Origin of the sequence: Rhodococcus sp. Leaf278 (genome assembly GCF_001426085.1) — a bacterium.
Taxonomy (GTDB): Bacteria; Actinomycetota; Actinomycetes; order Mycobacteriales; family Mycobacteriaceae; genus Rhodococcoides.
This window is the reverse complement of record NZ_LMRR01000023.1, coordinates 226,584-310,066: the sequence shown is the minus strand read 5'-3', so window position 1 is coordinate 310,066 and position 83,483 is coordinate 226,584. Positions and strand designations below refer to the sequence as shown.

Genomic DNA, 83,483 nt, shown 5'->3' with positions numbered 1-83,483 from the left:
TGCCCGGTCGATGTTGCCGTGAGTGCGGGTGTGACGCCGAAGCTCGTGATACTGAGCGACGCGCCGAAGTCCGGAGACGACGGATTCTGGTAGCAGATCGACGCGGTAGCGGCGACGTCCGTGGAGGGCTCGGTCGACGCAGCACCGGTGGCCGGATCGACCGAGACGGAGTGGATCTCCGTAGTGCGCACTCCACCCGGGCACGCAGGGGTAGAACCGGTCGAGACCGAGTTCACCTCGCGGCCGACGCTGTACTTCACCGAACCCGTCGGCTGCGGAATACCTGGCACGGGCTCTGCCATTGGGGCCGTACCCTCGCCSAGKGTGTACAGAGTCCACAGCGACCCGGTTCGACCGTCCGGCAGGCGAAGCGGATTGGCGACCGAGTTGCTGGTCGCGACCCCGTCGGTGACCCCTGAATCGTTGGGCTGCACAATCTGCCCAGGCCCGGAGCGGTCAGCACCCCCCACTGGTCCAGAAACGCCTGGCCGTCAACGGTCGGGCCGTCGCACACGTAGATCGGTCCGACGTTCTGGGCGGTGGGATCGAGCAGGAAACCCGTCGAYGGATCGTTGGTRAAGGTGTACATCCGCGCGTCGAGCCGCTCGACCACGGTCAGCGAGCGCGGGGATCCGAAGTAGTCGTTGCACGCGGCATTGTCTGCTTCGGCAGGGCGCTGCCCACTGTCGACAGTGCGATAGACACTGAAGCTGCCGGGTCCGTTCTCGATCGAGCCGAGGATCGTGGCGGGGGCCGGAGCCGGGCCGCCAACCTGGTTCCCCTGGACGCCAACGGAATCGCGTACTCCCGCTCACCGGGCCATTGTCTGCTTCGGCAGGGCGCTGCCCACTGTCGACAGTGCGATAGACACTGAAGCTGCCGGGTCCGTTCTCGATCGAGCCGAGGATCGTGGCGGGGGCTGGAGCCGGGCCGGGCGCAGCGTTCGCCGAGATCGTCGGACACAGGGCCACGATTGCCGCCGCCACTACAGCGACCTGTACTCCACGACTCTTCACGTCATATCCCCCGGACAAATTCGGACCGGGCTTTGTGCCCGGTCTACGTCGACCCCAGCGGAGACGGTAGCGCAACAGACGTTGAGAAACCAGCCCCGTGATGCCCAACCGACATGATCGCGGGGCACTGCCCCAGAACTGCCGAACCGACCGACCAGATGCTGGTAATCGAAACTTTGACGACCCTGGGAAAAGAATGTTCAGCAGCTATCGTTCGTGCCTGTAGGCCTCCCTCGACCCCAGAAGGGCACGACATGAAGAGACGTTGGCTCGCGTATTCCACTGCAGCACTGGCGATGTCCGCATCAGTAGCAATACTTCCGGCGGGCGTGGCCTCCGCTGCACCATGTTCGGACGTCGATGTCTCCTTCGCCCGCGGAACCGGCGAGCTCCCTGGACTCGGCATCACCGGCACACCATTCGTCAACAGCCTGAAATCTCAGCTGTCGGATCGCTCGGTGAGCACCTACGCCGTCGACTACGCCGCGGACTTCACCCAGGCGAGCGCGGGCCCCGGATCCCGTGACCTGGTCGCGCACCTGAATTCCGTTGCTGCATCGTGCCCTTCGACGCAGTTCGTGATCGGTGGATACTCGCAGGGAGCCACAGTCGTGACCAATGCTCTCGGCCTGCGCACACCCAGCAGTTTCACCGGTGCCGTCATTCCCGCCGCCATAGCGTCCCGCGTCGAGGCAGTCGTGGTGTTCGGCAACCCGTTCGGCCTCTTCGGACAGAAGATCGAAACATCCAGCAGCACATATGGATCACGTGCGACGAGCTTCTGCAATTTCGGCGATCCGGTATGTCAGATCGGCGGGTTCAACGCCTTCGCGCACCTTCAGTACGGTNAGCAGCACATATGGATCACGTGCGACGAGCTTCTGCAATTTCGGCGATCCGGTATGTCAGATCGGCGGGTTCAACGCCTTCGCGCACCTTCAGTACGGTACGAACGGGTCCACCACGCGAGGCGCACAGTTCGCCGCCACTCTGGTTCGTTCCTGATCTCTGCTCAGGGGCGCAGATTCAATCCCGTCTTCGTCGAGAAGTAGTGCACCGTCTCGGCGCGCGGGGCGATACGAATGACATCGCCCTGCGACGGGGTCGCGATATCGGGGATNAGATTCAATCCCGTCTTCGTCGAGAAGTAGTGCACCGTCTCGGCGCGCGGGGCGATACGAATGACATCGCCCTGCGACGGGGTCGCGATATCGGGGATACGCGCGATGATCTGCGCCCCGACAGTGCCGAGATTCGACGCATCCTCGACGGTGCGGCCGTAAATGTAGGCATCTGCACCGAGCTCCTCGACGACGTCGACAACGATGTCGGTACCGGAATCGGACAACGTCCACGCTTCGGGGCGCACGCCCATCGTCACGCGGCTGCCGTCGATGCGGTCGGCAATCGCGCGCTCGATCGGCACCTCAAGGGATCCTAGTTTCGCCGCGCCGGCGACTACGTCCACCTCGAACAGGTTCATTGCCGGCGAGCCGATGAAGCCTGCAACGAAGGCATTGACCGGTCGCTCGTACAGCTCCTTGGGGCTGGCACACTGTTGCAGCACACCGGCTTTCATGATTGCCACCCGATCGCCCATGGTCATCGCCTCGACCTGATCGTGGGTGACGTACACCGTGGTGGTGCCGAGCCTGCGCTGCAGCAAGGAGATCTGCGTGCGGGTCTGGACACGAAGCTTGGCGTCGAGGTTGGACAGCGGCTCGTCCATGAGGAACACCTGCGGATTCCGCACGATCGCACGGCCCATCGCAACGCGCTGCCGCTGACCACCGGAGAGCGCCTTGGGTTTACGGTTGAGGTAATCGGTCAGGTCCAGAATCTTCGCCGCCTCCTCGACGCGTCGGCCCACCTCTGCCTTGTCCATACCGGCGATCTGCAACGCGAAGCCCATGTTCTTCGCGACGGTCATGTGCGGGTACAGCGCATAGTTCTGGAACACCATGGCGATGTCGCGTTCCTTGGGCGCCAGGGAGGTGACGTCGCGGTCGCCGATCTTGATGGCGCCGTAGTCGACGTCCTCGAGACCGGCGAGCATCCGCAGCGAGGTGGACTTTCCGCAGCCGGAAGGCCCGACGAGAACCAGGAATTCGCCGTCCTCGATGGCGAGGTCCAGCGATTCGACCGCTGCGACGTCCGATCCCGGGTAGAGCTTGGTGGCTCCTTCGTACGTGACCTGTGCCATGGGAGTGCTCCTTTGTAGAGGTTAGAAGAATCGGTGCGCGGAGCCGGCGGGCTCGGCGTGGAGAAATGTGGGGTGTGGCAATCCGGCTCGTGCTGCGCTGGAGTCGATCTCGACCACGACCGCCTGAACCATGTCCGACGGCACCAGAGCAATGGCCGATCCGCCGAAGCCTCCGCCGGTCATGCGAGCCCCGTACGCACCTGCGCGCAGCGCTGCGTCCACCACACTGTCGAGCTCTGGAGAGCTGACCGCGTAGTCGTCGCGCAGAGACACGTGCGAGGCCGTCATCAACTCACCGAGTTCGGGGCCTGCTGCACCGCGGTCGAGTAACTCGGCCGCCTGCTCCACCCGCCCGATCTCACTGATGACGTGGCGAACTCGGGAGACAAGAGTGTCGTCGGCGAGGCGCGAGACGGTCTGTTCGAGATCGAGGCCGCGCAGCGTTGTGACCCCCAATTCGGCGTACGCGGTGTCGAGCGACGTCCGACGCGCTCCGTACTGACCGTCGACCAGTCGATGCGGGGCATTGGTGTCGATCACCAGCAGCCTGGTTCCCGACGCATCGAGATCGAGGGGGATCTGACGCGTCGACCCGTCGAGACAATCGAGCAACAGCGCATGTCCAGGCTGGGCCGACATCGCGATGTTCTGATCCATGCCGCCCGTCGACGCACCGGCGATCTCGTTCTCGGCTCGAATGCTGGCCTCGGTCAGTACGTTTCGATCGACCTGCAGATCGAACAGCTCGCTGAGTGCCAGGGCGAACGAGCACTCGAGGGCTGCCGAACTCGACAGGCCCGAACCCACCGGCACCGAGGAGTGCACCGCAACATCGACTCCGCCGACTCCGTGCTCCTGCAGCGCCCAGGACACCCCGGCCACGTACGCCGACCAGCCTGCGGGTGCACCAGGGCCGATCTCCGCGAGCTCACCCGTCCACGACTCGTCGGTGTGTGTCGATACGGCGCGCATCACCGTGTCCTCGCGGCGACGTACCGCGACCGCCGTGGCGTACGGCAACGCGAACGGCAACACCAGCCCGCCTGCGTAATCGATGTGCTCCCCGATCAGGTTGACGCGGCCCGGTGCGATCCAGACGCCCTCGGGTTCACCGCCGAACGCGCTGCGAAACAGCGCTGCGGCGCCGTCGGCGAGGTCTTCCTCGGCGACGACATCGAGCCACTTCATTCGAGTACCTCGCGAAGTCGATCGGCGATCCGTTCCGGCGTGGTGTCGTTGACCCACGCACCCATCGCCGATTCGGATCCGGCCAAGAACTTCATCCGCCCCGGTGAGCGCATCATCGAAAACAGTTGCAGGTGAAGCCGACCCAGTTCGCGGTCGGCTCCCACGGGTGCCTGGTGCCACGCCGAGATGTACGGCACCTCGTCGACGCCCTCGAAGAACGCATCGACTCCGCGCAGCAGATCTCGGTAGACCCCGGCAAGTTCGTCCCGCTCGGCGTCGTTCAACTCGGCGAGGTCCGCCACATCCCGGCGAGGGGCCAGATGGACCTCGACCGGCCACCGCGACGCCGCCGGGACGTAGGCAACCCAGTGTTCGGCGTCGACGACGATGCGACGACCCGAACGCAGCTCGGCCGCGAGGACATCGGCCAGCAGTACTCGTCCGGTGCTCTCGAAGTGTGTGCGAGACTGCCGCATCAGTGCGTCGGTCCGGGGCGGGAGGTAGGGGTAGGCGTAGATCTGACCGTGCGGATGCGTCAGCGTGACGCCGATTTCCTTGCCGCGGTTCTCGAAGCAGAAGACCTGCTGCACTCCAGGTATCGCCGAGAGCGCGGCGGTGCGATCGGCCCAGACGTCGATGATGGTGCGGACCCGAGAGAGCTCCAAAGACACGAAAGAAGCGTCGGGATCACTCGCGAAGCAGATCACCTCGCAGCGGCCCGTCCCGGGCGCGAGTTGCCACAGCGCCTCACCGTCCACCTCGGTCGGAAGTGTTTGTTGTGCAGCAGTTTCGGACAGTGACGGGAACCGGTTCTCGAACACCACCACGTCGTAATCCGCCGCCGGAATCTCCGTCGCCGGCCGGTCCGGTCGGCTCGGTGCCAGCGGCGACGCGTCGGCCGGCGGCAAGAACGTCCGGTCCATCCGTTGGGCGGCGATGACGATCCATTCGCCGGTGAGAACGTCGAATCGCATCTGCGACTGCGACATCGCCGGCGAGAGAGCACGTGTATCGACCAGGTCGCGGGTGGCACCACCGGAGACGTACGGCTCGGTGTCGTCGTAGTAGATCAGTTCTCGGCCGTCGGCCAGAGTCGTCGACGTCTTGCGCAATGCGTGCGTCGTGGCGTCATGCGCGGTCATCGAGTACTCGTTCCTCGTTCGTGTCGACAGGTTCTCCGGCGATCACCACGTCGTCGACCACCTCGGCCAACGCGTCCTGGACACCGGGATCGAGTCCGGCATCGGTGACGAACACGTCGACCCGAGAGAGCGGGATGGTGTTGGCAAGCGCACGCACACCCCACTTGGTGTGGTCGGCCAGCACGATGACGCGTCGGGACGACGCCACCAGTGCCTGATTGGTCTGCGCCTCCATGAGATTGGGGCAGGTGAGCCCCGATTCGATATCCACCCCATGCGTTCCGAGGAACAGCATGTCCAGGTGGATGCTCTGCAATGCGCTGACCGTGAGCGGCCCGACCAGCGCATAGGACGGTGTGCGTTGCCCACCGGTGAGCAATACGGTCTGATCCGTCCGACCACCGGTGTGGAAGACCTCGGCAACAGGAAGAGAATTGGTCACGACGGTGATGTCCGGGACGTCGAGCAGTTCCTCGGCCAGCGCGTGCGTCGTAGTGCCGCCTGAGATTCCGATGGATGTCCCCGGCCGCACGAAACGGGCAGCTGCTTTCGCAATAGCGGCCTTGGCGTCACGATCGAGTTCGGACTTGGCGGAGAACCCCGGCTCGAACACACTCGCCGATCGCGGCAGCGTGACGCCGCCGTGCACTCGCTCGACCAGACCGCGGGCGACGAGTTCGTTGATGTCGCGTCGAATGGTCATGTCCGACACCGACAGCGCAGCACCCAGATCGGCGACCTTGACTGCGCCCGAGGCCGTCACCTGGTCGAGGATCTTCTGCTGACGCTGATGGGCGAGCATCAGCGGGTCTCGGCGATCACTGCACTACCGCCTGCAGCCACGATCAGCTCACCGTCGACGTGCGCTCCGCTGACCAGGTCCATACCTGTGGCCGGCACGCTGACCTTGTCGGTTCCGTGGTTGAGTACGAAGAGCCAGGACTGCTCCCCTGACGATCGTCGTACGATCTCCACATCGGATCCGAGGTCGCGCCGGAGGTCGATACCTGCTGCAGCGCAGAGCTTGTCGGCCAGCGCGTCCCAGCCCGCCGCATCGGGAACGGTGGCCGCGTACCAGGCGGCACCGTGGCCGACGGTGCGCCTGGTCAGCGCCGGAACTCCACGCAGATGACCCTGGGTGTGCCGTGCCAGTACATCGACGTCCTCGGACGCGGTGAGGTATTCGCTCCAGATCTCGCCGAGGGTTTCGTCGTCGAGAGTCAGGGTCTCGCCGTCCGCGAGCGGGAAGAACTCCTGGACCCGGACTCCGAGCAACTCACGAAAAGCACCCGGGTAGCCGCCGAGTCGTACGTGATCGTCCTCGTCGGCGATTCCCGAGAACGCAGTGACGAGCACCTGCGCACCTGCTTCTGCGGCGTCGGCTATCCGCGCGGCAGTCTCGTCGCTACACAGGTAGAGAGCGGGGACGACGATCACGTCGTAACCGTTCAGGTCCGTCGACGACGGGACGACGTCGCAGGTCACGCCTGCTGAGGTGAATCCACGATGTGCGCGTCGAGCAATCTCCATGGGCTGCATCGCCATCGACGGATGGCCCTCCTGCTCGCAGGCCCACTGGGAGGCCCAGTCGAAGAGCACGGCAACCCGAGCATCGACGGTGCTGCCTGCCACCGCGGCCATGCGACGCAGAGCCGCGCCGAGCTCGACGACCTCGCGCCAGCGGGCGGAGTCCTCACCTGCGTGCGGAACCAGAGCCGAATGGAACTTCTCTGCACCTGCTTTGGAGGCGCGGAACTGGAAGTAGGCGATGCCGTCTGCGCCGCGAGCCATGTGCGCCAGCGAGTTACGCATCATCTCGCCGGGAACCTTGGCGCGGTTGATGTGCTGCCAGTTGACGGCACTGGTGGAGTGCTCCATCAACAACCAGGGCCGACGGCCGGCCACGCCGCGGGTGAGATCGGCCGAGAACGACAGCTTGTGATGTGCTGCACCGTCACCTGTTTCGGGTCCGACGAGGTAATGGTCGGTGGAGACGATGTCCTGCTCGGGGGCCCACGACGCGTAGTCCATGTTGCCGGCAAGCGCGGGGCCCTGGCCCATACCCACCATGAAGTTCGTGGTGACCGGCACGTCCGGTGTGATCCGGTTCAGCACGGCCTTCTCGGCGCGGTACTGCTCGAGCAGTGCGTCGGAACAAAAGCGTCGCCAGTCGAGCTGGTGGGTGGGGTTGCCGAACGTGGTGCTCACCGAGGGAGGAACGATCTCGTCCCAGTCGCTGTACCGCTGGCTCCAGAAGTCGGTGCCCCAGGCGGTGTTGAGCGTCTCGAGGTCGATGTACCTGGCGCTGAGCCATTCCCGGAACGCGTGGGCACTGTCGTCGGAGTAGCAGAGAGCGTTGTGGCAGCCGAGTTCGTTGGAGACGTGCCACATCGCCAGTGCGGGATGCTCACCGTAGCGGTGCGCCATCTTCTCGACCAGCGCGAGTGAATGTTCGCGGTACACAGCGGAACTGGGGCTCCACGTCTGACGACTTCCGATGGCGTACCGGTAACCGCGCTCGTCGACCGGACGCATCTGCGGGTAGGCCGTGGCCAACCAGGGCGGGGGCGACGCGGTGGCCGTGGCCAGGTCGACTCGAATCTCGCCCTTGTACATCAGGTCCATGACTCGATCGAGCCATTCGAAGTCCCACGTCGTCGCGGTCGGCTGGAGTCGGGCCCAGGAGAAGACTCCGACGGTGACGAAGTCGACGCCGGCCTCGTGCATCAGCTCGACGTCGCGACGCCACACATCCTCGGGCCACTGCTCGGGGTTGTAATCGCCCCCGAAAGAAATTCCCTGGGTCGGCCAGGTGCTGCGTCGCGCTGTGTCCATGCTCACAATATGAACCAGCAGCTTTCAGATGTCAACATGAATGAACATTTTCATACTTACCCAGGTAAACGAGCTATACAGAGCTTGACAGACGCCATCTTGCCGTGCTTCTGTAACCTGCATCACCCCGAACGGTCAGCTGCCGCACCCAGATGCGCAGATCAAATGTTCATTTCTGATCGTTATCGATATTTCCCGGCGAAGGACTCTCATGAACCCACACGAGTGGCCGCGTACATGGCAGCCGTCTCGGCGCGACTTCCTCAGGTCAGCGCTCGTTGCCGCGGGCGCTGTGACCGCCGGTGGCGTGCTGTCGTCGTGCTCGAGCAGTCTCGATCCCAACACGGTCACGCTCGGCTCACGGCTGTCGGACAAGAACTCCAAGGTCGGAGTCGAGGACTTCGTTGCCATGTATCGGCAGCAGACCGGTGGCGACATCCGCGTCAACACCGTCGATTCGACGTCGTTCCAGGAGAATGTCAACAACTATCTCCAGGGCACGCCCGACGACGTGTTCACCTGGATGGGCGGCTACCGCATGAAGTACTTCGCAGACAAGGGTCTGGTGGAGGACATCTCGAATGTGTGGGCGACCAACGGCGGCGGATACAGCGACAGCTTCAAGGAGAACTCGACCGGATCCGACGGCAACCAATATCTGATTCCGTTCTTCTACTACCCGTGGGCAGTGTTCTACCGGCCGAGCCTGTGGGCCGAGCGCGGCTACGAACCGCCCAAGACCTACGACCAGTGGGTCGCGCTGAACAAGCAGATGCAAGCCGACAACATCACCCCGATCGGCTTCGGTGCCCGCGACGGCTGGCCACCGATGGGGACGTTCGACTACCTGAACCTGCGCCTCAACGGCGTCGACTTCCACCGCACCCTGTTGGCCGGTGAGGTCAGCTGGACCGACAATCGCGTCCGCACGGTGTTCGACACCTGGCGCGAGATCCTGCCGTTCCACCAGCCGCAGCCGTTGGGCCGAAAAATTGCCGATGCGCAGACGGCGTTGCTGAACAAGAGCGTCGGGTCGCTGGTCGCCGGCATGTTCGTCGCACAGAGCTTCCCCGCCGGGGCCGAACGCGACGACCTCGACTTCTTCCCTTTCCCCGAACTCGACTCCGCCATCGGCAGTTCCGCGGTCGAGGCACCGATGGACGGTTTCATGATGCGCGCCGATCCGCGCAACCGTCCCGCTGCCGAGAAGCTGCTGACCTTCCTCACCGGGCCCGAGCCTGCCGTCGCCTATGCGAAGCAGGATCCGCAGGCCATCCCCGCACACCGCGACGCCGACCTGTCGGAATTCCCTGCACTGGTGCGTAAATCGGCGGACCTCGTGCAGAACGCCGGCGACATCACGCAGTTCTTCGACCGCGACACGCGACCCGACTTCGCGTCCATCGTCATGATCCCGGCTCTGCAGCAGTTCATCGGCAACCCGAACGACGTCGACGGATTGGTCCGCAGCATCGAGCGCCAGAAGTCGGCGGTGTTCGGAACATGATCGTGCGCAGTGTGATTCGACCCCCATCATTCACTCGACTTCGAGATCAGGTAATGCCATGACCGCACCCGAACGGGTCAAGTCGCCGAAGATACGGCGCAGTGTTCGCGAGAAGTGGACCATCGCACTGATGCTCGGCGTGCCCGCGATGATCGTCATCGGCCTCGTCTGGATTCCCACCGTGTTCACGGTGATCCTCTCGTTCGCACGATGGGACGGAATCGGCGGCACGTCGAGTATCGAGTGGATCGGTCCTCAGAACTACGTCGACGCGGTGCAGGCGTACCCGCCGTTCCAGCAAGCACTGCAGAACAACGTGCTGTGGCTCGTCTTCCTGTTCCTCGTCCCCACCGTCATCGGCATCCTGCTCGCGATTCTGCTGGACAAGAACCTCAAGGGATCTCGGCTCTACCAGAGCATCTTCTACATCCCCGTAGTGCTGTCGATGGCCCTCATCGGCTTCATCTGGCAGCTCATCTACTCCACCGAGGGCGGCGTCCTCAACAGCCTGCTGGGCACGGACGTCGACTGGCTCGGCGATCCCGACATCAACATCTGGGCCGTCATGGTCGCGGCAGGTTGGCGTCACACCGGCTACATCATGCTGTTGTACTTGGCCGGTCTCAAGGCCATCGACCCGTCCGTCCGCGAGGCCGCGGTGATGGACGGTGCCGGACCGATTCGCACGTTCTTCAGCGTCATCTTCCCGCTGATGAAGAACACCAATCTGCTGATCATCGTCATCACCGTCATCGAGGCGCTGCGCGCCTTCGACCTGGTATGGGTGATCAACAAGGGCCGCAACGGACTCGAGCTGATCTCGGCTCTCGTGACGGCCAACGTCGTCGGTGAGGCGAGTCGGATCGGATTCGGTTCGGCACTGGCCACCATCATGCTCGGCATCTCGCTCGTCTTCATCGCCCTGTACCTCGCCATCGTTCTTCGGAGCAAAGACTGATGACCACTTCACTCACGCGCACAGCACCTCCCGAGCGCGATCCGCTGACCCGCAACCGCGCGGCCGTCGCCAATCGTCGACGCGCAGGCACCGCACAGATAGCGATCTACGTGCTGCTGACGGTCATGGCGCTGGCCTGGCTGTTCCCTCTGGTGTGGGCGGTGTACAACTCGTTCCGCGACTACGACTACGTGTTGCTCAACGGGTACCTGTCGGTGGGCGGCTTCACGTTCGACAACTACATCGACTCGTGGCAGATCGGCGGCATTCCGCACTACTTCCTCAACTCGATGATCATCACCGTTCCGTCGGTGCTGCTCATCCTGTTCTTCGGCTCGATGGCGGCGTTCATCCTGGCGCGGTTCAGCTGGAAGTTCAACATCTTCATGCTGGCCGTGTTCATCGCAGGCAACCTGCTGCCGCAGCAGACTCTGCTGACACCGTTGTTCCGGCTGTACAACGCAATTCCGGTTCCGTACTGGTTGAGTTCCTCGGGCTCGCTGTACGACAGCTACTGGGGACTGATCATCGTGCACGTCGCATTCCAGACGGGCTTCTGCGTCTTCGTGCTCAGCAACTACATGAAAACCGTGCCGTACGAACTGCTCGAGGCCGCGACCGTCGACGGAGCCGGATTGTTCCGTCAGTACTGGCAGGTCGTCATGCCGCTGTGCCGGCCCGCGCTGGCCGCACTCGCAACACTCATGGTGACGTGGATCTACAACGACTTCTTCTGGGCCCTGGCCCTGATGGTCAGCGGTGACAAGCTTCCGGTGACGACAGCGCTGCAGAATCTGCAGGGCAGCTTCTTCACCGACACCAACCTGCTCGCCGCGGGCTCGGTACTGGTCGCCCTACCGACGGTCTTGGTATTCATTGCGCTGCAACGCCATTTCGTGTCCGGACTGACGATGGGTGCCAACAAGTGAGTTTTACCGTCCTGCGCCGTGCCGGTGTCATGGTGATCCTCGGACCTTCGTCCACCGCCGTTCCGGCCGTGCTGCACTGGGGAACCGATCTCGGTGAGCTCACCGAACACGACCTTGCCGAACTGCGCAGGGCCGCAATACCCGCGGTTCCGCACTCCAGTGTGGACGTGCCGCGGTGGCTCACCCTCGCCCCCGGTGGCGACGACGCCTGGCAGGGCACCCCGGCTCTGGCGTTGCATCGTGACGGTACGGTGCAGTACCCGCGGTGGGCGGACGTGGAGATCTCCGCCACCGAATTCGGTTGCACTGTGGACGCTTCCGATAGCGAGCTGGCCATCTCATGGTCGATCGAGTTGTCCCTGGAGGTCGGCGGATCACTGCGAGTTCGGCAGGTTGTTCGGAACGTGAACGGCGGACCCCTGACCGTCGACGGCGTCGTGACCCTGATGCCGTTGCCGGACACCGCAACCGAACTTCTCGATTTGACGGGCCGCCATTGCCGCGAGCGCACCCCGCAGCGTCGACGGTTCGACCATGGCTCGTCCGTGCGCGCGTCACGCCGCGGACGAACGGGGCACGACGCCACCCTGGTTCTCACCGCAGGCAGCGAGGGCTTCGGCTTCCGTAGCGGCGAGGTGTGGGGTGCCCACGTCGCGTGGAGCGGCGATCATCTGCACCTGGCCGAGCGGCTGCCCGAACGCGCCGGTCAGGCCTCTGGTGTTCTGGGCGGTGGTGAACTGCTCGCTCCCGGTGAGGTGGTGTTGCAGAACGGCGCGACCTACTCGACGCCGTGGGTGCATTTCGTGTACTCCCAAGCCGGACTGGATGGTTCGGCGCAGTCGTTGCACCGCTGGATGCGTTCGCGTCCAGCACATCCCACGTCGCCGCGTCCGGTGGTACTCAACGTGTGGGAGGGCGTCTACTTCGACCACGATCTCACCCGACTGCGCGGCATCGCGGATGTCGCAGCGCGCGTGGGCGTCGAGAGATTCGTTCTCGACGACGGTTGGTTCCGCCACCGACGTGACGACCGCGCAGGGCTCGGCGACTGGCAGGTGGACGAGGGAGTCTGGCCCGACGGCCTGGCCCCACTGTTCGATCACGTCCGAGCGCTCGGCATGAGCCCCGGCCTGTGGTTCGAGCCCGAGATGGTGAACCTGAACTCCGATATTGCTCGCGCACATCCCGATTGGCTGCTCGCCGCTCCTGGCCGCATCCCACTGGAGTGGCGTCATCAGCACGTACTGGATCTGACCCGCGACGACGTATTCGATTATCTCCTCTCGGCCATCGATGCGGTGTTGACCAACGAGCGGCCGGACTACGTGAAGTGGGATCACAACCGTGACCTGATGTTGGCCGTCGATTCGGACGCACGCGCTGCGGTGCACGCACAGACCTCGGCGTACTACCGATTGCTCGACGCCTTGCGGTCCCGGCATCCGCAGGTCGAGTTCGAATCCTGTGCATCGGGCGGTGCCCGCATCGATCTGGAGGTGCTCGAACACACCGACCGCGTCTGGGCGTCGGACACCAACGATCCGCTCGAACGTCAACGCCTGCAGCGTTGGACCACCCAGCTGCTGCCGCCGGAGCTGATCGGCTCGCACGTCGGTCCGCAGATCGCGCATACGTCCGGCCGTTGGTCGACTCTCCAGTTCCGTTGCTTGACATCACTGTTCGGCCACGCAGGGTTGGAGATGGACGTCACCGAGCTCTCGTCGCAGGACCACGAGTACCTGACGTCGTGGACCGGGCTGTACAAGGACCTGCGCGGACTGTTGCACACCGGCGATGTGGTGCGTGCCGACCATCCAGACCCGAGCGTCTGGGTACACGGAGTCGTGGCAGCGGATCTGTCGGAGGCCGCGTATTCGATAGTGCGGATGGATACCTCGCCCGAGGATCGAACCGATCGGGTCCGGCTTCCGGGTCTCGATCCGGCCGTGCGGTATCGCGTCGAGTTCGTGCGTGAGCTCAGCGACCTGGGCAACGGCATCGAGCTACCACCATGGATCGCCGACGGCGGGGTGGTCGAACTGTCGGGTTCGATGTTGGCGCAGGCAGGCGTGGCTCTTCCGGTGCTGTTCCCGCAGACCGGAGTGTTGCTCCGGGTGCGAGCTCTCTGAGGCGTATCGGGCCTGCGGTCAGTAATCCTCGTCGCTGTCCGAGGCCGACTGGCCGCGCCCGATCCTGGTGAGATGCACGCGCCGGGCGAGGCGGATCATCGGCCGGATGAGCAGTTCGATACTTCCGAGGAGGAACAACCACGTGCCGGCCACGGTGGTGCTCTCGTGGAAGAACAGGATGCTGCCGATGATGAACCAGACCGCAACGAGGATGTCGTTGATGATGCTGACGACTTCCCATCGCTGCCGGATCACCAGTTCCTCGTGGCCGATGGTGAAGGTCAGGTCGTTCATGGCGGCTCCTCGGCGGAATGAGTGGTTCGGGTTTGCCTACCCCATTCGAGCTACTCGAACCACTGGACCCGAGACGCCATGGACCGTAATTTTGCGCGACGCGTCTCGTTCGTCTCGCCGATCCGGGCAATGCGCCTATAGATGTGGGCACGAAAGTCGTTGTGGTCGTGCAGGTTCTGCTCAGCTGGACCGGTGCTGAGACAGTTGTGCAGCAGTGCCCTGAGATTGTCGTACTCTTCTCGGGGCGCTGCCGGCCACGAGTTGACGACGAGCCCGGTCAGCTGTTGTCGCTGATGAGCGCGTCGAACCCTGGTCTTGTCCGGATGAATCGTGAAGCCTTCGTCGTGGGCGATCTGGGAAATCAGCCACAGCAGTCTGTCCACGTCGATGTCTGCGCCACCGGAGAACGCCAGATCGTCGGCGTATCGGCTGTAGCGGGCACCGATGGACCGGGCCAGGCCGGCGGCCCGGATATCGAGTTGTCGCGCAGCGAGATTCGCCAAGGCCGGTGAGGTGGGCGCACCCTGCGGCAAGTGGGTGGCACGAAGCCGCGCCGCGGTGGGTTGGTCCACGCCGACCAATTCCCTTGCCGGGGTGACCGTCGTGCACAGCGCGGCGAGATTCGCCGCGACCTTCCTGGGATAACCGACCGCCTCGAAGATGGCGACCACTCGATCGAACCCGATGGACGGAAAGAAGCGTCGAAGATCCACGGAGATCACCACGTCGCGTTCGGAATGCGGTATCGCGAAGGTACGCGGACTGCGGGCCTTCCTGAACCCGTGCGCAGCCGGGTGAGCTGGAATTCGATCGAGTATGCGGCGCAGTATCTTTCGTTGAATCTCACGCAAGCGTGGTTTCGGGACCTCCAGCAGTCGGATGCCCTGACGTTTGTCGAGTCGTGCAGATCGGTAGTGCTGCAACGGGAACGGCGCGGCACGCAGCCTGCCCTGCAGGTCGGCGAACCATTCGATTTCGGAGATCGTCAGGTCGAGAGATCGAGCCAGCTGACCGGTCGTTTCGTACCGTGGTACGTCGAATCGCCATGGCTTGACGCCGGGCCTCGACTCGGGCCGCTGCGAGGACACGGAGGGCTCCGAGATGAACGGAAGGTCGCGTAGCAGAACAAAAATCGATGCCTCGTCGAATGGCGGATCGGGATACAGATTGATGATTCGATCCGCGAGCCACGACGCCCTCTCGGGCATCAGACGTGCGAACGCAACCTCGAGCCCCGACCGCGTCCATTCGGCATCGGCGGCCAACCGCGCCAAAGTCGCGGCGGCCTGTGGGGTCAATTCGCGTTCGGTCACAGGCGGCTCTCGATCGGGTGCAGCGCTGTGACATGTAACGCTGTGACATGCAACGGCACGGGGCGACCGAAATCCTTCGTCCTCGGAGCAGTCAAGCACGCGGAGCGTGCCGAGCTGCTTCGGACGCAGTGCTCGATTCTCGTGATGTACCCAGGGGTTACCCCTGAGACCGGTCCCGCGGACCAACTCTCGCCCACGCGCCGCTGCATCCCTCCACCATGCCAAATCGACGCCGATCTGTCAGCGCGTTGCCCACGGGACCGTCACGGAAGGATCGAGTCGAGTGCGCCCAAGACGATGGTCGTCAACGACAGCCCGCCGGTTCCGAACGCCGCGGCCACGACGATGCCGACGAGGGCATCCTCGCGGGACGGCGTCGGTGGTTCGATCGTCTTGTTCACCATTCTGAACGGCAGCGACCACAACACATCGACACCTCCGCCGAAAACGCGAGTCAACACCCCGAATTCGTTGTGGCCCCGATCCGACGAACCATCGAGCAGCACACTGTCTTCCAAATTCTTCGCACGCAGCGACAGAGTGCGTTCCCCGTACTGAATGCCGACGCGGTAGGACCGTTTGACGAGCCTCGCGCGGCCGGGATCGAGAAGTATTTCGCAACCGTCGATGCTCGCTTTCAGCTGTGCGGCCCTGCGCGTGCCGATCGGGACTGTTGCCGATGTGCGAGCGCCTATGCGAGCGATCGTGGCGGTCATCGGTGGGCCCTCGCGATACGAGCCGCATATTTCGTCGTCGCGGTAGATCAGATCCAGTTCGCCGTGGATACCGGTCTCGACCACCACAGTCGTGGAATCTCCGACACTGTCCCGGTCGACCTCCACGCCCGTCACCCTGTCATAGGTCTGCGGCTTCCGAATCGAGGACCGTCGGGAACCGACGCGGGCTGTGCTGCGTCCAAGAACGTAGGTGTTCTCGAGGAACGGATAAGACCAATGCGCAGGGCACGTCGATGGATCCCCGTTGTATCTGCTTTTGCGCTGCTCGCTGGCTGCTCGAGCGGGACTGAAGGGGAAGCGACGCCGCGGGTGGAAACCAGCACCACCGTCGCGGCACCGCCTACGCCATGGGACCCCTGCACCATCCCCGACGAGGCCATCGCGCGTGCGGGATTGAACGTGGACACCAAGGAGTCGGGAATCTTCGGGCGGGATCAATACGGATTCAAGATCTGCGGTTGGGAGGATCGACCGCCAAACAATAAGTACTTCTTTTCGATATTCGCCGGGCTCGAAGGCATCGACTACATCGACGACCCCGCGACCTTCGATCGGCTCCAGCCCGTTCGAGTGGGCACTCGTGACGCGACCCAGTACCAGCAGGTCGGTGCTGACGCATCTCTGAACTGCGGCGTTGCCTTCACAGAGGGCATCCAACTGATCAGGGCAACGATCATCACTGATGCCACGGTCCGCAATCCTCCTTACGATCCATGTACCGAGCTGAATTCCCTGGTCGCAAAGCTCGACTCAGAACTCCCCAGCTAACTCCACCGACTGAAAGACGCGAACCCGTGACCGAAGCCAGGCCGGACCTCATCGCACATTGGCAAGAGCTCAACGCCCAAGCCGACGCTGGCACTATCACCATTCCGGCCGAAGTCGCTGCCAAGTGTGATGCAGCCTGTGTCGCGTACATCGCGCACCTCAACGACATGAAACGTAAGGCCATTCGCCTGGGCGAGTTTCAAGAGTGGGGCGACTTGAAGTCTGCGCAAGATCTGCAAGCCCGGTTCGGTCGTCTCGCCACTGGCACCGACCGGTCTCTCGACATCATTCTGCAGCAACACATCGACATCATCGAGTCGATGCGCTTGCTCTTCCGGCGCTACTTCGACGAGACGGCCGACACCGATGCCCAGACGTCGTCGAATATCACGGCGCTCACCCCGGAAAATTGATAGACGCCAACGCTTTTCGATGAACCTCGACTTCGCGTTTGTCGTTGTCCAGACGCCGTTCCATAGGCTCGTAACCGCGGGAACGCCACCATCCGATGCTCTCGACCATGCTCACCATCGGACCCACGAACACATGGGTCCACCCCTGTGCCTCGAGAATGCGCTCGAGCTCCGCCAGAACCGGATTCGCCACCCGGTTATGCTCGAGTTCCCCGTCGACGATCAGACTCCCCACCCACGGTTGACCTTCGCGGGGATGCGGAACCAGCAGCGTCATCGCCCCCACGATTCGTTCTGCCGCACGAATCACCAGACAGTGGGAGTTCTCCATGACGGTGTTATGCCAGAGGAACTTCTCGACATCCTCGACGGTGAAGGCGATGACTCCGGTATTTAACGTACTCGCGTCGAGGAACTCAGGATTGCTGTTGAACACGGCTAGGAAGTCCTCGGGACTATCACTGCCGTCGACCTCACGCACCGCATACGCCCCCGCGTCAAATCCGAATTCCATCCCGCCACGATAGGTCCCCCGCTCAATCCACGCCCCTGATCGTCAGGCACACCGCTCCGCTGCGGTGTGGTTGTCCACGAGGGTCGTGAACCCCACGCGCTGGCGTTACGACCGGGCCCGTAGCTGCACTCGATCGTTTCGCTGGACCGGCAGGATGCGGGAACGACGCAGTTTGGGCACCGACTCCCGCTTCGTCGCAATCGAGAGTCTGACTTCTCGCCGAATTGTCTGTGCACGAACCAGGTCGGTGACGGGCCGTACTCGAGAAGCATTGCGGCCCGTGGTCATCTCCAGGCGACTATCACGCAAGTCGGACCGAGCCGCCCGCGAAGACAGTTAGCTGAGCACGCACCTGGCGGTTCACGACCGTCGCTCGTGCGCAGGAAGCCGCCGATCGGATGCGATCGTGAACCATCAGGTCCGCTGAGTAATCAGCCTCCGTGCGCCTCGACGGCCACGGGCTGCCATTCGCGCCAATTGGCCAGTCGCGACTCGTAGTCCTTCGTCGCGATCTCCAGCGGAGCATCGCCGAAAAATACTCGCAGCGGGGGCTTTTCGGCATCGATCACCTTCAGCAATGCCGAGCGTGTTGCGCTCGGATCACCGGGAGTTGCCTGCCGGGCACTGCGCAGCTTTGCAGCCTTGTCTCGAATCGGGTCGTACGCGGCGATGTCGGTGGACTTCTTGGCAGACGGGCCGGACCAGTCGGTGGAGAACCCACCCGGCTCGATCAGCGTCACGTGGATGCCGAAGTCCTCGACCTCCTGGGCCAAGGCCTGACTGAATCCTTCGAGGGCCCACTTGGAGGCGTGGTACGCACCGACGTTGGGGAATGCGGAGATTCCGCCGATGGACGACACCTGCAAGATGTGGCCACTCCCCTGCTCACGCATGAACGGCAGCGCCGCCTGCGTAACCCAGAGCGCTCCGAAGACGTTGGTCTCGATCTGCGCGCGAGCGTCCTCCTCGGAGATCTCCTCGATCATGCCGAACTGGCCGTAGCCGGCGTTGTTGATGACGATGTCGAGTGAGCCGAAGGTCTTGTGTGCCAAGGCGACTGCTGCGAAGTCAGCCGCGCGGTCGTTCACGTCCAGCTCGATCGGCAGAATCGCGTCGCCGTATATCTCCACTAGATCATGCAATGTCGCAGTGTTGCGAGCAGTGGCAGCGACTCGATCGCCGCGTTCGAGGGCTGCGATCGCCCACTCGCGTCCGAATCCCTTGGAGGTGCCGGTGATGAACCACGTCTTGGCTGTCATGAATCTCGTCCCTTCGCTACACGGACAAAAGTAGGGACGACGTCCGCTGCAAACGCCTCTCGGCGAGTGGTCGCTCGTAGCGACAAATGGGGTGAGGCCCGGGGCTTGCCAAGCGAACGCCGTCGAAACAGTCCAACGAGGTGCCGTCGCCGACTATTCCCCGCACGTCAGCTGTGTTCGGTGATCATCACTGCCATGGTGTTCGGCTCCAACGCCTCGAAGATGTGCGGCACGTCGCCCGGATAGGCGACATAGTCGCCCGGCACCAGCTCGACCGCCTCGCCCGTCGGCCCCACCAGGGCTCGCCCTGTACTGAGCACCACATGCTCGACGACATTCGGCGAGTGCGGATCCGACCGCCTCGGCTCGCCGACGTCGGCGCTGATCAGATAGATGTCTCGGCGAGCGTTCGGCGGTGACGACGCCAGCAGCGTTGCCGTGTAGTCCGCCCTGTCCGACGCGAATCGCGGCCCCTCGCCCGCCCGGATCAGGCGGACCGACTGCTTCGCCGGCTCGACCAATCTGGAGAACGGCACGCCCAGCGTGACGCTGAGCGCCCAGAGCGTTTCGAGACTCGGATTGCCGGTTCCCGATTCCAGTTGCGACAGAGTCGATTTCGCAATCCCTGCCCGGCGGGCCACCTCGGCCAGAGAGAGGCCGACGCGTCGTCGTTCCTGTTGGAGGGCTGCGGCGATAGCTGCTATCGGTGGACCGGCATCCGCCATTCGTTCACTCCATCGGTACGTGCGTTTGATTTGACGAACAGCTTAACATCGTCCACTATAACGATCATGCGTTCGACATGGCGAACCCCTCGGGGGGTCAACATCCGCGACATCGCGTTGGTCTGTTTGGCCGACGCCCTCGTCGGAGCCTCGTTCGGTGCGATCTCCGTGGCCGCCGACCTGCCGCTGTGGCTACCGGTGGTGATGTCGCTGGTGGTGTTCGCGGGGTCCTCACAATTCATCTTCGTCGGCATACTGGCCGTCGGCGGCAACCCCGTCGCCGCAGTCGCGAGCGCGTTGCTCGCCAACGTCCGTCTGGTTCCGCTCGGCTTCTCCATCGGAGCTGTGTTCGAGAACGCGTCACCGCTGAGGAGACTGCTCGGCACCCACCTCATCACCGACGAAGCTGTCGCGTTCACCGTCGCAGAAAAGGACGAAGCGAGCCGTCGAACAGCGTTCTGGTTGTGCGGAATCGGACTGTTCGTGACGTGGAACATCGGCGTTGCGATCGGCACGCTTGCCGGCGGCGCGATCACCGATACGGCGGCACTCGGACTCGATGCCGCGTTCCCGGCAATTCTGCTGGGACTGATCATGCCCGCGCTACGGGACCGAGCTACCCGCAATGCCGCCCTCGCCGGCGCGGGGATCGCCCTCATCGCCTCGATGTTCCTGCCGAGCGGGCTCCCGGTGCTGCTCGCGTTGATCGCCGTCGTTCCGGCCATGCTCTCCGCTGCTCCCGGTACAGAGAAGGAACCCGCATGAACCTCACGATCCCGCTGATTGCACTGGTCGTCGGCACCTATGCGCTGCGTATCGCTGGTCCGGCACTGCGGACGCGCATCACCATCTCGCCGCGCATCGACAGGGTCATGAACACATCCGTTGCTGTTGTATTCGTCGCGTTGGTCGCCACCTCCACCCTGCTCGTGGGCAAGGACTTCGCGGGCTTCGCTGCCCCGATCGGAGTCACCGTCGCAGGCATACTCGCCTGGCGAAAAGCACCATTCGTGGTCATCGTTATCGCTGCGGCAGCAACCACTGCAGGGTTGCGCTGGATCGGCATCCCCTGACCCCGCGCCGGTATGTAAGTCCACTAGATGTGACATTGACCCACAAAAGGGCCACCAGATGTGACATCGAGTGCCGAGGAAGGGGAACATCGGTGACAGTCATCGACCCCTCGCGGACTACCGACGCGCAATCAGCCGATTGCGCCCTAGGCGACCGCGCTCACTGATCTGAATGCCCACTATTTTCCTGCAGCCACGGGATTCCGCCTTTCGAGCCGAATTGCAGGCGCTGACATCAGTTGACTGACACAGCTCGGGACCGCCGACCCCTACCGGACCCACCTGTCCTCGCGCACCGTCCTCCTCCCCGTTCACCGACGTCCTAAGTCCACTCGATGTGACATTGACCCCCGAAAAGGCCACCAGATGTCACATTGAGTACCGAGGAACGGGAACAATGGAAGAGGAACACGACTGTCGACTTTGGGAGCAGCAATGACCGCGCTGGATGCAGTACGACGACGGTGGCCGAAGACGATGCCTCTGCAGCCGTTGCCGTCGGAGTCGTGGGCCAAGCAGGAACCCACCTGGAAGGGTGCGAATCCCCAGGTCATCGAGTCTGCTCTCAAACGTGCGAAGACGCGGACCTCGGGCAACTGGTTCGTCTTCGCCGCCAGTCGCGACATCAAAGCCGACAAGCCGTTCGGACGCTACGTCGGCACCACCGAACTCGTTGCCTGGCGCGACTCGGCAGGCAAAGTGCATATCGGCCCCGGCGCGTGTCCGCATCTCGGCGCTGCACTGGACACCGCAAAGATCGAGTGCGACACGTTGGTCTGTCGCTGGCACGGTCTGGCACTCGGCCCCAAGGGGAAGGCGGGTTGGCGTCCTGTTCCCGCCTTCGACGACGGAGTTCTGGTGTGGGTGCGACTCGATGAGCTCGGCGGCGAGGAGCCGACGCCCGTCCCCGTGGTCCCGATCCGCCCGCCCGCGTCGACCGCCATTGCCGGCGTGGTCACTCTCGTCGGCAAGTGCGAGCCCGACGACATCATCGCCAATCGCCTCGACCCTTGGCACGGCGCGTGGTTCCACCCGTACTCGTTTGCACGCCTGAAAGTGGTCAGCGCGCCCACAGAGATCGACGTGCCCGACGAGGACGATCGATTCCTCGTCGACGTGACCTTCAGGGTCAGTCGCGGCGTCGGAGTTCCGGTACGGGCCGAGTTCGTCTGCCCCGGTCCGCGCACCATCGTCATGCGCATCCTCGACGGCGAAGGTGCAGGCAGCGTCGTCGAAACGCATGCGACGCCACTGGCCCCGGCAGCCGACGGCACACCCCGTACCGCCGTCATCGAGGCTACGATCGCGAGCTCGGATCGCCCGGGATTCCAGATGGCACGCAAGATGTCCGGGCTGCTGCGCCCAGCAATGAACTTCACCGCCGCCCGCTTGTGGAAGGACGATCTCGACTACGCCGAACGTCGCTACGAACTGCGCTCGACGGGCCGGGCCTGACCCTCGACGAAATCGGCGAGTTGCCCGATGACGGTTCCCCAACCGTCATAGAAGCCGTAATCCTCGTGCATCTTTCGGTCCTCTTCGTTGCGGTGCATCACGTGGGCGCGGTAGTCCGTTCCGTCGGGATGATCGGCGAGCGTGATCACCGCGGTCATGAACAACTGCGGTGCGGGCCGCCATCCCTCGACGAGTGAGTTCGTGAAGACGATGCGCTCACCATCGTCGACGGCGAGGAAGCAACCGTCGATATGAGGCTCGTACGGACCGCCGGTCTCACTGATCAAGGTGCGGAATGCACCACCGGGCTTCGGATCCCAGGCGGCGACTCGACACAGCGCGGGAGCGGGAATCCACCACTTCTCGAATTTGGACGAGTCCGTCCAGGCGCTCCAGACTGCTGCGCGTGGCGCTCTGATGACGCGGGAGATGGTCAGGTCCAGAGCAGGATCGATCGATGTCATTGCGCTTCACTTCCTTTCGAGGTTACGAACTTTTCGAGGCGATCGGTACGCGATTCCCAGACGGCCCGCTGTTCCTGCAGCCAGCGGCCGGCCACCTCCAGGTTGGATCGTTCGATCGTGCAGGCGCGCACTCGGCCGACCTTGCGCGTGCTGATCCAGCCACTGCGTTCGAGGAGGCGAATGTGCTTCATGAACGACGGCAGCGTCATGTCGAACGGTTCGGCGAGTTCCCCTACCGTGGCCGGCCCGGACCCCAGCCGGCTCAGCACTGCCCGCCGCGTCGGGTCGGCCAACGCGTGGAACACGTCGTCGAGAACCATCGGATACTGAGCCATAAGGCACACTATCCAGAACTAGACACTATGCGCAAGGGCTAAGTTTCGAGACTCCGGACGAAACCCCGACCCCCACTGCGCCGCAGCACTATTGGTGCTGAAAATTTTCTGAGAAAGTACGAAAACACTCTTGGCACTCACCACATGAGAGTGCTAATTTCTGTTCTGCACAGTTCAGGAGCGACTCACCACAGGGGTGAGCGCATCTGCGTACAGGAGGTGGTTGCTGTGCTTCGATTCGATCCGTTCCGTGACGTCGATTCACTGGCCTCGGCAATGCTGGGTGTCTCTTCCGGTTCGGACCGCGCCCCACGGTTCATGCCGATGGATCTGTACAAGGTCGATGATCACTACGTACTCAGTGCCGACCTGCCCGGCATCGACCCGGGATCCATCGACGTCGATGTCGATCGCGGCACCCTGACGCTCACCGCTCATCGTTCGGCACCGGAAAGCTCAGGTGTGCAGTGGATTTCGTCGGAACGCTTCGCCGGAACCTATCGTCGCCAGGTCTCCCTCGGCGACGGCGTCGACACCGAGCGCATCGCTGCGTCCTACGACAACGGAGTTCTGTCGGTGACGATTCCACTCGCAGAGCGTGCAAAACCTCGGAAGATCGACATCGCTCGCACCGAATCGACCAACGAGCAGAAGTCCATCGAACACGAGCCGGCCTGAACCGACCACGACACGGCAGTGGGGTTGATGCGCAATGGAATCCGATGCAGTGGTGTGGAGAGAATCGACCGACCGTGAACACTGGTGGCGCACGGTGGTAGGTGCCGAGACGAGCATGAGGGAGTGCTCGACGGCGGATGTGCTCGATCAGTGTCGAGCCGAGCCTCTCGACGACGATCTCTATCCGCACATCCAGCACGCAGCATGACGAGAGGGCCGGCCCCGAACACCCGGGGCCGGCCCTCTGTGCTGGGACCTCTACAGGGACAACGTGTAGAACGTGCTCGACGGATCCAGCACGTAGTCGCCGAAGGGCGGGCACTCGACGAATCCGTGGCGTACATACAACCTACGGGCGGCGGCGAAGTAGTCCTGAGTTCCCGTTTCCAGGCTCACCCTCCCGTACCCGCGTCGACGCGCATCGTCGAGCACGTGAACGAGCAGATTCGACGCCACTCCGCGACCTCGCGCCGCCGCCGAGGTGCGCATCGACTTCAACTCGCCGTGCTCAGGGCTGAGTTCTTTCAGCGCTGCAATACCCCACAGCGAGTTCGCATCCCATGCCGTCCACACGCTGACATCCGATCCGCTCAGACCGGACAGATCGAGTGCGTGCACACTCTCGGCAGGTGAGGTCGCGTGCATGTCCGCGAGATGCTCGGCGAGCAGGGCACCAATGGCGGGTCGGGTCAGATCATCGACCTCGATCCTCACCTGCTCATGAGCTTTTCGATGGCGTCGAACATCTTGAACCTTCCACTCGTGGGCACCGTTTCGATGTCGTGACCGGCGACGCCCCAGCTGGACAGCAGTGTGTTAGCAGCCTCGAGCCCGGTCGTCGCTGCGCGCTCCATCAGGGCCACCGGCAGATCGATACGGATGCCGTCGCCCGCCAGGACCAGCGCAGGTTCGGGGGTGCGGACCGTAGGCCGCTCGGCGAACGCTCCGAGACCGAACATGGGGCAGTCGTCTCGCCATTCGGACCGTTCCGCAATCACCTCTGCAGCAGCCGTTTCCGGATAGATCTCGTGCATCCGATCCATCAGCTGCTGCCGCGTGACCTCCTCGGATTCCTCGGCAGCATAGGCGTGCAGTTCGACGACGGACCCGCCAGTGCGCGCAGCCCACTCAGCCGCCTCGTCCTCGAAACGTTCGAGCACACTGATGTTGTCGATCGGTGGCATCCCGCCGGTGCCGATGAAGGCGGGGCGATCTGCGTTGACCGGCTTGCTCAGCCAGACTCGGTGCACCAGGAACGGCGGTGTGTTCTGCAGCGCGGCAATCTGTTCACGCCACACCGATGTCCCGAGTTCGGGTGATTGCGCGAGCACCTTCTGCAATCCGGCGATGTCGGTGGCGAGGACCACGGCATCGGCATCGATGGTCCCGCCTGCATCGACGCGGAACTTGCGCAGGCCGCCGCGGGTGATCTCGCCGCACGGTGTAGACGTTCTGATGTCCACACCGAGTCCGGTGAGATACTCCCCCAATGGGTTCCACAGCGCCTGTGGATACGCGTCGCGGGGGACGTCGAAGATCAGCCCCTCGGAAGAGCCCAGGAAGTAGATGTGGAACATCATCGCCAACTCGGCGGCCGACATCTTCTCGGGATCGGCGAAGAAGCTACGCGAGAACACTCCGAACGCCAGATGGCGCGCGGCCTCGGGGAAGTTGATGTTGCGCAGGAATTCTGCGGCCGGGGTGGTGTCCAGCTCGTCGAACGTCTTGGGCACGCTCACCGTCATCAACGGCAGCGCCGCGATGCCGTTGAGGTCTGTGAGATCTTTCCACCGGAACGTCGGACTGCGCTTGACGAACGCGAACGCGTTGAGCGGCGGGGTATCCGGTAGCCCCTTGAATCCGTCGATTCGGCCGTCGCCGTCGATCAGCGGGTAGTCGTCGACCGGCCGCAACCGATCCAACGCGGGGTCTGTGCGGCGCAACAGGTTTCGGAGGTTGTAGTACTGACGAAAGAAGGCATGGAATCCGCGGCTCATGGTCGCGGGCGAGCCGTCCTCGAGCGTCGTGTCCCACCCGCCGACACGGCCGCCGAGGTAGCTCTCGCGCTCGACAACGTGCACCTTGACGCCGCGCTCGGCCAGGGCAGTGGCAGCGCTCAATCCGGCGATACCGCCGCCGACCACCACCACATGCGGAACGTCGGCCAGCTGACCGGCATCGGAATAGCCCTGCGGCGCAGCGTGGGTGACTTTCTTGGAGTCGGTCAACGCTCTTCCTCCGCGGGCCGGGAGCCGAGGAACGTGTGCACCACACCGTTCTGCCATCCGGTCATCGTCTCTCGGGCGACACCGGTGTAACCCGCGCGCTGCATCCGCCGCATGAAGGCGGAGGCACCGTCGAAGGTCACGACGCTGCGCCACAGGTGCCGGTACAGAGTGGCATCGCGCGTCGCCAGCCAACCCAGCGGAATGATGATGCCCCAACTCACCACGTTCCAGGAGATCCTGGCCCTGAGCGAATCGTGAACGGAGTACTCGTGGAACGCGATCGTCGAGCCCGGACGAAGCAGCGACAGAAGCGATTTGAGCTCGGTGTCGGGTTCGTCGACATTCCTGATGAGATACGCGGCCAGGATCGCGTCGAACGGGCCGTCGACCCCGTTGACCGCCAGGTCCTCGACACGCGAGTGCACGAACGTCACGTTCGACGGCCAGTCCTTGCTCCGGGCCACCTCGAGCATTTCGGCAGACGCGTCGGCCGCGACGATCTCGGCGTGCGGAGCGGCTTCGAGCAGCGCGGCAGTGGATGCACCTGTGCCGCAACCGATGTCCAGCAGACGGAGGCCCGTTCCCAGATCGGGGATTCTCAGGCGCTGAGCCGACTTGACCAGATGTTCGTGATAGCCGGGGTTCGCTCCGACGAGACGGTCGTACGCCTTCGCGCCGACGTCGAATGCTCCGGGAACTTCGTTACGCGGCAGTCCGCTCTTTCCGACCTTCACAGTGCCTCTTCCTTGCTCACGCGGGCAGAGGGCCCACCCTGGACCGTTACGACATCACCATGCTGCAACTGCCGTCCGCGCCGCACATCGACGTCCCCGTTGACGCTCACCAGACCGTCGGCGATGACGCCCTTCGCCTCGGCACCGGATTCGATGAGGTTGGCGAGCTTGAGGAACTGACCCAATCTGATGGATTCGTCGCGAATGGGGACATCGTGTGCGTCGGACATGGCTCCATCCTGTACTAGCGCGCCGTTCGCTGCTACCAACGAGTCACATCGACGAGCGGAACCTGCGCAATCGCAGACTGTTGCTCACCACGAACACCGAGGACAGCGCCATCGCGGCACCGGCGAGCATGGGGTTGAGCAGGCCCGCAGCGGCCAGCGGAACGGCAGCGACGTTGTAGGCGAAGGCCCAGAACAGGTTGCCCTTGATCGTGCTCAGCGTGCGCCGCGAGAGCCGGATCGCGTCGCCGACGGCTCGAAGATCTCCTCGCACCAAGGTGAGGTCGCTGGCCTCGATCGCCACATCTGTACCGGTACCCATTGCGAGCCCCAGGTCGGCCGTGGCCAGGGCGGCCGCGTCGTTGATACCGTCGCCGACCATCGCCACGACCTTGCCGGACGCCTGCAGTTCACGGACGGCATCGACTTTGCCCGACGGCAGGACACCGGCGATGACCTGATCGATTCCCACCTCGGCAGCGATGGTCCTGGCGGCGGCCTCGTTGTCGCCGGTCAGCATCACCGGTGTGAGGCCGAGAGCCCGCAGTTCCGCGACGGCTTGCTTCGAAGTCGGCTTGACCGAGTCGGAGACCACCAGCACCCCGCGCGCTGTGCCGTCCCACCCGATCGCGACGGCTGTCCGGCCCTGACGTTCGGCGGTCTCGAAGGCATCGGCCAACTCTGTCGGCAGAGGCATCGACCAGTCGGCCAGCAATGTGCGACGGCCGATGACGGCAGCGCGACCGTCGACGACGCCCTGCACCCCGAGACCCTCGAGTGCGGTGAACTCCTCGACCGTCGAGGACGGGTTCGATCCTGCGATGGCCCGTGCGATGGGATGCTCGGAGCCCGATTCCAGGGCAGCCGCGATGTCGCGCACCGTATTCTCGCTCTCACCGTCGGCGACGTGCACCGAGTGCAGCGTCATCTCGCCGGTGGTGACGGTGCCGGTCTTGTCCAGGACGACGGTATCCACGCGGCGGGTGGACTCGAGAATCTCCGGGCCCTTGATCAGAATCCCGAGTTGCGCGGCCCTGCCGGTGCCGACCATCAGCGCGGTCGGCGTGGCCAATCCGAGCGCGCAGGGGCAAGCGATGATGAGCACTGCCACCGCGGCCGTGAACGCACCTGCTGCGGAACTGCCTGCACCGAGCCAGAACCCGAGCGTGGCGACCGAGATCGCGATGACGATCGGCACGAAGATGCCGGAGATGCGATCGGCCAAGCGCTGCGCCTGCGCCTTACCCGTCTGCGCGTCCTCGACGGTCTTCGCCATCTGTGCCAGCTGGGTATCCGATCCGATTCGGCTTGCCCGCACAACGATTCGGCCACCGACGTTGACCGTCGCACCGACCACGGCGTCACCGATACCGACCTCCACGGGCACGGATTCACCCGTCAGCATCGATCGGTCGACGGCCGAGGACCCGCTCTCGACGGTGCCGTCGGTGGCGACCTTCTCACCCGGGCGCACGACGAACAGATCTCCCACGACCAATTGCTCGATGGGAATCTGTTGTTCCCGTTCATCTTTCAAGACCGAGACCGTCTTGGCACCGAGGTCCATGAGGGCGCGGAGCGCCGCCCCGGCCTGCCGCTTCGATCGGCTCTCGAACCAGCGGCCCGCCAGAATGAACGAGGTCACCCCCGCAGCGGCTTCGAGGTAGATGTTGTTCGCCCCGTCGGTTCGCGCGATCGTGAACTCGAACGGATGCGTCATACCGGGCGTGCCTGCAGTGCCGAAGAACAGTGCGTACAGCGACCACCCCAGCGCCGCGAGGGTTCCCATGCTGACGAGGGTGTCCATCGTCGAGGTGCCGTGCCGCAGGTTCGTCCACGCGGCGCGGTGGAACGGTAGAGCTCCCCACACGACGACGGGAGCGGCAAGCGTGAGCGAGAGCCACTGCCAGTTGGTGAACTGCAACGCCGGGATCATCGCCATCGCGATCACCGGAATGCTGAGCACCGCCGAGACGATCAGTCGCTGCTTCAGTGGATCGGAGGGAACGTCGTCTGCGGGTTCGTCTGCAGGCAGCGTCGCGGTGTAACCCGCGGCTTCGACAGCGGCGATCAGATCCTCGGTGGCCACGCCGTCACTGGTGACGCGCGCCTTCTCGGTGGCGTAGTTGACCGTCGCCGACACCCCGTCGAGTTTGTTGAGCTTGCGCTCGATGCGGTTGGCGCACGACGCGCAGGTCATGCCGCCGAGGATCAGTTCCGTTTCCTGGCTCATGCATGCCCCTCCTGTACCTCGATGGTGAATTCGGCTGTGTGGACGACGCCCACGTGCTGGAAGTCCAGATAGAGCGCATATGTTCCCGCCGTGGGCGCGTCGACGGTGAAGTCGACCGTCGGACCCGGTGGACCTTCTTCTGGGTGTACGTGCAGGTAGGCCAGATCGTCGGCTCGCAGTGCCACCAGATGTCCGTAGGCCCCGAGATACGGCTCGAGATCGGTGACCTCCCGACCGTCCTGCTCGATGGTCAAGGCAACCGTGGATTCCTCCCCTGCGGCCAGCGCACCGGAGAGCGTCACGTCGTAACCGTCGGGACTCGATGTCACATTCGGTGGACTCAGGGGCTGCGGCCGATAGTCGCCGGGCACGGTCAGCTCGGCTCCAAGTGTGATGTTCTCCCCACCGGCCGGGGTGAAGTCCGCGAACAGACGGTACGAACCGGGCGTCGTGAGATCGAGAGCCGTCGACCACGTCCCCGACGCGTCACGCGTCGGATGTACGTGCTGGAAGTCCGTCAGATCGCGGCGGACGACGATGAGGTGCAGTTCCTTGGTATGCATCTCGTCGAAGTCGGTCAGAGCAGCCCCGTCCGGTGCTCGGATCGTGAAAGCAACCGGAACGGCCGGGCCGGACTCGACGACGAATCCATCGAGCTCGAGGGTGTAGCCGTCCTGGGTGGCCTGCAGCCCGGCCGGAATAGAGGTGGACGCAGCCATCGCGTCGTGCGAATCGCGATCGGTGTGCGCGGCCGCTGTGGCTGCCGGGGCGTCGGGCCCGATCGTGTCTCCGACGAACAGTGCCGCGAGAAACAGAAAGGCGATTCCCACGAAGAATCCGACGAGCTTGGTGGGGGCGTCGAGTTCCTTCCGTCCTGATTGCATAGCCCTACCCTACCCCCCCAGGGTATCTGGGCGGTAGTGGCAGAACCCAACACGCCTGACACGATCCCGAGTGAATGACGTCTATGTAATTCACACGCGAATTGCAGTGCGAGCGACGGAGAATGATGCGCTTTGTAACGCGAACCACCCCGAGTACGAAATGCCGGGTAACCCACTGGCAACTGCAGTCGGGCAAATCGGTTCGGGCGTAAACGATGGGGATCGAAAACATGAATGTTGGCAAGTCGAAGCGTGCTCGCGTTGCGTTGAGCGCGTTCGCGATCGGAGCACTCGGTGCCGGGGTTGTCGTTGCAGCTCCATGGTCGACACCGGCCACCAGCACCGAAGCCTCCATCGAACTGGTGTCCACGGCAACGTGCTACGACATGGTCAGCATCGCCATCGGCGGACGCAACGACACACCACGCGACGGCGTCAAGTGGCTCACCACACCCGATGGCGAACGACTGCCTGCCGCGATGTCCGGTGACTACTCGAGCGACTGGATCGACCAGGTTGTGCGAGCTCCCAACAACGGCAACGTCGTTCCGGACTCCTACGCGGCGGTCTACGTCGAGTACCCCGCAAACATGGCGAGCTACGACAGCGCCGTGCAGACCGGTGTCACCAACTCGCAGACCATCATGAAGTCCATCACTGCCTCCTGCCCCAAGACCCGCTTCGCAATCGTCGGCTACAGCGAGGGTGCAGACGTGGCCCGCCGGACGGCTATGGAAATCGGCAACCAAACTGTCCCGGCGGACGGCAAGTACGGCATCATCGACCCCTCTCAGGTGGTCGGTGTCGTTATCCTCGCCGACGCCGGCCGCCAGGCCGGTCAGGGACCGTTCCCCGGCGCCGACAATCCGTTCGGCAATCCCGACGGCTTCGACACCAAATACCAGAATGGCAACTCGCCGATATCGGGCCAGGGTGCGTTGCCCGGAACCTCGGGCGGCTTCGGCGCACTCGACGGCCGAGTTGCATCCTTCTGCTCCGAGGGTGACCTCACCTGCGCTCTGCCGGAGAACACGTCGCTGCTTCATCTCGCTGCCAACATCGGCCGACAGGTCAATGCCGATGCATTGGAGAAAGAGCAACTGACGCCCGCCACTGGAGCCGATCTGGCTCTCGCCTTGGGCCGCATCGCAGTGAATGCCTTCAACGACATTGCTTCGCAGCCCAATTGGATGCAGAGCGACGAGACATTCCTCGACGTGCTGATCAAGGTCTCCGAACCCACGTACAAGCCCGGCACGGCAACCACACCGGTCGCTGCAAAGGTGGACGGGGAGCAGGAGCCGATCGAGACCGGTCAGATGATCGATATGGTCTACCTGCCGCAGAAGATCTTCAGAGAGATCACCGGCTTCCTTTCCTCCAACCAGAACACCATCCCGGTTGTGATGAACGACCCCTACGGACTGACCCTCGGGCCAGGCTCGGGACACCACTTCGATTACTGGCGTGATGCAGACGCGGCCAACGGTAAGCCTTTGACTTCCGCTCAGTACGCAGGAGCCTGGCTGACCGAATTGTTGGAAGAGGCCAACAGAGGTGAACCAGTGAAGAGCAAGGAGGTTCAGGAGAAGGCGGGACGCGCAGCGATCCAAACGATCGTGGCACCCGCGACCACCTCGGCAACGCCGACTCCGACGGCCACCACGACCGCACCGGTCACCTCGACGCCCGTCGTTACCACCACGGTTCCGGTTGCGCCCGCCCCCGCGGCAGTAGCACCGGCACCCGCAGTAGCACCGGCACCGGCGTCCGAGCCCGTCGCAACCCCCGAGTGCACCGTCCCCGTCGAGGGTGAGACCCCCGTCGAAGGCGCACCGCCGCTCTGTGTCACCGCGACCGAAACGGCTGCCGAGACCGCAACCGAGACTGCGGTTCCGACGACCACCGAGGTTGCACCCGCGCCGTAGTCCGACGCGTAGAGAACGCTCACGAGCCTGCCCACCTGATTCGTTCGGTGGGCGGGCTCGTGTGTTTTCGGTGGAAGAGATCTGTTCGACCGACCAGCGTGACTCAGGCCGTGCCGCGTAGCTTTCCCCGAACCACGATGCCCACGATCAGAAGTGCCAACGCCACGAACACCACCATCGACGGACCGCCGCGGTCGAGACCGGTCAGCGTCGGAAGCGGCGCGAGCAACGCCAGCCCCAGCGGCGGCAGAGTCAACGCGCCGACGCCGACGCCGTACCAAAACCCCTCGAGTCGTTCCCAGTCCGGACGACTCTGGACCCGGTCTTCCACATGCACCATGGCAATCGCCAGAGGTACTGCCACGAACAGCCACAACAGCGGGGACAGCGGCAGACCTACCCGCCCCAACAGCGCGTCGGTGATGAGCGTCGCGCCGAAATACGAGGGCAAGAACATCGCAACAGCGAGACAGAAACCCAACGTCACGTCGGAGACGTCGTCGGGCACATCTCTGTTCCGGCTGTGATCTGACATGAGATGCACGCTACGGAACATAGTGCCCACACCGGGGATCGCCGCCGGCGTCAGACGCGCGGCGGGTCAGATTTCTCGGTGGGCCTGCGCGTCAACACCCCGCAGGCGCACGTCATCACCGCGACAACCACGAGCCCGGCCGCCGAGAACACCATGGGGTCGTGTTCGGTCGTGGGAGTGAAGACCGCGCGGTCGTAGACCGAGGCGGTCTGAAAGCTCGCGGCATACGCCGTCACCGGCAGGGTCGTGGTGAACAGCGCAGGCAGCGACAGTGCCAGAGATCCCGGCGAGATCGTCAGCGCGGACACCACCACGTAGGCAGCGATCAACGGCAAGACGAACTCCGACCCCGTCTGGACGTCCGCATAGCCCTCGATCACGCCCGCAACGGCAACGACGAGAAGGCCACCCAGCCCGACGTACAGGTGGGGCCACCGGTAGCCGATCCCTGCTCCGAGGATCAACAGGCCCACCGTCAGGGCCAGCTGGGCACTGTTCCCGGCGGCCAGGCCGAACGTGCCGAACACGCCTGCCGACAGCGCACAAAGCACCAGCAGCAGGCGTCCATCGCGTCCGGGAAGTAGAAACGACGCCACCACTGCGGAGGCCGTCATACCGGCGAGGCCGACGAGCCAAACCGCGCTCCCGGCGTCGTGACTTGCGGCAATCCATCTCAGCACACCGACGGTGACGGGTAATGCGAGGCCGACGAGCAGAATTCGCCGGGTCTCGTACGGCTCCGGTTCGTCATTGCGGTGGGCCAGAAACAGAGCAGCCGCAGTGGCCGATGCGAGAATCACCATCACTATCGCCCGCTGCGGGCTCACGTCGTCCTCGGCACCGACCACGTCCCAGACGAAGACGGGACCGTCGTTGGCCTCCACGAGCGCGTCCAGCGGACCACCGAGTAGCCCGGCACCGAGTACGGCAACCGCCAACGTGGCCTGTTCACCTCGATGCCGCCCCGCCAGCACTGCAACTGCGGCGAGTACTGCACCGGTGGCCACTGCACCGGCCCAATGGCCGAGCAATCCGGTCACCATTCCGACGGTCTGGAACACGACGACGAGCGCCGATGCGATCGCCACGACGATCGAGACGCGTGCTCTCGCACGCGCCAGCGCGACCGAGGCCACGCAGGCAGAGATCGCAACGACAGTCAGTCCGTTGACAATTGACCAGAACGAACCGAACTGCGCGGTGCTGCTCAACAGCGAATCGAACGGGCCGATGTCGCTGATGGCGTAGCCGACGGTAAGACCGGCCAAAAGCATCGACAGTACTTTCATACTGCCGATCATGCCGTCAGCCGAACTTCACTCCCTGCGCCAGGGGCAGTTCGTTGGAATAGTTGACGGTGTTGGTTGCACGGCGCATGTAGGCCTTCCATGCGTCGGAACCGGATTCGCGTCCGCCGCCGGTTTCCTTCTCGCCGCCGAAGGCACCGCCGATCTCTGCGCCGGAAGGTCCGATATTGACATTCGCGATGCCGCAGTCAGAGCCGGCGGCGGACAGGAAGCGCTCCGCTTCGCGCAGGTCGGTGGTGAAGATCGACGACGAAAGACCCTGCGGCACATCGTTGTGCAGTGCGATGGCCTCGTCGAGGGTCTCGTACGTCAACACGTACATGATGGGCGCAAAGGTCTCGTGCTGGACGATGTCGGTCTGCGCGGGCATCGTCACGATCGCGGGCTGAACGTAGAACGAGTACTCGTCGACCACGTTCACCCGCTCGCCGCCGACCACGACGGTTCCGCCGTCGGATACCGCAGCCTCGAGCGCCTTCTGGTACCCCGCGAACGCACCCGCGTCGATCAGCGGACCCACCAAAGTGTCACTGGCCAAGGGAGATCCGATCGACAGCGTCTCGTACGCTGCCACCAGTTTGCCGACCAGTTCGTCCGCAACGGAGGAATGCACGATGACGCGTCGGAGCGAGGTGCAGCGCTGACCGGCAGTCCCGGCGGCCGAGAACACCAGCCCACGCGTCGTCAGGTCGAGATCGGCCGACGGCGTCACGATCGCCGCGTTGTTGCCGCCGAGCTCGAGCAACACTCGGCCGAATCGCTGCGCAACCCGAGGTGCCACCGCCCGGCCCATACTCGTCGAACCGGTTGCCGACACCAGGGCCACGCGCGAATCATCCACCAGCGCTTCACCGGACGCACGGTCGCCGATCACCAGCTGAGCGATCTTGGGGTCCACTCCCGCTGCGGCGGCAGCCCGCTCGAACAGTGCCTGCACTCCGACGGCGGTCAGCGGAGTCTTCTCCGACGGCTTCCAGATGACGGTGTCACCCGCGACGAGCGCGAGGGCAGTATTCCAACTCCACACGGCAACAGGGAAATTGAAGGCCGTGATGACACCGACGACTCCGAGCGGATGCCACTGTTCCATCATGCGATGTCCGGGCCGCTCGGTCGCAATGGTGTTGCCGTAGAGCTGACGCGAGAGTCCGACGGCGAAGTCGCAGATATCGATCATCTCCTGCACCTCACCGAGGCCCTCGGACACGATCTTTCCCGCTTCGATGGACACCAGCGCGCCCAGGTCCTCTTTGTGCACGCGCAGTAGTTCGCCCAGTTCGCGGATCACCTGGCCTCGCACGGGGGCCGGCACCTGCGACCACGATACGAAAGCGGTGCGTGCGTCGGCGATGACGCCGTCGACATCGGCTGCCGACGCAGACGCCAGCGTCGCCAGGTTTCCACCGGTGATGGGCGAGCGCGCCACGATCGCGTCGGGTCCCGCGGGGGCGTCGAGCGCGATCGTCGCACCCAGCCGGTCGAGGATGGCGCGAGTGCGCACACTCAACTCGTCGTGGGTGATGGATGCAGACATGCGCGTACACCTTCCGTGGAGAGAACCGAACCGTCGGAGATCAGCTTACCGATGAGGGTCACAACCGTATAATTTCCTGCGTATTGGGCTTGCTTACGGAATATTAACGCGTATCTTCGACGTCATGACGCAAGTATTACAGCGCACCGGAGTGACGATCGACGCCTCCAACGTCCGCGACGTGATCGGTGAACACCTTCTGGCCGACGGTTTCGAGCTTGTCCTCGACCTCGATGCCTCGAGCGGTTCCACCCTGGTCGACGCCAGGGACGGCACCCGCTACCTCGACCTGTTCACGTTCTTCGCGTCCAACGCCCTGGGTATGAACCACCCGGCGCTGATCGACGACCCGGAGTTCCGGGCGGACCTGATGCAGGCGGCGATGAACAAGCCGAGCAACTCCGACATCTACACCGTGCCCATGGCACGATTCGTCGACACGTTCGCGCGGGTCCTCGGTGACGCTCGCCTGCCGCACCTGTTCTTCGTCGAGGGCGGCGCACTGGCGGTGGAGAACGCGTTGAAGGTGGCGTTCGACTGGAAGTCACGCTGGAACGAGCGCCACGGCATAGACCCGTCGCTCGGCTCCCAGGTGATGCATTTCGAGCATGCGTTCCACGGACGCTCGGGTTACACGATGTCTTTGACCAACACCGACCCGAACAAGGTCGCCCGCTTCCCGAAGTTCGACTGGCCGCGTATCCCGTCCCCGTACATCAGATCCGACGCGAACATGGACGAACTCGAGGACGCATCGTTGGCTGCGGCCCGCCTGGCCTTCGAGGCCAATCCGCACGACATTGCCTGCGCCATCATCGAACCCATCCAGGGCGAGGGCGGAGATCACCACTTCCGGCCCCGCTTCCTGCAGAAGTTGCGCGACCTCTGCCACGAGTTCGACGCCCTGTTCGTCATGGACGAAGTTCAGACCGGTGCCGGAATGACCGGTACCGCATGGGCTTTCCAGCAGCTCGACGTCGTTCCCGATATCGTCGCTTTCGGCAAGAAAGTCCAGGTCTGCGGCGTCATGGCCGGCGGTCGCGTCGACGACATCGACGACAACGTCTTCGCCGTCAGCTCCCGCATCAATTCGACGTGGGGTGGCAACCTCACCGACATGGTGCGGTCGCGTCGAATCCTGGAAGTGGTCGAGTCCGAGAAACTCATCTCTCGTGCCGGTGAACTCGGAGCTGTATTGCTGAACCAGTTGCAGGAGTTGGCAACTCGGCACATCTCGGTCTCCGAGGTACGCGGCCGCGGTCTGATGTGCGCCTTCTCCCTGCCCGACGCCGCTACCCGCGACCGAGTGATCGAGCTGTTGCGCACCGAGGAACACGTCCTTGCCCTCGGATGCGGCGACACCGCGGTGCGATTCCGTCCTGCGCTGACCATCACCGAAGCCGAGCTGACCCAAGGCGTCCAGTCCATCGACCGGGTGCTCAGCATGCTGTAAAAGTGTCAGGTAAATCTTGACAAACCGACCTCCTGTTGTCAGGCTGTTCCTGACACAGGAGGTCGAGCATGGATCCCATCACCCTCGCCATCGAGGCGGATATCTCTGATGCAACGCGGTCGGTTGTGACAGCAGCGGCCATCGAGGCCGGACGGGTTGCCGACGAGATAATCGGCACAGGTCCCCTGCCGGGCACACCGGAATGGGAGGCCGAGCAATCGACCGACCTACCGGCGCGACGCAGCCTTGCGTGGCATCTGTTGAGTCTTCGCGTCCAGCTGGCAGCGGGGCTCGACGGCCTCGAAACCGTTGTGGTGCTGAGGGTTCAGGGTGCAACGTGGGCGACGATCGGCACCTCTGTCGGCATGTCGCGGCAGTCCGCGCACGAACGCTGGGGTGCCCGATCGGCGGCGATTCTGGACCCCGTCGGCGACGGACTGCCCGAGATCGTGCCGAACGACAACCCGGCCTGAGCTAGAGCAGCATTCGGGCTGCGCCCGCTGCCACGGCGTCCGCTGCTCGCTGGAGTGCGGGGGAAGACAGCGACCATTGTTGCCAGTACAGCAGCACGTCGTCGATTCCATTGTCATCGAAGCACTTCAGCGAGTCACGGGCCTGCAGATCGGGGATCATGCCCCAGCCGAAGCCCAAGTCGACGGCCCGCGCGTAGTCCGCGGACGCGGGCACCAGGTGCCGGGGCGGCTCGTGGGGTTCGACACCGAATCGCTGTAAGTAGTTGTCCTGCAACCGGTCGTCGGCATCGAAGACCACCACCGGTGCGGCTCGCAAGGCGTCGGCCGTCACCCCCACCGTGAACCACCGTTCGATGAATTCCGGCGTGGCCGATGGCCGGTAGCGCATCGCACCGAGGCGTCGAACGGTGCAGCCACGAACCGGCTCGGCCGCCGAAGTGATTGCGGCGGAGACGATCCCGTCGTGCAGTAGTTGAGCGGTACGGTCCTGATCTTGCCGATGCAGGTCGAACGTCGTCTGGGTCGCCAGTGGCGCGAGCACGGGCAGTACCCAGGTCGCCATCGAATCCGCATTGACGGCGAGGGAGACGGGAGCGGCGATTCCGTCGTCGTTCAGTTCGGCCCGAGTCTGGTCGGTCAAGGTATCGATCTGGCGCGCCAGACGCAGCACTGCGATACCGGACTGGGTGGCCACCACCGGTTTGCTTCGCTGGACCAACGTTCGCCCCAACGACTGCTCGAGTGTCTTGATTCGCTGGCTCACCGCCGACGGCGTCACGTGCAGCGCCCGAGCCGCGGCCTCGAATGTTCCGCCGTCGACCACTGCTCTCAGGGCTCTGAGCTGCTCGATCTCCACCGTATGAAGGTACGCTAACCGGCCGTGAAAAACATTCGCTGGACCTAATCATGCGACCCTCCTAGCGTTGCAACCATGACCTCGCTCGCCGCCGCACAATCGACCCTCACCGGATTGGGCGTCGGACTCTCGCTCATCGTCGCCATCGGCGCGCAGAACGCGTTCGTGCTGCGCAAGGGCCTGCAACGCACCCACGTACTGCCGGTAGTGGCGGTGTGCGCTGTGTCCGACGCGGTCCTGATTCTGGCCGGGGTGGCAGGCATCGGGGTACTCGTCGACCGCTTCCCCGTCGCTCTGCGCATCGTGACCGTCCTCGGTGCCGTGTTCCTCCTCGTCTACGGACTGATGGCACTCAATCGAGCGCGGACTCCTCAGACGATGACGACCGAGACGACCGGTGGCGGTTCACTGATCGCTGCCCTCGCCACCTGCCTGGCTCTGACCTGGCTGAACCCCCACGTCTATCTCGACACCGTCGTGTTCCTCGGTTCCATCGGCAACCGTCAGCCGGGAGACCTGCGGTGGTGGTTCGCCGTCGGTGCGATGCTGGGCAGCGTGCTGTGGTTCACCGCGCTCGGCTACGGCTCTCGTGTGCTCAGTCCGCTGTTCGCGCGGCCGTTGGCCTGGCGAATACTCGACCTCGGGATCGGGATCATGATGCTGACCCTGGCGGCGCTATTGGTGTTCGGCTGAGAATGGACACTCGGGTCATCACCCGATACGAAGGACCTATGGCACAGCTGACGACGTTTCCCGAACCGAGTTCCGCCCTGTCCGATCCCGCCGACCTGTTTCGCGAGTACCTACGCTTCTATCGCGGCGAGCTGGTTCGGCGCATCACTGCGCTGAGCGAGGAATCCCTGATCACCACAACCGTTCCCTCGGAGTGGACCCCGCTGCAGATGCTGACCCACCTGGTGCACATGGAGCAGCGCTGGTTCGTCTGGGGATTTCTCGGCCGAGCAGTCGATGCGCCCTTCGGTGACGAGAAGGACGGCTCCTGGCACGTGGCGACCGATGTGGGCGCCGAGCACCTACTGGCCAGGCTCGACGACGGTGCCCGGCTCACCGAAGAAGTACTGAGCTCGCATCGGATGGACGAGTTGGCAACTCTCGGTGGACGATTCACCGAGGAGCGGCCGACTCTGATCTGGATCTGCTTTCATGTACTCCAGGAATACGCCCGTCACCTCGGCCATCTCGACGTCGCTGTCGAATTGGCCGGCGGGCCGAGAGGTGAGGGACCGGCATGAGAATCAACATCACCAGCGTCTTCGTCGACGATCAGAACAAGGCGCTCACGTTCTACACCGAGGTGCTCGGCTTCGTCGTCAAGCACGATGTCGCCATGGGCGGCCCCGATCGCTGGCTCACCGTCGTCTCACCGCAGGACCCGGACGGCACCGAATTGCTGCTCGAGCCCAGCGGTCATCCCGCAACCGCGCCGTTCAAGGACGCACTCTTCGCAGACGGCATCCCGTTCACGCAGTTCGCGGTGGACAGTGTTGCAGCAGAATACGATCGGCTCATCGGCCTCGGGGTTCGGTTCACCCAGCAGCCCACCGAGATGGGCCCGGTGGTCACTGCGGTGTTCGACGACACCTGCGGCAACCTGATTCAGATCATCGCTCCCGCGACCTGATACTCGGACGTTCGCGTACACCGTCGAGCCGCGTCAGCCCCAGTTCGCGGCATGTGTCAGGCAGAAGGGATGGCCTGCCGGATCCAGCAGCACGCGCCAGGTCTCACCCGGCTGGTCGTCGGGCAGGGTCGCCCCGAGTTTCACGGCGGCCGCCGCCGCGGCGTCGAGATCCTCGACCGCAAGATCGAAGTGAAACTGCTTGCTGCCGTTCGTATTGGGCCACGGCGGTGGCTGATAGTCGTCGACGCGACCGAATCCGAGCGCGCTGCTCGGACCCTGCAGCATCGCGTACTCCTGCTCCGAATGTACGACGCTCCAGCCGAGCAACGACGACCAGAATATTGCGCTGGCCTGGGGGTCGGCGCAGTCCAAAGTGACCATCTTCAGCGTGGCCACGGGTGTCTCGGTCATGGTGTTCCTCCTCCATCTCGGGTGTCGGACCAGACTCCTACACTGACGCCCGTGCCGGATAGGAAAAATGCGACAACCACCCAGTCCGGCGTCCTTCGGCCCGACCAGCTGGCGCAGCACGTCGATCTGGCTCGGCTGCCATGTGCGGCGTCGCTGGAACCCTGGGTCGAGAACTACTGGCAGCTTCAGTGGAATCTGCCGCCCGGCATCTCCTATCGCAGCTCGACGCTCCCGCACCCGGCCTGCACGCTCAGCGTCGAACACGGCTGGACCAGAGAAGGCGTGGCCGACCCGGTGGTGGTGACGGGAGTGCTCACCCGCCGCTTCGACGTCGTGCTCGCAGAATCCGGATGGGTCTTCGGCGTCAAGTTCCGGCCGGGCGGCTACGCGGCCTTCACAGGAACTGTGGCCCGCGGCCTGCGCGATGTCCAGGTGGCTCCGCCCACTTCGTTCCGCGCCGATACCGTCGACGCACTTGCGGAGCTGGGCCCACCCCTGGACGCCGACCACTGCCGAACCGTCTTCGACGCGGTTCTCACGCCCTACGCGCCGGCGGTCGAACCGGAGTACGAGATCGTTCTCGACATCATCGGGACCATGCTGGGCGACCGGACGCTGATACGCGTCGCCCAGGTGGAAGAGCGTTGCGGCATCGGGACCCGGCGGCTGCAGCGGCTGTTCGAGCGCTATGTCGGAGCGACGCCCAAGTGGGTTCTCGGCCGGTATCGCATTCACGACGCTCTCAGTGAGCTCGACAACGGCTACTCCGGTCCCCTGGCAGACCTTGCGGCGAGGTACGGCTGGTTCGACCAGGCGCACTTCACGCGCGAGTTCACCGAACTGGTGGGAATGCCACCGAGTTCGTATCAACTGTGAGTAACGCCTTCGTCACGCATTGGGACTTTTGCCGATTCGTTTGGCACAGTATCTCGCGGTGCTCGGTTGCACCTGGCGGGGAACAGCAGCACAGAGGAAGAGTGGGCTCCAACGCATGATCAACATTCTCGTTGCCGGTGGTATCGCGTTGGCGGTCTCGATTCTGTTGACGCCGTTTCTCATCGCGCTGTTCACCCGGCAGGGCTTCGGCCAGGAGATTCGCGTCGAGGGACCCGCAAGCCATCAAGCCAAAAGAGGGACGCCGACGATGGGCGGCGTCGCGATCATCGTCGGTCTGTGGGCCGGATACCTCGGCTCCCACCTCGTGGCGATGGGCGGCGACGGCCCGTCGGCGTCTGCCCTGTTGATCCTCGGTCTCACGACTGCTCTCGGCGTCGTCGGTTTTCTCGACGACTACATCAAGGTCCGCATGAAACGAAGCCTCGGCCTCAAAGCAACCGGCAAGTACGTCGGGCAGATCAGTGCAGCGGTGATCTTCGCGGTCTTGGCGCTGCAGTTCCGCAATGGGAACGGGCTGACGCCGGGCAACGTCGAACTCTCACTGGTGCGCCAGTCGACGTTCTTCACGATGGCACCGATCGTTTTTGTGCTGTTCTGTGTTTTCCTCATCGTCGCGTGGTCCAATGCGGTCAACCTCACCGACGGGCTCGACGGTTTGGCGGCAGGGTCCATGACCCTCGTCCTCGGCGCGTACACGGTGATGACGTTCTGGCAGTACCGGCAGTCGTGCGCGACCAACCCCGTTGCCGGGTGCTACCAGGTGCGCGATCCACTCGACCTCGCCGTCGTGTGCGCCGCCGCTGCGGGTGCCTGCATCGGGTTCCTCTGGTGGAATGCCGCCCCGGCCAAGATCTTCATGGGCGACACCGGTTCGCTCGCCCTCGGTGGACTGCTCGCCGGTCTGTCGATCGTGAGCAAGACCGAGTTGATCGCCGTCGTCTTCGGAGCTCTCTTCGTTGCCGAAGCTGCGTCGGTCGTCATTCAGGTCGCCTCGTTCAAGAGCACCGGCAAGCGGCCGTTCCGAATAGCGCCGATTCACCACCACTTCGAGTTGGGCGGCTGGGCGGAGACGACGGTCATCATCCGGTTCTGGCTGTTCGCCGCGATCGCGTCGGCGTTGGGGCTCGGATTGTTCTACAGCGAATTCCTCGCCGCAGTCGGCTGACCTCTACGCTTGGCGATATGACCGACGAACTGTCTCCGGTGGCCAAGGTCGACGCTCTTGCCGCCGAACTCGCACAACTGGATGCTCGACGAGTCGCCATCGGGGTCGAACTCGTCAACCTCCAATTCGGCCTCGATGGAGATGCCAAGATCCGCGCGACCGAGGTGTTCCACAGCGACTACCTGGAGCGACTGTTCACGTTGGTCGACGAACTGCGCACCGACGAGTAGTTGTGTCCACGCCACGTCTGTCCTGTTGACCTGAAGCTTGGTTGAGGTTCTACTGTCGGTTTCATGAACGGACAAGCACGACCGATGCAACCACCCGAGCGACAGCCGATCGGATTTTGGACCGCCCGCGCCGGCGAGGCCATCCGAGCACGCACCCGCGGTGCCCTCCACGACATCGGACTCACCCAGCCCGAATGGTGGCTCCTGCATCAGATCTCGCTGCACCCCGCAGGGGCCGACCGCGAAGCGACGATCGAGAAGATCGGCCACAACGACACCCCGGAGGCAATCGTCGAGGCGATCGACTCCGCCCGTACCAAAGGTTTGATCGTCGAATCGACGTCGCGCGTGACGTTCACCCCGGAAGGTAAGGAACTGTTCCGACGAGGAGTGGACGTTCAGCAGATGTTGCAAGACGAACGTATGCAAGGAATCACGGAGGACGAGTTCGTCACCGCAATTGCGGTGTTGCAGAGAACAATCCAGAACGTCGGGGGCGACGCCTGGCATTGGTGAGCGTCATGTCGTCGAATTCAGCCAAAGCAAGAACCGATGGGCGGCAGAAACTTACTCACCGCTCAGCGCCGCGCCGGCAGCCGTTGCAAAAGCAGCCATGCTCGGGAATTTCATGTCGACACTGTACTTCTCCGTGGGCTCAGGGGTTGCGCCCCAACCGGGTCGGTCGTGCCGCCGATCGATCCACGCCGAGGCGATGCCGTGACGCGTGGCCGGTACGTGGTCGTGGAACAGACTTTGGGCGACGTGGAGCAGTCGTGATCGTGGGACACCCAGCTTCGCAAGCACGCTGTCGAGCGCGTCGAAGTGATTGTCCGTCGGCTTGTATGCGCCCACATCCTGCGCTGTGACGATGGCGTCGAACTGGACGCCGAGTCGCCGATTGCTGCCCGCGAAACCATCGCGATGGACATTGGACAGGACGACGAGCTTGTAGTTCTCGGCGAGACTCGCCAGTGCCTCGGCGGAATCCGGAAACGCAGGCCAGTCGGGAACGGACGCTCCCAGCCTGCTCGCCCAGTCCCGTGACACCGTCACTTTCAGGGTGTCGCCGGTTCGTCGGAACGCTTCGGCGAGTATCTCGGGATACAGCATTGTGGGTGAATCCTGTTGCACTCTGGCCTCGTTGACGGCATAGGCGGCGAGCAATTCGTCCCCGGACAGTCCCGCACCCACCTGCTCCGCCCATGGACCGAGAACGTCCAGTATGCCTGTCTCCCAGTCGATCAATGTCCCGTAGCAATCGAAGCTCAGGACGTCGTAGTCGGCGAGATTCATTCGGCGGGCACTCCTCACGAAATCGAAGACGGCCGACTGTCGTACCGACACCGTCATCAGCATCATACTGCGAAGTACAGTCTTGGCCGTCTCTTCACAGGCGATCACGAATGAATCGGTATGTCTCCAATTGCCCACTGATCATTGTTCTCTCGCAGCGTTCGCATCGTTCCTGACTCCGAGCTGATCGCTGGGTAGAGTCTCTCGTGGCAGCCGATCGGCCGACGATGAAGGGCGGATCCCATGGGCAGGAAGTCATCGGCACTTGTGTTCGCGCGATCGGGCACCGCGGATGCGGGCGTCGACGAGACCTGGAGGTCCACGAAGTTGTGACGGAAGTTCGGTTGCGCCCCGCTGTCAGGTCCGACGCCGAGTTTCTGTTCTCGATGGCGTCGGACATCGAGGTGGTTCGATGGGTCGGCGACGGAACGGTGTGGAGCAGAACCTATTTCGATCGGCGGTTCGCCCAGGCACTCGATGCGACGGGAAGCCCCGAGCCGGATGTGCCGAGATGGTTCATCGGCACCAGCGAGCAGTCGTTGCGCGTCGGGTTGCTCAGCATGACTCGTCGATCCGACCACCTCGAGGTCGGTTATTGGGTACATCCGCATCACTGGGGTCTCGGCTACGCGGGCAAGCTCCTCGTCCACGCCCAAGAACTCGCGGCCGGCCTGCCACTGGCAGCGCAGGTTTATCGCGCGAACGCCGCCTCTCGTCGGGTCCTCGAGCGGGCCGGGTTCGCACTCGTCGACGACGGCGATCCGCTCACCTACCGGCGTCGTCCGATCCCCTGACTCACCACGTCCTGACCGGCCGGGGACGAACAATGGTGCGGCCGGTCGTGACGACGCACCCTGGGTCTCGTGGGGAACCCGGCGTCGACAGCGGTTCATCGTCTCTCGTGCGGCGAGAATCCAATTCCGTTCTGCGCTGGACGAACTCGGGCGTCTGCGCGCCCAGCAACCGTAGCGGCACCTGCGTGCGATCTGAATCCGACTGCGCCGGGCACAGAAAGTCGGGTGTGCATTGCCGTTTCTGCTTATCGTTGCTGTCAGAACGAGGGAAGGTCTGGCGGCACATGCTCGAACGATGGAACGCAGCACTCGACTACATCGAGGACAACCTCGACCACGAAATCGACACGACCGAGCTCGCTCGCATCGCGCTGACATCTGAATACCACTTCCGGCGCGTGTTCTCGGCCCTCGCCGGGATACCGCTGTCGCTGTACATCCGGCAACGCCGAATGACCCTGGCAGCAGCGGAGATACTCGACGGACAGGCCGTTCTGGACGTTGCAACGAAATACCGCTACTCGGCAGATGCATTCACGCGAGCCTTTCGAGATCTGCACGGTGTCACACCGTCCCAGGCACGCCGACCCGGAACCATCCTCAGTTCCCGTCAAGCAGTGACATTTCACCTGACTATCGAAGGACGAAGCACCATGCGATACCGCATCACCGAACTACCGCCATTCCACATCGTCGGCAAAGCCACCCGAATCCCACTTCGGTTCAGCGGCGAGAACACCGCAATGACCGAATTCCACCGAAGCCTGGCCCCCGGAACCGGTGACCGACTGCGTGAACTCGCCGACCTGCCTGAGCTTCCAGAGATCCTGTTCGTCAGCGACGGCTTCGAACCTCGACGCGAGGACGGCAGTCTCTTCGACTACTACTTCGCCGTCGCCACCACATCACCCGCACCGTCCGAATGGAACACCCTCGCCGTCCCCGCATCGACCTGGGCGGTATTCGAGGCACGCAGCGACACTGCACTCGCCCCCGCACTCCAACAACTCTGGGCCGACGCCTTCGGCGAATGGTTCCCCTCCAACCCCTACGAAGCAATCCCCGGACCCGAGATCCTCACCGTCACCGAAAGCACCCCCGACTGGTCGTCTGGAACAGGAGAACTGTGGATCCCGATTCGACGAAGCCTGTAGCCGCTGCGTCCGTTCTTCCTCGCGCCCGCCACTTCACGACACTCAATGTGACCTTCGGTGGCCTTTTCGGCGGTCGATGTCACGTTCAGTGGACTGCGCGCGGGGGTCCGGCCTCGAGTGCTCGGTAATCTCGCGATATGGGTACGAGTCGACGGCAGTTGGTGCGTCGTCGATATTTGTCCCTGGGGTTGGGCGAGTTGGCCGCAGCCGGGGTGTTCCTGACGATCGCATTTGCCGTGGTGGTTCCAAGGCTCGACGACGGGAGCCGTCCGGCATTGTGGTTCGCGTTGGTTCCACTCCTGGCCGTGCTGGTGCAAGCGGGAATCTATTGGCTGTTTGCTCGCTCCTGGGTCGAGCGTCATCCGATGCCAACTTTTCTCCGCAGGCTCTACCGCGCCCTTCGGCAAGTAGACGTCGCGTTGCTGGTCGGCGGTTTGCTGGGAGTGTTGGTGTGGCTACCGGACAACTTCGGTACCCGTCTCGGAGTGCTGGCCATCTGGCTCTTCGGGGTCATCGAGTACGTCAACTACTTCCTTGTTCGGCTGTCCTATCCCCCTCGCCTCTGGCTGTCGACCGTCGGCCAGTTGCGCACACCTCGCTTGGTCCGGGATCTGGACACCGGCAGATGACCCACACGGAGCACGGACTTGTCGTGCACTCGATGTGACATCTGGTGGCCTTTTCGGGGGTCAATGGCACATCGAGGGGACTGCAGGTTCACGGCCGTCGAAATCAGGAAACACGGCGAGCCAGGATCCTCGTGAGGTCGGCCAGGGCCGGAGTGGCCTCAGACAGTGCTCGACGACCGTCCGGGGTCAGTTCGTCGAGCGCATCGGAGAGCACCTGAGAGCTCACCGCGTCGTACTCGGCCAATAAGCGAATTGCCTTCGGTGATGCTGTGAGGGCAGCTCCGCGCAGGTCGTCCGAGGCAGCCGATCTTTCGACGAGTTCGGCGTCGACCATTGCCTTGATCAGATTGCTCACGGTGGATCGTGCCAGGTTCAGGTGTTCGGCGAGGCTCCCCGGGCTCATATTCGGCTCAGCAACAAGGGCTCTCATGACCTCGACGTGCGAGTCGGGGATGTCTGGTAAGTGCGCGGCTTCTCTCGTCGCACGAAGCAGCGACCGTCGCAGCGGTCCCAGTTGCCGGCCGAATTCGATGGCGGTGGAGTGCATAGTTCGATGGTCTCACAATTAGTTTTGCCGCAAACATAGTTTTGTGACAAAATGGAGTCATGAGCGCAGAGACCACCGTCCAAAACCCAATACCGACTCAAGACCTCGGCGGCATCGTCGGACACCGTTTCATCTACACCTATGCCAACGGCTGGCAGTACGAGATGTACGTCAAGAACGCGACCACCATCGACTACCGCATCCACACCGGGATGGTCGGTGGACGATGGGTCAAGAATCAGGAAGTCGATCTCGTCCAACTCGACGACGATGTCTACAAGATCTCCTGGAACGAACCCACCGGAACATCCGTCGTCGTCAACGTCATACCCGGTAAGCGACGTCTGCACGGCACCATCTTCTTCCCTCAATGGATCGAGCTGGACGGTACTAAAACCGTTCTGTACCAGAATGATCATCTCGACGAGATGCGTGCCTACCGTGATGCCGGACCGACCTACCCCATTTACGTGGTCCCCGAGTTCGCCCGAATCACTCTGTTCGAGCACGTCGGCATCGACGACGAGACGATCGTCTCTGTCGGACCCACCGATCTGCCCGACGGCTTCGCCGATCGAACCAACTGACGTGAGCCCCGAGCTGATCTTCGTCGCGCATCTGTCGGTGACCGTGGGCGAACCGATCGACATGGGCAAGGTGGTCGACGGTCATCGTCGCCTTGTTCCGATACTCGGTGGGACCGTCGAGGGGCCCCTACTGCGCGGCCGAGTCCTGCCCGGCGGGGCCGATCACCAGATTCTCCGCACGGCCACACTCACCGAGTTGGACGCCAGATACGCGCTCGAGACCGACGAAGGCGAGCGAATCGCCGTACACAACATGGGCATACGAAGTGGCGCCGAAGAGGACATCGACGCACTTGTCCGTGGCGAACATGTGCCCGCCGATCGCATTTACTTCCGAAGCCAACCACGCCTGTCCTCCGCCGCAAACCGCCTCGCATGGATGAACGAGCGACTGTTTCTCGGATCGGGCCAGAGATTGCCGAACTCGGTGGAGTTGGACGTGTATCAGGTGACCTGACCGGTGCGATGACGTGCACTCGATGTCACCTGCGGTGGCCTTTTCGACGGTCGATGTCACATCTAGTGGACTCGAAGGGGCGGGTCAGGTGAGGGACTGGCCGTAGATGTGGGTCACGGCGATCGTCACCAGCACTCGTCGGTCGGCGACCATGACTGCTCGGTATTCGTTCCAGTCAGGGTGCTCACCGGCCGCGGCGCGGTAGTAGTCCACCAGAGCCTCGATTTCCGGGCTGTTCGGTGACGTACCCGGCCCGGTGAGGGTGACGGTTCCTTCCGCCGTTGCCCAGGCCGTGCCGTCGGCGTTGGTCACTTCGAGAGCGGCACGTGGATCTCGGCGCAAGTTGGCCGTTTTCGCTCGCCCTTCGGTCACCGAGATAAGGATGGTATCGGCGGCGCGATCGTAGAACGGCGTCACCGGCGACAGCTGCGGAAGTCCGCTCGACTTGATGGTGGCCAGCACGCCGATTCGGCTCTGCTCGAGAAGTTCGTGTGGATCGAATGCATTGTCGATCATGGATTTCCCTCGGGTCGTGTGGATAATTTCGGCTGCGTAGGCCCCGATTGCTCGACGATATTTCCCTGTCGCAGGGCTCGCAGCCTGAAGTGCACTCCGTAGCGCCTGCGCCGCATCCCCGATGTCCCAGAGAGTTAGCGCAACGAATGCGTCACGGGCGGGGATGTATTGGTTTGCGAACTCGAAATCTCGGAGCACACGTAGTGCATCGTGTGGTCGCCCCACATTCCGCAGCGAACTCGCCAATTGGATCCGGGCCTGATTCTCCCGATCGTCGTCGAGCCCACCCGACAAGGACGCTTCGTACAACGGGACCGCAGCAGCTTCGTCGCCCAGAAAATCTGCGAGCGATGCCCGTTCGAACAGCGCCCGTGCATCGGAATACGATGCGGCCGCGAGCATGTGTTCCATCTCGACTCGCATGCGGACGGGGTCGGTGTCATCCGCGTGGTCCCAGAACTCCGCTAGCGAATCCACCGCGTCTCCCCTGTGATCTATTCTGCTGCTACGAATTCGATTCGATTGCCCACACCGTCGCTGGTATGGAACCGTCGTCGACCCGGTATCTCCTCCGAGTCGGCCCAATGAACCTGATAGCCGGCAGACACCAACGCCGCAGCAGTAGCCTCGACATCGACGACGAAGGCGGGGTGAGCCTTCCGCGCCGGCCGGAAGTCGTCCTCGATGCCGATGTGTATCTCACCATCGGGACCGCCCACACCGGGCACCCGAAACCAACAGCCCCCGCGCACAGCCAACAACGGCGGCTTCGCGATCTCCTGCCAGCCCAGAGCACCCCCGTAGAACTCACGCTCGCGGTCCTCGCCGCCCGCCGGACATGCGACCTGCACATGGTGAATCATCGAACGAACGTACCGCCATCTCGATTGACACGTCGGTGAACGGTAGGCAAACGTATGGGCATGCAACTGAGATTTCTGGCCGGCGTCTCGACGGCCTTTGCAGTCAAGCTCCTGGTGATGCGAGCGCTGACACTCAAGCTGCAGCGAGACATCGACGCACTCAACAACGGCGACTACCGTCCCCTGCTGTCATCTTTCCATCGAGATGCCGTGCTCAAATTCGCCGACGGTGACAGCCGCTGGTCCGGCACCCACCGCGGCCGCCCGGCCATCGAAAAATTCTTCCAGGACTTCGTTGCCGCAGGCATCAAGGGTCAGGTCACCGAAATCTACAGCGGCGGCGCACCCTGGCGAATGACCCTCCTCGTCCGCTTCGACGACCAAGCCCACGCAGCCGACGGCACCGAGCTCTACAACAACCGAACCGTGCTGCTGGTCCGTACGAGCTGGGGAAGAATCGTCTCGCAGGAAGACTTCTTCGAGGACACCACACGAATCGACGCATTCGAGAAGAAGCTCCGCCAACTCTGAAATCGCCCGCCATTGCTTAGGTGGACCACTCCCGCCTGCACTCGATGTGACATTTGGTGGCCCTTTCGACGGTCAATGGCACATCGAGTGGACTTACGGGCCCCGGTGGCGAAAAGGAATCAGGGACGTCGATAGGTGACCTGTGGATAGTTGTCAGCGTTCGTGACGCTGGCGTGAACGTTGTATACCGTCCGGACCAGCTCCTCGGTGATCACATCTACGGGGGTTCCCGATGCCACGATGGTTCCGTTGTTGAGCACGACGATGCGGTCGCAGAACATCGCAGCGAGGTTGAGGTCGTGCAGCGCTATGTAGCTGCTCAGAGGTAGGCCCGCGACGAGGGTGAGGATGTCGAGCTGATGTTGAATGTCGAGGTGGTTGGTCGGCTCGTCGAGCAGTAGTTCGGTGGGCTGTTGAGCCAGAGCGCGCGCGATCTGGACACGTTGCCGTTCGCCGCCGGAGAGCGTGTGCCAGCGCCGGGTGGCTTTCGACGCCATGGCGGTGTCGTTCAGTGCCCGGGCTATCGCGATGTCGTCGTCGGCCGCGTCTCCGCCGAAAATTCCGTGGTGCGGTATTCGCCCGAGGCGCACGACATCGCGGACGCTGATGTCGACGTCGGTGTCGGAGTGTTGGTCGACCATCGCCACGCGCCGGGCGACGCGTCGCCGACGCAACGTGCGGAGGCTGTCTCCGTCGAGCAGTACGTCGCCACTGTCGGGGGCGACGATGCCCGCAAGTATTCGCAGAAGGGACGACTTGCCGGATCCGTTGGGGCCGATGAGACCGATGGTCTCCCCCGGTTCCGGCTCGAAGCTGATTCCGTCGAGAATGGGGTGGCCGCCGCGCGTCCAGCGAATGTCTCTGGCGTGCAGTGTCATCGGGATCTCCTGAGCCGGAACAGAATGAGAGCGAAGGCAGGCACTCCGATCAGTGCAGTGACCACTCCCACCGGAATTTCCTGAGGTGCGAACACCGTTCGGGCGATGGTGTCGACCCAGACCATGAAGATGGCACCGATGACGACCGTCGTCGGCAGCAGTCGGCGGTGCCGCGCCCCGACGAGAAAGCGGGCCGCATGCGGGAGGACGAGACCCACGAACCCGATTGCCCCTGCAGCGCTGACGAGGGCGGCGGTGATCAATGCGGTAATGACCAGCAGCAGGATTCGCACCCATTTCACCGGAACGCCCAGCGATGCGGCCGCGTCGTGCCCGAATGTGAAGGCGTCGAGGGCGGAGGTGTTGAACAGGCACACCGCCATTCCCAGCAGGGTGACCGCACCGCACAGTGCCACGTCCGTCCAGTCGGCACCGCTCAGGGAGCCGAGCAGCCAGAACAGCACCCCACGAGTTTGCTCGGCATCGGCTGAGGAGATGACGATGAACGACGTCAAGGCCGAGAACAGTTGCGTACCGGCCACTCCCGCCAATACGACGCGGTCGTTCCCACCGCCCGCTCCGACGGCGAGCAGCATCACCAGCACGAACGACAGCAGCGCACCCGCGAATGCCCCGGTCGACAGCGACAGTGCACCGCCGCCGACTCCGAGCACTGCGACGACCACGGCACCGGTGGACGCTCCCGACGAAATTCCCAGGACGAACGGGTCGGCCAGGGGATTGCGCAGCAGCGACTGCATGATTGCGCCACAGAGCGCCAGTCCGGCACCACAGACTGCGGCGAGCAACGTCCGGGGCAGCCGCAGCTCCCAGACGATGCCGTCCTGAATGCGACTGACCTCCGCTGTCCCGATCCCGATGTGCCCCAATATCACTCGATACACATCGGAGACGGAGACACTGGCCGGACCGACCGTCACGGCCACTCCGATCGACAGCACCAGCACCGCACAGCCACCGAGCAGAAGCGGGATCAGCAACCCGCGATCGGTTCGGGTCATCGGGTGGCCAGTCCCCAATTCTTCAGCGCAGCAGCCACTTTCTCGACTCCGTCGACGGTGCGAATCGACGGGTTGAGATCGGCGCCGTTGACGACGATGTAGCGCTTGTCCTCGACGGCCGGCAGTCGGCTCGTGACGGCATTCGATTCGAGAAACTCGATCTTGCTGTCGAGGGCATCTCCGGCGATGCTGCGCCGGCTGAGGTCCGCGAGGACGAGCGCCGTCGGATTCCGGTCCAGAACACTCTCCCAATTGACCTGGGGCCATTCGTCGGTCGTGTCGGCATAGATGTTCTCGGCACCCACGGAATCGGTGATGATGCCCGACGAACCGCAGCACCCCGCCATGTAGGGAGTATCGGTGTCGGCGAACCAGTACGCCAACGTCGTACCCGAGGCGTCGACCGCACCGGAAGCCGTCGCGAATCGGTCCTGCAGCTCGCTGACGAAACGCTCACCACGATCACGCACGTCGAAGATCGCCGCCAGATCACGTATCTCCTGATACACCGTCTCGATCTCGAGCGGCAGAGTGCGGGCACCGTCGGAATTGACGCTCTCGTCGGTCTTTCCGTTGCAGTCGGTCGGTGAGAGGTAGTTCGGTACACCGAGTTGATCGAACTGGCTTCGGTCGGCGACGCCCCCCGGGCCGAGGGTGCCACCGAACGAGGCCGACACGAAATCGGGCTCGGCATCCAGCACGACCTCGAGGGACGGCTTGTTGTCCGCGAGCCTCGGCACTGTGGCGTTCTCGGATTCCAGGTTCGAGCGAACCGGATCGGTCCAGGTGGCGGTGCCCACCATTCGGTCGGCCAACCCAAGGGAGAGCAGAATTTCCGTCGAGCTCTGATTCAGTGACACCGCGCGTTGCGGCGGTGCGTCGACGACGACCTCGCGACCGCAATTGTCGATGGTCAGCGGATAGCTGCCAATTGTGTCGGTGGACGCATCGGGCGTCGGTGCCGTCGAACAGGCAGAGACGAGGAGGATGGAGACAGCGCCGAGTACGGCGAGAGTGGTGCGCATCGAAGAGCTTCCTGCTTGGGGCTCGTGTCGCGGAGCCGCGGGTGGGGGTGAATCGCGACGTCCGAGCATTCGGACTTCGAGCTCTCACCCGTCACCGTTGCGCGCCAGCTCCGGAATTGCACCGGATTCCCTCGTTCGTCGTGTGCTGACACTATCGTGCGGGGTACCGCAACGGTCAGCGTGCCGCTGCTGTCACGGGCTCCTGCGCATAGCTTCGAGGAAACGTGTTGCGCGCCAGTACAACCACCGTCAGGGCACCAGCAACCAGAATCGTTGCAGCAGCGGTGACGGCAACGATGCCACTGACGTCGACGACGACGCCGCCCACCAGGGCTCCGGTGGCAATCGCCAGTTGGAACGCGACCACGTAGATCGCCGACGCCTTGTCCGCGTCGGCCGGTGCCGCCCGCACCACGGCAGATTGGATGCACACCGGGAGCGTGGTGAATGCCAGTCCCCACACAGCAATGGCCACGACAGCGAACACGGCGAAGCTGCCCGGAGCTCCGCTCAGCGCGCACCACAGAATTGCCACCGCGACGGCAACTGCACCGAGGGCCGCGATGGTGGAGTTACGTGGCCAACGGTCGTACGTTCTGCCGATCACCCAAATGCCGACGACTCCGAACAGGCCGTACAGCATCAACATCAGCGTCAGTGTGGTTCCTGCCGAACCGATCGCCCGATCGACGATCAGAGCGAAATATGTGTACGCGGCGAAATGACCGAGAACGGCAAGAAACGTCACGCCACACAGAATCGCCAGGGTGCCGTCGAGCACCCGCGGTGTCTTTTTGCTGTCGGAGACACCACGGCTGACGGGTAGGGACGGAAGTACGAAATACAGCGCGACCGCGATGGCAGCCGCGACGACGCCGAGAACTGTTGCAGCGGTCCGCCATCCGAGCCATTGCCCCAGTGCAGCGGTGAGTGGGTTGCCGGCAACCAATGCCAACGAGGTTCCCGCATACACCGTGGCGATGGCCTTGCCCTGCTTGCCGGGTAGCGCCAGTGACGCTGCGACGGGCGCAACGACGGCCCAGAAGATGCCGTGTGTTGCCGCACAGAGCATTCGCGAGATCACCAACATCGGATAGCCGACGGACACCGCGGACAGCAACTGTGAGAGTGCAAGTGCAGCAACGGTGATCACCACGACTCGGCGACGCGGCCAGTCGCGAACGAACCTGATCAACGGCATGGTCATCACGGCGACGCCGTACGCGTAGAAGGTCAGCAGGAGCCCGACGGCCGATTCGCTGACACCGAGGTCACCGGATATCTCCGGGAGCAAGCCGACGGGCAGCGTTTCCGCCGTCACGTAGATGAAGGCGGCCGCTGCAAGCACCAGCAGCTTCGGTACGGGGGACGACATGGTGTGTATCGTTACACATCGTTCGGTCTCGCGCTACAGTGACCCGGTGAACACTCGGGTGACCATGGCCGACGTCGCCGCGGCCGCAGGCGTCTCCACCATGAGCGTTTCCTACACCTACAACCGACCGGATCGCGTGTCGAATGCAACCAAGGACCGCGTCCACGCGGCAGCGGCGCATCTCGGCTACACCGGGCCCAACCGCGCGGCCCGCTCGCTGCGGAGCGGCAAGCACAACAGCATCGGAGTCGTACTCGGAGAAAAGCTGACCTACGCGTTCGAGGATCCGCAGGCCCGACGGTTCCTGTCGGGAATCGCCGACGCGTGCCTGGACGCGGACACCGCACTCGTGATGCTGCCGAACCTGCATCGCGACAACGACAATGCCCGAATCCGTGACGCCCAGGTAGACGGATACGTGGTGTGGACCACCGAGAACGACGATCCCCTGCTCGACGTACTCGTCGACACCGGCCGTCCCACCTGCATTCAAGGTGGGCCCGACCATCCGGGCCTGGAGTGGATTGCCATCGACGACCGTGCCGCTGCCGACGCTGTGGCCACTGTTGCGCTGAAAAACCGATCACAACCGGCAATCGTGGCCCTGCGACCTGATTCGCAACGCGCGTCGACGGTCGTGCGCGGCGCGGACCCGTCGGACGTCTCGATGCCGGTGACGCGCGCTCGATTGAACGGTTATCGCGACGCGTGCCTGCGCCTGGGCATCGACTGGTCGACGGTGCCGACCCTGTTCACGACCCACAACGCGCGCGCCGAGGGTGGTCGCGCTGCCAGAATCCTGCTGCAGGACAACGTGATCGACACCTTGCTCGTAATGAGCGACGAACTCGCCCTCGGAGTTCTCGACTCCGCGGCGGCGACCGGTGTCGAGATTCCAGCACGGCTGGCCGTCACTGGTTGGGACGATTCCACTGCTGCAGCGGCCGCGGGATTGACTACGGTGGCGCAGTCCTTGTTCGACCAGGGACGCTCGGCGGCCCGGTGGGTACTCGGGCTGAACGACTCCGTGGACGCAGCTGCGTGGAGGGTCGAAGAACGAGGGTCGACGGGACCCGAAACGGGTCACAAACCGTGTTCGACGTGATCTAATAGGTCGTAAAAAGGGGATGTCCCCGGTTTATAGCGTTAAAGCAAACTCTGGGCTAGTATCCGTTGTGGCTATCCGGCCATGAGGGGGAACAGTGAGCCGAGAGCACGACGCGCCGCCCCGTCATGTCGCCGCCACCCGACACGACGCGCTGACCGGCCTTGCCAGCCGTGACGAGATTCTGGCCCTCATCACTGCAGAATTCGACTGCCACAGCTCGGAGAGTGACTTCAGCGTCCTGCTGGTCGACATCGACGCCTTCCGCGAATTCAACGACGCGCTCGGGCCGGCCCAAGGCGACGAACTACTGTGCATGATCGCCGACCGACTCACCGCTTCTCTGCGCGCCGGCGACACCATCGGCAGACTCGCCGGCGACGAATTCGTCGTCATCGCGCGCCGGTGCCACTCCATCGCCGCCCGAGCGATGGCAGCAGGATTCGCGAGCATCTTCGAGCCCGCCTTCGAGCTCGGCAGTCGGCAACTGACTCTCACGGCCAGCGTCGGAGTCGCCTCCAGCACCGATAAAAACATCAGCGCAACGCAATTGCTTCACAACGCCACCGCAGCAATGCACGCCGCGAAAGCTGTTGGGCGAAACCAGTACCACGTATTCACCGACGAATTGCACAACACCAACCGCACCCGGCTGGAACTGATCGAACGGCTCCGCGGGGTCGCCATGGCCGAACGTGAACTCACGATGGCCTATCAGCCCATCGTCGAACTGGCGACGGGAACCGTGGTCGGCGCGGAAGCGCTCATCCGATGGAACCACCCCGAACTCGGTCTGCTGATGCCCGACACCTTCATACCCCTCGCCGAAGAGGCCGACCTCATCGTTCCACTGAGTATGTGGATCATCGCCGAGGTCGCGCGCACGATCGCCGACTGGCAGGCCCGCAACATCCACCTCCAGATCGGGGTCAACGTCAGCCCGGCGCACTTCGCCACCGGAACCCTCGCCACGGACGTCATCGACATCGTCGACACCTACCGCATCGAACCCGGACGACTTGCACTCGAACTGGCCGAATCGCAGACACTGCACGACCTCGACGCCGTGGATTATCAACTGCGTGACGTCCAACGGCACGGCGTTCTCATCGCCATCGACGACTTCGGCACTGGCTTCTCCTCCCTCGAGCGACTCGCCACCCTCCCCGTCGACATCCTCAAGATCGACAAGTCCCTCACCCAGCACCTCGACAGCAATAACCTGCACCGACGCCGCGCCATGACCACACTGTGCACAGCCCTCGTCGACGTCACTTCCACCCTCGGCAAAGACACCGTCATCGAGGGAATCGAGACGGCAGAACAACTCCAGATCTGCACCGACATGGGCGTAACCTTCGGCCAAGGACACCTACTCGGGCGCCCCATGTCCAGTGCAGCACTCGAACAATTCATCGCCCGACACAGCAGCCACAGCGAATCCGCATAACCCGAGGAACCGAACGTGAAGATCGACAACGAAGTTCAACGCTTCACCGACGCGCCCCGCGCTCAGCTCTCCACCATCAACCCCGACGGCACACCACACCTGGTACCGATCGTTTTCGCCGTCGCGGACGCCGGCGACCGCATAGTCACCGCCATCGACTGGAAGCCCAAGACAACACAAAAGCTTCAGCGACTCGACAACATCCGCGCCGACTCCGCCGTCAGCCTGATTGTCGACCACTACACCGACGACTGGTCCCAGCTCTGGTGGATCCGCGCCGACGGAAACGCCCACATCGCAGAGTCCTCCAGCCCCGACGGCACAGCGGCCATAGATGCCCTGGTTGCGAAATACAGTCAATACAAGAACAACAGACCCGAGGGTCCGGTGATCATCGTCGAAAAACTGTCGTGGCGATCCTGGTCCGCTTCCTGACACGCGATCGGCCCGTCCACTCAATGTGACATCAGGTGGCCTTTTCGACCGTCGATGGCACATCGAGTGGACATGACAGCGGGCGAACGTACTACGAAAATCGTTCGCCTAGATGCCGCACGCTCGTCAGACTGAGAACCATGACCGTCGCACCGCCCGATTGGATCCGGACCGAACACCTGGTGATTCGCCGTGAGTCGGAGCACGATGCCGTTGCCGACGCGATCGCGCGCAATCACACTCGGCTACTTCCGTGGATGGGGTGGGTGACGGATCAATCCGCCCAGGTCACCAAGCAGATAGCTCGTATCGCAGATGCACGTGAGCAATGGGACGCCGGCGAGATGTTCGACTACGGGATCTTCGACCTCGTCGACGGGTCCTTCATGGGCAAAATCGGTATGCATCGCAGAATCGGCCCGCACGGAATCGAATTGGGGTACTGGCTCGACGCCGACGCCGAAGGACGTGGAGTGATGACAGAGGCGACCGCGGCGCTCGTTCGGGAGGCACTGAAACTCGACGGCATCACACGTGTCGAAATCCACTGCGATGCAGCAAATTCGAGGAGTCAGGCCGTGCCCGAAGGACTCGGCTTCGTCCTGGACCGCATCGAGCATCGATTGATCGCGGCGGCGGCAGAAACCGGCCGACACATGGTGTGGGTGTATCAACCGGATCGTCGGTAGGTCCGGTCCGTTATAGGGCGCGCACTGACGTCGGGGCGCTCCCGTGCTTTGGCCTGTTCGTAACGCGACCGCAGGTCCGACAGCACCCGCTCGGGATCGTCGCGTATGTCGCTCGGAAGGTGCGTCACCACAATGAGACCGGCGTTCTGCGCTCGCTCGCGCCTCTCCACGGTCGCTCTGTGAGCCACCGGCGACAGGTGAAATTCGAGCGAGTCGATCTCCCAATCCATTGCAACATCGTCGAGCCAATTGTCAGTGATCAGAAGAAAATTTCCTTGTGCATCGTAGACCGCAACGTTGTGTTGCATCGCCGGAAGTCCGCTGCGCACATACAGTTTCTGGGCTTGGGCTTCGGCCACAGAATGAGCTCCCGCAGCCAATTCGCGCAACACGCGACGTGGCATCGCTGTCCCTCGCGTGCTGCCGGCGTCGAGTTCCTTCATAATTGCGTCCACCGTGGCCGCTCCACGCTGAACGACACTTGCGATCAAAGCCATGCACTGTTCGGTATTCCGCATCCGCCGTACCGCATCACACAGGCACCGAACAATCGGCGCGACGCGCAGTCCCGACTTGATCTCCGGGGCCGGCATCCGCCACGTGCGCTCCACCGCAGCGAAGCCTACGGACTTTCGATGCTGCGACTCGGGAATGAGTGCAAACGTTTCCTCGAACGACCCGGCCGACCCCAATCCATGCAACGCCAAACCTGCCCGACCGCTGATCACGGCATCGCGGCCACAGTAGATCGACACCGCAGTCGCTCGTTCCATGGCCGTCAAGGACCGGTTCTTCAAGAACACCAGGCCAGGCAGCGCTCGCGACCAGATGCCGTCAGGAAGCGTGCGTCGAACAATTGTCTTCGACGCCACCCCGAGCTCGAGCAGATGCGCCGTCCGCACCAAGCCACGATCCGACGCAGCCGCGATCACTTTCGCATCGATTTTTGCGCCGCCCCGCTTCATACCGTTGATGATGCGCTGCCCGCACGAGACGGATCGAACACAACGACGACAAACGGTCTGGGCTGTGGATAACTCACGCCCTGTGGACAGACGCTGGGCGATCCGATGCGGCACCGGTCGACGATGATCCGGCAATCGGCGCCCATTCGGGAGTCAGGGGGGCCACTCGATGTGACATTGACCGTCGAAAAGGCCACTGTCGGTCACATCGAGTGGGCGAGCGGGGTGGGAAATGGTCGCCTGACTCGAGGCCGACGGGGATACCGTCTACCTTGCATAGGTGCATTCTGACTTCGGGAGTGAGATATGACGGCGACAGCAGTTCCCTCGGAGCGGTCCGGTTCTTCTTCTCCCCGGTCGTTTTCGCCACCCGAGCGCGGACGTTTGCGCGAGGTTCCGCATATCGCGGGCCTAGTGCTCGGGGTGTTCGCAGCGGCACTGTTTCTGTGGAGTCTGTCGCCGACTCTTCGCTACTTCGTTCACGCCCCTCGCGAATACGTCGACAGGTACTACTTCGATGCGCCGGATACCAGCTTGTCGTGGGCGCTCGTTGTCGGGCTGCTGGCGGCGGCATTGGCGAGTCGCAAGCGAATTGCGTGGTGGTTGCTGACCATCTATCTGGTGTTGTTGGCGATCACCAATGTCGTCGAAGGTATCCAGGACAAGGACGTCAATTCGTGGATCGCGCTGGCGGTTCATGTTGTGGTGGCAGGGTTGCTGATCGCGGCGCGCAAGGAGTTCTACACCCGTGTTCGTCGAGGTGCGGTGTGGAAGGCGCTCGGCGTACTCGTGCTCGGGGCGGCCGTCGGGACCGTCATCGGCTGGGCGTTGGTGGCGTTGTTCCCCGGTTCGCTGCCCGAGAGTCAGACATTTCTGTGGGCGTTCAACCGCGTCACGGCGTTGGCGACCGTGGACAACGAGCAGTTCGACGGTCGGCCGAACGGCTTCGTCAACACGGCGTTGGGACTGTTCGGCGCGCTGGCGCTGTTGGGTGCGGTGGTCACGCTGTTCCGATCGCAGCGGTCCGGCAATGCGCTCACGGGTCGCGACGAATCGGCGCTGCGTGGCCTGCTCGACAAATGGGGTGCCGACGATTCCCTTGGCTACTTCGCGACGCGACGCGACAAGGGCGTCATCTTCGCCACCAGTGGCAAAGCGGCGGTGACGTATCGCGTCGAGGTGGGGGTGTGTCTGGCGAGCGGTGACCCGATCGGTAACCCGGAGGCCTGGCCGCATGCCATCTCGGAATGGCTGGACCTGGCCGAGAAGTACGGCTGGACCCCAGCTGTCATGGGGGCCAGCGAGATCGGAGCTACCGCCTACAAGCGCGCCGGGCTCAGCGTCCTCGAACTCGGCGACGAGGCAATCCTCAAAACCAAAGATTTCAACCTCAATGGACGCGAGATGCGCCCCGTGCGTCAGGCCGTCAACCGGGCTCGCAAAGCTGGTGTTGTGGTCACGGTGCGTCGTCATCGCGATATTTCGGCGCAGGAGATGGCGGAGATCATTTCCTGCGCGGATGCGTGGCGCGATACCGAGACCGAGCGCGGATTTTCGATGGCGCTGGGCAGGTTGGGTGATCCGCTCGACGGCGATTGTCTTCTGGTACAGGCGGTTCAGGGCGGGAAGGTGGTGGGTGTTCTCTCCCTGGTGCCGTGGGGACGAACCGGCGCGTCGTTGGATCTGATGCGCCGCGATCCAGCGTCACCGAACGGAGTCATCGAACTGATGGTGACCGAACTGGCCACCGGCGCAGATCATTTCGGTGTGAGCAAGATTTCGCTGAACTTCGCGGTGTTCCGGGCTGCATTCGAGGAGGGCAGCCGAATCGGTGCCGGACCGGTGCTGCGGATCTGGCGCAGCATGTTGGTCTTCTTCTCTCGGTGGTGGCAGCTCGAAGCGCTGTATCGATCGAACGTGAAGTATCTGCCGCAGTGGGAGCCGCGTTACCTCTGCTTCGCCGACAATCGAGTGCTGCCCAAGGTCGGCATCGCGTCGGCCATCGCCGAAGGCTTCCTCACGCTCCCGACCTTCCGGCGCGCATCGAAGCACACCGGGTCCCATGCTGCGGTGCCTGCCGCGCTGGCCGACGCCGAGGACATCCACCCCGACGGCAGCGGACCGGACACGCTCACAGACGAACCCGTGCCCGGTCGCAAACGTCCCGACCAGGTGCGCGTCCGTATGGCCAAACTCGAACGCCTCGAACGCGATGGCATGGAGGGCTATCCCGTCGCCTATCCCCCGACTCACACGGTCGGCGAAGCGGCGGCATCTCCCCAGGGCACGACGGTCCGGATCGCTGGCCGAATACTGCGCATCCGCGACTACGGCAGCGTGTCCTTCGCTGTCATCCGTGACTGGTCGTCCGATATCCAGGTGCTGTTCGACCGCGAACGCGTCGGCGACAGAATCGAAGAATTCGATGCCGACTTCGACCTGGGCGACCTCATCGAGGTCAGCGGAACTATCGGATACAGCAGGCGTGGCGAATTGTCGCTGCTGGCCACCGAGTGGCGGATGAACGCCAAATGCCTGCATCCCTTGCCCGACAAGTATCGCGGTCTGACCGACCCGGAAGCGCGGGTGCGGCAGCGCTATGTGGATCTGGCGATCAATCGCGACGCCCGCTCACTCCTCATTGCCCGGTCCAATGTCGTGAAATCCCTGCGTGATTCGTTGGGAGAGCGCGGATACATGGAGGTCGAGACCCCGATTCTGCAGCAGGTGCACGGTGGTGCGAACGCGGCACCGTTCGTCACCCATATCAACGCCTACAACTTGGATCTGTATCTGCGAATCGCCCCGGAGTTGTATCTCAAGCGCCTGTGCGTGGGCGGTATGGAGAAGGTCTTCGAGATCGGCCGAGTGTTCCGCAACGAGGGCGCAGATTTCAAGCACAATCCCGAGTTCACGATTCTCGAAGCGTACGAGGCCCACAGCGACTACGAACGCGCAATGGTGTTGTGCCGAGAGCTGATTCAGCGCGCAGCCGTGGCAGCACACGGTCGCGAGATCATCCTGCGTCCCGACGGACCGAACGGGGAGATGATCGAGATCGACATCTCCGGCGAATGGCCCGTCAAAACACTGCACGGTGCCGTCGCCGAGAAATTGGGTGTGCCCGTCGAGCCGGCGACTCCACTGGAGGAGCTGCAGCGGTTGTGCGACGAGAACGACATCCCGTACGAGAAGTCCTGGGACGCGGGTGCCATCGCGCAGGGAATGTACGAGCACCTGGTGGAGGACTACACCGAATTCCCCACCTTCTACAAGGACTTCCCGACGTCGATGTCGCCGCTGACCAGACCACATCGGAGCATCCCGGGCGTGGCGGAGAAGTGGGATCTCGTCGCGTGGGGCGTGGAACTGGGTACGGCGTACAGCGAACTGACCGACCCCGTCGATCAACGGCAGCGCCTCACCGAGCAGTCGTTGTTGGCGGCCGGTGGCGACGAGGAGGCGATGAGCCTGGACGAGGACTTCCTGCAGGCGCTCGAACACGGCATGCCGCCGACCGGCGGTCTCGGCATGGGCGTCGACCGGGTCGTCATGCTGATCACCGGAGGAAGCATCCGCGAAACGCTGGCTTTCCCGCTGGCCAAGCCACGTCAATGACCCCCTCCACGGCCGTCCCTACGAGGCCGAGTGTGCAAAACCGGGAAAATGATGGAAACTGGAGCGTGAAACAGTCGACAGGTCGGTAGCGCATCGTGGGGAACAACATATGGACAACGGGGATCGAGCCGAACGTAGTGCGTTGTTTCCCGTGAAACATCCTCCCGGTCAGTACGTCGAAGTGGACGGGCAACGTCTGCATCTGCTCATTCGCGGAACCGGCCCCACCGTTGTGCTGTGCGGTGGCCTCGGGAGCAACTGGTTCGATTGGAACGACACCGTCGACATATTGAGCACCCACCACCACGTCGTCGTTCTCGACCGTCCCGGCTTCGGGCTCAGTGATCCGCTTCCCGCCGGTGTCACCCCCACCGTGCGAGGCGAAGCCGACCGCATCATCGGAGTTCTCGACGCACTCGGCGTCACCGAACCGGCGGTGGTTGCAGGCCACTCGATCGCAGGTTTCTACGCCGAGGCCGTTGCGCGGCTGTACCCGTCGCGCATCCGCGGGATTCTGTTGCTCGATTCCAGCGCAGAATCGGACCCCCGACGCATCGTTCCGGCTGCCGTGCGCGTCGAGACTGCACGCGTGGTCGCAGCCGTGCTCAGTCGAACCGGCCTGCAGAAACTGGTCGGCCCCCGTGTGCGCCGGGTCCTCAATCAAGCGACGCCGCCGGACGGCACACCTCAGGAAACATTCGACTGGGTGGACGACATCTACCGTCGGCCCACCTACCTCACAGCTGCACTCGTCGAAGATGTCGTGTATCCCGACCTGGCCGTCGAACTGAACAAACTCCGAAAGCGCTCGACGCTCGTCGCTCCGGTCATCGTCGCTGCAGCCCACACCGGACGACCCTCCCCGTGGGGCAAGAAATGGGTCAGGACTCAACGCAAGCTCGCCGAGTACCTGCGTGCCGACTTCACCGTCGTCATGCCGGCACATCACCACGCCATGATCGACAAGCCCGCCGAGGTCGCAGCCCTCATCACCGAACTGGTGTGAACCGCTCGAGGCGACGCACGTAACGTGTGTCACCGAGCCCGCAGCCCAAGACCCGAGCCGAAGCTCGGCGATGGCGCGGTAGCACGAGAGGAAATTGAACATGGGTGCGATCAACACGACGCAAGGTCGACAGTCGAAGATGCTCGGTTTGGGCGTTCACCGCCCCGAACGAGTAGTCACGAACGACGAGATCTGCGAGTTCATCGACTCCAGTGACGAGTGGATCCAGACGCGTTCGGGAATCAAGAATCGGCGCTTCGCCGAACCCGAGGAGAACGTCGTTCAGATGTCCATCTCGGCAGGTCGTAAAGCCCTCGAGGCCAGCGGAATCACGGCCGACCAGGTCGACACCGTCATCGTCGCCACTTCCACGCACCTCGAACTGACACCCCAAGCAGCCGCGAAAGTCGCGCACGGTTTGGGCACCAAGGGCCCCGCAGCTTTCGACATCTGCGCCGGCTGCGCGGGCTTCTGCTACTCCCTGGCCGTCGCATCCGACCTGGTCAAGGCCGGAACTTCGAAGTACGTGCTGGTCATCGGTGCCGAGCAGCTCAGCGTCACCACCGACCCCTACGACCGAACCACGCGATTCATCTTCGCCGACGGTGCCGGTGCTGTCGTCGTCGGAGAGAGCGACGAAACCGAAATCGGACCCGCTGTCTGGGGCTCCGACGGCTCGCAGTCCGACGCTATCGTGCAGACCACGGACTGGTACGACTACATCACCAAGGCCGACCTGGAACGACCCTGGATCCGGATGAACGGCATCTCCGTCTTCCGCTGGGCCGCCTTCGAGATGGGCAAAGCGGCGCAGAAAGTCCTCGACGTCGCCGGCATCGAAACGGACGAACTGCACGCCTTCATCCCCCACCAGGCCAACAGCCGCATCACCGAACTACTGGCGAAGAGCCTCAACCTGGACGAAGGCACCACCGTCGCCAACGACATCGCGGAAACCGGCAACACCTCTGCGGCATCGATCCCATTGGCGATGGAAGAACTGCTGCGCACCGGCAAGGCAAAAGCAGGAGACACTGCACTCCTCCTCGCCTTCGGAGCGGGACTCTCGTACGCCGGGCAGGTAGTCAAACTCCCCAACCTGTAGTCGACTCGGTTCATCACCGCACTCCGATCCCAGTGCACTCCGATTCCCAGTGCACTCAATGTGACATTCAGTGGCCTTTTCGGCGGTCAATGGCACATCGAGTGGACTGCGGGGTCGGTGTGGGCGGAATCAGGACCGGAGCGGCGGTCGAGTCGTAAGGTTGTCGTATGCCGAAGCCCCCGTTGCCCGATGCTGCAGTGGAAATGTTGACGAAGCCGAATCCCGCTGTCATGGCTGTGGTTCGTGCCGATGGAACGCCGATCACCGCACCCACGTGGTATTTGTGGGAGGACGGGAAGGTCGTGCTCAATTTCGACGCGTCTCGTAAGCGTCTCGAGCACATCAGAGCCAATCCGAAGGTCTCGATTTCGGTGTTGGACGAGGCCAGCTGGTACACACATGTGACTGTGCACGGCTCGATCGAGTTGCAGGACGACCCGGATCTGGTGGATATCGATCGCATTTCGACGCACTACACCGGAAATCCGTATCCGGTTCGGGATCAGCCACGGGTGACCGGATACGTGACCGTCGACGCGTATGTCGGCTGGGGCAAACTCGAGACGTAGTCACTGTGTGCGCGCTTGCGACGACGGTGTCGAAGTGTCAAACTCCCGCAATGGTGAATCCGCAGGGCGAGGGCAGCGATCCGTTCGACGCATCCAACAAGGACCAGCCGTACCCGGGACAGCAGCAATATCCGCAGTATCAGAACCCCAACCCCCAATATCCGCAGTACCAAAACCCCCAGTACGCCAACCCGCAGTACGGGAACGCGCCGTATGCGGGCGGGTATCAGACGGCCGCACCCACGAACACGCTGGCGATCGTCTCCCTCGTGTTGGCGATTCTGGGTCTGACGTTTCTGCCGCTGATCGCATCCGTCTGCGCGGTGGTCTGTGGCCACATTTCGCGTGGTCAGATCAAGCGCACCGGCGAGGGCGGATCCGGGTTCGCCACGGCAGGCCTGATCGTCGGGTACGTATCGATCGCGCTGTTCGTCATCGTCGTCGGAGCGATCATCATTTTTGCTGTCGCTGCCGCGAACTCATCGACCTACTGAGACAGGCCTCGCCAGACGACTGCCCAGGCATGCAGCCCACACTCCTGCTATCAGTGCCAACGCAATGACGAACAGCGCCAACGCGTTCCATCCGAGGGACTGAAAGACCACGCCCCCGAGCCAACCGACGATGGACGATCCACCGTAGTAGAAGAGGTTGTACAGCGAGGTCGCCTGAGCCCGTCCGTGTACTGCGCGTTGCCCGGTCCATCCCGACGCGATGGCGTGGGCGGCGAAGAAGCCCATGGTCAGGATCACCAGGCCGATCAAGATCACCGCGAGGTTCGACGCCATCGTCAACGCCACTCCGACGATCATCGTCGCGGTAGCTCCGGCGAGAACTGCCGAGCGTCCGTGCTTCGTCGCCAGCTTTCCGCCCACTCGCGAGGAGACGGTACCGCTCAGGTAGGCCACGAAGATCAGGCTGATGAGCGATTGCGGTAGTCCGAAAGGTACTGCCTCGAGACGGAATCCGAGGAAATTGTAGATCGCGACGAACCCGCCCATCAGCAGGAAGCCCTGGCCGTACAGCGCCAACATTCCCGGCTCGCGCAGGTTCACCCAGAGCCGACCCGGTAGGTCACGAATCTCACTGTGCACCAGTGTTGTTCGCGGTTTCGGGGCCAGCCACACGAAGAGGGCGGCAGCCAGCGCAGCAATCAACGACACGGTCAACGTGCCGATACGCCAGTTGGTGAGTTCCGCCACCGGTCCGGCGACGATGCGGCCCAGCAACCCGCCCAGCGTCGTCCCCGAAACATAGGTCGCGGCGGCCAGTGCGGTGTGACTGCGATGCACTTCCTCGCTGAGGTACGCGATCGCAATTGCCGGAAGTCCGCCCAACGCAGCACCTTCGAAGAACCGAACAGCCAGCAACACCTCGAGGGACGGCGAGAGCGGGACCAGCAGACCCAGCGTCGTCGCAACGAGGATCGATACCGTCATCGCCCGCACTCGGCCGACGCGATCGGCCGCCACGGACCAGGGAATCACCGACACTGCCACCCCGACCGTCGCGAGTCCGACGGCAAGCGAGGACTGCGACGGCGTGATGTCGAGGTTCGCCGCGATCAACGGCAGAATTCCCTGGACCGAATACAGCTGAGCGAAGGTCGCGACTCCGGCGAACAGGAGTGCCAGCACCAGCCGTCGGTACTCGCGCGATCCCCTGGGGTGCCCCTCCCATTCGAGAACCTCGGTACGCGTCGTAGTCATACCGATCACGTTAGAAGTGCTCACTACATTCGTCCAATGCATGAGAGGCGTCCAACCGATACGTCAGCGCTATGATTTGCCCATGCGGCGCGAGACGATCGAGTTGTTGCCCCTGCTGCCGACGCTCGTCGCGGTAGCCGACACAGAGCACATGACCGACGCCGCCCATGTTCTCGGTGTTCCGCAACCGACCGTCAGTCGACAGGTCGCTCGCGCGTCGGCGATCCTCGGCGTCGACATCGTGGAACGACGCGGCCGCGGCATCGTGCTCACCAGCGCCGGACGCGTGTTGATCCCGTATCTGCAGCGCGCATTGAGCGACCTCGACGCCGGCATCGACGCCATGACCGAGCACGACGCCCGAGCCCGGGGCCGTATCGCCGTCGCGTTCCAGAACACTCTGGGCGAGGACGTCGTACCCGCGCTGATCCGCCAGTTTCGCGTCGACCACCCGGCCGTCACATTCGATCTCGACCAGGGTGCCCGCGCACGCTGCCTCGAGCGGCTCGCCGATGGGGTATCCGACCTGGCGTTCGTGTCCCTCAGCACCGAGCACACCGATGCAAATTCGTTCCAGCTGTACGACGAGCGACTGATGCTCGTCGTGCCCTCCGATCACCGCCTCGCGTCGAGACGAACCGTCGATCTGGCCGACACCGCCGACGAGAACTACATTGCGATGGGCCACGGCTTCGGCATGCGCTCGATCTGCGACGAGTTGTGGGCCGACGCCGGTTTCAGTCCGCACATCGCATTCGAGGGCCAAGACACCCACACGGTGCGCGGATTGGTCGGAGCCGGTCTCGGGATAGCCATCCTGCCGCGTATCCGTGCGCACGGCGGTGAGGGCGGGACCGTCGACGTCGGCCTCACCCAACCCTCGGCACGCAGACGCATCGGCATGGTGTGGGACCCTCGAGCCGACTCACCGCGTCAGGTGGCGGCCTTTCGCTCGATGGTGCAGCGCAGCGGTCGCACACTCGTGATTAGGTGAGTCGATGCAACTGGTTCTCGTCCGGCACGCCCTGCCGCAACGTTCGGAGTCCTCGGCCGATCCCGTTCTCGCCGAGCTCGGCGTCGAACAATCCCTGCGGGTGCCCGACGCCGTGGCCCGGTTCCCGATTTCTCGAGTCGTCGCCAGTTCCCAGCTCCGCGCCGTCCAGACGGCACAGCCGTTGGCCGATCGGCTCGGTCTGACCGTCGAACCGGACGAGCGATTGGCCGAATACGATCGCGATTTCGGCGGCTACGTCCCGATCGAAGCGGCCAAGACCGAATTTCGGGAGGCATTCGACCGCATCAAGGCCGGTCATCTCCCCGAACAAGTAGACGAACACGCGTTTCGTCAGCGCGTGTTGGCCGGAGTAGCCGACATCGTGTCGGCCGGCGAGCACAACGACACCGTCGCACTCTTCGCCCACGGCGGCGTCATCAACATCCTGCTGCAGGACATCCTGCAGACCCCGAAAGTCCTGGGATTTCCGATCGACTACTGCTCGGTGACCCGCATTCTGTTCTCCCGGAGCGGTGCGCGATCGGTCTCCTCGGTGAACGAAACCGAGCACGTATGGGACCTGCTACCGCGCAATCGGTAATCCACAGAGACCTCTTAGAGTCCCAGGTCAGCACGGTCGAAGCAGGCGTCGTGGATCACGCGTCGGTTCGGAAGGCCGCCGACGGCAGTTAGCCTCGAACTCATCATGGGTGAACTGCGTATCTTCCGACGTCCTGCCGTTGCTCTCACCGCACTGGCGTTTCCACTGGTGGCGGTGGGTGCTTTTGCACTCGGCACCGGCTACGACCTCGGTGGTGAGTCCGCTGCCGACACGACCACCGTCGTGGCCGACACCGAGCAGGCACCGGCACCGGAGCAGGCGTCGGCAGATCCCCTGTCGAAGGCCAGGACCAGTCTCAACAGCGCCTCGCTCCCGATCACGTTTCTCTCCAGTGGCATCGGTCAGCTGACCCAGGGCGGAACGCAGCTCAACGACGGCGTCGGGCAGCTCGCCGACGGCATCACCCAGGCGCACGACGGAACCATCCAGCTCGCCGACGGGTTCGGCCAATACCGCGACGGCATCGGTCAGCTCGGAGACGGCGCATCGCAGATCAGCGGTGGCGTCGACCAGGTCGTCGACCAGCTCGCCGGATTCGGAGCTCTGCAGGCCGACTTCACCGCGAAGCTCGCCGCCACGGCAGACACGGTCGATCGTTTCCCACATCCGGGATCCGACGCGATTTCTGGCGAGATCCGCGGCGTCATCGACAACCTCAACACTCAGGCGTTCGGTCCCGATACGCTGGCTCAGCTGCAGACCCTCAAGGGCGGTGCCCAGCAGCTGTCGACGGAACTCAACGACCCGAACAGTCAGTTCCTCGGAGCCACCGCGCAGCTCGGCGACGCCACTGTGCAGTTGCGTGACGGACTCGGCCAACTCGACGACGGCGGCCAGCAGCTCAAGGCCGGCACCGATCAGCTCGTGACGTCGGTCAAGCCGGTCGAGGGGATTGTCAACGGCATCGCCACCAACGTGCGCGACGCCTCCGCGGCCCTTCCGCCGGGAACCACTGCCGCCACCGACGACGCCACCTCCGAACAGAACGTCGCAACCACGTCGACGAGCACCGGCACCGGGGCCACCCCGTACCTGATCGCCGCCCTCGTGGCTCTCGGAGCTCTTGGCTGCGTCAGCCTCGTGCGTGTTCTGGGCAAGGACACCAAGCCGCGCTGGCTCGCTGTCGGAGCGGCCGTCGCCGCGGTGGGCGTCAGCGCCGCCTTCGCATTCGCCTTCGCCACCGATGCGGCCCTCGGGCCGGTGATCGGAGCGGGCGTGTTCCTCGTCGTCTCCGCCGCGGCGTATCTCGCCGCAGCGGGCGCAATTCAACGCGTGCTCGGTGCCGTCGTCGGACAGATCGTCAACGTTGTCGCCCTCGCAGTGCAGGTCGTCGTCTGCGGTTTTGCGTACGCATCGACGGCACCCATCTGGAGCGACCTCGCCGCATTCATGCCGATGAGCTACACCGCCGCCGGTGCCCGCATCATCGCGTCGGGCGAGATGAGCGGGACCGGTTGGCTCGCGATCGGTGCCACGGTAGCTCTACTGGCTGTCTCGGCACTCGTGTACGTGAGCGCGCGGGGCAACTCAGCCGACGGGCCGGAGCGGGTGGATGGCGGGCGGGGCCGCGAGATGGGCACCGAACTCGCTTAGCGCGTGCTGCAGATGTGGAGTCTGCATGTGACCGTCCAGGTCCTCCTGCGACTTCCACAACTCGACGGTGATGAAGGTTCCCGGCTCTACCGCCGACTCGAACAGCTCGTACGAGATGTTGCCCTCTTCCTTCCGGGTTTCGGCGACCAGGGCCGACAATCCGTCGCGCACGGCGTCGACTGCGTCGGGCTTGGCGATAATCGTCGCGACAACCTTCAGATCGTTGCTCATGAGGTGATGTTTCCTTCGTTCGGCGAGTTCCACTTTCCTCACCGAACGTACTCCCGACACCCCTAAGCTGAGGTGTCCGTACGGAAAGGGAAGTCACAGTGAGCCACAGGACTATCGAGCAGCGCGCCACGAAGAAGGATTGGCTGGGCCTCGCAGTACTGGTGGTCCCCATTCTCGTCGTGTCGATGGACATGTCGGTGCTCTATCTGGCCCTGCCGTTCATGACGGCCGATCTCGAACCCACCAGCAATCAGACGCTGTGGATTCTCGACATCTACGGATTTCTCCTCGCCGGCCTGCTCATCACGATGGGCTCTCTCGGTGATCGAATCGGCAGGCGCACCCTGCTGATGATCGGGGCCGTCGTGTTCGGTGCAGCGTCGCTCGCCGCGACGTTCTCCACCTCGCCCGAAATGCTTCTCGTGGCACGCGCTCTGTTGGGAGTCGGTGGAGCGACCATTGCGCCGAGCACACTGTCGTTGATACGCAACATGTTTCACGACCCCGCTCAGCGGAAGGAAGCCATCGGACTGTGGACGGCAGGTTTCGCCGGGGGCGCCGCCGTGGGTCCTGTCATCGGAGGTGTTCTGTTGGAACACTTCTGGTGGGGTTCGGTGTTCCTGATCAACATTCCGATCATGGTGGTGCTCTTCGTCGCCGCACCGCTACTGGTGCCCGAGTTCAAGGATTCGGACCCCGGGAAGTTCGATCCGATCAGCGTGATACTCGCGATCTCCTCGATGCTCTTCATCGTCTACGCCATCAAACACGGCGCGCAGGACGGGATCGATGCAACGACGATCATCACCGCCGTCGTCGGACTCGCAGTCGGCACGGTGTTCGTCATCCGGCAGAGAAAGGCCGCGAACCCGCTGATCGACGTCACGCTCTTCGCCGAACGCGCCTTCAGTGCAGCGGTTGTCGTGCAGTTCCTGGTCATATTCGCGATGACCGGGTTCAGCCTGTTCGCCTCGCAATACCTTCAGCTCGTCGTCGGGTTCGGACCCCTCGAAGCCGGACTGTGGCTGCTCATACCTGCCGTCGCGGCGGGGGCCGGAGCCGTCCTCGCGCCAACACTGAGCAAGGTGCTCCAGACCGGCACCATCATCGCCGGTGGCCTACTGTTCATCGCCTTCGGCTGCGCCGCAATGGTCTTCATCGCCGCCGACTCGGGCCTGCCGCTACTGCTCACCGGCATGGCAATGGTGACGTTCGGTATCGGAGCGGCATCGACCCTCAATTCCGATATCGTGCTCACCGCCGCCGCACCCGAGAAGGCCGGTGCCGCATCGGCATTGTCGGAGACCGGAGCCGAATTGGGCGGGGCCGTCGGCATCGCGATCCTCGGCACGATCGGCAGCACCGTCTACCGTCACCGCATGGAAGACGCCATCCCGGTGGGCACGCCCAGCGAGGTCGCCGACCCCGCCCGGGAAACCATCGGTGGTGCCACCGCCGTCGCCGACTACCTACCGGAGCCGTTCGCCTCGCAGCTGTCCGCCGTCGCCAACTCGTCCTTCGTCGACGGCTTCAACCTTGCTGCCGGGTGGAGCGCAGGTCTGATGGCCGTCAGTGCGCTGGTCGTCTTCGTACTGCTACGTCGTCAGACCGCGTCGGCCAAGTAGCGCGCCAACCACCGTGTCGCCGACTGACCGCCGTCGACGTCGTAGCTCTGGTACTCCTGATGGATACCGGAGCGGTAGAACGCTTCGATCTCTCGGCGGCGCTGTTCGTTCGCCTGGTCGGTGAGCTGGCCCTGCAGGACCGGGAGCCCACCCGCAGCCGCGAGATCGCCGATCAACGACTGCGCTTCCTGCGCGTACTGGTCGGCCACATCGGGCGCGGGGTTGGACGAGACGGCCAGGAAGCCGGCCAATCGGGCCACGTAATCGTCCTTCGGCGTCGAGCAGTACAGATCGCCGACGGCACAGAACGTTCGCACCACGGGGCTGACGTAGCCGAAGCCGCCGACGCGTGGGCCGCCGACACCGGTGCCCACCACGGCAGGCCCGACGAGGGCGTCGGTGTCGGAGCGCTTGGGGTCGGAGATCAGACCCACCGCAACCACCTTGTCCGCGGGGACGATGCCGACGCCGGTGCCGATGGCTGCGGCGAGATCACCAGCCGCGTCGGCTCCCTGGCTGTATCCGATGATGCCCAGTTTTGTTGCGCCGCAACGATCTGCCACCGCCTTCAGCATCCCGCCGGCATTGGCTACCGCAGCTGCGCGCGACTGCCCGTAGACCTCGCCCTCCCACGGGAACGCGGTGGCGGGATACGAAACGTAGTCGGTGCGAATGCCGTCGCCGAGACGATCGGTGACATCGGTGAGCATCCCGGGCTTCGGGGCGGCACCCGAGCTGGTCTCCCACGTCCCCGGAATCGCGACGACGTACATCGACGGGCAGTCGCCGGGGTCAGCGGCAGCGGGCGACGCTCCGACCACCAGACCGGACGCAACGGCTGCAGCGACGCCGACACCGGCGCAGAACTTCTTGACACTCATGGGAGGGGGCCTCACTGGTGATCGAACGTTTCGTTGTTCGATCCTGACAATGCCAGGGGCCTGTGACCATCAGATGCCTACATGGTTAACGGACGTAACCGTCCGTCACACGGTTGTCTCTTCGCCCGCCCGCCCGCCGTCGGTATCGCCCACTTCCGTCGGGATCAATGTGGCTTTCAGTCACTCAGAGTGCAAGAAAGGGACATTGATCCCGACGGGAGGGGCGGACAACTACCTACCGCTGCGGTGCCTGGGTAGGAACGATCGGCGACGGCAGTGCCGTTGCTCCCTGCAGGAACGTGTCGACGGCGGCCGCGCAGGAGCGGCCCTCGGCGATGGCCCACACGATGAGCGACTGGCCGCGGCCCATGTCTCCGGCCACGAAGACGCCGGGGACGTTGGTGACCCATTCGTTGGTGCGCTCCACGTTGCCGCGCTGGTTGAAGTCGACGCCCAGGTCGGTCAGCAGACCGCCCTTGTCCGGTCCGACGAATCCCATGGCGAGCAACACGAGATCGGCCTCGAGGGTGAATTCGCTGCCCTCGACCTTCTCGAACTTGCCGGCCTTGAACTCGACCTCGCAGGCTTCGAGTGCGGTGACCTTGCCGTCTGCACCGACGAAACGCTCGGTGTTGACGGAGAAGACGCGCTCGCCACCCTCTTCGTGTGCCGACGCGACGCGGTACATCAGCGGATACGTCGGCCACGGGGTGGACGTCGCACGCTCTTCGGGCGGACGGGCCATGATCTCGAACTGGTGCACGCTAGCCGCGCCCTGACGGTGCGAGGTGCCCAAGCAGTCGGCACCGGTGTCGCCGCCGCCGATGATGACGACCTTCTTGCCCTCGGCGCTGACGGGCGGCGCCGCGAAGTCGCCCTGCTGGACGCGATTGGCGTGCGGCAGGAACTCCATGGCCTGGTAGATGCCGTCGAGTTCGCGGCCCTCGATGGGCAGGTCGCGCCATGCGGTGGCTCCGCCGGAGAGAACGACGGCGTCGAACTGCTCGCGCAGTTCGTCGGCCGAGATGTCCACGCCCACATCGACGCCGGTGCGGAAGACGGTGCCCTCGGCCTCCATCTGTGCGAGCCGTCGATCGATGTGGCGCTTCTCCATCTTGAACTCGGGGATGCCGTACCGCAGCAGTCCACCGATGCGATCGGCACGCTCGAACACCGTGACGGTGTGGCCGGCGCGGGTGAGCTGCTGCGCTGCAGCAAGTCCCGCGGGTCCGGAGCCGACGACGGCGACGGTCTTACCGGTCAGATGCGTCGGGTAGACCGGCGTCACCCAGCCCTCTTCGAAGGCCTTGTCGATGATCTCGACCTCGACCTGCTTGATCGTCACCGGATCCTGGTTGATGCCCAGGACACACGCCGCCTCGCACGGAGCCGGGCACAACCGTCCGGTGAACTCCGGAAAGTTGTTGGTGGCGTGCAGGCGATCGATGCTGTCGCGCCAGCGGTCCTTGAACACCAGGTCGTTCCACTCGGGAATCAGGTTTCCGAGCGGACAACCGTTGTGGCAGAACGGAATACCACAATCCATGCACCGGCTGGCCTGGGTACGCAGAGTGTCCTTCGAGAAGTCCTCGTAGACCTCTTTCCAGTCCATCAGGCGCAGATCGACGGGCCGCCGCTTCGGTACTTCGCGAACCGTGTTCTTCAAAAATCCCTGTGGGTCACCCACGAGCTGCCTCCATGATCGCTTCGTCCACGTCCGCGCCGCTCTTCTCGGCTTCGGAGATGGCCAGCAGTACCTTCTTGTAGTCGCGAGGCATGACCTTCACGAAATGGTTCACCTGCTGTGACCAGTCCGCGAGGATCCGCTCGGCCACCTCGGAGCCGGTCTGCTCCTGGTGACGAGTGACGATGTCCTTCAACCAAGTGAATTCGTCGCCCTCGAGCTCGTCGATGTCGACCAGCTCGGTGTTGAGGTTGGCCTCGAACGTCTTGTTCGGATCGAAGATGAACGCGACACCGCCGGACATGCCGGCACCGAAGTTACGGCCCGTCGTGCCGAGAATGACCACCTTGCCGCCGGTCATGTACTCGCACCCGTGATCGCCGACGCCTTCGACGACGGCCTCCGCGCCGGAGTTACGTACGGCGAACCGCTCGCCGACGACACCGCGGATGAGAGCCTCGCCGCTGGTGGCACCGAAGAGGAAGACGTTGCCGCCGATGATGTTGTCCTCGGCGACGAATCCCTTGGGCGCACTCAACGACGGCCGCAGGACGAGATGTCCGCCCGACAGTCCCTTACCCACGAAGTCGTTCGCGTCACCGTGCAGCCGCAACGTCATTCCGGACGGTACGAACGCACCGAAACTGTTGCCGGCCGAACCGGTGAACGTGATATCGATCGTGTCGTCCGGGAGCCCGACGCCGCCGTATGCCTTGGTGACCTCGTGCCCGAGCATCGTTCCGACGGTGCGGTTGACGTTGGTGATCTTGGATTCGAAGACGACCTTCTCGCCCTTGTCCAACGCGTTGCGACTGGCCGCGATGAGCTGCTGATCCAGCGCCTTGTCGAGGCCGTGATCCTGAACCCCGGTGTTGTAGAGGTTCTGGTTCATGAAGGCCGATTCGACCTCTTCGAGGATCGGCGACAGATCCAGCTTCGACGCCTTCCAATGCTCCTTGGCCGCAGTGGTATCCAGCAGACCCACCTGGCCGACGGCCTCGTCGAGTGTGCGGAACCCGAGCTCGGCCATGAGCTCGCGAACCTCCTCGGCGATGAACATGAAGAAGTTCTCGACGAACTCGGGCTGACCCGCGAAACGCTTGCGCAGCAACGGGTTCTGCGTGGCAACACCGACGGGGCAGGTATCGAGATGGCAGACGCGCATCATGATGCAGCCCGAGACCACGAGGGGAGCGGTGGCGAAACCGAACTCCTCGCCGCCGAGCAGCGCGGCGACCATGACGTCACGGCCGGTCTTGAGCTGACCGTCGACCTGCACGACGATGCGGTCACGAAGACCGTTGAGCAGCAACGTCTGCTGGGTCTCGGCCAGGCCGAGCTCCCACGGTCCACCTGCGTGCTTGACCGACGTCAGCGGCGTTGCGCCGGTGCCGCCGTCGTGGCCCGAGATGAGCACCACGTCGGCGTGCGCCTTGGACACACCGGCCGCGACCGTTCCGACGCCGACCTCGGAGACCAGCTTCACGTGGATGCGGGCCTGCGGGTTGGCGTTCTTCAGGTCGTGGATCAGCTGTGCGAGATCCTCGATCGAGTAGATGTCGTGGTGCGGCGGCGGCGAGATCAGGCCGACGCCGGGCGTCGAATGCCGAACCTCGGCGACCCACGGGTACACCTTGTGCGCCGGAAGCTGGCCGCCCTCACCGGGCTTGGCTCCCTGCGCCATCTTGATCTGGATGTCGGTGCAGTTGGTCAGGTAGTGCGAGGTGACTCCGAAACGTCCCGACGCGACCTGCTTGACGGCGGATCGACGCGAATCACCGTTCTCGTCGGGGGTGAATCGTGCGACATCCTCGCCGCCCTCACCGGAGTTCGACCGTCCGCCGAGACGGTTCATCGCGATGGCGAGGGTCTCGTGCGCCTCGGCCGAGATGGAGCCGTAGCTCATCGCGCCCGTGGAGAACCGCTTGACGATCTCGCTTGCCGGCTCGACCTCGTCGATCGAAATCGACTGTCGCTCTTCCGTCTTGAAGCGGAACAGACCGCGCAGAGACGCGAGCCGCTCGGACTGGTCGTCGACCATCTTCGTGTATTCCTTGAAGACGTCGTACTGACCGGTGCGGGTGGAGTGCTGCAGCTTGAAGACGGTGTCGGGGTTGAAGAGGTGGTACTCCCCCTCGCGCCGCCACTGGTACTCGCCGCCCGTTTCCAGCTCACGGTGAGCGCGTTCCTGACGGTTGTCGAGGTATGCGACCGCATGTCGCGCTGCGACGTCGTCGGCCACTTGATCGAGATCGATGCCGCCGAGGTGGCTGTTGAGTCCGGTGAAGTACTCGTCGACCAATTCCTGCGAAAGGCCGATGACCTGGAACAACTGGGCTCCGGTGTACGACGCGAGCGTCGAGATGCCCATCTTGGACATCACCTTCAGCACGCCCTTGCCTGCGGCCTTGATGTAGTTGCCGACGGCTTTGTCGAAGTCGATGTCGGTGAGCGCGCCGCGCTCGATCATGTCCTCGATCGACTCGAAGGCCATGTACGGATTGACCGCTGCCGCACCGAATCCGATGAGCAGAGCCATGTGGTGCACCTCGCGGGCGTCACCGGCCTCGATGATCAGACCGACCTTGGTCCGGGTCTTCTCCCGAACCAGGTGGTGGTGCACTGCGGAGGTCAGCAGCAACGACGGGATCGGCGCGAGCTTCTCACTGGACTCGCGGTCGGAGAGCACGATGATCCGTGCGCCACCCGAGATCGCAGCGGAAACCTGAGCGCGGATGGCCTCCAACGACTTTCGGAGACCTTCGCCGCCCTCGGCAACTGCGTACAGGCCGCGCACGACCACCGAACGAAGCTCTTCCTGCGTGCCTTCGTCGTTGATGTGCACGAGCTTGGCGAGATCGTCGTTGTGCAGGATCGGCTGCGGCAGCACGATCTGCTTGCAGCTGTCGGCATTCGGGTTGAGCAGATCGCCCTCGGGGCCGATCGTGCCGCCGAGGCTGGTGACGATCTCTTCGCGGATCGCGTCGAGCGGCGGGTTCGTCACCTGCGCGAACAGCTGTGAGAAGTAATCGAACAACATCCGCGGGCGAGCCGACAAGATCGCGATGGGCGTATCGGTGCCCATGGACCCGATGGCCTCGGCACCGGACTTCGCCATCGGGGAGACCAGCACGTTCAGTTCCTCGGTGGTGTAACCGAAGATCTGCTGCCGGATGAGAACGCGATCGTGCGGCATGTGCACGTGCGGGCGCTCGGGCAGGTCGTCGATCGAGGTCAGACCCTCGTCGAGCCACTGCTGATATGGATGCTCGGCGGCGAGTTCGTCCTTGATCTCGTCGTCGGAGACGATGCGTCCCTGCGCGGTGTCCACCAGGAACATCCGGCCCGGCTGCAGCCGAACCTTGCGGACGACCTTGGACGGGTCGATGTCGAGAACGCCGACCTCGGATGCCATGACGACCAGGCCGTCGTCGGTGACCCATAGCCGGCTCGGACGAAGACCGTTCCGATCGAGGACCGCGCCGATGACGGTGCCGTCGGTGAAGCACACCGAAGCAGGTCCGTCCCAGGGCTCCATCAGCGAGGAGTGGTACTTGTAGAACGCCCGACGCGCGGGATCCATGGACTCGTGCCGCTCCCAGGCCTCGGGAATCATCATCAGCACGGCGTGCGGCAGGCTACGTCCACCGAGGTGCAGCAGTTCGAGCACCTCGTCGAAACGTGCTGTGTCGCTTGCTCCGTGGGTGACGACCGGGAAGATCTTCTCGAGCGCCTCGGAGCCGCCGAACACGTCGGAGGTGATGAGCGCCTCGCGGGCGCGCATCCAGTTCTCGTTGCCGGTGGCGGTGTTGATCTCACCGTTGTGCGCGACGCGCCGGAACGGGTGCGCCAGCGGCCACGACGGGAACGTGTTGGTCGAGAAGCGCGAATGCACAAGGCCGAGTGCGCTTTCCACTCGCTCGTCCTGCAGATCGAGGTAGAAGCCCTTGAGCTGAGGCGTCGTCAGCATGCCCTTGTAGACGAAGGTCTGCGAGGACAGCGACGGGAAGTACACCGTCTCGCGGCCGGGGCCGTCCTTGCCCGCGCCCTCTTCGCCCAACTCGTGCTCGACGCGCTTGCGAATGACGAACGCGCGACGCTCCAGATCGAGATCGGTGACCGATGCGTCGGGTGCGGCGAGAAACAGCTGACGGAAGGTCGGCATCGCGTCGCGAGCGAGCGCGCCGAGGGACGAGTCGTCGGTGGGAACGTCACGCCAACCGAGAACCGCCAGGCCCTCGCTCTCGACGATGCGCTCGACGCCCTCGCAGGCGCGTGCTGCGTCGCTGCGGCCCTGCGGCAGGAATGCGACGCCGGTGGCGTAGGCACCGGCAGCGGGGAGTTCGAAATCTACGACGGCGCGGAAGAACGCGTCCGGAACCTGGATGAGAATGCCTGCACCGTCACCGGTGTTCGGTTCGGAACCGGCAGCACCGCGGTGCTCGAGGTTGACCAGTGCGGTGATCGCCTTCTCGACGATGTCGCGACTGCGGCGACCGTGCATGTCCACCACGAACGCGACACCACAGGAGTCGTGCTCGTTGACGGGGTCGTAGAGGCCTTGCGGGCCCGGAGTGTGCTTCATACCTAGCCTTCGGATAAGTCCAGCCTTGAAACTCGTCGGCGACGGTGTGGTGTAACCGGCTGCTCGAACGGCCTGCGGTGCGTCCTCGCCGTTGAAGCAGCACCTGTCGATCGTCGACGCTTTCCTCTGCACGGGCGGGTAGGCACGTGATAGAAAAGTGAGGGTCTCGACGGATTCGGCCGTGGTGAGGCCGATCCAATTACGAACGATAAGTCAGCACCTGGGTACCCCCGCAAATAAGGTAAGCCTACTGTGGGCTCTCACCTGCGATTTTCCGGACATTCGTCGAGGTATCGGGCCCCTCTCGGGACGCCGGCGGTGCACCGACCGAAAAGTACACGCGTGTAAGACGATCCGACTGTCACCACATAAAAAAACTGGCCGCAGCGATTCGAGATCAGCTGCGACCAGTGTGGTGGGCGGAGGGGGACTTGAACCCCCACGTCCCGAAGGACACTGGCACCTGAAGCCAGCGCGTCTGCCATTCCGCCACCCGCCCGGGTGACGGCGAGAACACTAACACGCACCCTGCCGCGCCCGAAAATCGCGGCCTCGCGTCGTCCGGAGCGGGCGGCGGCACGCGGTCTGCGTCGGCGGCACCGTATATCATGCTTGGAGCGCGCCCTCGTGATGACACGCGGCTGTCGCACCCTGCGCACCTGCAGGCACCACACGGTGGAAGAACACAGTGAGAGGAGGGGTCACGATGGGCATCGTTCAGCGTTTCGAACGCAAGCTTCAGGGCGCTGTCGGCGACGTCTTCGCCCGCGTGTTCGGCGGTGGCGTCGTACCGGCCGAGGTAGAGGCGGCGCTCCAACAGGAGGCGTCGGATCTGGTTCGGCCCCTCGACGGCGGCCACCAACTGGCACCCAACAGCTATGTGATCACCATCAACAGCTCGGATCACGCCGAGCTCGCCGGCGATCGAGAACTCACGGTCAAGGCGTTTTCGCGCCACCTCGACGATTACATCCGCGATCAGGGGTGGCAGACCTACGGTGACGTGGTGGTTCGCTTCGAGCCGTCGCCCACTCTGCACACCGGTCAATTCCGGGCCAGTGGCTCGGTCGACCCCGATGTGGGACGATCGGCGACTGCTGCACCGAACCCGTCTGCGCAGCACGGCCCGTCGGCCCAGCAGAACGTTTCGGCCGAGCCGGCACCCAGTCCCGTCCCTTCAGCCACGCAGCGACCGTCTGCCCCACCGATGTCGATACCAGGAGCCGGCCACATGACGCAGAACCCAGGCTACGACCCGCAGCGCGACCCCGCGGACGGTCAACGTCCCGATCCGCGCGCTCGCAACGGTTATGCCGGTGGCCAGGATCCCCGCTACGCCGCGCATGAGCAGAACGGTTACGACGCCCAGGCCTACGCGCCTGCCGATTACGATCCGCGTTACGACCAGCAGCCGTACAACGGCCAGGGCTACGACGAGCAGCAGTATGCCGACCAGGGTCAGGCATACAGCGCCGCGGGCGGCCAGGACCAGGGCTACGACCCGCACGCCTACGGTCATCCCCACGGTCAGGACCAGGGTTACGACGCGCAGGGCTACAACGCGCAAGGCTATGACGCCCAGGGCTACAACGCGCAGGGGTACGACGCCCAGGGGTACCAGTACAACGGTGCCGACGGCGGTGCCTACTCCGAGGCCCCCTATCAGGAGCAGGCTTACAGCGACCAGTCGGGACAGTACGCCGAGCCCCAGGCAGCCGGATATCAGCAGCCCGGCTACCAGCAGCCTGCATACGACTACCCGGCTGCCCCGGCTGCCTACGGCCGTGGCTACCCGCAGGGCGCGGGCGATCGCAACGGCGGGTACGGCTACGACCAGCCCGCCGCGTACGCCGGTCAGGCTCAGTCGCTCGCAGCCACCCTGCAGCTCGAAGACGGCAGTGGCCGCTACTTCCAGCTCCGTGACGGTCAGAACATCATCGGCCGCGGCCAGGACGCACAGTTCCGGCTGCCCGATACCGGTGTCTCGCGACGACACATCGAGATTCGCTGGGACGGCCGCGTGGCCATGCTCTCCGATCTCGGCTCCACCAACGGCACCACCGTCAACGGTGCCCCCGTTCAGGACTGGCAGCTGGCCGACGGCGACGTCATCAGGGCCGGGCATTCCGAAATTCTGGTCCGGATCGTCTGACACACGGGCTGCCAGGCACGAGTGATGGTCGACTCTCGTGCTCGTCCACCCGAATGTCGTCCACCCGAGCGGCTTCACCCTATGATGCTGCGAGACAACCATGTCTGCCGCGCCGCAACGTTCACGCGGGTGGGGAGCAGGTCCGATCGCGAAGGAGGAGGTGAATCGTCGTGCAGGGATTGATTCTGCAACTGACCAGGGCGGGCTTCCTGCTTCTGCTGTGGTTCTTCGTCTGGGCCGTCCTTCGCACCCTGCGCAGTGACATCTACGCGGCCGCAGGCATGCGAGTGCCCGCCCGCTACTCCGGTGGCTCCAAAGTTCTTCCGTCGTTCAACAAGCAGAAGGTGGCCAAGTACCTCGTGGTGACCCAGGGCGGTCTCGCCGGAACGCGCATCTCGCTCGGTACGCAGCCTGTCCTCATCGGACGCGCAGACGATTCGACTCTCGTTCTGACAGACGACTATTCGTCCACCCGACACGCCCGCCTCTCCCCTCGTGGCGGGGATTGGTACGTCGAGGACCTCGGCTCGACCAACGGTACCTACCTCGACCGAGCAAAGGTGACCACCGCAGTGCGCGTACCTCTCGGAACCCCCGTTCGTGTCGGCAAGACCGTGATCGAGTTGCGCCCGTGACCCTCGTTCTTCGTTATGCCGCTCGCAGCGACCGCGGTCTCGTCCGCTCCAACAACGAGGACTCGGTGTACGCCGGAGCTCGACTGTTGGCACTGGCAGACGGTATGGGCGGGCACGCTGCCGGTGAAGTGGCCTCCCAGTTGATGATCGCCGCGTTGGCCCACCTCGACGACGACGAGCCCGGGGAGGATCTGCTCGGGAAGCTCGAGGCAGCCACCCGTGAAGGCAACGCATCCATCGCCGATCAGGTCGAGGACGAGCCCGAGCTCGACGGCATGGGCACCACATTGACAGCAATTCTGTTCGCGGGCAAGCGAATCGGGCTCGTTCACATCGGCGACTCTCGCGCATACATGCTGCGCGACGGATCGCTGACCCAGATCACCCGCGACGACACCTTCGTCCAATCACTCGTCGACGAGGGCCGCATCACCGCCGAGCAGGCGCACACCCACCCGCAGCGATCGCTGATCATGCGTGCCCTCACCGGCAACGAGATCGAGCCGACGCTGACCGTACGGGAAGTACGGGCAGGCGACCGTTACCTGCTGTGCTCCGACGGCCTGTCCGATGTCGTCAGTGACGAAACCATCGAGAACACGATGAACGAGGGTGAGACCGGTCCCTGCGCCGATCGCCTCATCGAACTCGCACTGCGCAGCGGTGGACCCGACAACGTGACCGTCGTCGTCGCCGATGTCATCGACCTCGACTACGGACAGAGCCATCCCATCCTCGGTGGCGCCGCCAGCACCGAGGACGAGGAGGACGCTCCTCCCCCCAACACCGCAGCAGGACGCGCCGCGGCAATGCGACCGCCCCGCTCGACGCCCAAACGCGTCACCACCCCCGTGGTCACCCCGGAGAAGAAGTCGCACAAGCTGCGCTGGACTCTGATCGCCCTGACCCTGGTGGTGCTGGCGGCAATCGGTGCGCTCGTTGCCAATTCGATCATCAAGGGCAACTACTACGTCGGCGCCGACAACAGCAAGGTCACGGTTCTGCGGGGCCTGCCCGGCTCGGTACTGGGGTACTCGCTGCAGAGCGTGGAACTGACCGGCTGCCTCGACGGCGACGGAGCCGTCACACTGACCGCTCCCGATGCCGCGCCTGCGGACTGTGTTCCCTTCGAGATCGACGACCTTCTGCCTGCCGCACGCGAGCAGGTCACGGCCGGCTTGCCGTCGGGATCCCTGAACGACGCACGTGGCCAGGTCGAGCGCCTGGCGTCGGGTGACCTGCTGCCGGTGTGCGAGACCGAGACCGCCGTCACCACCACCCCCGAACCGACCCCCACGACGACGATCATTCCGCCTCCAGGGGTCCCGTTGCCACCGGCCGCGGAGCCGGTCCCTGAGGCGGCGCCGACAACAACTGCGGTGCCGACACCGACGGTTCCGCAGGTCCCCGGCCAGAACTGCAGGACCGGTACTCGATGAGTTCCCCCGCCTCCACCGGAGGGTCCTTTCCGAGTCCGCCCGGAGGGT

General features: G+C 63.9%; 84 protein-coding genes, 1 tRNA gene, 2 pseudogenes and 1 riboswitch (1 of these 88 only partly in view). Of the genes and pseudogenes, 46 read left to right on the top strand and 41 right to left on the bottom strand.

Annotated features, from left to right (window positions below; genetic code table 11):
- The coding region (locus tag ASG84_RS18580) for a hypothetical protein (protein ID WP_156399588.1) at positions 1–302 on the bottom strand (302 nt) is incomplete at its 3' end.
- Between the two features lie 827 nt (positions 303–1,129).
- Between ASG84_RS18580 and ASG84_RS18575 the strand changes: the two are divergent.
- Both ASG84_RS18575 and ASG84_RS28285 read left to right on the top strand, forming a co-directional pair.
- Positions 1,130–1,864 (top strand): annotated as a pseudogene (locus tag ASG84_RS18575) (cutinase family protein); the annotation flags it as partial.
- Position 1,865: 1 nt separating this feature from the next.
- A partial coding sequence (locus ASG84_RS28285) for a cutinase family protein (RefSeq protein WP_235581729.1) occupies positions 1,866–2,021 on the top strand: 156 nt, incomplete at its 5' end.
- Positions 2,022–2,137: 116 nt separating this feature from the next.
- Here the strand turns inward: ASG84_RS28285 and ASG84_RS18570 are convergent.
- The 5 genes from ASG84_RS18570 to ASG84_RS18550 form a co-directional block, all read right to left on the bottom strand.
- Positions 2,138–3,219, bottom strand: a 1,082-nt coding sequence (locus tag ASG84_RS18570) for an ABC transporter ATP-binding protein (protein WP_156399595.1), incomplete at its 3' end; no start/stop codon positions are given.
- A 21-nt stretch (positions 3,220–3,240) separates the two neighbouring features.
- Complete coding sequence (gene galK / locus ASG84_RS18565; RefSeq protein ID WP_057478461.1) at positions 3,241–4,407, bottom strand: galactokinase; 1,167 nt, start codon at positions 4,405–4,407, stop codon at positions 3,241–3,243.
- A complete protein-coding gene (gene galT / locus ASG84_RS18560; protein ID WP_082521075.1) occupies positions 4,404–5,549 on the bottom strand; it encodes a galactose-1-phosphate uridylyltransferase in 1,146 nt (381 codons plus the stop codon). The genes galK and galT overlap by 4 nt, the downstream gene beginning before the upstream one ends.
- A complete protein-coding gene (locus tag ASG84_RS18555) occupies positions 5,536–6,351 on the bottom strand; it encodes a DeoR/GlpR family DNA-binding transcription regulator (protein WP_057478460.1) in 816 nt (271 codons plus the stop codon). The genes galT and ASG84_RS18555 overlap by 14 nt, the downstream gene beginning before the upstream one ends.
- Positions 6,351–8,384, bottom strand: coding sequence for a beta-galactosidase (locus tag ASG84_RS18550; RefSeq protein ID WP_057478459.1), 2,034 nt, complete (start codon positions 8,382–8,384; stop codon positions 6,351–6,353). The genes ASG84_RS18555 and ASG84_RS18550 overlap by 1 nt, the downstream gene beginning before the upstream one ends.
- 211 nt (positions 8,385–8,595) lie before the next feature.
- On the opposite strand from ASG84_RS18550, the gene ASG84_RS18545 reads away from it, so the two are divergent.
- From ASG84_RS18545 to ASG84_RS18530, 4 genes are read left to right on the top strand one after another with little or no spacing between them, the layout of a single operon-like run.
- Positions 8,596–9,891, top strand: coding sequence for an ABC transporter substrate-binding protein (locus tag ASG84_RS18545; protein ID WP_057478458.1), 1,296 nt, complete (start codon positions 8,596–8,598; stop codon positions 9,889–9,891).
- A gap of 58 nt (positions 9,892–9,949) precedes the next feature.
- Entirely contained in the window at positions 9,950–10,849 is a 900-nt protein-coding gene (locus ASG84_RS18540) for a carbohydrate ABC transporter permease (protein WP_057478457.1), read from the top strand.
- A complete protein-coding gene (locus tag ASG84_RS18535) occupies positions 10,849–11,778 on the top strand; it encodes a carbohydrate ABC transporter permease (protein WP_082521074.1) in 930 nt (309 codons plus the stop codon). The genes ASG84_RS18540 and ASG84_RS18535 overlap by 1 nt, the downstream gene beginning before the upstream one ends.
- Positions 11,775–13,907 (top strand): alpha-galactosidase, encoded by a 2,133-nt coding sequence (locus ASG84_RS18530; RefSeq protein WP_082521073.1) that lies wholly within the window; start codon positions 11,775–11,777, stop codon positions 13,905–13,907. The genes ASG84_RS18535 and ASG84_RS18530 overlap by 4 nt, the downstream gene beginning before the upstream one ends.
- Positions 13,908–13,925: 18 nt before the next feature.
- Here the strand turns inward: ASG84_RS18530 and ASG84_RS18525 are convergent, their stop codons facing one another.
- From ASG84_RS18525 to ASG84_RS18515, 3 genes are all read right to left on the bottom strand, one after another.
- Positions 13,926–14,201 (bottom strand): YrhK family protein, encoded by a 276-nt coding sequence (locus tag ASG84_RS18525; RefSeq protein ID WP_057478456.1) that lies wholly within the window; start codon positions 14,199–14,201, stop codon positions 13,926–13,928.
- Positions 14,202–14,251: 50 nt separating this feature from the next.
- Complete coding sequence (locus ASG84_RS18520) at positions 14,252–15,514, bottom strand: reverse transcriptase family protein (RefSeq protein WP_057478455.1); 1,263 nt, start codon at positions 15,512–15,514, stop codon at positions 14,252–14,254.
- Positions 15,515–15,777: 263 nt separating this feature from the next.
- Positions 15,778–16,356, bottom strand: a complete 579-nt coding sequence (locus tag ASG84_RS18515; protein ID WP_057478454.1) for a hypothetical protein — start codon at positions 16,354–16,356, stop codon at positions 15,778–15,780.
- A gap of 111 nt (positions 16,357–16,467) precedes the next feature.
- Here ASG84_RS18515 and ASG84_RS18510 point away from each other — a divergent pair, with 111 nt between their 5' ends.
- Both ASG84_RS18510 and ASG84_RS18505 read left to right on the top strand, forming a co-directional pair.
- Positions 16,468–17,019, top strand: coding sequence for a DUF3558 family protein (locus tag ASG84_RS18510; protein ID WP_268793497.1), 552 nt, complete (start codon positions 16,468–16,470; stop codon positions 17,017–17,019).
- A 26-nt stretch (positions 17,020–17,045) separates the two neighbouring features.
- On the top strand, positions 17,046–17,432 hold the full coding sequence (locus ASG84_RS18505; RefSeq protein ID WP_057478452.1) for a hypothetical protein: 387 nt from the start codon (positions 17,046–17,048) through the stop codon (positions 17,430–17,432).
- Here the strand turns inward: ASG84_RS18505 and ASG84_RS18500 are convergent.
- The 3 genes from ASG84_RS18500 to ASG84_RS18485 form a co-directional block, all read right to left on the bottom strand.
- Complete coding sequence (locus tag ASG84_RS18500) at positions 17,416–17,946, bottom strand: GNAT family N-acetyltransferase (protein WP_057478451.1); 531 nt, start codon at positions 17,944–17,946, stop codon at positions 17,416–17,418. The two genes, ASG84_RS18505 and ASG84_RS18500, sit on opposite strands and share 17 nt — an antisense overlap.
- 431 nt (positions 17,947–18,377) lie before the next feature.
- Positions 18,378–19,205, bottom strand: a complete 828-nt coding sequence (locus tag ASG84_RS18490; protein ID WP_057478449.1) for an SDR family oxidoreductase — start codon at positions 19,203–19,205, stop codon at positions 18,378–18,380.
- Between the two features lie 167 nt (positions 19,206–19,372).
- Entirely contained in the window at positions 19,373–19,930 is a 558-nt protein-coding gene (locus tag ASG84_RS18485; RefSeq protein ID WP_057478448.1) for a helix-turn-helix domain-containing protein, read from the bottom strand.
- A gap of 66 nt (positions 19,931–19,996) precedes the next feature.
- Here ASG84_RS18485 and ASG84_RS18480 point away from each other — a divergent pair, with 66 nt between their 5' ends.
- From ASG84_RS18480 to ASG84_RS18470, 3 genes are all read left to right on the top strand, one after another.
- The gene (locus ASG84_RS18480) at positions 19,997–20,695 is read left to right on the top strand and encodes an AzlC family ABC transporter permease (protein ID WP_057478447.1); all 699 of its coding nucleotides are present in this window, start codon (positions 19,997–19,999) and stop codon (positions 20,693–20,695) included.
- Complete coding sequence (locus tag ASG84_RS18475) at positions 20,692–21,003, top strand: AzlD domain-containing protein (protein ID WP_057478446.1); 312 nt, start codon at positions 20,692–20,694, stop codon at positions 21,001–21,003. Before ASG84_RS18480 ends, ASG84_RS18475 begins: the two co-directional genes overlap by 4 nt.
- Before the next feature lie 435 nt (positions 21,004–21,438).
- Positions 21,439–22,458 (top strand): DUF5914 domain-containing protein, encoded by a 1,020-nt coding sequence (locus tag ASG84_RS18470; protein ID WP_057478445.1) that lies wholly within the window; start codon positions 21,439–21,441, stop codon positions 22,456–22,458.
- On the opposite strand, the gene ASG84_RS18465 is transcribed toward ASG84_RS18470, so the two are convergent.
- Together ASG84_RS18465 and ASG84_RS18460 are read right to left on the bottom strand one after the other, a co-directional pair.
- Positions 22,428–22,922 carry an SRPBCC family protein gene (locus ASG84_RS18465; RefSeq protein ID WP_057478444.1) on the bottom strand — a complete coding sequence of 165 codons (495 nt, stop codon included), beginning with the start codon at positions 22,920–22,922 and terminating at the stop codon, positions 22,428–22,430. The genes ASG84_RS18470 and ASG84_RS18465 overlap by 31 nt on opposite strands.
- Positions 22,919–23,257 carry an ArsR/SmtB family transcription factor gene (locus ASG84_RS18460; protein ID WP_057478443.1) on the bottom strand — a complete coding sequence of 113 codons (339 nt, stop codon included), beginning with the start codon at positions 23,255–23,257 and terminating at the stop codon, positions 22,919–22,921. Before ASG84_RS18460 ends, ASG84_RS18465 begins: the two co-directional genes overlap by 4 nt.
- A gap of 228 nt (positions 23,258–23,485) precedes the next feature.
- Between ASG84_RS18460 and ASG84_RS18455 the strand changes: the two genes are divergently transcribed.
- A complete protein-coding gene (locus ASG84_RS18455) occupies positions 23,486–23,935 on the top strand; it encodes an Hsp20/alpha crystallin family protein (protein ID WP_057478510.1) in 450 nt (149 codons plus the stop codon).
- 34 nt (positions 23,936–23,969) lie between these two features.
- Entirely contained in the window at positions 23,970–24,143 is a 174-nt protein-coding gene (locus ASG84_RS27530; protein ID WP_156399587.1) for a hypothetical protein, read from the top strand.
- A 50-nt stretch (positions 24,144–24,193) separates the two neighbouring features.
- On the opposite strand, the gene ASG84_RS18450 is transcribed toward ASG84_RS27530, so the two are convergent.
- Genes ASG84_RS18450 through ASG84_RS18425 form a run of 6 tightly spaced genes read right to left on the bottom strand, consistent with a single transcriptional unit; the run spans position 24,194 to position 30,241 of the window.
- Entirely contained in the window at positions 24,194–24,649 is a 456-nt protein-coding gene (locus ASG84_RS18450; protein ID WP_057478442.1) for a GNAT family N-acetyltransferase, read from the bottom strand.
- A complete protein-coding gene (locus tag ASG84_RS18445) occupies positions 24,646–26,163 on the bottom strand; it encodes an NAD(P)/FAD-dependent oxidoreductase (protein WP_057478441.1) in 1,518 nt (505 codons plus the stop codon). Before ASG84_RS18445 ends, ASG84_RS18450 begins: the two co-directional genes overlap by 4 nt.
- Positions 26,160–26,897: a class I SAM-dependent methyltransferase gene (locus tag ASG84_RS18440; protein ID WP_057478440.1), complete on the bottom strand. Its 738-nt coding sequence runs from the start codon at positions 26,895–26,897 to the stop codon at positions 26,160–26,162. The genes ASG84_RS18445 and ASG84_RS18440 overlap by 4 nt, the downstream gene beginning before the upstream one ends.
- A complete protein-coding gene (locus ASG84_RS18435) occupies positions 26,894–27,127 on the bottom strand; it encodes an RNA-binding S4 domain-containing protein (protein ID WP_032401604.1) in 234 nt (77 codons plus the stop codon). Before ASG84_RS18435 ends, ASG84_RS18440 begins: the two co-directional genes overlap by 4 nt.
- Before the next feature lie 43 nt (positions 27,128–27,170).
- Positions 27,171–29,357 (bottom strand): heavy metal translocating P-type ATPase, encoded by a 2,187-nt coding sequence (locus ASG84_RS18430; RefSeq protein ID WP_057478439.1) that lies wholly within the window; start codon positions 29,355–29,357, stop codon positions 27,171–27,173.
- Positions 29,354–30,241, bottom strand: a complete 888-nt coding sequence (locus ASG84_RS18425; protein WP_057478438.1) for a hypothetical protein — start codon at positions 30,239–30,241, stop codon at positions 29,354–29,356. The genes ASG84_RS18430 and ASG84_RS18425 overlap by 4 nt, the downstream gene beginning before the upstream one ends.
- A gap of 215 nt (positions 30,242–30,456) precedes the next feature.
- Between ASG84_RS18425 and ASG84_RS18420 the strand changes: the two genes are divergently transcribed.
- On the top strand, positions 30,457–32,169 hold the full coding sequence (locus ASG84_RS18420; protein ID WP_057478437.1) for a cutinase family protein: 1,713 nt from the start codon (positions 30,457–30,459) through the stop codon (positions 32,167–32,169).
- A 103-nt stretch (positions 32,170–32,272) separates the two neighbouring features.
- Here the strand turns inward: ASG84_RS18420 and ASG84_RS18415 are convergent, their stop codons facing one another.
- From ASG84_RS18415 to amaB, 3 genes are read right to left on the bottom strand one after another with little or no spacing between them, the layout of a single operon-like run.
- The gene (locus ASG84_RS18415; RefSeq protein ID WP_156399585.1) at positions 32,273–32,704 is read right to left on the bottom strand and encodes a hypothetical protein; all 432 of its coding nucleotides are present in this window, start codon (positions 32,702–32,704) and stop codon (positions 32,273–32,275) included.
- Between the two features lie 50 nt (positions 32,705–32,754).
- Positions 32,755–33,993 (bottom strand): hypothetical protein, encoded by a 1,239-nt coding sequence (locus tag ASG84_RS18410; RefSeq protein WP_156399584.1) that lies wholly within the window; start codon positions 33,991–33,993, stop codon positions 32,755–32,757.
- A gap of 16 nt (positions 33,994–34,009) precedes the next feature.
- Entirely contained in the window at positions 34,010–35,545 is a 1,536-nt protein-coding gene (gene amaB / locus ASG84_RS18405; protein WP_057478434.1) for an L-piperidine-6-carboxylate dehydrogenase, read from the bottom strand.
- Between the two features lie 124 nt (positions 35,546–35,669).
- Between amaB and lat the strand changes: the two genes are divergently transcribed.
- Positions 35,670–36,998, top strand: coding sequence for an L-lysine 6-transaminase (gene lat, locus ASG84_RS18400; RefSeq protein ID WP_057478433.1), 1,329 nt, complete (start codon positions 35,670–35,672; stop codon positions 36,996–36,998).
- A 68-nt stretch (positions 36,999–37,066) separates the two neighbouring features.
- On the top strand, positions 37,067–37,471 hold the full coding sequence (locus tag ASG84_RS18395; protein ID WP_057478432.1) for a hypothetical protein: 405 nt from the start codon (positions 37,067–37,069) through the stop codon (positions 37,469–37,471).
- A 1-nt stretch (position 37,472) separates the two neighbouring features.
- Here the strand turns inward: ASG84_RS18395 and ASG84_RS18390 are convergent, their stop codons facing one another.
- Entirely contained in the window at positions 37,473–38,327 is an 855-nt protein-coding gene (locus ASG84_RS18390; RefSeq protein WP_057478431.1) for a LysR family transcriptional regulator ArgP, read from the bottom strand.
- 75 nt (positions 38,328–38,402) lie between these two features.
- Here ASG84_RS18390 and ASG84_RS18385 point away from each other — a divergent pair, with 75 nt between their 5' ends.
- Genes ASG84_RS18385 through ASG84_RS18375 form a run of 3 tightly spaced genes read left to right on the top strand, consistent with a single transcriptional unit; the run spans position 38,403 to position 39,969 of the window.
- On the top strand, positions 38,403–39,020 hold the full coding sequence (locus ASG84_RS18385) for a LysE/ArgO family amino acid transporter (protein WP_057478430.1): 618 nt from the start codon (positions 38,403–38,405) through the stop codon (positions 39,018–39,020).
- A gap of 38 nt (positions 39,021–39,058) precedes the next feature.
- Positions 39,059–39,580, top strand: coding sequence for a mycothiol transferase (locus ASG84_RS18380; RefSeq protein ID WP_057478509.1), 522 nt, complete (start codon positions 39,059–39,061; stop codon positions 39,578–39,580).
- The gene (locus tag ASG84_RS18375; RefSeq protein WP_057478429.1) at positions 39,577–39,969 is read left to right on the top strand and encodes a VOC family protein; all 393 of its coding nucleotides are present in this window, start codon (positions 39,577–39,579) and stop codon (positions 39,967–39,969) included. The genes ASG84_RS18380 and ASG84_RS18375 overlap by 4 nt, the downstream gene beginning before the upstream one ends.
- Before the next feature lie 33 nt (positions 39,970–40,002).
- Here ASG84_RS18375 and ASG84_RS18370 read toward each other — a convergent pair whose 3' ends face one another.
- Complete coding sequence (locus ASG84_RS18370) at positions 40,003–40,380, bottom strand: VOC family protein (RefSeq protein ID WP_057478428.1); 378 nt, start codon at positions 40,378–40,380, stop codon at positions 40,003–40,005.
- A gap of 51 nt (positions 40,381–40,431) precedes the next feature.
- Between ASG84_RS18370 and ASG84_RS18365 the strand changes: the two genes are divergently transcribed.
- The 4 genes from ASG84_RS18365 (at position 40,432) to ASG84_RS18350 (ending at position 43,188) form a co-directional block, all read left to right on the top strand.
- Entirely contained in the window at positions 40,432–41,256 is an 825-nt protein-coding gene (locus tag ASG84_RS18365; RefSeq protein ID WP_235581727.1) for a DUF6597 domain-containing transcriptional factor, read from the top strand.
- A gap of 115 nt (positions 41,257–41,371) precedes the next feature.
- Positions 41,372–42,442 (top strand): phospho-N-acetylmuramoyl-pentapeptide-transferase, encoded by a 1,071-nt coding sequence (mraY, locus tag ASG84_RS18360; RefSeq protein ID WP_057478427.1) that lies wholly within the window; start codon positions 41,372–41,374, stop codon positions 42,440–42,442.
- A gap of 17 nt (positions 42,443–42,459) precedes the next feature.
- Positions 42,460–42,672 (top strand): hypothetical protein, encoded by a 213-nt coding sequence (locus tag ASG84_RS18355; RefSeq protein WP_057478426.1) that lies wholly within the window; start codon positions 42,460–42,462, stop codon positions 42,670–42,672.
- Between the two features lie 63 nt (positions 42,673–42,735).
- Entirely contained in the window at positions 42,736–43,188 is a 453-nt protein-coding gene (locus ASG84_RS18350) for a MarR family winged helix-turn-helix transcriptional regulator (RefSeq protein WP_057478425.1), read from the top strand.
- Between the two features lie 51 nt (positions 43,189–43,239).
- Here the strand turns inward: ASG84_RS18350 and ASG84_RS18345 are convergent, their stop codons facing one another.
- Entirely contained in the window at positions 43,240–43,965 is a 726-nt protein-coding gene (locus ASG84_RS18345; RefSeq protein ID WP_057478507.1) for an HAD-IA family hydrolase, read from the bottom strand.
- 329 nt (positions 43,966–44,294) lie between these two features.
- Here ASG84_RS18345 and ASG84_RS18335 point away from each other — a divergent pair, with 329 nt between their 5' ends.
- The 3 genes from ASG84_RS18335 (at position 44,295) to ASG84_RS18325 (ending at position 46,542) form a co-directional block, all read left to right on the top strand.
- Positions 44,295–44,759 (top strand): GNAT family N-acetyltransferase, encoded by a 465-nt coding sequence (locus tag ASG84_RS18335; RefSeq protein ID WP_057478423.1) that lies wholly within the window; start codon positions 44,295–44,297, stop codon positions 44,757–44,759.
- A 284-nt stretch (positions 44,760–45,043) separates the two neighbouring features.
- Positions 45,044–45,913 carry an AraC family transcriptional regulator gene (locus tag ASG84_RS18330; RefSeq protein WP_057478422.1) on the top strand — a complete coding sequence of 290 codons (870 nt, stop codon included), beginning with the start codon at positions 45,044–45,046 and terminating at the stop codon, positions 45,911–45,913.
- A 137-nt stretch (positions 45,914–46,050) separates the two neighbouring features.
- Positions 46,051–46,542 carry a hypothetical protein gene (locus ASG84_RS18325; protein WP_057478421.1) on the top strand — a complete coding sequence of 164 codons (492 nt, stop codon included), beginning with the start codon at positions 46,051–46,053 and terminating at the stop codon, positions 46,540–46,542.
- A 103-nt stretch (positions 46,543–46,645) separates the two neighbouring features.
- On the opposite strand, the gene ASG84_RS18320 is transcribed toward ASG84_RS18325, so the two are convergent.
- Entirely contained in the window at positions 46,646–47,089 is a 444-nt protein-coding gene (locus ASG84_RS18320) for a MarR family winged helix-turn-helix transcriptional regulator (RefSeq protein WP_057478420.1), read from the bottom strand.
- Between the two features lie 59 nt (positions 47,090–47,148).
- Here ASG84_RS18320 and ASG84_RS18315 point away from each other — a divergent pair, with 59 nt between their 5' ends.
- On the top strand, positions 47,149–47,676 hold the full coding sequence (locus ASG84_RS18315) for a phenolic acid decarboxylase (RefSeq protein WP_057478419.1): 528 nt from the start codon (positions 47,149–47,151) through the stop codon (positions 47,674–47,676).
- A gap of 1 nt (position 47,677) precedes the next feature.
- Positions 47,678–48,133: a DUF3237 domain-containing protein gene (locus tag ASG84_RS18310; protein WP_057478418.1), complete on the top strand. Its 456-nt coding sequence runs from the start codon at positions 47,678–47,680 to the stop codon at positions 48,131–48,133.
- Positions 48,134–48,217: 84 nt separating this feature from the next.
- Here the strand turns inward: ASG84_RS18310 and ASG84_RS28280 are convergent, their stop codons facing one another.
- The 3 genes and pseudogenes from ASG84_RS28280 to ASG84_RS18300 form a co-directional block, all read right to left on the bottom strand.
- Positions 48,218–48,649: a PPOX class F420-dependent oxidoreductase gene (locus tag ASG84_RS28280; protein WP_057478506.1), complete on the bottom strand. Its 432-nt coding sequence runs from the start codon at positions 48,647–48,649 to the stop codon at positions 48,218–48,220.
- A gap of 39 nt (positions 48,650–48,688) precedes the next feature.
- Positions 48,689–49,051 (bottom strand): annotated as a pseudogene (locus ASG84_RS28275) (tetratricopeptide repeat protein); the annotation flags it as partial.
- 92 nt (positions 49,052–49,143) lie between these two features.
- The gene (locus ASG84_RS18300; RefSeq protein WP_057478417.1) at positions 49,144–49,512 is read right to left on the bottom strand and encodes a glyoxalase; all 369 of its coding nucleotides are present in this window, start codon (positions 49,510–49,512) and stop codon (positions 49,144–49,146) included.
- 60 nt (positions 49,513–49,572) lie between these two features.
- Between ASG84_RS18300 and ASG84_RS18295 the strand changes: the two genes are divergently transcribed.
- Positions 49,573–50,043: a nuclear transport factor 2 family protein gene (locus tag ASG84_RS18295; protein ID WP_082521084.1), complete on the top strand. Its 471-nt coding sequence runs from the start codon at positions 49,573–49,575 to the stop codon at positions 50,041–50,043.
- Positions 50,044–50,162: 119 nt separating this feature from the next.
- On the opposite strand, the gene ASG84_RS18290 is transcribed toward ASG84_RS18295, so the two are convergent.
- From ASG84_RS18290 to ASG84_RS18275, 4 genes are all read right to left on the bottom strand, one after another.
- On the bottom strand, positions 50,163–50,921 hold the full coding sequence (locus ASG84_RS18290; protein WP_057478415.1) for an ABC transporter ATP-binding protein: 759 nt from the start codon (positions 50,919–50,921) through the stop codon (positions 50,163–50,165).
- Positions 50,918–51,943, bottom strand: coding sequence for a FecCD family ABC transporter permease (locus tag ASG84_RS18285; protein WP_057478414.1), 1,026 nt, complete (start codon positions 51,941–51,943; stop codon positions 50,918–50,920). The genes ASG84_RS18290 and ASG84_RS18285 overlap by 4 nt, the downstream gene beginning before the upstream one ends.
- Entirely contained in the window at positions 51,940–52,968 is a 1,029-nt protein-coding gene (locus ASG84_RS18280) for an ABC transporter substrate-binding protein (protein ID WP_057478413.1), read from the bottom strand. Before ASG84_RS18280 ends, ASG84_RS18285 begins: the two co-directional genes overlap by 4 nt.
- A gap of 6 nt (positions 52,969–52,974) precedes the next feature.
- A riboswitch (cobalamin riboswitch) is annotated at positions 52,975–53,098 on the bottom strand.
- 45 nt (positions 53,099–53,143) lie between these two features.
- The gene (locus ASG84_RS18275; protein ID WP_057478412.1) at positions 53,144–54,343 is read right to left on the bottom strand and encodes an MFS transporter; all 1,200 of its coding nucleotides are present in this window, start codon (positions 54,341–54,343) and stop codon (positions 53,144–53,146) included.
- Positions 54,344–54,389: 46 nt separating this feature from the next.
- Between ASG84_RS18275 and ASG84_RS18270 the strand changes: the two genes are divergently transcribed.
- From ASG84_RS18270 to ASG84_RS18255, 4 genes are all read left to right on the top strand, one after another.
- The gene (locus ASG84_RS18270; RefSeq protein ID WP_235581726.1) at positions 54,390–55,448 is read left to right on the top strand and encodes a LacI family DNA-binding transcriptional regulator; all 1,059 of its coding nucleotides are present in this window, start codon (positions 54,390–54,392) and stop codon (positions 55,446–55,448) included.
- Positions 55,449–55,545: 97 nt separating this feature from the next.
- Positions 55,546–56,898: a putative bifunctional diguanylate cyclase/phosphodiesterase gene (locus tag ASG84_RS18265; RefSeq protein WP_057478410.1), complete on the top strand. Its 1,353-nt coding sequence runs from the start codon at positions 55,546–55,548 to the stop codon at positions 56,896–56,898.
- A 15-nt stretch (positions 56,899–56,913) separates the two neighbouring features.
- Positions 56,914–57,333: a TIGR03668 family PPOX class F420-dependent oxidoreductase gene (locus ASG84_RS18260; protein ID WP_057478409.1), complete on the top strand. Its 420-nt coding sequence runs from the start codon at positions 56,914–56,916 to the stop codon at positions 57,331–57,333.
- Between the two features lie 140 nt (positions 57,334–57,473).
- Positions 57,474–58,022 (top strand): GNAT family N-acetyltransferase, encoded by a 549-nt coding sequence (locus ASG84_RS18255; protein WP_057478408.1) that lies wholly within the window; start codon positions 57,474–57,476, stop codon positions 58,020–58,022.
- Here the strand turns inward: ASG84_RS18255 and ASG84_RS18250 are convergent.
- Positions 58,004–58,987: a hypothetical protein gene (locus ASG84_RS18250; protein WP_057478407.1), complete on the bottom strand. Its 984-nt coding sequence runs from the start codon at positions 58,985–58,987 to the stop codon at positions 58,004–58,006. The genes ASG84_RS18255 and ASG84_RS18250 overlap by 19 nt on opposite strands.
- 306 nt (positions 58,988–59,293) lie before the next feature.
- Here ASG84_RS18250 and lysX point away from each other — a divergent pair, with 306 nt between their 5' ends.
- From lysX to ASG84_RS18225, 5 genes are all read left to right on the top strand, one after another.
- Complete coding sequence (gene lysX, locus ASG84_RS18245) at positions 59,294–62,605, top strand: bifunctional lysylphosphatidylglycerol synthetase/lysine--tRNA ligase LysX (protein WP_057478406.1); 3,312 nt, start codon at positions 59,294–59,296, stop codon at positions 62,603–62,605.
- A 109-nt stretch (positions 62,606–62,714) separates the two neighbouring features.
- Positions 62,715–63,611, top strand: coding sequence for an alpha/beta fold hydrolase (locus ASG84_RS18240; protein ID WP_200936619.1), 897 nt, complete (start codon positions 62,715–62,717; stop codon positions 63,609–63,611).
- Positions 63,612–63,711: 100 nt separating this feature from the next.
- Positions 63,712–64,716, top strand: coding sequence for a beta-ketoacyl-ACP synthase III (locus ASG84_RS18235; RefSeq protein WP_057478405.1), 1,005 nt, complete (start codon positions 63,712–63,714; stop codon positions 64,714–64,716).
- 167 nt (positions 64,717–64,883) lie between these two features.
- On the top strand, positions 64,884–65,285 hold the full coding sequence (locus ASG84_RS18230; RefSeq protein WP_057478404.1) for a PPOX class F420-dependent oxidoreductase: 402 nt from the start codon (positions 64,884–64,886) through the stop codon (positions 65,283–65,285).
- A 50-nt stretch (positions 65,286–65,335) separates the two neighbouring features.
- A complete protein-coding gene (locus ASG84_RS18225; protein WP_057478403.1) occupies positions 65,336–65,779 on the top strand; it encodes a DUF4190 domain-containing protein in 444 nt (147 codons plus the stop codon).
- Here ASG84_RS18225 and ASG84_RS18220 read toward each other — a convergent pair.
- Positions 65,765–66,994 carry an MFS transporter gene (locus ASG84_RS18220; protein ID WP_057478504.1) on the bottom strand — a complete coding sequence of 410 codons (1,230 nt, stop codon included), beginning with the start codon at positions 66,992–66,994 and terminating at the stop codon, positions 65,765–65,767. The two genes, ASG84_RS18225 and ASG84_RS18220, sit on opposite strands and share 15 nt — an antisense overlap.
- Positions 66,995–67,076: 82 nt before the next feature.
- On the opposite strand from ASG84_RS18220, the gene ASG84_RS18215 reads away from it, so the two are divergent.
- The 3 genes from ASG84_RS18215 (at position 67,077) to ASG84_RS18205 (ending at position 70,203) form a co-directional block, all read left to right on the top strand.
- The gene (locus ASG84_RS18215; RefSeq protein ID WP_235581725.1) at positions 67,077–67,988 is read left to right on the top strand and encodes a LysR family transcriptional regulator; all 912 of its coding nucleotides are present in this window, start codon (positions 67,077–67,079) and stop codon (positions 67,986–67,988) included.
- Positions 67,989–67,992: 4 nt separating this feature from the next.
- Positions 67,993–68,589, top strand: a complete 597-nt coding sequence (locus ASG84_RS18210) for a histidine phosphatase family protein (protein WP_057478401.1) — start codon at positions 67,993–67,995, stop codon at positions 68,587–68,589.
- Between the two features lie 105 nt (positions 68,590–68,694).
- Positions 68,695–70,203, top strand: coding sequence for a phage infection protein (locus tag ASG84_RS18205; protein ID WP_057478400.1), 1,509 nt, complete (start codon positions 68,695–68,697; stop codon positions 70,201–70,203).
- On the opposite strand, the gene ASG84_RS18200 is transcribed toward ASG84_RS18205, so the two are convergent.
- Entirely contained in the window at positions 70,138–70,434 is a 297-nt protein-coding gene (locus tag ASG84_RS18200) for a putative quinol monooxygenase (RefSeq protein WP_057478399.1), read from the bottom strand. The genes ASG84_RS18205 and ASG84_RS18200 overlap by 66 nt on opposite strands.
- A 98-nt stretch (positions 70,435–70,532) precedes the next feature.
- Between ASG84_RS18200 and ASG84_RS18195 the strand changes: the two genes are divergently transcribed.
- The gene (locus ASG84_RS18195) at positions 70,533–72,059 is read left to right on the top strand and encodes an MFS transporter (protein ID WP_057478398.1); all 1,527 of its coding nucleotides are present in this window, start codon (positions 70,533–70,535) and stop codon (positions 72,057–72,059) included.
- Here the strand turns inward: ASG84_RS18195 and ASG84_RS18190 are convergent.
- From ASG84_RS18190 to ASG84_RS18175, 4 genes are all read right to left on the bottom strand, one after another.
- The gene (locus ASG84_RS18190; RefSeq protein WP_057478397.1) at positions 72,038–72,940 is read right to left on the bottom strand and encodes a cutinase family protein; all 903 of its coding nucleotides are present in this window, start codon (positions 72,938–72,940) and stop codon (positions 72,038–72,040) included. The two genes, ASG84_RS18195 and ASG84_RS18190, sit on opposite strands and share 22 nt — an antisense overlap.
- A gap of 235 nt (positions 72,941–73,175) precedes the next feature.
- A complete protein-coding gene (locus tag ASG84_RS18185; RefSeq protein ID WP_057478396.1) occupies positions 73,176–74,627 on the bottom strand; it encodes a glutamate synthase subunit beta in 1,452 nt (483 codons plus the stop codon).
- On the bottom strand, positions 74,620–79,209 hold the full coding sequence (gene gltB / locus ASG84_RS18180) for a glutamate synthase large subunit (RefSeq protein ID WP_057478395.1): 4,590 nt from the start codon (positions 79,207–79,209) through the stop codon (positions 74,620–74,622). Before gltB ends, ASG84_RS18185 begins: the two co-directional genes overlap by 8 nt.
- Before the next feature lie 413 nt (positions 79,210–79,622).
- Positions 79,623–79,708 (bottom strand) — tRNA-Leu (locus tag ASG84_RS18175).
- 207 nt (positions 79,709–79,915) lie between these two features.
- Here ASG84_RS18175 and ASG84_RS18170 point away from each other — a divergent pair.
- The 4 genes from ASG84_RS18170 to ASG84_RS18155 all read left to right on the top strand — a co-directional run.
- Complete coding sequence (locus tag ASG84_RS18170) at positions 79,916–81,361, top strand: DUF3662 and FHA domain-containing protein (protein WP_057478394.1); 1,446 nt, start codon at positions 79,916–79,918, stop codon at positions 81,359–81,361.
- Positions 81,362–81,531: 170 nt separating this feature from the next.
- Entirely contained in the window at positions 81,532–81,996 is a 465-nt protein-coding gene (locus ASG84_RS18165) for an FHA domain-containing protein FhaB/FipA (protein ID WP_027494977.1), read from the top strand.
- The gene (locus ASG84_RS18160; RefSeq protein WP_057478393.1) at positions 81,993–83,435 is read left to right on the top strand and encodes a PP2C family protein-serine/threonine phosphatase; all 1,443 of its coding nucleotides are present in this window, start codon (positions 81,993–81,995) and stop codon (positions 83,433–83,435) included. The genes ASG84_RS18165 and ASG84_RS18160 overlap by 4 nt, the downstream gene beginning before the upstream one ends.
- On the top strand, positions 83,432–83,483 hold the 5' portion of the coding sequence (locus ASG84_RS18155) for an FtsW/RodA/SpoVE family cell cycle protein (RefSeq protein ID WP_057478392.1). It continues 1,406 nt past the right edge of the window; 52 of the gene's 1,458 nt are visible here — the first part of the coding sequence; its start codon is at positions 83,432–83,434; its stop codon lies off the right edge, out of view. The genes ASG84_RS18160 and ASG84_RS18155 overlap by 4 nt, the downstream gene beginning before the upstream one ends.

What these genes read in the sequence shown, in the direction of transcription:
- ASG84_RS18490 (WP_057478449.1), bottom strand. Translation starts at nt 19,205, where the DNA reads ATGACAGCCAAGACGTGGTTCATCACCGGCACCTCCAAGGGATTCGGA.
- gltB (WP_057478395.1), bottom strand. Translation starts at nt 79,209, where the DNA reads ATGAAGCACACTCCGGGCCCGCAAGGCCTCTACGACCCCGTCAACGAG.
- ASG84_RS18545 (WP_057478458.1), top strand. Translation starts at nt 8,596, where the DNA reads ATGAACCCACACGAGTGGCCGCGTACATGGCAGCCGTCTCGGCGCGAC.
- ASG84_RS18325 (WP_057478421.1), top strand. Translation starts at nt 46,051, where the DNA reads ATGGGTACGAGTCGACGGCAGTTGGTGCGTCGTCGATATTTGTCCCTG.
- ASG84_RS18510 (WP_268793497.1), top strand. Translation starts at nt 16,468, where the DNA reads ATGCGCAGGGCACGTCGATGGATCCCCGTTGTATCTGCTTTTGCGCTG.
- ASG84_RS18255 (WP_057478408.1), top strand. Translation starts at nt 57,474, where the DNA reads ATGACCGTCGCACCGCCCGATTGGATCCGGACCGAACACCTGGTGATT.
- ASG84_RS18280 (WP_057478413.1), bottom strand. Translation starts at nt 52,968, where the DNA reads ATGCGCACCACTCTCGCCGTACTCGGCGCTGTCTCCATCCTCCTCGTC.
- ASG84_RS18240 (WP_200936619.1), top strand. Translation starts at nt 62,715, where the DNA reads ATGGACAACGGGGATCGAGCCGAACGTAGTGCGTTGTTTCCCGTGAAA.
- ASG84_RS27530 (WP_156399587.1), top strand. Translation starts at nt 23,970, where the DNA reads ATGGAATCCGATGCAGTGGTGTGGAGAGAATCGACCGACCGTGAACAC.
- ASG84_RS18210 (WP_057478401.1), top strand. Translation starts at nt 67,993, where the DNA reads ATGCAACTGGTTCTCGTCCGGCACGCCCTGCCGCAACGTTCGGAGTCC.
- ASG84_RS18480 (WP_057478447.1), top strand. Translation starts at nt 19,997, where the DNA reads ATGCGTTCGACATGGCGAACCCCTCGGGGGGTCAACATCCGCGACATC.
- ASG84_RS18370 (WP_057478428.1), bottom strand. Translation starts at nt 40,380, where the DNA reads ATGACCGAGACACCCGTGGCCACGCTGAAGATGGTCACTTTGGACTGC.
- ASG84_RS18535 (WP_082521074.1), top strand. Translation starts at nt 10,849, where the DNA reads ATGACCACTTCACTCACGCGCACAGCACCTCCCGAGCGCGATCCGCTG.
- ASG84_RS18380 (WP_057478509.1), top strand. Translation starts at nt 39,059, where the DNA reads ATGGCACAGCTGACGACGTTTCCCGAACCGAGTTCCGCCCTGTCCGAT.
- ASG84_RS18290 (WP_057478415.1), bottom strand. Translation starts at nt 50,921, where the DNA reads ATGACACTGCACGCCAGAGACATTCGCTGGACGCGCGGCGGCCACCCC.
- galT (WP_082521075.1), bottom strand. Translation starts at nt 5,549, where the DNA reads ATGACCGCGCATGACGCCACGACGCACGCATTGCGCAAGACGTCGACG.
- ASG84_RS18525 (WP_057478456.1), bottom strand. Translation starts at nt 14,201, where the DNA reads ATGAACGACCTGACCTTCACCATCGGCCACGAGGAACTGGTGATCCGG.
- galK (WP_057478461.1), bottom strand. Translation starts at nt 4,407, where the DNA reads ATGAAGTGGCTCGATGTCGTCGCCGAGGAAGACCTCGCCGACGGCGCC.
- ASG84_RS18215 (WP_235581725.1), top strand. Translation starts at nt 67,077, where the DNA reads ATGCGGCGCGAGACGATCGAGTTGTTGCCCCTGCTGCCGACGCTCGTC.
- ASG84_RS18250 (WP_057478407.1), bottom strand. Translation starts at nt 58,987, where the DNA reads ATGAAGCGGGGCGGCGCAAAAATCGATGCGAAAGTGATCGCGGCTGCG.
- ASG84_RS18425 (WP_057478438.1), bottom strand. Translation starts at nt 30,241, where the DNA reads ATGCAATCAGGACGGAAGGAACTCGACGCCCCCACCAAGCTCGTCGGA.
- ASG84_RS18500 (WP_057478451.1), bottom strand. Translation starts at nt 17,946, where the DNA reads ATGGAATTCGGATTTGACGCGGGGGCGTATGCGGTGCGTGAGGTCGAC.
- ASG84_RS18375 (WP_057478429.1), top strand. Translation starts at nt 39,577, where the DNA reads ATGAGAATCAACATCACCAGCGTCTTCGTCGACGATCAGAACAAGGCG.
- ASG84_RS18470 (WP_057478445.1), top strand. Translation starts at nt 21,439, where the DNA reads ATGACCGCGCTGGATGCAGTACGACGACGGTGGCCGAAGACGATGCCT.
- ASG84_RS18225 (WP_057478403.1), top strand. Translation starts at nt 65,336, where the DNA reads ATGGTGAATCCGCAGGGCGAGGGCAGCGATCCGTTCGACGCATCCAAC.
- ASG84_RS18230 (WP_057478404.1), top strand. Translation starts at nt 64,884, where the DNA reads ATGCCGAAGCCCCCGTTGCCCGATGCTGCAGTGGAAATGTTGACGAAG.
- ASG84_RS18435 (WP_032401604.1), bottom strand. Translation starts at nt 27,127, where the DNA reads ATGTCCGACGCACACGATGTCCCCATTCGCGACGAATCCATCAGATTG.
- ASG84_RS18295 (WP_082521084.1), top strand. Translation starts at nt 49,573, where the DNA reads ATGCAACTGAGATTTCTGGCCGGCGTCTCGACGGCCTTTGCAGTCAAG.
- ASG84_RS18430 (WP_057478439.1), bottom strand. Translation starts at nt 29,357, where the DNA reads ATGAGCCAGGAAACGGAACTGATCCTCGGCGGCATGACCTGCGCGTCG.
- ASG84_RS18385 (WP_057478430.1), top strand. Translation starts at nt 38,403, where the DNA reads ATGACCTCGCTCGCCGCCGCACAATCGACCCTCACCGGATTGGGCGTC.
- ASG84_RS18395 (WP_057478432.1), top strand. Translation starts at nt 37,067, where the DNA reads ATGGATCCCATCACCCTCGCCATCGAGGCGGATATCTCTGATGCAACG.
- ASG84_RS18330 (WP_057478422.1), top strand. Translation starts at nt 45,044, where the DNA reads ATGCTCGAACGATGGAACGCAGCACTCGACTACATCGAGGACAACCTC.
- lysX (WP_057478406.1), top strand. Translation starts at nt 59,294, where the DNA reads ATGACGGCGACAGCAGTTCCCTCGGAGCGGTCCGGTTCTTCTTCTCCC.
- ASG84_RS18205 (WP_057478400.1), top strand. Translation starts at nt 68,695, where the DNA reads ATGGGTGAACTGCGTATCTTCCGACGTCCTGCCGTTGCTCTCACCGCA.
- ASG84_RS18190 (WP_057478397.1), bottom strand. Translation starts at nt 72,940, where the DNA reads ATGAGTGTCAAGAAGTTCTGCGCCGGTGTCGGCGTCGCTGCAGCCGTT.
- ASG84_RS18540 (WP_057478457.1), top strand. Translation starts at nt 9,950, where the DNA reads ATGACCGCACCCGAACGGGTCAAGTCGCCGAAGATACGGCGCAGTGTT.
- ASG84_RS18410 (WP_156399584.1), bottom strand. Translation starts at nt 33,993, where the DNA reads ATGAAAGTACTGTCGATGCTTTTGGCCGGTCTTACCGTCGGCTACGCC.
- ASG84_RS18485 (WP_057478448.1), bottom strand. Translation starts at nt 19,930, where the DNA reads ATGGCGGATGCCGGTCCACCGATAGCAGCTATCGCCGCAGCCCTCCAA.
- ASG84_RS28280 (WP_057478506.1), bottom strand. Translation starts at nt 48,649, where the DNA reads ATGATCGACAATGCATTCGATCCACACGAACTTCTCGAGCAGAGCCGA.
- ASG84_RS18320 (WP_057478420.1), bottom strand. Translation starts at nt 47,089, where the DNA reads ATGCACTCCACCGCCATCGAATTCGGCCGGCAACTGGGACCGCTGCGA.
- ASG84_RS18285 (WP_057478414.1), bottom strand. Translation starts at nt 51,943, where the DNA reads ATGACCCGAACCGATCGCGGGTTGCTGATCCCGCTTCTGCTCGGTGGC.
- ASG84_RS18345 (WP_057478507.1), bottom strand. Translation starts at nt 43,965, where the DNA reads ATGAATCTCGCCGACTACGACGTCCTGAGCTTCGATTGCTACGGGACA.
- ASG84_RS18555 (WP_057478460.1), bottom strand. Translation starts at nt 6,351, where the DNA reads ATGCTCGCCCATCAGCGTCAGCAGAAGATCCTCGACCAGGTGACGGCC.
- ASG84_RS18200 (WP_057478399.1), bottom strand. Translation starts at nt 70,434, where the DNA reads ATGAGCAACGATCTGAAGGTTGTCGCGACGATTATCGCCAAGCCCGAC.
- ASG84_RS18220 (WP_057478504.1), bottom strand. Translation starts at nt 66,994, where the DNA reads ATGACTACGACGCGTACCGAGGTTCTCGAATGGGAGGGGCACCCCAGG.
- ASG84_RS18275 (WP_057478412.1), bottom strand. Translation starts at nt 54,343, where the DNA reads ATGTCGTCCCCCGTACCGAAGCTGCTGGTGCTTGCAGCGGCCGCCTTC.
- ASG84_RS18475 (WP_057478446.1), top strand. Translation starts at nt 20,692, where the DNA reads ATGAACCTCACGATCCCGCTGATTGCACTGGTCGTCGGCACCTATGCG.
- ASG84_RS18315 (WP_057478419.1), top strand. Translation starts at nt 47,149, where the DNA reads ATGAGCGCAGAGACCACCGTCCAAAACCCAATACCGACTCAAGACCTC.
- mraY (WP_057478427.1), top strand. Translation starts at nt 41,372, where the DNA reads ATGATCAACATTCTCGTTGCCGGTGGTATCGCGTTGGCGGTCTCGATT.
- lat (WP_057478433.1), top strand. Translation starts at nt 35,670, where the DNA reads ATGACGCAAGTATTACAGCGCACCGGAGTGACGATCGACGCCTCCAAC.
- ASG84_RS18350 (WP_057478425.1), top strand. Translation starts at nt 42,736, where the DNA reads ATGAACGGACAAGCACGACCGATGCAACCACCCGAGCGACAGCCGATC.
- ASG84_RS18460 (WP_057478443.1), bottom strand. Translation starts at nt 23,257, where the DNA reads ATGGCTCAGTATCCGATGGTTCTCGACGACGTGTTCCACGCGTTGGCC.
- ASG84_RS18170 (WP_057478394.1), top strand. Translation starts at nt 79,916, where the DNA reads ATGGGCATCGTTCAGCGTTTCGAACGCAAGCTTCAGGGCGCTGTCGGC.
- ASG84_RS18235 (WP_057478405.1), top strand. Translation starts at nt 63,712, where the DNA reads ATGGGTGCGATCAACACGACGCAAGGTCGACAGTCGAAGATGCTCGGT.
- ASG84_RS18355 (WP_057478426.1), top strand. Translation starts at nt 42,460, where the DNA reads ATGACCGACGAACTGTCTCCGGTGGCCAAGGTCGACGCTCTTGCCGCC.
- ASG84_RS18465 (WP_057478444.1), bottom strand. Translation starts at nt 22,922, where the DNA reads ATGACATCGATCGATCCTGCTCTGGACCTGACCATCTCCCGCGTCATC.
- ASG84_RS18415 (WP_156399585.1), bottom strand. Translation starts at nt 32,704, where the DNA reads ATGTCAGATCACAGCCGGAACAGAGATGTGCCCGACGACGTCTCCGAC.
- amaB (WP_057478434.1), bottom strand. Translation starts at nt 35,545, where the DNA reads ATGTCTGCATCCATCACCCACGACGAGTTGAGTGTGCGCACTCGCGCC.
- ASG84_RS18420 (WP_057478437.1), top strand. Translation starts at nt 30,457, where the DNA reads ATGGGGATCGAAAACATGAATGTTGGCAAGTCGAAGCGTGCTCGCGTT.
- ASG84_RS18300 (WP_057478417.1), bottom strand. Translation starts at nt 49,512, where the DNA reads ATGATTCACCATGTGCAGGTCGCATGTCCGGCGGGCGGCGAGGACCGC.
- ASG84_RS18550 (WP_057478459.1), bottom strand. Translation starts at nt 8,384, where the DNA reads ATGGACACAGCGCGACGCAGCACCTGGCCGACCCAGGGAATTTCTTTC.